Below are 94,098 nucleotides of genomic sequence, written 5' to 3' on the forward strand. Positions count from 1 at the left end.
CCCGTGGCCAGACATGCCTCCGCGTACGGGAGGAGGCTGCGCGCCAGCCGGTGCGGCTCGCCGGCCCGGTCGAGAATCCGTACGGCCTCGGCGTGCCTGTCCGTTGCCTCCTCGGCGCGACCGAGGTGGCGCAGGGCGACGGCGGTGTCCGTGAGGCTGGCCGCCTCGAAGATCGGATGGCGTGTCGCCCGGTTGAGCGCGACGGCCTGCTCGGCGAAATCGAGGGCGGTCTGGGCGTCACCCAGGCCGAGTGCCGCCCGGCCGAGCACTTCCAGGCACATCCGCTCCGTCTGCCGGTCCAGCCCCCGCGCGGTCTCGGTCACCTCCGCGACGACCTCGCGGGCCTCGTCGTACTTCCCCGACTGCACCAGAGCCTGGCCGAGACCGGTGCACACCCGCACGCGGACGGCGGCCTCACCGGGGGGCAGCACGGCGGTCGCCTGGCGCAGAAGTTCGACGGCACCTTCGGCGTCGTCGACGTACATTCGGATCTCGGCCAGCTGTAGCAGGGTGATGGCCTCGCTGACCACGTCGCCCTCCGCGGCCATCAGCACCCGGGCCGCCTCGAGTTCCGGCACCGCCTCCGCCAGCCGGCCGACGCGCATCAGCGCGGCGCCCAGCAGGTACCGGTGCGAGGCGAGCACGCGGCGCTCGCCGAGCCTCTCCGCGGCGGGCATGCTGACCTCGAGCCCGTGGCGCAGCTGCGCCATGCCACCGCGTCGCGCGTGGGCGATCAGGGCGAGCTGGCCGAGCCCGACCGCCGGCGCGTCGATACGCAGCTCCACGGCGAGCGAGAACGTCGCGGTGAGGTTGGCCCACTCGGTGTCCATCCAGTCGACGGCCGCGTCGTAGCTGGAGAGGTCCGGCAGCGCCGGAGGCGGCTGCGACACGGCGACCGGCAGCGGGATGACGATCTCGACCAGCTCCTTCACGGCCAGCATGCCGCTCAGGTAGTAGTCACCGAGCCGGGCGATCGCCGGCACGGGGTCGGCCGCGGCGTCGTCGGCACGGGCGGCCTGCCGCAGCAGGTCGTGCATCCGGTACCGACCCGCCGCCGGCTCCTGGACCAGGTGGACGTCGACCAGGTCCTCCAGCAGGGAACGGGCGTTGGCCAGCGGGATCCCGGCCAGCGCGGCGGCGCCGTACGCGTCGATGTCCTCGCCCGGCACCAGCCCCAGCAGCCCGAACATCCGCCGCTGGGCGGGGTCGAGCTGCCGCAGCGACATCTCGAACACGTCCGACACCGCCAGCTCGCCCTCGCGCAGCCGTTCCACCAGGGTGTCGAGCGTCCACGCGGGCCGGTGCCGCAGCCGCGCGGCGGCCACCCGGATGGCCAGCGGCAGGTTTCCGCATCGGCGGAGTACCTCGCCGACGTCACCGGGCCGAGCCCCGCCCGCGGATTCGACGAACAGCTCCGCCGCCTCCTCGGACGGCAGGACGTCCAGCGAGATCGGCTGGACGCCGTCCAGCTCCACCATCCGGCGGCGACTGGTGATCACGACGAAGCTCTGGCCGGCGCCGGGCAGCAGATCGCGTACGTGACCGGCGTCAGCGGCGTTGTCCAGCAGTACGATCGCCCGCCGCGTCGCCAGCTCCGACCGCCACAGCGCGGCCCGCTCGGCGACCCCGTCGGGAATCCTGCCGGGTGGCAACCCGAGCGCGGTCAGCAGTACCCGCAGCGCCTCGGCGGGCTCGACCCGCTCCCGGCCCGGAGTGAACCCGTGCAGGTCCAGGTAGAGCTGGCAGCCGGGGAAGTCGGCGGTCAGCAGGTGCGCGGCGTGCACGGCCAACGCGGACTTACCCACCCCGCCCATGCCGTCGATCGCCACCACCGACCTGTCCCGGGCGGCGCCGAGGAGGGCGTCCAACTCCGCCCGGCGCCCGGTGAAGGCGGTGATGTCGTGTGGCAGGTCATTGCGTACCGGCGCAGCGGCAGCCCGGCCCGGCTGGGGCCCGTCCTTGGCCCGCTCCCACACCCCACGCAGTGGCCTTGGGTCCCGACCGGCCGCCTTGCAGAGCGCCACCACCGTCGGCCAGGGTGGAACGGCCTGGCCGGAGAAGTAGCGCGACAGCGAGGAACTGCTGACGTGGATGTCGCGGGCGAGCTCGCGCAGGCTGCGTCCGGTCAGGTCACGCAGCTGCCGTAGCCACCCTGCCAACTCCTCGGGCACTCTTGTCAGCCTTTTTCCAACTTCACGCGCTGATCATAGAGCGGGTGCGGTGGGGCCGAGCGCGCGTCCGGAAATGGTCCGCGACGACGAGCGCCGTGACATCGCTATTTTGGTCGGGATGGACGGAGTGATCGTCGAGGCCGGCGCAGCGCCCGATATTCCTGGCGACCGATCCGTTGGGACGGCACGTCGCCACCCTCGCGGATGGCGTGTCGACCGTGCACGACCGGCCCGCGACCTGGCCGAAGTCGGGTCGCGATCCATGCCGCCGCCGCGTCACCTCACGGTCCATCCCAGCGGAACGTCGATCGCGGTGCTGTCCGAGCACGGAGAACTCGAGGTGTGCCGCCCCGGCGCGGCTGCCTATGCTGGTCCGGGTTCGGGTGTTGCTCCGAGTCCACTGTGGCCAGCGAATTCGGCGGTCCTGGGCAGGCATCGAACCTCACCATCCTGGAAGGGTGTGCCATGACCGATCACGCCGGGTCGCCGGACGCCGAGCGAGCGCCGAAGATCGACACCACTGTGCCGCATCAGGCCAGGGTGTGGAACTACCTGTTGGGCGGCAAGGACAACCACCTGGTGGACGAGCGGGCCGGCAAGGCGGTGCTGGCTGCCGCTCCGGGGCTGGTCGCGATGGCCCGCGCGTCCCGGGTCTTCCTGACCCGCGCGGTGCGCTACCAGGTCGAGCAGGCAGGCATCCGCCAGTTCCTGGACATCGGCACCGGGCTGCCGACCGCGAACAACACCCACGAGACCGCCCAGGCGCTCGCCCCGGAGTCCCGCATCGTGTACGTGGATTTCGACCCGCTGGTGCTGGTGCACGCCCGTGCCCTGTTGACCAGCGACCCGCTGGGTGCGACCGACTACATCGACGCCGACCTGCGCGACACCGAGAAGATCCTGCACCTGTCCCAGCGGACGCTGGACTTCACACGGCCGGTCGGGATCATCCTGCTCGGGATCCTGGGCGCGATCGAGTCCTACGCCGAGGCCCGAGTGATCGTGCGTACGCTGCTGGACGCGGTACCCGCCGGCAGCTACCTACTGGTCGGCGACGGCACGAACACCAGCGAGGCGATGGTGACGGCGGCCCGGGTCCGCAACGAGTCGGTCAAGCCTCCCTACATCGTGCGCAGCCCCGAGCAGATCGCGGGGTTCCTCGACGGGCTGGACCTCGTCGAGCCCGGCGTGGTCTCCTTCCCGCACTGGCGACCCGAGCCGGGTTCCGCCCAGCACCCTGCCCACGTCGACGGCTACGGTGGCATCGCCTACAAGCGCTGACGTACGACGGAGCGGGAGGACTCGCTGCCCGGCCTTGTCGCCCGGCGAGCCGAGCTGCGTACCGGGGCCGAGCTTCCGGGTCGACTGACGCGTTGCCGGCCCGGTGGCGACGCGTGGGCCGTCACCGGAGTGGCGTGCGGCTACTTCGTCGCCGGCCGGTACCGCACGCTCACCTCGGCCGTCGGATCGTCCGCGCCGACGTGGTGGAGGTAGATCGGGCTGCCGCCGAGGTGCTCGTACAGCCGGATGCCCTGGCCCAGCAGCACCGGCGCGATGTGCAGGTCGATCTCGTCGAGCAGTCCCCGCTGGAGGAGTTGGCGGCCGATGTCCGGCGACAGCACCTCCACGTTCTTGCCGCCGGCCGCCGCCAGCGCGATCCGCACCGCCTCGGCCAGGTCGCAGTCGAGGAACGTGACGCGGTCGGCTGGCTCGGCGTCCTCCGGGTGGTGGGTCATCACGAAGACCGGCCCGGTGACCTCCTGCACCAGGTCTTCGGCCTGGTCGAACGACCCGAGCATGCGGTAGCAGTGCACCCGCAGTTCGCGCCGGTGCTGTTCGACCCGTTGGGCGAAGGCGTCGTCGTCGGTCACCGGGCGACCGTACCCGTTGCCGGCGCGTGCACGCAGCGCCGCGGCGTGCTCGTCAGGTTGAAAAGGGTTCGTTGTTGCCACGGCCACCGTCCGTGATTCTTCGTCCCGCCGGGAAACCGAAGGATCATCGGACGGTGGCCGTTACGCGTCACGCCGACATCCGCAAGGGACCAGGCCGGCAACCCAGGCCGGCAACGACGAAAGGTCGAAGAACAGATCTAGATGTAGGCGAGAACGTAGTTGTAGCTTGCCGATCCGCCGTGCCGGCCACTGGCCGGGCAGGCGCTGGCAGACTGTTGGGGTCCGTAGTAAAGCCCCTGACACCTACTGCACCAGCGCCAGTTGGGTTGTTCCAGGGTGCCAATTGTCGTGTCGTGGAACAGGTGGTAGTTGTAGCTGGCGGTGAAGTTGTGACCTGAGCCGGCGGGGCACCGGCCCGACGTACCGTTGCCGGCAAAGGCCAGGCCCTGGCACTTGCGGCACCAACGCCAGTTCGATTGTATGTCTGGTGCGGAGACCGAAGGCTCCCCGAAGAGGAGTTGGTAGTTGCTGCTGGACGAGCCGTTGTGTCCGCCCCCGGATGGGCAAACTCCGTTCGTGCCGTTGAGTATGTAGAACAGCCCGCGGCACTTGCCGCACCACTGCCATCCAGCCTGAACTGCGTAATCCGCCGTGCTTGCCAGGCTCGCGAGCCTGGCGGATGCGGTCGCTGGCCGGCTCGCCGACTCGGTCGATGCGGATGCCGAAGATGCGATGGTGAGGTTGGCGGCGGCCACTCCGATCCCGGCCAACAGGCTGTTCCTCAACAGTACTCGCCGGCTGGTGTTGCCGGTTGTCGGCGGTACGCTGTCTGCCATGATCACTCTCTTTCGTTTCAGGCAATAGTTGTCGAAGGTGGCTGGTGGAGAGTCCGTGTTCCACGAACCGAGAATGAGGCCGCAGATCGTGCTGGTGCGGCAGAAACCGAATCTCTCCATCGCTATGTCATCCTTGCCTCCAAGCCTCGGTTTCCTCGCACACGTGGTCCAGGGTGAGTAAAAGAGGTGGGTTCGTCGGGCAGCCGGACCCGCAAGGCGGTTGTGGCGGTGAGCGGTTCAGGCGTCGCGGGGTGGCCGGCTCGCGCGTATCAAGGCGCGCAGGTCGCCGACCCGGTCGAAGTGCCGTAGCTTGTCGGGGTTGACGATGGAGTGGATTGCCTGGACATGGGTGTCGGTGATGTCCAGTCCGATCACGGCGATCAGTCGGTCCTCCGCGTCGAACGCGATTCCGCCGGGCTGGCCGTTGACCTCGGCGATCTGGACGCGGACGTCAACGCGTGCCGATGCGGACATCCCGGCTGCCAGGGTCCGTGCCACGCGGTCCCGGCCGATGACCGGCCTCGGTGGCGCCGGCACGTTGCCGCCGCTGTCGGTGTGCAGCGCCACATCCTGGGCCAGCAGCGCCTTCAGTGCGGGCAGGTCGCCTTGCGCGGCGGCGGCGAAGAAGCGCCGAGCCAGCTCTTCCCGCTGGCCCCGAGACGCGTAGTAGCGCGGTCGCCGCTTGCGAAGATGCTCGCGAGCCCGCGCGACCAGGTGCCGAGCGCTGTCCACATCGGTGTCGACGAACTCGGCGACCTCCGCGTACGGATAATCGAACACCTCCCGCAACAGGAACGCGGCCCGCTGCTGCGGCGACAGGGTCTCCAGCAGCACCAGGAACGCCAGCGACAGCGAGTCGGCGGTCTCGGTGCGCTCGGCCGGGGTCGGATCGGTGACCAGTGGCTCCGGCAGCCACTCGCCGACGTACCGCTCCCGCCGCACGCGCGCCGAGCGAAGATGATCGATGGCCAGCCGGGTGACCAGCGTGGCGATGTACGCCTGCGGCGAGGCGATGTGCTCGTCCCGCTGGAGGGTCTGGTGCATCCGCAGGAACGCTTCCTGCACCACGTCCTCGGCTTCGCTGACGCTGCCGAGCATCTGGTAGCCGATGGCGAACGCCCGCGGTCGCAGCTCGCCGTACAGATCCGAGATGGACATATCCGCCTAGCTCAACCCCTCGATGACCCCGTACTCGGAGTGGCGAACGAGATGGTTGCCGACCGGGCCGGACGCTCCGGCAAGGAAGATCTTCACGACGTCTCCGCTCGTTGTGCTTCCACCAACAACAGACGAGGCGCTCCGGTGCCCCATGACCGGCCGTGACCCAGCTCACAGGAGGGCTGCCGTCGGCGTTCGTTTGTACGGTCTGGCTCGGGCCGGTGTCGACGACGCCGTACCGGGCATCGCCGTCCGGTCACGGACCACCGTGCGGTGGCCCGATGACCGAGCAACCCGTACCCGATCGCGCGGATCTGTGCGACCCCGCCGGCCCATCGGCAGCTGCCGCAGGCAGGGCACTGCCGGGCGGTGCGGGGTCTGCCGGGTTACCGTTGCGGCATGTCCCGGGAGACGTGGACCGTGATCTTGGTGCTGGGTGGCATCGTGGCCGTCGCCACGCTGGCCGGCGCCGTCGTGCTCGCGGTGAAAGTGCTGCGCACGCGCAAGCTGCTTGGCGACCTGGGTGCCGGCGGCAAGGTGGCGTTCTACGGTGCGTTGATCTACGCGGTGCTGCCGGTCGACCTGCTGCCCGATCCGATCTACCTCGACGACATGGGCGTGTTGGCCGGCGCGTTGCTCTATCTGACCCGGCTGGTCCACCAGCGCCGGACGGCCCGCGCCGGGTCGGTGAGTCGTCCGTCTGGGGCCGACGCGCCGCCGTTGCCGCTCGACCGACCGGATCGGGCGGGTACCCGGCGATGACCGAGCAGGTGGAGTCCTGGATCACTCGCGCGGGGGGACCGATGCGCGGAGTTGGGTCGGGTACTGGCGGGCGAGCAGGGCTCGGTTGAGTTCGGCGACGTGCGCGTCCGCATGCCGTCCTTCCCGGTTCCGCCGTCGGCGCCGACGTGGTCCGCCGTGCGGTGAGACCTTCAAGACCTGCGGATGGACCCGTCCCGCTGTTCGCTGATCACGAAGACGACTGGGACGACGAGGACTGACAGTCAACCTTGTCAACCTGGACCGCGCGGTGCACCGCTGGCCGGGTGGTGGTGGTCCGCCCTACAAAGCGCCGATATAGCTGGAGTATCGGACCGCGCCGGAGGGTGTCGGTGGGCCGGCGTCGATCCCGACCGGCACCTCCGACACCCCGGTGAGGACGACGGCATGCTTCCCATCACCAGTGTCACCGGCCGGGCGCCGCTGGCGTCACTGCTGGGCTACGTCCGTCCGCACGCCGGTGGACTGCTCGGCGGGGCGGTCCTGATGTTCCTCGGCGGGCTGGCCAACCTCGCCCAGCCGATGGTGGTCAAGAGCCTGATCGACGCGCTGACCGGCGGCACCCCGTACCGCGAGCCGATGCTGTTGCTGGTGTCGCTGCTGATGCTCAGCGTGATCGTCGGGGTCTGGGGCATGTACCTCGTGGAGTTGACCGCCGAGAGCGTCGTGTTGACCGCGCGCCGGCGGCTTGTCGCCCGGCTGCTGCGCCTGCGTGTCGCGGTCGTGGACGGCGCCGAGCCCGGGGACCTGCTGTCGCGGGCGACGGGAGACACCACGCAACTGCGCGCGGCGGCCACCAGCAACGTCGTCGACCTGGTGGCGGGGATCCTCCAGATCGCGGGCGCGGTGGTCCTGATGGCGCGGCTCGACGCGGTCCTGCTCGCGGTGGTACTGATCGTGCTGCTGTTGCTCGCCGCCGTGACGCTGGCCCTGGTGCCGCGGATCCGCACCGCCGGGGAACAGGCGCAGGAGGCGGTCGGTGGAATGGGAGCGGTCCTGGAGCGTGCGCTGGGCGCCTTCCGGACGGTCAAGGCCAACGGCGCCGAGGAGCGGCAGGCCGCCGCGGTGCACGCCGCGGCCCGGCAGGCGTGGCGACGAGGACGGCAGGCGGCGCGGTGGGTCTCGCTGGCCGGCATCGCCACCGGCCTCGCGGTCCAGGTCGCGTTCATCGTGGTACTGGGGGTGGGTGGGGCGCGGGTCGCCGCTGGCGGTCTCGCCGTGTCGTCGCTGGTGGCCTTTCTGCTGTACCTCTTCTACCTCGGCGGCCCGGTAACCCAACTGGTGGGCGGCTTTACCGGGCTACAGGCGGGCCTGGCCGCGGTCCGGCGGATCGACGGGATCGCCGAACTCGCCGCCGAGGACCTGGACCGGTCCGTGGACGCCCCGGCGGACAGGGCGGCGCCGGTGACGGTGACGTTCCGGGACGTGTCGCTGCGCCATCGGCCCGGCGGGCCGGCGATCCTGGAGCACGTCGACCTGCGGCTGCCGGCGACCGGCCTCACCGCCATCGTGGGGCCCTCCGGTGCCGGGAAGACGACCCTGCTGGCACTGATCGAGCGCTTCTACGATCCCACCACCGGGCAGGTCGAGATCGACGGCCGCGACGTACGGGAATGGCCCCTCGCCAACCTGCGCGCCCGGATCGGCTACGTCGAGCAGGACGCTCCGGTCCTCTCCGGAACGCTGCGGGACAACGTGACGATGGGCTCGGCACACGCGGCGGAGCCGTGGCTGGCGGAGGTCCTCGAACGGACCCGCCTCGTCCCGCTGCTACGGCGGCTGCCGGACGGCCTCGACACCCTGGTCGGCCATCGCGGTGCGACGCTGTCCGGCGGGGAACGGCAACGCATCGCGATCGCCCGTGCCCTGCTACGCCGACCGGGGCTGCTGTTACTCGACGAGCCGACCTCGCAGCTCGACGCCATGAACGAACGTGCGCTCGGTGAGATCGTCGCCGCCGTCTCGCGGACCACCACGGTGCTGATGGTGGCGCACCGGCTGTCCACGGTGACCCGGGCCGACCGCATCGTCGTGTTGGACGCGGGCCGGGTTCGCGCGGTGGGCACGCACGCCGACCTCGTGGACGGCTGCGAGCTCTACCGCGGGCTGGCCGCAACCCAGTTGCTCACGGGAGCCGGTACGCAGGTGCAGGTGCCGAGGCAAAGCTCCGATATCGCGGCGATATAGATCCACCTCGGATAGTGCTCGCACGACGGGCTCGGGACGCCGGAGCCCGACCCACACCGAGGAGGTACATCGATGGTGAAGAAGAAGACCTACGAGCGGCCCACCCTGCGGAAGGAGGGCACTTTCGCCCGCAAGACGGCCGGCAGCCTGTTCACCAACTGCCGGGAGTCGTTCGTGACCCAGAAGCCGCGCTCGATCTGTAGCTGACGGCACGAGCCCACCGTACCGACGCAGAGGGGTAGGGCCCATGGTGGCCGTTCCGGACCTGGCATCCGGGCTTTCGTGGTTCGTGGCCGTCCCGGACACCGACGCCGGTCGCGCGCTCGCCGAGCCGCTCCGGCAGCGGGTCACTGGGCTGCGGATCCTCACCCATGCCTCCGGGCGCCCGTGGATGCTCGGCCGGTGGGCGGACGACGAGGTGGCGGTGGCCGAGCTGGGCGACCGCCGCCTCGTCGCGCTGGGCGAACACCGCCTCGCAGCGGGCGACCTCGAACGACGCGGTGCGGGCGCCCGTGACGCCGAGCAGATGTGTGCCGCCCTCCAGGGCCTCCCCGGAAGCTTCCACGCGCTCGCCGCGACCCCGGCGGGGACGGCGGTGCACGGCAGCCTGTCGGGATACCGGCGGGTCTATTACGTCTCCGTGGGGGAGCAGACCGCCGCCGGCGACCGGGCCGACGTACTGGCCGGGTTCAACGGAGCCCAGGTCGACGAGGAAGCGCTCGCCCTGCGGATGCTCGCCCCGTACGCCCCCTGGCCGATCTTCTGGCAGCCGGTCTGGCGCGGAGTGCACGCCGTACCTCCGGACGAGCGACTGCTGCTGGATCGCGGCGCGGCCCCGCGCACCGTGACCCGATGGCGTGCTCCCGAACCCGTGCTCGACCTGGCCACCGCCGCCGACCGCCTGCGTCGGGCGCTCTCCGAGGCCGTGGCCGTACGCGCGGGCGCCCACGACGTGATAGCGAGCGACCTGAGCGGGATGGATTCGACGTCGTTGTGCGCGCTGGCCGTGCACGGCGGGAGCCGGGTGGTAGGACTGACCTGCGTCAGCCCGGACCCGCTCGACGACGACCTGCCGTGGGCCCGCCGGGCCGCCGCCGAACTCGGCTCGGTGATCCACGAAGTGGTGGACGGCGAGGCGAACCCCCTGCCGTACGAGGGCGTCCTCGGGGCGGAGGACCGCTTCGACGAGCCGACCGCGGCAGTGCTGTACCGGGCGAGTTTCCTCGCGGTCTCCCGGCGGGCCGCGGCGCACGGTGCTCGTACCCGTCTCACCGGGTTCGGTGGTGACGAACTGCTCACCGCCGACCCCATGATGCAACTGACCTTGCTGACAACGCATCCCTGGCAGGCCGTTCGTCACCTTCGGCTGCTGCGCGCGGCATACCGGTGGCGACGCCGGGACACGCTGCGCGCGGTCGTGGACAGACGCTCGTACGGCCGCTGGATGGCGTCGCTCGGCAAAGACCTCGGCAGAGACCTTGACGGCGCCGGAGCCGCGCACGCGCGTCCGCTCCTCGGCTGGGGAGCACCAGTCGCGACAGCGCCGTGGCTCACCGCGGATGCCAGGGCAGGGCTGGCCAGGGCACTGCGCGAACGGGCGGTCGGGGCGGTGCCGCTCTCCGGCGACCGCGGGCTGCACGGCCGGCTCGCGGGGGTGTACGCAGGTGCGGCAAATGCCCGGCACCTCGCCCAGTCGACACGCCGGGTCGGGGTGACCGCGGCTCTGCCGTACCTCGACGACCAGGTTCTCGAGGCATGCCTGTCGGCGCACCCCGCCCACGTCACCTCACCCCGGGACTACAAGCCCCTGATCCGCGCCGCCATGCGGGGGGTGGTGCCCCCGGCTCTGCTCGCGCGCGACACCAAGGCCGACACCTCGATCGCCGCCGACCGTGGCGCCCACCGGCACCGCGACGACCTGCTCGCACTCGCCGACGATTCGCGGCTGGCCGGACACGGCCTCCTAGACGCCGCCGCGCTGCGCGCGGCCGTACGCAATCCGGACGACCGCACCTGGTACGACCTCGACCAGACGCTGGCCTGCGAGACCTGGCTGCGCACCGTGGAACCCGCACCCGCTATCCGATGAGGGAAAGACCATGACCTGGAAGCTCCCCGACCGGGTGTCCTGGACACCGACCGAATACGGCGGCGTACTCCTGGACTCGACATCCGGCCAGTACTGGACGCTCAACCCGACCGCGGCGACGGTGCTCGCCTCGCTGCTGGCCGACGGGAACCCCGAGTACGCGGCGGCACGACTCGCGGAGGAGTTCGACGGCGACCCGGCGGTGATGGCCGCGGACGTGCCCGGGCTGATCGCCGACCTGGAGGCGGCCGGACTGGTGGTCGCGGGGTGACCTCGGAGCAGGTACTCAGGCACGACCCCGGGCGCTTGGGTCTGCGGCGGCGGCTGGTCGTGCGCGCGGTCGTCGCCGTGGCCAGGCTGCTGGCCGTGCAGCGGCCCGATCGCATTCATCGGGTACTGCGGCGCCTGAGCCGTGGCGCGCGTCCGGCGAGCCGGGCGGAGGCGGCCACCGCACGCCGGGACACCGTCATGACCAGCGCTTTCTGTAGCGGTCCACTCGGCTGCCTGCCGCGTTCGATTGCCACCGTACTGCTGTGCCGGCTCGACGGCCGTTGGCCCGTGTGGCACGCCGGCGTACGGCGGTATGCGCCGTTTGGTGCGCACGCCTGGGTCGCGGTGGACGGTGTCGCGGTGGACGAGCCGTACCCCGACGACTTTCACATCCCGCTGCTGACCGTCGCCGCCGAGAACCGACGGGAACTCGGATGAGCGCCGCGCTCCCGTACCTCGCCCTCGTCTGCCGCGGCGCCGTTGTCGTGGTGTTCGCGCTCTCCGCGGTCAGCAAGCTTCGCAGCCGGGCGGCCTACGCCCGGTTTCGCCGTTCCACCCGCCTGTTGACGGGCCTGCCGGAGGCACCGGCCTCGGCGCTCGCCCGGCTCGTCATCGCCGGCGAGGTGACCGTGGCGGTGACCGCGTCCGCCGGCCCGCTATCCTCCGCTGGACTCGGGGTGGCCGGCGTGCTGCTGTGCGGCTTCACCTGGGCGCTGGCGCGGTCCCCGGAGTCCGGGCAGGCGCTGGAGTGCGGCTGCTTCGGCTCGTCGGTCTCCGCCACCCGCCGCACCGCCATCGCCCGCAACGTCCTGCTGCTGGGCCTGGTGATCGGTGGACTCGTCAGCACCCACGCCGCGACCGGGGCCGGATCGATGCGCTGGGACACCATGCTGGTCTGCGCGGTGGGCGCCGTCGCGCTGGCCGCTTTCATCACCCGCCTGCACGAGATCACGTCTCTGTTCACCGCTCGACTGTGAGGCCGCGTCATGTCCGTGCTCGTCGCCGTCGTCGTGCTCAGCAGCGCCGTGTGCGCGTTCAACACCGCGCTGCTGGTCGCGGTCGTGCGGCGCCTGCGTTACCAGTCCGAGCTGCTGTCCGAGGTGGAGAGGCAGGGCGTTCCCGCGCGTGCCCTTCCGCGCGGTGACACCGTGGGCGACTTCCTCGGGTACGACACCCGTGGCCGGGCGGTCACCCCGGACGTACCGGCGGCCACGCTGGTCGGCTTCTTCAGTCCCACCTGCGCGTCCTGCCGTCGTGAGCGCGCCCGGTTCCGGGCGGTGGCGGCGCGGTGGCCCGGCGGTTCCGAGCGGGTGCTCGCCGTGGTGACCGGGCCGGACGCGTCGGCCCGGTTCCTCGATCGGCTCGACCCGGTGGCCCGGATCGTCGTCGACGCGGACAACGCGATGCGTCACGCGTTCGGTATCGAGGGATTCCCGGCGATCTTCGTCCTGGCGGAGTCCGGGTGCCTGAGCTGGACCGGGATACATGCCGATGCGGTGCCGGGCCTGGCCGCAGACCCGGTCGCCCCGCAGCCGCGCCGACCGCACCCATGAGGCGGGCTGAAGGCCGGGATGATGCCAGCGACGGCGACCTTCCGGGGCCATCGCCCCACCATCAAGGCCGTACGCGACGTTGGCGAAGAGATCACGAACTTCGCTGGACGGGGGCCGGTGGCGACTCGGCCAGGTAGCCGGCGGCCTGTAGGTCGAACAGCTCCCGGTAGAGACCGTCCTGCGCCATCAGGTCTTCGTGGTTGCCCTGCTGGACGAGTCGCCCCTCCCGCATGACGTAGATCTGGTCGGCGTGCCGCACGTTGGCGAGCCGGTGCGTGATCAGCACGATCAGCCGGTCGGGGTGCCGACGCAGGTGCTGGAACATGGCGTGCTCGGCCCTCGCGTCCAGGGCGGCGGAGGGTTCGTCGCAGACCAGGAGCCGGGCGTCCCGATAGAGACTCCGGGCGGCGACCAGCCGCTGCCACTGGCCGCCGGACAGGTCGTGACCGTTCTTGAACTCGCGGTCGAGCAGGGTGTCGTAGCCGTACGGCAGTTCGAGCACCATGTCGTGGGCGGCAGCCGCTCGGGCAGCATCCTCCATGCTCGGCCCCGGCCCGTTCGCCGGCCGGTCGTGCCGGCCGATGAGGATGTTCTGCCCAGCGGTGAACGGGAACTTCCACCAGTCCTGGGTCATCACCGCGACGTGCGAGCCGAGGAGTTGCGGGTCGAGCTCGGCAGTGTCGGCGCCGTCCCAGCGGATGGTGCCGGAGGTCGGTTGGTACAGGCCGGCGATGAGCTTGGCGAGAGTGGTCTTGCCGGACCCGTTCTCGCCGACCAGGGCGATCACCTGACCACGCCGGACGGTGAGGCTGACCTCGTCCACCGCCGGGTTGTCGGTGTCCGGGTAACGCAGGCTCACCCGGTCGAGTTCGATGACGTCGAACCCGTCGATGGGTTGGCCGCCGCCCGGCCGGGTCCGGCCCCGGGCCCGCTCGAGGAAGTCACGGTAGTCCTGGTAGTAGAGGGCGTCCTCGTACAGCGAGTTGGTCGCGAAGACGGCGATTCCGAGACTGGAATGGGCGGTCTGCAACGCCAGCAGCGCGGTCGCGGCGGCGGCGAGCGCGACCCAGCCGCCCAGCAGCAGACCGCCGAGGACGGCGTAGACGGCGAAGCTGGCCAGCCCGGCGACGGAGGCGCCGAACACCCGGGTGGTGGTCTGCGAGCGGACCAGGTCGAGGTCGGCCTCGGTCTCGGCGTTCATCATCCGCCGGTACTCGCCGAGGAGGAACTCGCGCATCTGGTAGGCGCGAACCTCGGCGGCGGTGTGCCGGTTCGCCATCAGGGTGGCGAGCATCCACATCCGGCGGCGGCGGGTGATCCGGGCCAGCAGGTTGAGGTACTGCCGGCGGGCGATCCGCACCGCGGTGATCGCCTCGGGCACGGCCGCGAGCAGGAGGCAGGGCAGCAGGATCGGCTGGATCACCGCGACCGCGGCGGCGGTGGCGAGCACCCCGACCACCCCGGTGATGAGGTTGACGGTGTTGTCGACGATCGAGGCCGCCTCGCGCATCCCACGGTCCCGGGCGCGGTCCATCTCCTCGGCGAACCCGGCATCGTCGAACGCCGCCAGCTCGACCGCCGTGGTCGCCTCGAACATCCGCAGTTCCACCCGGTAGTTGATCTGGGGTACGAGCCGGGCCTGGGCCCAGCCGGCGGCGATGGTCAGGCCGCCCTTGGCCATCACGGCCGCCGCCGCGACCAGGAGCGCGGGCAGGGCCGCGCGTACCCGGTCCGGGGTGGGCCCGGCGGCGAACAGTTCGGTCAGCACGGTGGTCGTGGCCAGCAGCCCGAAGGTGGTCATCACCCCGGCGGCGATGTTCAGGCCGATCGACGCGACGGTGTCCCGGCGGCTGGTGGCCCACGCCACCCCGATCGCCTCCCGCACGAGGCGAGGCAGGCGCCGGGCCACCGCCCAGAAGCTCGTCTGTGCGATCTCTCGTGCGTGGTGCATCCAGTCGGGGTCCTCCAGCTCCGGCAATGCCGACTCGTCGACGCCGTCGCTGGCGTCATTCTGGTCCGAGGACTGACCGGGGCGAGTAACTGTCTGCACGCAACCTCCTCGAAGCGGTCGGGTCGAAGCCTGGCGACGCCAGCACTGATGGCACCGAGGCAGGCAGGGCGAATCGCCCGATTCGGCGCTGGGAACGGACGGTGGTGGACTACGGGTTGCCTCGGGCTTCGGTGCGAGGCACCCTGCCGGGGAGCCTACGTTCCGCGACGAGATCGAGTCATGTAGTTACCGGCGTGTCGCACAGGTGTGTCAACGGCGGGGGAGTCGAGGGCTGGGAACAACGCAGCCGCGGGCCGGTTTCGTCGAGGGAGACAGGTGCGGTGCAACCGGACGGTGGCGCCGCTGGTCCTTCCTGAAACGATCGTCGAACTGGGGAGAGCGTGTGGATGCCGAGGACAGGGTGCGCCAGGCGTACCAGGTCTACTACCGGCGGCTCGTGGCGCAGGTGTTCGGCTTGGTCGGCGACCTGGCCGAGGCGGAGGACGCGGTGCAGGAGGCGTTCGCCCGGGTGCTGGCCGCGCCGAGGTCCTTCATCGATGCTGACGACTCCGAACGTTGGCTGCGGGTGGTGGCCCTCAACGTCGCCCGGACCCGCTACCAGCGCCGGTGGGTCTTCGACCGGCTCGTCCGCGCGGGCCGGGTCGAGGTGACTCCGGCCGCTGTGCCGGGGCTGTCCGCCGACCGGGTGGCGCTGCTCGCCGCGCTGCGGCGGCTGGCACCGCCGACCCGCGAGGCGGTGGTGCTGCACTACCTCGCCGACCTGCCGGTCGGCGAGGTCGCCGCCACGCTCGGGGTGCCGACCGGCACGGTCAAGGCGCGGCTGGCCCGCGGCCGGGCCGCGCTCGCGCGCTTCCTCGCCGACGATCCCGCCCCGCTGTCCGAGGAGGTACCCCATGCATGAGCCGCACTTCGACGGGCTGCGAACCTACGCCGATGACGCCGCCCGGCAGCCCGACTTCGCCGTCATCCGGCAGCGGGCTGCCCGGGTGCGCCGGCACCGGCGCCGCGCCACCGCGTCGAGCGTCGCGGTCGTGATCGCCGCGCTGGTGGCGACCAGTCTCGGGTACGCGGTCACCGGCGGCCCGCAAATTGCCGCTCCGACACCGTCTCCCAGCGTCGACCCTGATACCGGCTGGCCCCGCGTCACCAGCGTCGTGGCCACCGGCCCCGCCGACCTCTACGCGGTGGTCGAGCGCTGCCGGGACTGCGGCCCCGAGCTGTACGCCTCGGACGATGCCGGTGCCACCTGGCTGCGCCGTTCCGTGCCGCCCACGGCGGACAGCGCCGCCCCGTCGCCATCCGCCGTGATCGTCCCGCTGGGCCGGGGCGTGCTCGCTTGGCAGCAGCTCAGGGTGGTCAGCCTGAAAGAACTGGAGCCGTCGCGCTCGCCGCAGGTGTCGCCCTCCGCTGAGCCGGCGGACGGCGCCCCGAGCCCGTCGGCGACCGACCGGCTCTGGACCACGGTCGACGAGGGCCGGACGTGGCGCCGGGCGGTGGTCGAACCGGAGCCGGTCGCCACGGTGCCGGCGGGCACCCGGCCGGTCGACTGCCGCTTCGTCGGGCAGCCCTCGCCGTGCCAGCTCTACACGGTGAACCCGGCCAGTGGCCGGTTCGCACCGCTGGCCCACCAGCCCACCGGGATCACGGTCCAGGACTGGTGGACGGGCCAGACGAACATCCCGCTCGGCGCCCACCTGTGGGTGCCCGGAGTGGACCCGGTCACCAACAAGCCGGCCATCGCGGCCAGCTCCGACCGTGGCCGGACCTGGCGCACCCACGTGTTCACTGCCGGCGTGCCGGCCACGGTGAACCACGGGAGGATCGCCGGAATGTACCTACCGACAGTGGCGGCCGACGCGGGCGGGACCGCGTACGCGCTGATCCGCCGCGACGACAACGTGCAGGATCCGTACCGCACCACCGACGGCGGTACGACCTGGCTGCCGCTGCCCGGCGGTGCGGTGGCCGACGTCCCGGGTCCGGGCTTCGTCACCGCCGACGGCGCTCACGTCCTCCTGTCGGACCAGGGGCTCCGGGTCAACCGCGACGGCAGCCGGTACCAGCCGATGAGACTGCCCGGCTGCCCGGCCGAACTGACGCAACTGGGCGCGATCACACCCTCGCACCAGGCGGCCGGTCGCTACCTGATCTTCTCGGACCAGCGAATCTGCCTCTCGGACGACGGCTGGACGTGGCGGACGGTGACGGTGCCGTAGCCCGATCCGGCGCGGGTGCCCGGGCCGGGCTCTCGGTACCGGCCCGGGCACCCGTAACGGCGTGCCGGTGGCGCTGGAGGTCGGTCACGGGCCGGTGTAGAGCATCAGGTTCGGTGCGCCCGCCGCGGAACCGAGAACTCGACCTCGGTTCCTTCGCCTGGACTGCTGGAGATCGTTGTCGTGCCGTCGAGGTCGGCGATCCGGCCACGCATCGACTGGGCAACGCCCAGCCGGCCCGCCTCGGCTGCCTCGGCCAGCCGCTCCGGGAGGAATCCGATCCCGTCGTCGCGGACGGTGACGCGTACCGTGTCCTCCTCGTCCTCCAGCAGCACCCAGGCGCGGGCGCCGGGGCCGGCGTGCCGGCGTACGTTGTCCAGGGCGGCCTGCACCGCCGCGGCCAGTTCCCCGGCGGTGTGTGCCGGCAGCAGTACGGGCTCGGCCGGCGCCGCGACCTCGAAGCGAGGAGATGCGAGAGCCGTCAGAAGCGCCCCCAGATCCTGATCACCGTCGGCATGGGGGCTGGCTGCTCCGGTGAGCAAGGTCCGCAGGGCCACCTCCTGTTCGGCGGCGAGCGTGGCCAGTTGGGTGCCCTGACCGCCGAGGTCGGAGCCGTGGCGCTGCACCAGCGTCAGTACCTGCAACACGCCATCGTGGATGGAGCGGGCCAGCCGTTCCCGCTCGGCGGTGGCGGCGTCCTGGCGGATCTGCTCCGCCTGCTTCCGCTCGGCCCGGCGTACGGCGATCTGCTGCGCGAAACCCAGGCCACCGATCGCCGCGCCCGCCACCAGTAGCAGCACGGCCGACGTGGTCAGGTGGAATACCGGGTTGAGGTAGGACCCTACCGGCGACCCGTCCCGCAGGTAGGTCGTCTGGACGGTCTGGAGCCCACCCGCGGCCAGTACGGCGGTTACCGGTCCCAGCATGGCGGGGAGGGCGCCGCGCGGCGCCAGCACCGGAGCCGTGGCGCCGACGACCGCGGTCGCCGCCGCGGTGATCACGACCAGGATGAGTGATGCCGGGATGGCGATTCGTTGATCCGCCAGCTTCTCGGGTTGTCCGGAGGTCGCCGCGTAGGCGATGAACAGCGCCACGGCGGCCAGCACCGTCAGCGCGCTGGCCAGCGGTATTCGCCACCGACTGCCGGCCACGACCGCACCGAGCAGCACACCGGCCAGCGCGCAGAGCCACCCCAGCGGCCCGCTGAACGCCAGGGCGGCCAGAGCGATGATCATCGGCGCCACGACGGCGATCCGCATCGTCGCCGCGATCAGCGCCGCGCCGACCGACCAGAGGCCCGCGACGAGGCCGATGCCGGTCGCGGCTACCAGGGTGATCGCCCCGACAATGGCGGATTCCACGAAGCTGCGCAGGTACAGGGCGGTGAAGTTCACCCCGAGCAGCGCGGCCATTCGCTCGGTGGTCAAGAGGGCCAGCGGAAGCGCCAGGCATGCCACCAGCGCGCCGATCACCACCAGCCGGCCCCGGCGCCACGACCAGCCTGCGGCGTCGACCAGCCCGATCGCGCCGGGGTCGCCGCGCCTGCCGCGCCACGCCGCCCACGACACTCCGACGAACCCGAGCACGGCCAGGCCGGTGTGCCAGGCGGGGATATCGCTGTTCGAGGTCAGCCAGCCCGCGCCGGCGATGACGGAGCCGAACAGTTGGGCGCCGGTGGAGAGGCCGGTGATTGCCGCGCCCCAGCCGGTCGAATGGGGTACGAGGCTCTGGGCGCACGCCAGCACGCCCAGGATCGCCAGCGGGTACCCGGCCTTGGCCACGGCGCTGACCGCAAGCGGAAAGGTCAGCCCCGCCGACGTCGACAACACGTCGGGCACGGTCAGTAGACCCGCGACGACCAGCAGGTACGGCCACCACCGCAGCGCGCAGAGCCCGACGACCGTGGCCGCGACGGGCACCAGCAGGAACGCCCATCCGCCGCCTTGGAGGCCGCCGTGCCGTGGGGTGTCGATGAACGGCGGCAGTCCGTTGGCGTAGCGGGGTGACGTCCACACCACCAGAAACAGGCAACCGCCCAACCCGCCCAGCAGCGCCGGCAGACACCGACCGGGTAGACCGGGAAACACCCGTGGCCGGGCCATCAGTTCGTCCACGCGTACATCATCACCAGTCGTGCCCCGCGGCACCTGCCCTGGCGCGGCGGCGGCCGAACCGAGAGGAGACATACGAGCAAGATCCCGGGATCGGTTCGTCGTGACCTGAGTTTCGCTACTCATCCTCGATAGGTATGGCCGCCTGAATCGACGCAGCGACACCGCCTCGCTCCGGTTCGAGGGCGGGCCCCATGCAGCCGTCTGCTGCGCTGGTCGACGCAGCCATCGGCCTCACGACCACGCACGCGGCATGGCCCACTTCGGTACCCAGGTCTCGGCGTCACGGTGCGGGCGCTGCGCGAAGCGGATGTAGTTGCGGAGCGTGGCGAGGCCGGGGTGCGGATTGTCGCGGTGCCAGATCAGTGAGTGCGGGTAGACCGGCGTCGGTTCGCGCACCGGAATGCGTCGCAGGTCGTAGTCTGCCGGCCAGAGCAACCGGACCTGCTCCCCGGTGAGGGTGGCCAGCGTCGGAGAGTCCGCGAGTACGTCCAGCAGGTGGTCGGTGCCGAAGTTGGGGCCGATCCGCTCGATGGTGAGCCCGAACGCGGCGGCAAGATCGTCGTAGTAGGCGGCCCATTCGGTGCCGGGCACGATTCCGGGTATCCAGATCCGGTGTCCGACGAGATCGGCGGGGGTGACCGCGCGGGCGGCGGCCAGCGGGTGGGCCGGTCCGGTGAGCAGTTGGTGGGGATCGTCCAGGACCCGCGCCGCCATGACGCCTTCCCGGAGTTGCTGTTCGGGTACGGTGACGGCCCGGAACGAGGCGTCGATCGCTCCCGATTCGATGGCGTCGACAGCCTGGTCGACACCGATATCGACGAGCGTCACGACGTCGAGGTCGATGTCCGGGTACGCCCGGTGGAAGTTGTGCAGTAGTGCCGCCGGTCCGACCCGACGATTGAGTACGTCGATCCGCAGCGTGCGGCGTTCGGGCCGCACCGAGGCAACCGCACGCGCCTCGACCCGGAGCAGCGTGCGCGCGTGCGGCAGGAACGCCTGCCCGTCGACGGTGAGCTGGGCGCCCCGAGAGGTACGGGTGAACAGCGCCACGCCGAGGTCCTTCTCCAGTACCGCGATGCGCTTGGAGACGGCCTGCTGGCTGATGCCGAGCCGGGCGGCGGACTCGCTGAAGAAGCGCTCCTCGGCGACCGCGACGAAGGCACGGACCGCGCCGACATCAAGATCCGCCGCACCCTTGTCCACAACCGTTGGTTGTGATTCGTCGGCGTGTTGATTGTTGGACAACTGGGTCTGCCCTCGGGTCGAATGCTCCGGTCGAGGGCGAGCCTACAGCCAGGGGGTGTGGTCGTCAGTGGGTTCCTTCGTGCATCTCCACGTGCACACCGAATACAGCATGCTCGATGGGGCCGCCAAGGTGGGCCCGCTGATGGCGGAGGTGTCCCGGCAGGGGATGCCCGCCGTGGCGATGAGCGACCACGGCAACGTGCACGGGGCGTACGAGTTCTACCAGTCGGCCCGCAAGGCGGGGATCACGCCGGTCATCGGCATCGAGGCGTATGTCGCGCCCGCCTCCCGGCATCACCGACAGTCGACGTACTACAGCGACAACCTCGGGTTACGCCGGTCCAACGACGAGACCGGGGAGGGCGGTGACGTCTCCGGCCGGGGTCTCTACACGCACATGACGATGTGGGCGGCCGACGCCCGGGGCCTGCGCAACCTGTTCCGCTTGCAGTCCCGGGCCTGGCTGGAGGGCCATGTCCAGAAGTACCCCCGGATGGACGACGAGCTGCTCGCCGAGCACCGCCAGGGCATCATCGCCACGACCGGTTGCCCGTCGGGCGAGGTGCAGACCAGGCTGCGGCTCGGCCAGTACGACCGGGCGGTCGAGGCCGCCGCGCGGTATCGCGACCTCTTCGGCAAGGACAACTATTTCCTGGAGTTGATGGACCACGGTTTGGCCATCGAGCGCCGGGTCCGGGACGAACTGCTCCGGCTCGGCAGGCACCTCGACCTGCCACCACTGGCTACCAACGACTCGCACTACGTCACCGAAGACCAGGCCCGGGCGCACGACGCGCTGCTCTGCGTCGGCACCGGCAAGCGGCTCGCCGACACCGACCGCTTCCGGTTCAGCGGCAGCGGCTACTACCTCAAGTCGGCAGCGGAGATGCGGGCGCTGTGGGACGATGCCGTACCCGGAGCCTGCGACAACACCCTGCTGATCGCCGAGCGGACCGGCGACTACGCCGAGGTGTTCGCGCACCGGGACCTGATGCCCCGCTTCCCCGTCCCCGATGGCGAGACCGAGTCGAGCTGGTTGCGCCAGGAGACCCTGCGGGGAGCACGTCGCCGTTACGGCGACGCCGTGCCGCGGGAGGTGCTCGACCGCGTCGACCACGAACTGTCGGTCGTCGACACCATGGGCTTTCCGGGCTACTTCCTGGTGGTCGCCGACATCTGCCGGTACGCCCGTGAGCAGGGGATCGGCCTGGGCCCCGGCCGTGGCTCGGCCACCGGCTCGATCGTCGCCTACTGCACGGGGATCACCGAACTCGACCCGATCGCACACAAGCTGATCTTCGAACGCTTCCTCAACCCGGAGCGCGTCACCATGCCCGACGTCGATCTGGACTTCGACGACCGGCGGCGCGACGAAATGATCGACTACGTCACCCGCAGGTACGGCGACGACCGGGTCTGCCAGATCGTCACGTTCAACACCATCAAGGCCAAGGCCGCCGTCAAGGACTCCTGCCGGGTGCTGGGTCTGCCGTACGCCCTGGGGGACCGCATCAGCAAAGCCTTCCCGGCGGCGGACGGCGGCAGGGAGATCCCGCTGGCCGCCATCCACGACGAGCGGCACCCCCGCCACGGCGAAGCGGCCGAGCTGCGCCAGATGTACCAGCAGGACCCGGAGGTCAAACAGGTCATCGACAGCGCGGTGGGCCTCGAGGGTCTGACCCGGGGCACCGGCATCCACGCCGCCGGCGTCATCCTCTCCAGCGCTCCGCTGATCGACGTGATCCCGCTGGTCAAGCCGAAGGCCGACGGCCCGGTGATCACCGGCTTCCCCTTCACCCAGGCCGAGGACATGGGCCTGCTGAAGATGGACTTCCTCGGCCTGCGCAACCTCACCGTCATCGGTGACGCGATCACCAACGTCCGGGCCAACAAGGGCATCGACATCGACATCCTCGACGTCCCGCTCGACGACGCCAGGACCTACGAACTGCTGGCCCGCGGTGACACGCTCGGGGTCTTCCAGCTCGACAGCGGCGGGATGCGGGTCCTGCTGAAGCTCATGCAGCCCAGCACCTTCACCGACATCGCCGCGGTGAACGCACTCTATCGACCCGGCCCGATGGAGATGAACGCACACACCAACTACGCCCTGCGCAAGACCGGCAAGCAGCCGGTCGAACCGCTGCACCCGGAACTCGAGGAGGCGCTCGAACCCATCCTCGGGGACACCTACCACCTGGTCGTCTTCCAGGAGCAGGTGATGGCCATCGCCCAGCAGCTCGCCGGGTACTCCCTCGGCGCGGCCGACCTGCTGCGCCGGGCGATGGGCAAGAAGAAGAAGGAGGTCCTGGACGCCGAATGGGACCGCTTCTCCGCCGGGATGCGTACCCGTGGCTTCTCCGACCAGGCGATCAAGGCGGTCTGGGACGTGCTGGTCCCGTTCAGTGGCTACGGGTTCAACAAGTCACACACCGCCGGGTACGGCCTCGTCTCCTACTGGACCGCGTACCTCAAGGCCAACCACCCGCAGGAATACCTGGCCGCACTGCTCACCTCGGTCCGGGACGACAAGGACAAGATGGCCGTCTACCTGTCGGACTGCCGACGCCTGGGCATCCGGGTGCTGCCTCCCGACGTCAACGCCAGCCAGTTGGACTTCGCCGCCGTCGGCTCCGACATCCGCTTCGGCCTGGGCGCGGTACGCAACGTCGGCGCCGCCGTCGTGGCAGCCATCACCGCCACCCGGGAGACCAGGGGCCCCTACACCGACTTCAACGACTTCCTCGGCAAGGTCCCGCCCGTGGTCTGCAACAAGCGGGCCATCGAATCACTGGCCAAGGCCGGCGCGTTCGACGGCCTGCGGCACCACCGCAGGGCCCTCGTCGCGGTACACGAACAGGCCGTCGACGCGATCGTCGACATCAAGCGCAACGAGATCCACGGCCAGGACTCGCTCTTCGGCGAGCTGGGCCAGAGTGCCGGCTTCTCGATCGCCATCCCGTCGGGAGAGTGGGACAGAACCACCCTGCTCGCCTTCGAACGCGAGATGCTCGGCCTGTACGTCTCCAGCCACCCACTCGACGGGGCCGAACGCGTGCTGGACGCCAACCGCGACACGACCATCGCCGACCTGCTCACCTCTGCACGGCAGGACCGGGCGATCCAGGTGAGCGGCATCGTGTCCGGCCTGCAACGCAAGATCACCAAGCAGGGCAACCCGTGGGCGATCGTCACCCTCGAAGACCACGACGCCGCCGTGGAGTGCCTGATCTTCCCCAAGACCTACACCCAGTACGGCGACGCACTGGCCCAGGACCGGGTGATCTCCGTCCGAGGCCGGATCAACGTACGGGACGAGACGACGAGCATCTACGGTGAGGAGATCACCCCGCTGGACGTCTCGCAGCCGAACACCGAGCCACCCGTGGTGATCGCGCTCCAGCAAACACAGGTGAACCCCCGACTCGTCCAGGAACTCAAGTACATCCTGACGACACATCCCGGTCGGGCGCCCGTACACGTACGCCTGGACGGCCACGGCGGACGGAGCGTGCTGTTGAACCTCAAGCCGTTCCAGGTCGCCCCGGGACCGGCGTTCTACGGCGACGTCAAGGCGCTGCTCGGCGCGGATGCGATCGGACGCGCATGACCGGTGACTGGCCGTGCCATCGTTGCGGCACCGACAACGTCCTCGCCGTCCTGCGTCGTCCCGGCACCTGGACGAACGCGGCAGGAAACCGGATCCCGGTTGTCCACGAGCGTCATCTGTGCGCCCGCTGCGACGCGGACGATCCCCTCTCCGGCCCGGTCGTCGAGTATCTCACCGCCGGCGAGGGCCGGGATCGGGAAGACGCGACCCAGCTCGCACGGGATCTGCTCCGCTGGATCGATCACGCGCGACCGGCGACACCGGACGAGGACGCGCTGACAGCCGAGATAGACGCCTGGTACCGCGGCGAGCGTGATCGGCAACTTCCCCAGAGCGGAACGGGATTGACGCGCGGCACGGCAGTTGACGGCGGCGAAGCCGGTGATTAGTTTCAGTCAGGCCGATGACTGTGACAACTATCTACACGTCGGGAGCTACGTCATGCGGTTGTTGCCCTGGTCCGCCCGTCGATCAGCCCGCCAGGTGGCGGCCTCGCTCGCCGCCAGCACACTGCTCGCCACCGCCGTGCTGGTCACGGCAACGGTCGCGCCAACCGGACCGGCGCACGCCGCGCTGGTGCAGGAGCCGATCTTCAAGCGGGACACCTTCGGAGCGCAGTGTTACCGCATCCCCGCGATCGTCCGGACCAAGGCCGGCACGCTGCTGGCCTTCGCCGAGAAACGGATCTCCGGGCCCGGGTGGTGTAACGACGGAGGCCACATCGACCTGGTGATGCGCCGCTCCTTCGACAGTGGGCGGACCTGGGTACCGCCGGTCAGCCAAGCGCCCGACGTGGTGCTGGAGGGCACCGACACCGACCCGTCGGCCGCGGCCACCCGGGGCAACCCGACGCCGATCGTGGACCTGACCACCGGCCGGATCATCCTGCTCTCCACCTTCAACCCGGGCACCACCACGCGGCCACGCACGCCGTACGTGCAGTACAGCGACAACGACGGGGCGCCGGGTTCCTGGAGCACGGCGCGCAGCCTGGCCGCCGAGATCGACATGCCGGACTGGGGCTGGTACGCCACCGGCCCGAGCCACGGCATCCAACTCGGCCGGGGCGCGCACGCCGGCCGGCTGGTCGCCGGAGTCAACTTCTCCGACGGCACCAACCGCAACGGCGCCGCGCTCGTCTACAGCGACGACGGCGGCGACACCTGGCGGCGGGGCGCTACCGACATCAGGGCGACCACCGACCTCATCCCCCAGGAACTCTCGCTCTTCGAGCGCACCGACGGCGGCATCTACGCCGCCGCCCGGAACCAGAACGGCGCCACCACCCCGACCCGGGCGTACGCGGTCAGTCGGGACGGCGCGGCCACCTTCGAGGCGCCGTTCGCCGGTGTTGCCAACCTGCCCACCACGCCCCAGGTCCAGGGCTCGACGCTGCGGCTGCGCGCCACGGACGACGGCGACCGGTACAACCGGGTGCTGTTCGCCTCACCCGCCGACCCGGGCGCCCGCAAGAAGCTGACCATCTGGTCCTCGTACAACGAGGGCAGCACCTGGACCTCGGCGGCGCCGAAACAGATCACCGCCGACCGGTCCGGCTACTCGGATCTGACCGAACTCGCCACCGGGGAGATCGGCCTGCTCTACGAGGCCGGACCGGACACCACGGCCGGCGACGCCCGCGACGAGATCCGCTTCGCCCGGTTCACCGAGAGTGACCTCGGCCTGCCGGACGACTACTCGGGCGTGGTCAGCCCGGACCTGTCCGGCGCGAACAACGACGCCCGACTGCGCGGCGGGGCCACCCTGGCCGCGGGCCGGTTCGACGACGCGGTCACCCTGGACGGCGTCGACGACCACGTACACGTGCCGTTCGCCGAGTCACTGGCGATCGGCGCCAGCGACTTCACCGCCACGGCCTGGATCCGATACGGCACCAGCACCGCCGACCAGGCCGTGCTCTGGGCCTACAACCAGGGCGACTTCTCCCAGCTCTGGCTGCGCGCCGAACCGGGCAGCAACCGGATCCGTGGCTTCATCCAGAGCGGCAGCGTCAGCGCCTCGGTGAGCAGCACGAACGCGTACAACGACAACGCGTGGCACCACGTCGCGCTGCAACGGGCCGCCGGGCAGCTCAGGCTCTGGGTGGACGGCGCCGTGGTGGCCAGCGCCGCCGCGCCGACCGGTTCGATCAGCCCGGGCCGGCCGTTCAAGGTGTACGTCGGCCAGCGGCTCGACGCCACGCAGCGGTTCAAGGGCCAACTCGACGAGGTACGGATCTACAAGCGGGCGCTCAGCAGCAGCGAGATCGGCGACATCCGTACCCGGAACGCCATCACGGCCTCCGGCGCGGTGCTGCGGCTGCCGTTCACGGCGAACAGCCCGACCACGCCGGACACCTCCGGCGCCGGCAACGTCGGCCTCGTCCGGGGCGGCGCGACCCTGACCGCTGGGAAGTTCGGCAGCGCGCTGGCGTTCGACGGGGTCGACGATCACGTGCACGTGCCGTTCAGCGGCTCGCTCGACCTGGGTTCCGGCGACTTCACGGTGGCTGCCTGGCTCAGGTACGCCGGCGGCCCGAACAGGCACACCATGCTCTGGGGGTACGACTACGGCACGGCCACCGGGCAGATCTGGCTGCGCGCCCATCCGGCCGAGAACCGGCTCATGGGCTGGGTGGAGAGCAGCACGGCGTCGGGCTGGGCGCAGTCCCCGGCGGCGTACGGCGACAGCGGCTGGCACCACGTGGCCGTGCAACGCACCGCCACCCAGGTGCTGCTCTGGGTCGACGGGGTGCGGGTGGGCACCGGGACGGCCCCGGCCGGATCGGTCACCGCTGGACACCCCACCGACATCCTGGGGCTGTACGTCGGCCAGCGGCCGGACGGCGTCGACCGGCTCGCCGGCGCCCTCGACGAGGTACGCGTCTTCACCCGCGCGCTCACCGCTGACGAGCTGAACCGGCTCTACCTGTCCAACGCGTCGATCACCGACGGCCTCGTCCTGCGACTGCCCTTCGACCGGACCGACCCCGCCTGAGACCCGACGGGCATCTCCGGCGAGGGCAGGTGCAAATGCTTGGCGCGGGGATGAACCGGATGTCCTACCCCGTCGTGTCTCCAGGTGAGGCCTCACCCGCAATCACCTGTGACGACACGAGAAGGACAACGAACGATGGCAGTGAACTCAGTACGCGCGGCGCGCGTGTGGGGAGCGGCCGTGCTGGTTGCCGGTGGATCGCGACATCTGGTGGTCCGTTCGCGCTGTAGACGCATCGGGGAACTACGTCTCACGGATGAGCAACAGTGTGCAAAGTCCCTGCCAGGAAGCTGGCTGACAAGGGCCGGAGCAGTTGATCCGACGGCAGGGGCCCGGGCCGGTCAGCTGATCAGCCCGGGCCCCTGCCCTCGGCAGTCTCGGGTGTCTCCGCCCGATCTCGGCGCGGATGAAACTCTCCACCAGGTCCCACGCCTCGTGGTCGCGGTTCCGGAGCGGTCCAGCGGCATCTGGCCCACCGCGTCGGCCTACCCGTTCCCTGCTGGTGAGACGAATCCGCCGAGATCGAAGTGATCACCGCTCACTTCGGCAAGCCATCCGTCGTGGACGTACTCGAAGGCGTACGTCTCGGTGTCCAGCAGACCGATGCTTCCCCGCGCGACCTGTTGCTCGGGGTTGGCCCGTTCGGGACGTCGTCGACTCGTCTTCGGGTAGACCAGTTCGGCGAGCGCATAGGAGAGGGTACGACCGTAGCGACGCGGTCCGTTCTCGTGGTGGTAGTGACCGCTGACGTGCAGTCGTGGTTGGAGATGCTCGATGAGTCTGGCCAACTTCACCGAGCCTTCGGCGCGCCCGTGCCAGTCCTGGCACATGCCGTGCGGGCCGTCGTGGGTGACGAGGATGTCGACGCTGCCGGGTTCGGCTGCGAGCAGGTTCGCGTATTCGGCGGTGTCAAGGTCCATGTAGCCGGCGGACTCGATCCGGCCGAGAAAGGCGGTCCTCTGACCCGCGATGACGGTCTTGTGGCCGCAAGCGACATGACGGAAGGCGCCCGACGGGTCCACCGGTACGACGTTGGCGCCTTCCGCCTGATGGAGGCTGGTGAGCCACTCGAAGTCCTCGTGGTTACCGCTCACGAACAGAACCCGCGGCACCTGCGCGAGGGCAAGGCTCACGGCCGATGAAAGTTGCGGCGAGGGGTCGAGCAGACGAAAGAAATCGGCCTGGGCAGGATTCTCCGCTGCGAATCGCCGGCTCGGCCCGTCCAGCCGATCCGGAGTGGGGTAGGCACCGAGATCTCCCACCTGGATCGCGGCGTCCAGCCGGATCCCCCGGTGGCGTTGCAGCGCCACCAACGCGCCGAGCGCATGCAACACGCAGCCGTGGACATCACCGATGAACGCGATCGTCGTCATCGCTGCCCCTGTCGTGACTCCGGTGTTCCGCCTCGGGGCGAGCCGGCTGGGTCGAGCCGACGCCCACCGTGATGTCGGTCGTCGTCGTCGACGACGGCGGGGTGCGGTCGTGGTGGAGCCGGTGAGAAGTCAACCCGAAGTGGCAGGTGGTCCGAGGGTTCGGTCAGCGACGGCAGCGCGGTGTCGCGAGAGAGCCTGGGCAGGGTAGCGGGGCGTGGCTGGAGTCGGCCGGCTGAGAACAGCAGGTAGTCGAGCTTGCGGGGCCGGCCGTTGACGGCGCTGGTGTCCCACGGCCGCTGGCTGCGGCAGCTCTCCTCCATACCTCGCTCCAGTGCGGGCGCCAGCACTATGCTCTGCGAGGTGGCGTTGAAGTCGCCGGCGAAGATCCACGTGGCGGTCGGGGCCACCGCGTCGCGGTGCGTGACGAGTTCGCGCATCTGGTGGTAGCCGACATGCTCGGCGCGCGGCGTCGACTCGGGTTGCCACGCCAGGTGGGTGCACGCGACGTGTAGCGGCTGGTCGTCGATGGTGAGCTGGACGACCAGTGCCAGGTTGTGGTCGCCGGAACGCTGCGTCTGGAAGTGCAGCTCATCGTGTCCGAGCCAGCCGAACAGGGAGCGACGGGCGAAGACGGCCGCCCCATCGGGGCGCTGGCGGCGCTGGACGTAGGCCGCGTGATGGGTGGTCAGCAGGCGAGCGCGCAGGTCATCGTAGATCGCGGGCTCGAGTTCCTGTAGGCACAGCAGGTCGGCGCGAAGCTCGTCGATGCGGGCGAGCAGCAGGGCGTGCCGGCGGGTCGGGTCGAGGGCCTCCGGACAGGACAGGGGATAGCGATCGCGGTGGGCGAAGGACTGGGCCAGAACGTTGTAGGTCACGGCCGTGAAGGTCGTCATGCAGCGCACGGTATTCGTCAACGTTGGGGCCACGGTAGGACACGTTTTCGGACATGGCCGTGACCGACACCTCCCCGACGGGCTGCACGTGGGGGCGCTATCTCGAACAACTGACCGACGAGCATGGCGGGTGGACCGCGCTGACCCACCTGCTCATCCGCCGCGGCGGCCCGTCGGTGGGGCTGCCGGACGATCCGGGAACGATCGAGCGCGGGCTACGCCGCCTCAAGACCCGGGGCAACGCCCCTGGCGGGCAGTACGGGCGCTGGCTGCTGCGCTACTTCGGTGTGCCGCGTCCGCTGGAGGACACCGCACGCTGGATGGGGCAATACCATGCCCGCTTCGCCGATCTGCCGCTGTCGCTGCGCGAGGCTCAGCTGTTGTTGTGGGACCGGCCGCCGATCGCCGAGTCACCCGCTGCGTGCTGGATCCACCTTGGCCTGGCCTCGGTCGCGCTGCGCCGAGGAGACATCGATGACGCCCGGCTCCGGCTCACCCGCGCCAGCGGCATGACGCAACCGGCGGCTCAAGTCGAATCGGCGCTGCTGGAGGCCCGCCTCGACATGGACGCCGGACTACCCGCCCGCGCGGACGAGGTACTCGCGAGGGCACAGGGGCAGATCACACGGCTGCCACCCGGTGGCGAGCGGGACTGCTACCACGCACGCTGGGCCGATCAACGTGCCTACCACCTCATCCACGCCGAACCGGTGGCACGCCTGTCCCAGGCGGCGGGGCTGTATCGCTGCATACCCGCCCGCAGCCCCGCCGCCTTTGCGCTCTTCCGCCGTCATCACGGACTGGCGTACTGCCACTGGAAACTCGGCGACCGCGACCGGGCGACCCGCCACGGCCGAGCAGCCGTCGAACACGCTGGCGATGCCGGCCTGCTCCGCTTCCGCGTGATGGCACTGCAACTCCTGGCCCACATCGAACCGGGTGAGGGTCGCGGGCTACGACGCCGGGCCGACCGCATCATCGCCGAGTTGGAGCACACAGACCTCGAACCCCGTACCACCCCATAAACAGTCACGAACCACGCAGACCTGACAGATGCCTCCAGGGGCTGGCACGCCGGGCGGATCCGAGTCTGGCTGACCCGACGGCTGGGGCGGACGCGGTGCTGCCTCGGCCGCTGCGCGACGCCGAGTTGGGGTCGGGTCGGCCGGCTTGGCAGGATGGTGGGCGTGCCAGCTCTCCAGCAGTCCGCCGCCCTCCAGCCTGCTTACCCGGTCCGCACCCAGCGGCTGTTGCTGCGTCCGCTCACCGCCGCCGATGTCGACGCGCTGCTCGCCTACCGGAGTCGACCCGACGTCTGCCGTTACGTGCCCTTCGAGCCGATGACCCGCGACGTCATCACCGAGCGGCTCGCCACCCTGTGGGCGAACACCGACCTCACCGACGAGGGCCAGGCCCTGGCCCTCGGCATCGAGGTCGCCGAGACCGGTCAACTGGTCGGTGACGTGGTGCTCTTCTGGCACAGCCGGGAACACCGTGGCGGGGAGATCGGATACGTCCTGAACCCCGACTTCTCCGGTCACGGCTACGCCACCGAGGCGGCACGCGCACTGCTACACCTGGGCTTCGACCACCTCGGCCTGCACCGCATCACCGCACGGATCGAGGAACGCAACGAACCCTCGGCGAAGGTCGCGCGACGGCTCGGGATGCGGCAGGAGGCCCGACTGGTGCACAACGAGCGTTTCAAGGGGGAGTGGAGCACCGAACTCGGCTTCGCGATGCTCGCCGACGAATGGCAGGCGTACCCTTCTCAACGATCTTCGCCCTGACCACCGCCCGATGGTCGCCACGACCAGCGCATCCCGCGGCGTCGCCGCCCGGAGCGGGGTAGGTCGATGCGGGCGGCCCGCCCGGGTCGGGTACCCGAGGTCGCGCCGTGCCGCGGCGACCAGGGTCCACGCCCCGGGCGGGCCGGGTGCGACCTTTCCTACCGATCAGCCCCTGTTGACCCGGACCTTCGTCGACGTCCTCGCGGACGCCCCGGCCGGCTGCTGCGGTACCACCACGAGGCCGTAGTTGTAGTTGGCCATCAGCGGATCCTTCAGGCCGTCGTCGTTGATGTCGGCAACGGCCAGCCCGCGCGGTGAAGGAACTCGCGGGCGGCAACTGGGACCTGAGGAACTCGTTGCCCAGCCAGCCGTCCGGCCGTTGCAGCAGTACGCCCACCGAACTCCAGCCGCCGTGCGTGATGGCGACGTCGTTCCGGCCGTCGTTGTTCACGTCGGCGATGGCGATCGCGTCCGGTATCTCGTAGACGGAATCCGCCCGTCCGCGAAGCGCACGTTCGCGATGAGCAGGATCCGCTGCCCCTGCTCCACCGAGCCCGGCGACACGGTGACCGTCGTCGTGGTGGCCGGTTGGTGCCGGTTGGTGCGCGGCACTACGCTCGGCGGAGTTCGAGGGCCCGACAAAGGAGTGGCCACTGTGCACATCACCGCCCACCTCGATGTCGACATGATCGCCATCGAGACCGACGACAAGTTGTCCGTGATGATCGAGCTGAACGCTCCGCCAGCGCCCGACGGCGGCGACGGCGTGCGGGTGCCGGGCACGCTGGAGGTCGTGCTCGACCGTAGCGGCTCGATGGAGGGTGGTCGACTCGACGGCGCGAAGACCGCGCTGACCAGTCTGGTCGACCGGCTCGACCCGCGTGACCACTTCGGCCTGGTGGTCTTCGACGACGCGGTCGACGTTGTGGTACCGGCCGGGCGGCTGACCGACAAAGCGGCGGTCAAGCGGGCGATCGCGGGTGTGCGGACGCGCGGCGGTACGGACCTGTCCGGCGGCTACCTCCGTGGGCTCCAGGAGGCTCGACGGGTGGCCCGCGCGGCGGGTGCCACCGTGCTGATCATCAGCGACGGGCATGCCAACGCCGGTATCACCGACCCCGACGCGCTGGCCCGGGTGGCGGCCGAGGCGTACACACACCGGGTGACCACCTCGACGCTCGGCTTCGGTCTCGGCTACGACGAGCGGATCATGTCGGCGATCGCCCGTGGTGGTTCCGGCAACGAGCACTTCGCGGAGGAGCCGGACACCGCCGTGGCGCTCATCGCCGGCGAAGTCGAGGGACTGCTCGCGCAGACCGCCCAGGCCGCGTCGCTGCACCTACGACTCACCCCGGCGGTGCGGGGCGTCCTGGTGGTCAACGACCTGCCGGCCAACGCGGTCGACGACGGACTGCTCATCGAACTCGGCAGCTTCTACGCCGCCGAGACCCGCAAGCTCGTGTTGACCTTCGACATCCCGGCCCTCGCCGAGTTGGGCCTGACCGAGGTGGCGACGCTGACCTTCACGTACGTCGAGCTGCCGGCGCTGGCCCAGCACACCGTGACGGTGCCGGTGCACGTCAACGTGGTGCCCGGCGACCAGGCCGCCGGCCGGGTACCTGATCCGGTGGTACACACCGAGCTGGTCTACCTGCGGGCGCAGCAGGCGAAGCGGCGCGCCTCCAACCTGCTCAGCGGTGGCGACTCGGCCGCCGCGCTGAAGGAGATCCAACAGGCGCAGCGGGAGATCGCCCAGGCGCAGTTCGGTGCGCCCGAAGAGCTGGCGGCCGACCTCGCCGAGGAAGCGGCGACGCTCAGCTACCTCGCTCAGGAGACCGAGACCGGATCGGCATCGCGGGCTGGAAAGTATCTCTCGGCCAGCTCCCAGGCCCGGCTCCAGAAACGCGGCCGTACCTACAACACCCCGCCCCTCCCACCTACCGGCGAGCCGAACACCGACCCAGACCCCGACCAGAAGAGCAGGTGAACGACTGGCGAAACACGCCGTGATGCCGTGATCCAGCCCTGCCCAGCGCGGTCGAGGAACTCATCCGGCAGCGCGACGAGCGTCAACGGGCCTGAGTGCAGCCGGCCGCCCGCGTCGGGTGAATCGCGGTGCGGCCCGTTACTCGTACCGGTACTTCAGCGAGTCCGCCTCCGTCTGCTCGATGTCGGCGATCGTCAGTTCCGGCATCCGTAGCTGGGCCAGCGTTACCTCGGCTGAGGTCGGCTGGGCGTCCGCCGGCAGCCACTGATCCGGCTTCCACGCCGCGCTGCGCAGCAGCGCCTTGGGGCAGTGCGGGTAGACCTCGTCGATCCCCAGCACCAGCGCACTGGCCGGCGGCTTGCCCACGGCGGTCAGCTGCGACAGCAGGTCTGGGCGGGTGGAGACGCATGCCCGGCCGTTCACCCTGAGCGTCGTGGTGCGTCCCGGGATGACGAACAGCAGCCCGGCCCGTCCGGTCGCGACGATGTTCTGAAGGGTGTCCAGACGCTTGTTGCCGGTCGCGTCCGGTATCGCCACCGTCCGTGAATCCAGGACGGTGACGAATCCGGCGGGGCCGCCGCGCGGGGAGACGTCGAAGTTGCCCTCGGCGTCCGCGCTGGCGACCAGGATCAGCGATGCGCAGCCGATCAACCGCCGGGTCTCCTCGGTGAGTTCGGTCATCTGCTTCCGCACGGCCGCGTCGCTGGGGAATTCGTAGGCCCGGCGCAGCGCCTCCTGGTCGGGAACGGCGTCGAGACGCAGCGAGTCGAAGGCACTGGCGGCAAGGGCTGGCGTCATGCCGCCGACCCTAACGGACCGACCTGGCTGACGGCCTGACCAGACCAGGGGTGATCGCGGCGATCCGGAGCTTGTCGCGGTGGTGGCTGCCGATCGTGTGGTACCAGCGGCGGGCCGCCGTGGGCCCGGGTTTCGGGTCTCACGGCGCCCGCCCTCGGGACCGGTCGGGCGGGACTCCACCGGGCACCGGGCACAGCCGCGTGGAGCGTTGGCATGATCGAGGCAGGTGTACGAGCCCCGGGAGCGGGTAGCCCACGGCCGTGTGTCTCCGCAGAGGGAGTGGCAATGGGTGGCGGGCGAATTCCGGGTTCCTTCACGGAGCAGACGGCGCAGGTCGGCGACGTCACGATCAACTATGTTCGGGGCGGTCGGGGCAGCACGCTGGTCCTGCTGCACGGCTATCCCCAGACGTGGTACATGTGGCGGAAGGTTCTGCCGGAGCTTGCCGAGCACCACACGGTCATCGCGCCCGACCTTCGGGGGGCCGGCGGCAGCGACGCCCCGGCAGGAGGCTACGACAAGAAGACCCTCGCCGGCGACGTCCACGGCCTGCTCACCCAACTCGGCCTCGATAGCGATGTCAGCATCGTCGGACACGATATCGGGACCATGGTCGCGTACGCGTATGCCGCCGCTCACCGCGATCGCGTGCGCAAGCTCGTGCTCACGGAAGCGCCGATCCCTGACCAGAGCCTGTACCAGGTCCCGTCACTGACCCCGAAGGGACCGGGCTTCTGGAACTTCGGCTTCTTCAACCTCCCGAACGGTCTGCCGGAACAGATCGTGGACGGTCGCGAGGCCCTCTGGGTGGATCGGTTCACCGATTCGATGGAAGTCCAGAAGACCGGCATCGGCGACGACGATGTCCGCGAGTACGCCCGGTACCTGCAAGACGAGGCTCACCTGCGGGCCAGCTTCGACTACTTCCGAGCGCTGCCGCAAGATGTCGCCGACAACGCTGAGTACGGCAAGACGAAGTTGACCATGCCGGTTCTCGCACTCGGCGCCCGAGCCAGCCTCGGTGAGGCGGTACCCACCCAGGTCGCGCAGTACGCCACGACGGTGACCGGCGGCGTCATCGAGGACTCTGGCCACTGGATCTTCGAGGAACAGCCGGCCGAACTCACCGCGCAGCTCAGAAACTTTCTCCAACAGACCTGAGCCGGCGCTACCGGTCGCCACGGGTGTTACCGAATATCGACACGAGTCGGGCGACCAGGGTAACCAGGTAGATCTGGCCGGTCAGCGCCTCGATCACGGCGAGGGTTCGGGCGGGTTCCCCGTTGGCGGTGAAGTCTCCGTAGCCGACGGTGGTCATGGTGACGAAGCTGAAGTACTGGATGGTCGCGCTGGTCGCTGGCTGTCCGGCGGAGAAGAACGGGGTCGTCCGGAAATGCCCGACGGCCGCGAACAGGGCCGCGAACAGAAAGCCGATCAACAGGTACGCACTCAGGGCACCGAAGATGGTCTGGAGGGTTACCACACGATGGGTCAGGATCCGCCGGACCACCACCACGATTGTCAGCGCCAGGATCACCGCCAACCACAGTGACACCAGCCCGGACGCCACCCGATGGCGTACCACCACGTCGAGTACGACGGTGCCGGTCGAGACCACAGTGATCACCGACCAGAACTGGCGTGGCCTCATGCCGGGTGGGCGGGAGTTGCGCAGGGCCAGCGCCAGCGAGGCGAGGTAGAGCAGCAGCGGCAGGGCCTGAATCCGTCCCTCGGGCAGGAACGCCGACAGGAGGAAGCTGGCCACCAACAGTAGAAGAACCAGGCCGTAGCGATCGGACCGTTCGACCCGCTCGCCGGGACCACGCGGGCGCCCCGGGTCACCGGTCCCGGTCGGCATCGGCCCCAGCCGGACGGGAGCAGGGCAAGCCCTCGCCGGTGCGGCTGACCGGCCCGGGTCGGCCCGGCCGTTTCCGGCCGCGCGTGGGAAGCCGTATCGCCTGCACGACCCCACGTACCCGGACAGGACCGCCGGAAACGTCGATTCGGGTGATCTACGCGCCGACCACGGCACCCGCCAGCGTCGGCTACGACGAGGTCAGGGACCAGGTACCCGGAGGGAGGCAGCCGCCGTCGCGGGAAGGCCAGGTGGTGTGGTGTGGGCGAGCGTGCGGCGGTCCGAATCGCGTCGGCGGCGGCCCGCAGCAGGCGGCGACTCTCAGGACGAGTCTCCGTAGCGGGTGACTATCGCGGCGGCGCGGTTGCGCAGGGAGGTGCGCAACGATTGCGGGGCCAGGGCTTCCGCGTTCGTGGCGAGCTGCCACAGTGCCCATTCGGCGTGTCGTGAATCTTGGAAGGTCACCTCCAGCCGCAGCCAGCCGTCTGCCTCTGGTTCCTCGGCGCGGACGGCCAGCGCGGTACTCAGCAGGTCTTCCCGTCGCGCCGGGTTCACCCGTACCAGCACGGTGAGATGGCCGTCGGACAGAAACTGCGCGCAGCGTTCCCGCCAGACCCGGTCCAGGTCGACCCGGTCTGGTCGCTGTGCCGGTTCGGGGAGTTCCTCGGCGGCCAGGACCCGGGACAGCCGGTAGGTGCGGTCGGCGCCAGATCTCGTGGCCAGCAGGTAGCCCCGGTCACGTACGGTGACCAGGCCGATCGGGTCCACGGTGCGCCACCGTGGGGTCTGGCCCATTGCCGCGTAGTGGATGCGCAGCTTGTGTCCGGCGAGCACCGCGCGCCGGACCTCGATCATCGTCGTGTCCGGCACCTCCTCGGTGACCAGCCGACGCGAGAGCAGGTCGGTCTCCGGTTCGACAAGAAATCGCCGGGCCGCGTCGCTCGCGGTGGCCTGATGGCTTTCGGGCAGCGCGTCGACCACTTTGCGGGTGGCCGAAGCGAGCGCCGAGCCGAGGCCGAACACCTGCTCGCCGCGCCCCGATGCGGCGGTCAGCAAGGCAAGGGCCTCGTCGTGGTTCAGTCCGGTGAGCTCGGTCCGGAAACCAGGCAACAACGCGAAGCCGCCGTGTCGACCGCGTTCGGCGTGGACCGGGACGCCTGCCGTGGAGAGCGCCTCGATGTCGCGCAGCACGGTGCGGGTGGATACCTCCAGCTCCCGGGCCAGCGTGTCCGCGGTCAGCCGACCGCGCTGGCGCAGCAGCAGCACCAGCGAGACCAGCCGGTCGGCGCGCATCCGCGAACTTTAGCAGAATACACGACACAGGATGTCGTGATTTGTTGGCAGGCTCGGCAAGACGGCGTCGAAGATGGCGGCTACCGAGCCGACCGACGTACGTACTTCCAATGAATCGCATGGAGCTGATGTGGCAATCGAACGAACGGCAGTCAACCCGGTGACGTGGTCGGTGGAGCTGGGATTCAACCAGGGCGAGGTCGTCTCCGGGCACACCCGGACCCTGTACTGCTCCGGGCAGACCGCGATGAGCGGCGACGGCAAGCCCCAGCATGACGGTGACATGGCGGCGCAGTTGGCGCTGAGCCTCGACAACCTGGAGGCCGTGCTCGGCGAGGCGGGCATGTCCCTCGCGAACCTCGTCCGGCTCAACGTCTACACCACCGACGTCGACCTGCTGTTCCCGCACTACGGCCTGCTGGCGTCGCGGTTGGGCGCCGCCGGGGTGGCCCCGGCCACCACGATGCTCGGGGTGACCCGGCTGGCGGTCCCCGGCCAGATGGTCGAACTCGAGGGAACCGCCGTCGCGTGACGTGACGTCGTCGCCTCGCTACTCGTGCCGGTTCGACCGGCACGAGTAGCAGGCAGACGCGTGGTTCCGGTGCTCCGAAACCACACCCTTCGCCACGGGCAGCGTGCTGGTGCCGTCAGCCCGCCGTCGCGGGCCTCACGCTCCCCGAGCGGCCGACCCCGCCGTGTGCCGTACCGGGGTGTCGATGGTGGGGGTCGCCGCGAGCAGTTCCCGGGTGTACGGGTGGCAGGGGTCCGTGGTGATCTCCAGGGTCGGGCCCTGCTCGACGATCCGGCCGTCGCGCATCACCGCGATCCGGTTCGCGAGTTGCCGGACGACGGCGAGGTCGTGCGAGATGAACAGGCAGGCCAGGCCGAGCCGGTCTCGTAGGTCGCAGAGCAGGTTGAGGATCTTCGCCTGTACCGACACGTCGAGTGCGGTGACGGGCTCGTCGCAGACGAGTAGTCGTGGCCGGAGGGCCAGGGCGCGGGCGATCGCGACCCGCTGCTGCTGCCCGCCGGACAACTGCCGGGGCAGGCGCGTGCCGACCCGGCGGTCGAGCCCGACGAGGTCCAGCAGTTCGTCCACCCGCGCGGACCGTGATCGGGAGTCGCCGATCCGGTGGATGCGCAGCGGTTCGACAAGCGCCTGCCGTACCGTCTGGCGGGGACTGAGGGTGAGGTACGGGTCCTGGAACACCATCTGGACGTGGCGTCGGTGTGCCCGCAGCGCCCGGCCGCGTAGGGAGTGCACGTCGACTCCGGTGAACCGGACCACGCCGGCGCTGGGCCGGTGGAGTCCGGTGACCACGCGGGCGAGGGTCGTCTTTCCGCAGCCGGACTCGCCGACGAGTCCGACGATCTCGCCCGGCTCGATGCGCATGGTGACGTCCTCGACCACGTTCGCGTGGTCCTGGTCGCGGCGTCGGGAGTATCCGGCGGTGACGTGTGCGATCTCCAGCATCGGTCAGGCCCCGTCCCGCTCCGGGGCGGCCCCCACCACCAGGGTGGCGTTGCCGGACTGCCGGGGGCAGGCCGACCGGTGCCCCGGGGCCAGCGCCAGCAGTGTCGGCTGCTCCTGGGCGCACTCCGGGACGGCGATCGGGCAGCGGGGGGCGAACGCGCAGCCGTCGGCGTCGTCCGGGCCGGTGCCGGAGCGTCCGGGCATGGTGCGGAACCGGGTACCGGGCGCCGTGCCGGGACGTGGTACGGCGTCGAGCAGGCCACGGGTGTACGGGTGAACCGGGTTCTCGACCATGGTGGTGAGCGGTCCGGCTTCGACGATTCGGCCGGCGTACATGACGGCCACGGTGTCCGCCAGCCGGGTGACGACCGCGAGGTCGTGGCTGACGACGATCATGGCCATGCCCAGTTCGTCGCGGAGCCGGGCCAGCAGGTCGAGCAGTTGTGCCTGCACGGTGACGTCGAGGGCGGAGGTCGGTTCGTCGGCGACGAGCAGCTCCGGCTCGCCGGCGAGGGCGATGGCGAGCTGCGCACGTTGCCGCATCCCGCCGGAGAGCTGGTGCGGGAACTCACGGGCGATCCCGACCGGGTCGGGTAGGCCGACCAGGCGCAGTAGCTCCTCGGTGACCCGGCGGGTGGTGGCGCGTCGGCCGCCGCGCCCGGTGTTGCGGACGGCCTCGTCGACGTGTGCGCCGATGGTGCGTAACGGGTTGAGCGCGGCGAGGCTGTCCTGGAAGACCACGCCCACGTGCCGGCCGTTGATCTGGCGTCGTTGCGGTGGCGTGAGTCCGACGAGTTGGCGGCGGTGGGTCCCGGCTTCCAGGGTCGCCGACCCGATGACGAGCGCGGTGGGGTCGAGCAGGCCGAAGGGTGCCAGCACCGAGGTGGTCTTGCCGCTGCCGGTCTCGCCGACAACGGCCAGGATGTGCCCGCGCGGCACCTCGTAGCAGACGTCGGCGACGACCCGACGGCGTCCGTCGCGGTGCGGGTAGCTGACCGAGAGATCGCGTACCCGCAGCAGGGTGCCGTCGCCGCCGGACGTGGCCGAGGTGGCGGACGTGGCCGAGGTGGCGGTCGGACGTACCGTTGTCGGCGGCCGGGCGGGCGAGCGCCGGGGCGCCGGAGCGCGAAGACCCGCCGGGAGTACCCACCGCAGGATCGAGGGGCGCTCGTCGCCGGTGGCCAGGCGCTCTCCGAGCAGGTTGCTCGCGAAGACGACGGCGGTGATCGCGATGCCGGGCGGGTAGGCCAGCCACCAGGCGGAGGCCAGGTGGGGCCGGCCCTCGATGAGCAGTTGCCCCCACTCGGGATCCGGTGGCGGGATGCCGAGGCCGAGGAAGCTCAGCGTGGCGACGCCGAGCACGATGGCGCCGACGTCGGTGCTGGCGTAGACCAGGCATGGTGCGAGGGCCGGTGGAAGCAGGTGCCGACCGATGATCCGACCCGGCCCGGCCCCGAGCAGCCGCAGGGCGTCCAGGTGCGGACTGCCGCGCAGGCCGGCGACCCGGGCGCGGGCGATGCGGGCGTACGGGGCCCAGGCCCAGAGCGACACCGCGATGACGAGGTTCTCGATGCCGGGTCCCCGGACGCCGATGACGGCCAGTGCCACGAGCATCCCGGGCAGGGAGACGGCCATGTCGATGACCCGGGAGATGACCCGGTCGACCGGCCCGCCGAGGTAGCCGGCGATGGTGCCGGTGACGACGCCGACGGTCAGCGAGATCGCCAGGACCGCTGCGGTGACCGCCAGGGAGATGCGTGCCCCGTGCAGGAGCCGGCTGAGTTGGTCGCGGCCGAGCTGGTCGGTGCCGAGCAGGTGCTCCGCCGACGGTGGCAGCAGGCTGGCCGCCAGGTCGTTGGCCGTCGGATCGGCCGGGGCGAGCACCGGGGCCAGCAACCCCACGATCGCGAACCCGAGCAGGGGCAGCGCGACCAGCGTGCTGCGCAGGCGTGCCGGGATGCCCCGACGGCGGTGCCCGGCGTTCATGTCGGTCCCGTCCGAGGGTGTGCCGTGGTCTCGCCGGTACCACGGCGGCCCGGTCGGTCCCAACGTGGCCGAGGCAGGCGCCGCCGGGTACCGGAGTCGCGGCGGGATCGGGGGTCGACGAGCACCTGCGCGACGTCGGCGAGGCGGTTGGCCAGGATGAACCCGCCGCCCAGGACGAGCGCGCTGGCCTGCAACGCTGGGATGTCCCTGGCCGCGGCCGCCTTCACGAAGTAGGCGCCGAGGCCGGGCCAGCCGAAGATCTGCTCCACGACCACGGTGCCCACCAGCAGCATGCCGACGGTGAATCCGGCGACGGACAGGATCGGCCCGGCGGCGTTGGGCAGGCCGTCGCGGAGCACGATCGACGCCGGTCGGCTGCCCCGGGCCAGGGCGGCGAGCACGTACGGCCGGTCGAGAGCCTCGCGCAGCGTCACGGCCACCACCCGGCTGAGCGCGCCGGCGGCCGGCAGCCCGAGCACCGCCAGCGGCATCACCCAGGTCGCCGGCCCCGCCATTCCCGAGGTCGGTACCATACCCAGGCGCAGGGCCAGTACCAGCACCAGCAGGTAACTCAGCCAGAACGCCGGTACCGAGGTGGCCAAGAGCGCCCCGGTACGCAGGACTCCGCGCAGCAGGCCGCGCTCGAACACCGCCCCGGCGACGCCGACGAGTACCCCGAGCACGAGGGCCAGCACGGCGGCGCCGGCCACCAGTCCCAGCGTCACGCCGATCCGATCCGCGATCTCCGGTCCGATCGGGGTGTTCGTCCGGAGCGACAGTCCGAAGTCGCCGGTGACCGCGTCGGCGAGCCAGCGCAGGTACCGCAGTGGGGCGGGGGCGTCCAGGCCGAGTTCGGCGCGGACGGCCTCGACCTGCTCGGGGGTGGCGGGACGGCCGGCCCGGGTCGCCGCCAGCATCGCCGCCGGGTCACCCCGGGCGAGCAGGACGAGCGCGAAGGTGCCGGCGGAGAGCGCGAGGAGTACGCCGAGGGTGTCGACGACCCACCGTGCGACCCGGCCTCCGGCGGAACGCAGCCGCTCTGGCGCCCTCACCCGACGGTGACCCCGGTCAGTTCGAGGTCGACGTCGCTGGGTGGGACCGCGAAGCCGTTCACCTCGTCGCGGACGGCCCACACGCGTGGCCGGTAGACCAACGGCAGGAATCCGGCGTCGGCGGCCACGGCGTCGTAGAGGTCCTGGTAGGCCGCTGCCCTGCCGACGGGTTCCCGGGCGAACACCGCCTTGTCGACCAGGCCCTCGATCGCCGGGGTCGCCCACAGTGGCGCCCGCGCCTCGCTGGTGAACAGGGACACGATCGAGCTGGACGGGTCGTACGGCGCCCCGAGGGTCTCGAAGAACGTGATGTCGTACCTGCCCTCGGCCCGTTCGTCGTAGTAGGCGGCGGCGTCGACCGGGACGATCTCGACGCCGACACCCACCTCCTTGAGGGCTGCGGCGATCGCTGCGGCCATGGTGCGCGGATCGAGCTGTCCCTCGGCCGGGGTGGCGGGCACGAGCAGCCGCAGCGAGAGCCGCTTTCCGTCCTTGACCCGGGTGTCGCCGTCCCGGACGTACCCGGCCGCGTCCAGCACGCTGCCGGCGGCGGCCTGGTCGAAGCCGACCGGCAGGTCGGTGCCGGAGTCCGGCACACCCGGCGGGAACACCCGCCGGGCCGGCTCGGCAAAGTCCAGGAACAGCGCCTTCGCCAGCGAGGCGGTGTCGATCGCCTTGATGACGGCCTCCCGGACGGCCCGGTCGCCGGCCGGGCCGTCCGGATTGAACCCGAGCATGATCGAGACGTCCGGGGCGCCGGTGAGCAGCTTGACGTCGCCGCGCCCGCCGAGGGACTTCGCCTCGACCGGAGTGACCGGGGAGAGGTACGCGCCGCCGACCAGGTCGATCTCGCCGTTGCCGAGCGCGTCGGCGCGTGCCTGCGAGTCCGGGATGACCTTGAATTCGAGGCGTTCCAGACGTGGTTTCGGTCCCCAGTAGTCGGCGTTGCGCTCCAGCATCGCACCGGTGGCGGTGCTGGAGACGAGCTTCCACGCTCCGGTACCCACGGGGTTCTGGAACGTCCCGTCCGGAGCCGCCGACCTCGGGCTGAGCAGCCGGACGGGACGGACGATCGACAGCTCCTGCAACAGCGGCTCGTACGGCTCGGACAGGGTGAGCCGGACGGTGTCCGGTTCCGGGGCCTCGACGGCGGAGATGACCTGCGACGCCCGGAAGAACGAGAAGCGCTTGTTGCCCACCCAGCGGTCGAAGTTCCACTTGACCGCGGCGGCGTCGACCGGTGTCCCGTCGGTGAAGCGTACGCCGTCGCGCAGGTCGAAGGTCACCTGCTTGCCACCGTCGGCGACGGTCCACGACTGCGCCAGACCCGGCTCCAGCCGCCCGTCCTCGCCGTAGCTGACCAGCGGTTCGTAGATGGCGTCGAGCAGCAGGAAGTTGCCGGTGAAGGCGTGTGGGTCCAGCGCACCCGACTCCGTGCTCAGCCCGATGCGTAGCAGGGTGGACGAGCCAGCGCCGCCGGAGTCGGCGCTACAGGCACCGGCGAGCGCGACCGAGATGGCGACGGCTGCAACGAGTGGACGTGATCGCGGCACGGACTCTCCAGGCTGGGGGTGGTGGGTGCGGGCACGGCGGACAGCCGGGGACGTTCCCCGCTCAGTAGTCGGCCGCACCGCGCGGCTGGTTCCCGACCGCTACCGGCAACCGGGAACCGCTACCGGCAACCGGGAACCGGTACCGGCAACCGGCAACCGGCAACCGCGAGCTTCGGGCCTGGCGTGACCCGTCGGGTGGCACCGCAGGACCGTCGGCTCGGCCGAGCGGCGGAACCAACTCCGGCCAGGTGACGACTACTGCAAGGACGCCGGCTCCCGTGCCGGCTACGAGCCTGATCGGAGAGGTCATGTCCGTCACCTCTGCCACCGGCGCCGATAGGGCCGGGCCCGCGTCGAGCCCCGAGGGGGCAGCCACGGCTCCGGGTACGCCCCGGCGCCGGGCGTACGGGTGGGGGCCGCTGCTGCTGCGGCTGCACTTCTACGCCGGGGTGCTGGTGGCACCCTTCCTGGTCGTGGCGGCGCTGACCGGGTTGGCGTACACGGTCACCCCGCAGTTGGACGCGCTGGTGTACGGCACCGAGTTGCGGGCCGAGCCGGCCGGTCGGTCGGCGCGACCGGTGTCGGAGCAGGTGGCCGCCGCCCGGGCCGCGCATCCGGACGGGACACTGTCGTACGTCGCGCTGGGCGGGGACGGGGCGACCACGCAGGTGGTGTTCACCGCACCGGAGCTGGGGGAGAAGCAGCACAGCGTGTACGTCGACCCGTACACCGGGCAGGTGACGGGCCAGTTGACCACCTGGTTCGGGTACACGCCGTTGCGGACCTGGTTCGACGACCTGCACCGGAACCTTCAGTTGGGGGTGCTGGGGCGGCACTATTCGGAGTTGGCGGCGAGCTGGCTGTGGATCGTCGCGTTGGGCGGGCTGGCGCTGTGGTGGCGCCGGCACCGGGGCGGCCGGGGCAGGGCAGGTCGGCTGCTGCTGCCGGACCTGGCCGCCCGCAGGGGAGTGCGGCGGACCCGGGGCTGGCACGCCAGTACCGGCGTGTGGTTGATGGTCGGTCTGCTGTTCCTGTCCGCGACCGGGTTGACCTGGTCGCGGTATGCGGGGGCGAACTTCGGCGCGGGACTGGACGCGCTCGCTGCCGGTACCCCGGAACTGCCCACGTCCCTGAGCAGTGCGGCCGGCCCGGACAGCGGCGGCGGGCACCACGGCGGTGGCCCGGCCGGCGCGCCGGCGGTCGACCCGGCCGCGATCGACCAGGTGCTCCGGGTCGCCCGGGCGGACGGGCTGACCGGTCCGGTCGAGGTCGGCCTGCCGGCGGACGCCTCGTCGGCGTGGACGGTGACCCAGGTGGACGACGCCTGGCCGGTCCAGAAGGACCGGGCTGCGGTCGACCCCGCCGCCGGTACGGTGGTCGCGCGCAGCGACTTCGCAGACTGGCCGCTGCTGGCGAAGCTGAGCAGCCTGGGCATCAGCGCGCACATGGGCACGCTCTTCGGCCTGGCCAACCAGATCCTGCTCGCCGCGCTCGCCCTCGGCCTGCTCTGCGTGATCTTCTGGGGTTACCGGATGTGGTGGCAGCGCCGGCCCACCCGGGCAGACCGCCGGGCCTTCGTCGGCGCACCCCCGGTGGCTCGGGGAGCCTGGTGGAACCTGCCCACCTGGGCGATCGTCGTCGGCCTGCCGGCGGTCTTCCTGCTGTGCTGGGCGCTGCCACTGTTCGGCGCATCGTTGGTCGGCTTCCTCGCCGTGGACCTGGCGGTCGCGGCGATGCGCCGACGACGGCGGACGGACGGCGTGGTGCCGACCTCACCGGCGCCCGCCGGTAGCTGAATCCGGCGGGAACTCCGGAGCAGCCGGCAACGACCATCTTTTCGTCAGCCTTCGTCTCCACGTCACCCCCGCTCGTCGCCGACGTCGCCGTCCGGGGCGAGCAGGTTCTGGAGTACGGGCGGAGCGGCACGTCCGGTACCGCTGACCGCTGTTCGAGCGGTACCGCTGACCGGTGTTCGAGAGGAGTCTTCGATGGCAGAGTTGGACCAGGGTCGGCGGGCGATCCTGCGGGCCGCCGTGGCCGGCGGTGCGGGGGTGGGGCTCGGTGCCGCCCTGGCCGCGCCCGCCACGGCCGGAGACCGGGACGACGGGTCCCGCCCGGAGCGGCGACTGCGGATCGCGATCCTGCTCTACGACGGGTTCACCGCGTTGGACGTCGTCGGACCGTACGAGGTGCTGTGCCGGGTGCCGAACGCCTCGGTGGTGACGGTTGCCAAGCGGACCGGTCCGGTACGCACCGACACGCAGGTGCTCGCGCTGACCGCCGACCGGTCGCTGCGGCAGGTACCGGAGGTCGACGTACTGGTGGTGCCCGGTGCCGGTGACCGGGGCGTCCTCGCGGCCATGGCGGACGCCGAGACGATGGACTGGATCCGCCGGATCCACCGGCGTACCACCTGGACGACCTCGGTGTGCACCGGCGCGCTGCTGCTCGGTGCCGCCGGTCTGCTCCGGGGCCTGCCCGCCACCACGTACTGGGCGTCGCGGGGTTATCTGGAGTCGCAGTTCGGTGCCGTCGTCGTGCCGGAACGGGTGGTGCAGACCGGCAAGATCATTACCGCGGCCGGGGTGTCCGCCGGGATCGACATGGCCCTGCGGCTCGCCGCCCGGCTGGCCGACGAGCGGGTCGCCCAGGCGCTGCAACTCGCCGTCGAGTACGACCCACAGCCGCCCTACGACACCGGCAACCCGGAGCAGGCCGGGCCGGAACTCCAGCAGTTGGCGCTGAAACTGCTCGCCGACGCGGCCCGATAGGGCTGGCCCTGGGGCTGCCCGACGAACTCCGGCCGAGGCTTACCGAGCCGCCACTCGGCGACGTCGGCGTACCAGCACGAGCACGGCCGCGACGAGCGTGGCACCGACCACGGCGGCGCCGGCCCACCACGGCCCCGCCCCGGCAGCGCTGTCGCCGCTCGCCACACCAGCGGTGGGCGGCGCCGGCGCAGCGCCGGAGGTCGACGGCGGGTTCGGGCCGGCGGAGACCGGCGCCGGCTCAAGCGCCGGCGGCAGCGCGACGGTGAACCGGAACTGCCCCTCGATGGGGTGCCCGTCGGCGGAGACCACCCGGTAGGCGACCCGGTAGTTCCCGGACCGCACCGGCTGGACCGGCAGGTGGACCCGCTTGTCCACCGCCCGTGGCTGGCCCGCACCGTGCCGCGTCCCGTCCGGGGCGGTGAGCACGACGGTGCTGAAGTTGCCCCGGATCAGCTCGTTGAAGCTGAGCGTGATCTCGTCGAGCGGGGTCGTCACGGTCGAGTCCGCCCGGGGATCGCTGCCCAGCAGTTGGGCGTGCGCCGACGCCGGGCGGGCGGCCAGTAGTCCGCCCACCCCGGCGGCGGTGACACCGAGTAGGGCCAGCGTCGCCAGCCTCAGTCCGATGTGTCGCACCGGCCGTCCTTCCTGGTTCTTCCTCGGCACCGTGCCCGCTCGTGCCGCCGGTCGCGCCGGGCAAGGTCGTCGCACCGGTCGTCCTTCCTGGTTCTTCCTCGGCACCGTGCCGGTCATCCGAGTACCTGTTCGCCGATCCAGCCACCGGGCTCGCAGCCGGGCGGGATGGCGAAGACCGCGGAGCCGATCGGGGTGATCCACTCGTTGAGCAGGTCCCGCTCGGCGAGCCGTCGCTGGATCGGCAGGTACTGCCGGTCGATGTCAGCCTGGTAGGCGGCGAAGATCAGCCCGCTGTCGGCCCGCCCGGCCGCGTCCGGAACCCCGTCGTAGTTGTACGGTCGGCGCAGGATCTTCAGTCGGTCGTCGCTGACCCGCGCCCGGGTCATGTGCGCGAAGTCGGGGATGACCGGCAGGCCACCCTCGTTCAGCGCCGAGAAGTCGGGCTCGTCGTGCTCCCGCTGCCCGCTCAACGGCGCGCCGGTGTCGAGGCGCCGGCCGACCGCGAGTTCCTTGTCGGCCCGGCCCAGCCTGTCCCAGGTCTCCAACTCGGCCCGGATGCGCCGCAGGACCAGGGTGCTGCCGTCGCGCAGCCAGTCCGGGCCGTCGGCGATCCAGACGGCCTGCTCGAACGCGGCGCTGTCGGGCCAGGGATTGGCGGTACCGTCGAGCTGACCCAGCACGTTGCGCTGGGTGTGCGCGGCGGCCTGGGCGCCCCGGCTGCGCCGGAAGCCCCGCTGCACCCAGCGGACGGAGGCGAACGGCCGGGCATCCTTGACGAGCATCCGCTGGGCGTGCGTGACCGTCAGCGGATCGTCGGCGCAGATCTGTAGCAGCAGATCACCGCCGGACCAGGCCGGTCGCAGCCGGTCGATCTCGAAGGCGGGCAGCTCGGCGACCGAGGCGGGGCGCCGCTCGTCCCGCCCCGCCGCCACGTACAGGCCGGGACCGAATCCGAACGTGATGGTGAGCCGGGCCGGTAGGACGGCGAGTTCGGGTTCGGTGTCGGCCAGCGGCGCCCGGCCCTGCGTCAGCCGAGCCGCGTCGTCGGTGAGCAGCCGCATCAGCCGGCCCAGCGCCGCCCGGTCGGTCCCGCTGTGCAGGCTGAAGGCCACGAACGCGGCATGCGCCTGCGGGTCGGTGGCGATACCGGCCTGCCTGCGGCCGTGGAACGGCTCCACGTCCGTACCCACGGCGGTCGCGCCGGCCGGGTCGGCGACGACCGGCGCGGACGGCCCCCGGTCGGACGCGGTCGCGGCGATACCCGCCGCCGCCCCGGCAACCGCGCCGCCGACGGTCAGGGCGCCGCCGGTGAGCAGGTGTCGCCGGCTCACCGGGCGCGCCTTGGCTCCGCCGGTCACGGCGCCGGGCTCGGGTGCGTCCCCGGGCTGGAGCTGGTCGGCATGCTCGAACTCGGGTCGTAGCTCTCCTCGGCACCGGTGAACGGCTTCGCGACCGCGGCGAACTGAGCGGTCTTCCCGTCGGCGAAGGTGAGCGTGAAGGTCAGTTCGTCGCCGGCCCGGACCGGCTTGTTCAGCTCCATCAGCATCAGGTGGTCGCCGCCGGGCTCCAGCAGGTGCGTGCCGCCGGCCTTGACGGTGAGTCCGCCGGCCTTGGGCTGCATGACCATCTTGCCGTCCTTCATGGTCATCTCGTGGAGTTCCATCGGGGAGACGCTGGTCGTCACGCCGACCACTGTGACATCGGTGTCGGTGTTGTTGACCAGGGTGCCGAAGGCGGCGGTCATGCCTTCGTCGGCCGCCTTGATCCACGGGTCGCGCACCGTGAACGTGCTGCTGTCGGTGGTCGCCGACGGGGCCGGGCTGGCTGCGGCCCCCGAGGTGTCGTCGGTTCCGCCGCAGGCCGTCGTGGCGAGCACGGCCGCCGCGACGACCGCCAGTGCCGCCGCCCAGCGTCGTACGCCGGGTGATGCCGACTTGCGCATATGTCTTTCCTCCGGATCTGGCCAATCGTTCTACTACTGGTCGTCGTTGATCGGCAATTGGTTCCAGTCCGTTGGTCAGATTTCGCGGGGCCGGCCAGTGCTGGTACGAGGAACCAGGCCGTCGCCCCGGCGAAGCGGCCTCGGCCACGGCGCGGATACCCTTCGGCTGATGACGGCCTCGACCTCTTCCCGGACCGGGCCGGCCGCGCGCCGCCGACTGCTGCCGTTGCGGGGTACCCCCTTCACTGGCGCCCAACTCGCGTTGCTGCTGGGCGGTCTCCTGGTCAACGTCGGCTCATTCTCGGTCTACCCGTACCTGGCTGTCCTGCTGCGCGACCGGACGGGCGTCGGGATGGCGCAGGTCGGGGCCGTACTCGGGGTCGCCACGCTGGTGCAGTTCGCCAGTGCACCGCTCAGCGCGGCGCTGGCCGAGCGGATCGGGCTGCAACGCTCGCTGCGCGGTGCCATGGTCCTCTACGGCCTCGGCGGCGGCGCCTTCCTCCTCGGAGCGACAAGCCCGGCGTTCACCATCGCGGGACTGTTCCTCATCTCCAGCGGAGGTTCGCTGTATTCACCGGCGTACCGCAGCTATCTGGTACACGGAGCCGACCCGCAGCAGCGGCCCCGGCTGGTCTCCGCGGGCAACGCCGCCAGCAACCTGGGCGTCGCCCTCGGGCCGGTGCTGGGCGCCCTGCTCATCCAGCATCCGGGCAGCATGTTCGCGGTGGTCACGGTGGTCTACGCCATCCTCGGGGTCTGGCACTTCTTCCTGCCCAGGGAACGGATGCTCTCCGACGCCCCGCCCGTCGAGCCGTATCACCGGATGTTGCATGGCCTCGCGGTGCTGCCGTTCGTCGTCACCGCCCTGTCGATCTATCTCTACATGCAGTTCTACCAGTACCTCTCCAGCTACGCGGAGGGTCGAGTACCCGCGCTGTTCTACGGCGTGGCGATGATGGGGTACTCCCTCGGGCTGGTCCTCGTGCAGCCCCTCGTGGCGCAACGGGTCGAGCGGATGAGCCATCCGTCGGCGATGGCGATCGGTTTCGGCTTCCTGGCCACGGGAATGGTCGCGCTCGCCGGTGGAAACATGTTTACGATCGGGGCCGGAGTCGCGGCGATCAGCGTCGGCAACGCGGTGCTCTTCCTCAAGAACGACCTGATGGCGTTGGCGGGCTCGAAGCGGTCCGCGACGGTCGTCTTCGGTCAGCAGCGGCTGGCCGTCGGGGTCGGTTCCTTCCTCAGCGGCGTCGTCGGCGGCAGCGTGTACGGACTCTTCGAGGGGGTGGGGCAGCTCTCGGGGTTCTGGTTGGCCGTGGCCGCCCAGTGCATCCTGCTCCCGCCGCTGGTGGTGGCGGTGGGTCGGCGACTGCGTCGACGCGCCCGCGACACCGAGGAGGCCCGGACCGCCCGTTGACCGCACCGGTTTCCGGTGACCTCGCACCTCGGCTACGAGCTGCCGCTCCTTCGGACGGGTGCTGGCATCAGGTGTCGGTTGATCTCCGGCGACGCAGCAGCAGACCGCCGAGGAGAGCGAGCACGAGCAGCCCGCCCAAGCTCACCGCCCACCAGATCGCCGGGGATGTCCCGTCGTCGCTCCCGGTGGCGCCTGCGGCGGGCGACTGGGCCGGCGGCGTCGTGGGAACTGCCGTCGGTGTCGGGTCGGTTGTCGGCGTGGGTTCGGCGGTCGGGGTGGGAGGTGCGAACCTGTTGGTGAAGGTGAAGTCGCCCTTGATCGTGTGGCCGTCGGTGGAGACGGTGCGCCAGGTGACCGTGATGGTACCGACCGGCAGCGGCTTCACCTTCTGCGTGATGGTCTTGTCCAACACCTGCGGGTCGGCGTCGCTGTAGGAGACCTCGTCCGGACCGGTCACCAGCACACTGGTGCCAGGTTTCTTGATCAGTCCGCTGAAGGTCAGCGTCACGGCGGTCACCGGCTCGGCGACCGTGCTCCGGGCCGCTGGCGAGGTCCGGCTCAGCTCGGTGTGCGCCTGGGCCGGGCTGGCCGGCGAGACGACGACGAGCGCCGCGACGAGGAGGGCGGCGGCGGCGCGGAGCAGGCGGTTCCGGGTCACCGTGCCACGGTAGCGCTCCGCTCTTCCGTGGACGAGAGCGCCCGGCCGACCACCAGCGGATCGGTGTGGTGCGGGAAGGTCCTGACCGCTCTCGGCTTGCATCTGCGCCGCCCGAGCTGGCGATCTCTCAGCACCCGTCGGTCATGAGACCGGGTGCCGGGCATGTCCGCGGAGAGGGTCGTGACGCGGGGAGGCGGGGCCCGGGGTGTTCCGGGTGGGTTCGCTGGTCCCAGGCCATGGTCGACCACGGTGGCGCCAGATCTCCGAGGGTGCCGATCTCGGCGGGTTTCAGCGCGGCCCGGTCCAGCGCATCCCGGTGCCGGGTGAAGACCCTGTCCACGTATCGGTGCCCGGTGTCGGCGCCGATGACGAGATGCTCGCGTCCGGGGTGACGCTGCGCCTCCCACGCCGCTACCAGGAACGCCGCACCGGTGGACAGGCCGGCGAAGACGGCGTGCGCACGCATCAGGTCGATCGCGCCGGCCATGGCGTAGTGGAACGTCAGCCAGTGCAACTGGTCGTAGAGGTCGGGGCGGACGTTGTCGAAGGGGATGGCACTGCCGATGCCGGCGATGATGGCCTCGGGGTCCTGGAAGCGTTCGCTGCCGAAGCTGACGCTGCCGAACGGCTGGACCCCGACCAGCCTGGCCGACGGATCGTGCCGGCGTAGCGGCTGGATCAGGCCGGCGCTCGACGCCCCGGTGCCGACGCTGGCCACCACGGTCAGGGGCCTGTCGGGCAGCGCGATGTGCACCAGGCCGGCCAGTTCGGCGTACCCGAGGTAGTGGATGGGGTCGTGGTACTGGCGCATCCAGTGCATGCCGGGGTTGGCGCGCAGCAACTGGCGGATCCGCGCGACCCTGCGGTCCTGATCGAGGCGCAGGTCGGACTCGGCCGGCATCTGGTCCACCGTCGCACCGAGGATCTCGAGCTGTGACCGGATCGTCGGTGTCACGGTGGTCGAGGCGACGATGTGACAGCGGAGATCGTAGCGGTGACAGACCATGGCCAGAGCCAGTGCGTAGATGCCGCTCGAACTGTCGATGACGGTGTCTCCCGGCCGCACGGTGCCGTCGGCGAGCAGCGCCCGGACCGCGCCGAGAGCGGCGTAGATCTTCAGTGTCTCGAACCGGACGAGCACCATGTTCTCCGACAGGCGGATGAGGCTGGGCGCTCTGACGGCGTCGGTGACATGACCGTGGACGGTCGCGGAGACGTCGGGCGGGACCATGAACGGCATGGGCGGTCGTCCCTCGTGTCGTGCCGCGGGGCGGGGCGGCAGGGCGGCGGGTGTGCGAGGCCAGCCATCTCCGTCGATGTGCTGGCCCCTCGGGTAGGTCGCACCCACGGCCGGGTTAGTTCCGGCCGGTACGTCACCGCGATACGCCGGGCCAGGTTCTGAATCCTGGTCGCCAGGTCCCGTGGCCGGCCCTGTGCACGATCGAGATCTACAGTGGACGCCGATCCGACGGGAACTTTCCGGCCCGCCCGCCCGACATATTCACCGTGACCATTGCGTGCCTCGAGATGCTCTCCTTCGGCCTCGCCCACCTCGCCAGGGCCGCCCACTCCTCGGGCGAGCGGCTGGCGCTGCTGACCGGTGTCGAGCCGCTCTACCTCCACGAACTGGCCACGCTGCCGCCCGGCACGATCGACGTCGTACCGGTCGACACGCACGACCGGCAGGCGGTCACCGAAGCCCTGCACGCGATCGACGACCTGCACGGCCTGATCAGCTCGACGGACACCTGGGGAGTGACCGGCGCCGAACTCGCCGCCGAGTTCGGTCTGCCCGGCATCGACCCGACGGTGATCCGGCTGGTACGCGACAAGGCCCGCGTCCGCGAGCTGCTGCACCAGAAGAGCCTGAGCCGGGTCCTGCCCTTCCCGGTGGACGACGCGGCCACGCTGAGCCTCGATCGGCTCGCGTCGGCCGTCGGGCTGCCCGCCGTCGTCAAGGACACGGCCGGCACGAGCAGCGCGAACGTGTGGCTCGTCCGCGACGCCGAGGACCTCGTCCGACTCCGCCGCGAGGCCGCCGACGCGGCGTTGTTCGGGAGCCTGTTCGCCGAGCCGTTCCTGGCCGGACCCGTCTACAGCGCCGAGACCGTGACCTGGGCCGGGCAGACCCGGCTGCTGGGCCTGTCGAGCCGCCTCATGTCGGCCCAGCCCTGGTTCCGGGAGGACGTGACGGCGTTCCCCGTGGCGCTGCCACCCGGCGAACTCCGCGAGATCGAGGTGTGGCTCGGCGAGGTACTGGCGGTCCTCGGGTACACCGACCGGTTCGCCCACATCGAAATCGCCATGACCACCGACGGGCCGCAGTTGATCGAGGTGAACCCCCGGATCGGCGGCGCGCTGGTCGGTGAGTCGATGTGCCGCGCACTCGGGGTCAACGTCTACGCCGGCCTCGTCGACCTCGCGCTCGGCCGCCGCCCCCGCCTGCTCGACGCCGCCCTGCCCGGCGGTCCGGCGGTGGCGTTCGTCCTGGCCTACCCGGACCGGGCCGGTGAACTCGTCGCCGTGCACGGGGTCGACGACCTCGACCGCTATCCGGGCCGGCCGTGCTGGTATCCGACCAAGGCGATCGGCACCCGAGTCGCGTACGTCACCGACGGGCGTGGCTACGCGGGCATCGTGCTCGCCGAAGGCCCGACCGCGGAGATCGCCACGCACCGTGCCGTCGCCGCGGCGGGCGCCGTCCACCTCCACACCCGGCCGTCGTGCTAGAGGCTGTCTCGCGGATCTCTGGCGGGCTGCGGCGGGCCCAGACGGCGCCCGGCGGCGTTGGAGGTTCGCCCGGAAACAACACCGGCATCCGGACGAACCTCCGCCTTGCCGGATCACCGCCTGGGCTCCGCCTCGCTCCACCGAGATCCACGAGACAGCCCCTCGCCACGTCGGCCGCGCACGATCAGCCGCCGGGCGTGGTTGTCGAACGGCTCCGCGTCGAAGCCGCCGAAGCAGTCGACGTCGGCGAAGCCCGCCTCCCGGAGCATCGCCTTGAGTTCGGCGGCGCTGTAGAGCGTGTGCTCGATGACGGCCGTGCGTGCCCGACCGTCCCGGACCAGGAGGAAGTCGTCCCGGAACCGGGTCCAGTCGTCGAGGACCGTGCCGCGCACGAGCAGGGTGCCGCCGTCGACGTCGACGACCTTCGGTTCGTGGCCATCCCGGGCCGCGATCTCCTTGCCGTACAGGTCGACGAGCATCCGGCCGCCGGGCTTGAGACTGGTCAGCACGTTGCGCAGCACCCGCATGTTCTGGTCGTGGTCGGCGAACAACCCGAACGACGTGTACATGCTGATCGCGAGGTCGTACCGGTCCGGCTCGACGAACTCACGCATGTCCGCCCGGACGAGCCGGACGCCGACGCCGGCGGCGTCGGCGTCCGTCGCGGCCCGATCGAGCAGCGCCGCGCTGAGGTCCACGCCGGTTACCGTGGCGCCCCGGCGGGCCAGCGGAATCGAGTACGTCCCCGGCCCGCACCCCAGGTCCAGTACGGCGGCCCCGGCCGGCAGGCGCAGCAGCGGAGACGCGGCCACCCGCGCCTCGGCCTCGGCGGCACGCTCGGCGGAGAACATCACCTCCGTGAACCCGGTCCACAGCGCCTCGTCCTCGAACCACTCCATCACCACTCCATCCGCCGCCGTTGACGTCCGCCGTGTCCAACAGTCGCCACCAGGCCCGGTCTGGTTCCGGCGAGCCGCACGATCGGGAGGATCCGCCCATGGAACTGTCCGTCCGCCGCGAGACGCTGCGGCTCGTCGAGGTGGTGCGAAGCTCTCGGGGCGAGATCGACTCCGTTGGGACCTGCACGGTCACCCTGACGCACGACGGAATCACCGCCTACGGCGAAGGCACACCGACCGGGTACGACGGCGTCACCGCGGACGACGTCGTGACGGCCGTCGAAGCCGGGGGAGCGGCGGTACTCGGACGGGATCTGCGGGACCCGGAGGCCGTCCTCGACCGGATCGACCGGTGGGACGCACCGGCGGGCGCCCGGATGGCACTCGACGGCGCCGTACACGACTGGATCGGCAAGGCCGCCGGGCAGCCGACCTGGAAGCTGTCCGGGGCGGCCCGGACGCTCGGGCCGACCGTCTACACGATCTCGATGGCCGGCCCCGAGGAGGCGGCGAGCGCGGTCCGGAACGCGCCGGCGGTGGGCGCCTTCAAGGTGAAGGTCGGCGGCCCCGGCGACATCGAGTCCCTCGAAGCGATCCGGGCGGTGACCGCGCTGCCGGTCCGGATCGACGCCAACGAGGCGTGGGACCTGGCGACCGCCCAGGCGCTCACCCCTCGCCTGCGGCGGCTCGGCATCCAGTTGATCGAGCAGCCGTTCCCGGTGACCGCGATCGACGACTACCGCCGCTACCGGGAGGTGCCCGACCGGCTGCCGGTCTTCCTCGACGAGGGGTGCACCGACGAGGCGAGCGTGCTGGCCGCCGGGTCGTACGCCGACGGCTTGGTGGTGAAGCTGTGCAAGGCCGGCGGGATCCGCGGCGCCCGGCGGGTGATGGAGGCCGGTCGACGGGCCGGCCTCGGGACCATGATCAGCTGTATGTGCGAATCGGAGCTCGCCATCAGCCAGGCCGCGCAGCTCGCACCGCTGGCCGACCACATCGACCTCGACGGCCACCTGTACCTGCGGGAGCCGCCGTTCCGGGGGCTCGGTCTCCAGGACGGCCGGATCGTGTTGGGCGACGCACCCGGTCTGGGCGTCGTGCCGTCCTGAGGAACTTTTCCGGTCGTCGATGCGACATGTTGACAGGACGCGGGACACCGCAGGACGGGAGGTCACAATGAGCTGGTACGAGGATCTGTCCCTGTGGTCCGGTTTCTCGGACGTGCTCTTCTCCGCCGAGCGGGCGCGACACGCCGCCGACCTGGTGGCCACCTCGCCGCTGCTGGCGTTCCCGCCGGGAAGCCGCGTGCTCGACCAGTGCTGCGGTGTCGGCTTCTTCTCGGCGCCGCTGGCTCGCCGGGGCCACCGGGTGACCGGTGTGGACATCCATCGCGAGCTGCTCGAACGAGCCGAGGCCGAGTCCGAGGGGTCGTTCGTCCGCGCGGACGTGCGCGAGTATGTGTCACCGGACGCGTTCGACGTGGTGCTGAACATGTACACGTCGTTCGGGTACTTCGACGAGCACGACGACAACGTCCAGGTCTTGCGCAACGCCTACCGCTCGCTGGTACCCGGTGGGGAGTTGATCGTGGATCTCCTGAGCAAGGAGATCTACGCCTCCTGGGTGGGGCCACCGAAGATCGTCGACGTGCCCGGCGGCATGGTGGTCATGCGCGACACGATCCTGGACGACTGGACCCGCTATCGCACCGACTGGACGCTGGTCCGCGGGAACACGGCCGAGCACACCGCGCTCACCTGCTGGGTCTACAGTGCTGCCGAGTTGAAGGACATGTTCAGCCGGGCCGGGTTCGAGAAGGTCCAGTGCTTCGGCAACTTCGACGGCGGGCCGTACGACGGGGAGGCCACCCGACTGATCGTCCGGGGAACCAGGGCGTGACAGGCATTCGCTCGTTCACCCGGGTGCAACTCGCGCTGCTCGGAAGCGGGTTCCTCGTCAACCTGATCAACTTCTCCGTGTACCCGTACCTGGCGATCCTGCTCCGCGACCGGATGGAGCTGGGCATGGACCAGGTGGGTGTCATCCTCGGGCTCGCGACGTTCGTGCAGTTCGCCGGCGGGCTGCCGGGCGCGGCCCTCGCCGAGCGACTCGGCCTCCAGCGGTGCCTGCTGGCCGCGATGCTGCTACAGACGCTCGGCTCGCTGGGCTTCCTCGCCGGCGGCGCCTGGCCGGCGCTGACGATCGCCGCGCTGTTCCTGCGATCGGCGGCCTCGGCGGTCTACTCGCCCAGCGTTCGAGGCTATACGGTTCTCGGCGCGACCCCGGACGAGCGGCCACGGCTGGTCTCCGCGAGCTATGCCACGGGCAAGGTCGGCATCGCGCTCGGGCCGGTGGCGGGCGCGCTGTTCATCCACGACCCGGCCGCGATGTTCGCCGTCGCCACCGCGCTGCACGTGGCGATGACGATCGGGCACGCCCACCTGCCAAAGGAACAGCGGGACGACCAGCAGGTGGTCGAGCCGCTGCGCCGGGCGCTGCACGGCACGGCGGTACTGCCGTTCGCCGTGACCGCCCTGACCCTCTACCTGCACATGCACTTCTACCAGTACCTGTCGTCGTACGCGCAGGGCCGGGTGCCGCCCGTGTTCTACGGGTCGGCGATGATGGCCTATTCGCTGATCCTGGCCGTGATCCAGCCGCTGATCTCCAAATGGGTCGAGCGGATGCGGTACCCGCACGCGATGGCCCTCGGCTTCGGCGGCCAAGCCGTCGGCATGCTCGCGTTCATCGGTGGGAACGAGATCGCGATCGCCGTCGGAATCCTCGCCATCGGTGCGGGCAACTCGGTGCTCTTCCTCAAGAACGTCCTCGAGGCGCTCGCCCGTACGAAGAGATCTCCCACGGTCGTCTTCGGTCAGCAGCGGCTCGCAGAAGGCGCCGGCGCGTTCCTCAGCGGTATCGCGGGTGGTGGCCTCTACCACCTGTTCGAGTCCGCTGGGAACCTTCCCGGATTCTGGCTGGCCATCGCCGCCCAATGCCTGTTGCTGCCGCCGATCGTGCTCCTCGCGGACCGCATGCTCCGTCGTCCCACACTCGAACCGGCAGGTGTGTCATGAACCCGGCAGAGGCGATCACCACCGCCCACTCCATCGCCGAGCGGCTCCGCGCGGACGCCGTCGAGCGGGACCACGCCAACCGGCCACCGCAGGCCGAGATCGAGCTGCTCCGCGACAGCGGCCTGCTCGCCCTCGACCCCGACGACCACCCGAGCACACACGCCGTCACTCGAATCGTGGCGGCCACCGACGCCTCGATCGGTCACCTCCTCGGCTATCACTACCTTCATCTGTGGCGGGCCTCGCTCTACGACAACACCGAGCTGGCGACCTCGCTGCGTCAGGAGGCCGCCACCGGTCGGGTGTTCGTGGCTGCCGTCAGCAACCAACGCGACACCATCACGGCGACCATGACCGGCGACGGGCTCACCGTGTCCGGCCGGGGCGCGTTCGCCACCGGCTGCGCGGTCGCGGACCGCCTGCTCGTGAGCGCGATCCGTGACGACCACACGGCGCGCCTGGTCGTCGTCACACCCGGTGCCGGCGGCGGAGTCTCGCACCCGCCGGACTGGGACAACCTGGGCCAGCGGCTGACGGCGAGCGGAAGCATCGCCTTCGACGACGTCCGGCTCGTCCGAGGCGACGTGCTGGGCACGTTTCCAGCCGACGAAGAGGAGTCCAGCCCTCGCCGCCTGCGCCTGTCCCTCGTGTCGCTGGCCTTCCAGGCGACGCTCACGCAGGTACTCGTCGGCATCGCAGCCGGCGCGATCGACGAGGCCGCCAGGTACACGCGCGAGAGTTCGCGCCCGTGGCCCGCGAGCGGACTGGAGCAGGCCGTCGACGACCCGTACGTCCTCGCGGGTTACGGGGAACTCGCCGCGACCCTGGGTGCGGCCCGCCTGCTGGCCGACGACGCGACCCGCGCCCTCGCCGAGGCCGACAGCCGCGGTCTCGCCCTGACCTCGACCGAGCGCGGCCGGGCGGCGCTGACCGTCTCCGCCGCGAAAGTCGTGTCCACCCGGCTGGCGGCCGAGGCGACGAGCCGGATCTTCGAGTTCACCGGCGCACGCGCAACGACCCGCAGGGCCGGCCTCGACCGGTTCTGGCGCGACGCCCGCACGCTCACCCTGCACGATCCCGTCGTGTACAAGGCCCGGGAACTCGGCGCCTTCCTCCTCACCGGCCGGTATCCACCCTTGACCGCATACAGCTGACCCGGGTCTGGTCGCGGTTGGTCGGTTCGAGTGCTGAACGCTGGCGGCGTTCCACTCATCTGCCGGAGCCCGAGTCGGCGGCGGCGTCGTCCGTGCTGAGGTTTCAAACGCTGTCACAGCCAGGGGCCGGGGCGCCAGCCGGGTGCGGCGGACCGGGCTCCGGCGGCCGGTACGTCCTCCGGCGACGGGCCCGGACAGAACCGGTCCTGGGCTGGAAGCCGACCGCTGACCAGGAATGTGGTGGTGATGGCGTCGGTGCACGGCCCGGACCGGATGCCGTAGATGCCGTGGCCACCGGCGTCGACGGTGATGAACGCGGCCCGGTCGCCGAGGGCTTGGCGCAGGCCGTAACCGTTGCGCCAGGATGTTGCCGGGTCGCGCAGGTTTTGCAGGATCAGCACGTTGCGCGGGCCCCGGTCGGTCACCGTGACGGGCGGCTCGACCGGTCGGTGCGGCCAGAACGCGCACGGCCAGACGTTGGCCGGCATGCCGGCCGTCGCCGGGTGGGCGCGGCGGCTGGCGGCGGAGTTGCGCGCGTACCGGCCCGTGTCCCGCGACCAGCTCACGTCGCCGCAGACGATCGCGTACAGCACGGCGACGGCGTTGTCCACTGCCGGCTCGGCGAGCCTGGTCGGGGTGACGGTCTCGGTGCTGGGCGAGCCGGTCGGGTCGGCGAACGCCTGCCAGAACTCCGCGAGATCACCGAATGTCCGGTCGTCGTAGAGCGCGCCGCGGGTCTGTTCGCGGAAGACGTTGCCGTTGACGGTGAACCCGGGCAGCTCGACCGGCGAGCGGTCCAGCCGCTCGGCGGTTTGGTAGTAGGTGCGTTCGACCTCGCCCGGCGTGGCGCCGAGGTGGTAGACGTCGTCGCGGGCCGCGGCCCACTTGGTGAAGTCGGGCAACCGCAGCGCGACCGCCTCACCCCAACTGCGCCAGACGTCGTACCAGACCTGGGTTGGGTCGACCGCGCTGTCCAGCACGATCCGGTCGGTACGCTGCGGGAACAGCGAGACGTAGACCGCGCCCAGGTACGAGCCGTAGGAGTACCCGAGGTATGAGATCTTCGGCTCCCCGAGCGCGGCGCGGATGCGGTCCATGTCGCGCGCGGTGTTGGCGGTGGTGATGTGCGGAAGCAGGTCGCCGACGGTTGCGGCGCAGCTCTGCGCGGTGGCTCGGGCGTAGGCGATGTTCCGGTCGATCGTGCCGTCCGGTGCCGGGTACGGCAGGGGCAGGTCGATCGGTGTGGTCTCCGGAATGCCGCAACTGATCGGCGTGCTGCGGCCGACGCCCCGCGGGTCGAACCCGATCAGGTCGTAGCGGTCGAGAACGTCGGTGGGCAGGGTAGCGGCCAGGTACAGCGGCAGAGCCAGGCCGCTGCCACCCGGACCGCCCGGGTTGAGCAGCATGATCCCCCGACGCTTACCGGGGTCGGCCGCCTTGAGCCGGGAGACGGCGATGGTGATCGTCTTGCCTTGCGGGGCCCGGTAGTCGCGCGGCACGGCCAGGTCGGCGCACTCCAGGCGGGAGTCGGGGATGTCGGCGCACGCCCCCCAGGGCAGGCCGGGCCCAGATTGTCCGGGGTGGGCCTGTCCGGCGGCGGCAGGCGCGAGCGCCATGAGGACGGCGACGACGACGGTCGGTGCGAGTACCCGTTTCATCGGAATACCTCCATCGGTCGATGGTCTCGCATCCCCGCCACCGAGAGGGTCCCGCACGGCGTGCGGGACCCTCCGGACGGTGCTGACGCCGACCGCGGACGCCGCGGAGCGTCATGCCGCCGTCACCTCACCGGGTACGTGATGTTCGGCCGGGGCGGCGTGCTCATTCCGGCGCCGAGGAAGTAGTCGACGTGATGCGACTGCATGTAGCCCTCGGCGCCGTCCTCGCCGGCCACCTGGAGCGCATCTGACGGATCTTCTCGGTCGTTGTGCTGGGCGTGGCTGGTGATCTGACTGATGACGAGTGGGCTCGGCTGGAGCCGTTGCTGCCTTCCATGGCACCTCAGCGGGGTGGCCGATGGCGCGATCACCGTCAGGTGCTCAACGGGATCCTGTGGCGGATCGACAACGGCGCGAAGTGGCACCAGGTCCCGGACCGGTCGGCCCCTACAAGACCTGCTACCACCGGTTCGCGCAGTGGGAAGCCGACGGCACCTGGGACCGAATCCTGCAACACCTGCAGGCCGAGGCCGACGCCGCTGGTGACCTGGACTGGCGCGGGCAGATCGATTCCACCATCGTTCGTGCCCACCAACACGCCGCTGGCGCTCGCAAAGGGGGCTCACCGCGCAGGACTCCCGCACGGTCCAGGGCCTCGGCAGGTCACGAGGCGGGCTGACCACCAAGGTGCACCTGCTGGCCGAAGGCCGGGGCCGAGCCCTGGTCAAGCGGGTCACGCCCGGCCAGGCGGCCGACACCAAAGAGCTGGTGGCGCTGGTCGACGCGGTCGCGGTGCCCAGACCCGGCCGGGTGGGACGACACCGCAAGAGACTGGATCACCTCACCGCCGACAAAGCGTACGGTTCCAAGGCCAACCGGCGGTCGCTACGCGCCAGGGGTATCCCGCACACGATCCCGGAGCGGAAGGATGTGCGAGCCAGCCGCGCCCGTAAGGGTTCCCGAGGCGGCCGGCCTCCGAACTTCAACGCGGAACGATACAAGGACCGAAACCAGGTCGAGCGTGCCTTCAACCGACTCAAGCAGTTCCGGGCGGTCGCGACCCGCTACGACAAGTTGAAAAGCCGTTACGAGGTAACGGTCACCATCGCCTCGATCCTCGTCTGGCTCCGAGCGAAACGCGACCGCAAGTCACCATGATCCGTCAGACGCGCTCTAGACCGAATGGCGTAGTCGGTCAGCCGGCGTCGAGGAGTTGGGTAGCGACGGCGTGGTCGGTGATGAGCACGTTGGCGCGTTTTCCGAGCAGTGCGCCGCGGATGGCGGCGGTCTTTTCTGGTCCGCCGGCCACAGCGATCCGTCTCGGGATGGCCTGGAGTTCCTCCGGGCTGATGCCGAGGATCCGGTCGTCGAGTGGGGTGCGTACGGCTTGCCCGTTGACGTCGAAGAAGCGGAGGCAGACGTCGCCGATCGCGCCACCGGCTCGGAGCGCCTCCCGGTCGGGGTCGGCGATCGCGTTGCCGCTCTCCCGGAGTAGCGGCGAGGGGTCGAGGCTGCCGATCCCGACGAGCGCCATGGTCAGTTTCGGCCAGGTCCGGATGACCTCGGCCACGGTGTGGTCCTGGAGCAGGGTGTCGCGGGCGGCCTCGGTGCCGAGCATGGCGGGTGCGGGCATGAAGAGCGGTTCGGCTCCGGTCATCGCGGCGAACCCGCTGATGAGGCGGTTGGCGCGGACCTGCACACGGGGGTTGCCGACCCCGCCGACGATCTGGACGACCTGGTCGACGACGCGGGTGCGGGCCGGCCGCATCCGTTCGACGGCGGCGAGGAGGCTGGCGCTCCACGAGGAGATGCCGACGTTGTCGCCGCCGGTGAGGGTCGTCTCCAGGTAGTCGGCTGCCGCGGCGCCGAGGGCCGGAAGCAGGTCGTCGGTGCCGGACGCCTCGACCACGACCGCTTCGCGCAGCCCGTACCTTCTTTCGAGCGCTTCCTCAAGATCGGTGTGCACGCCGACGGGCAGGGACACGATGGTGCGGACGATGCCGATGTCAGTGGCGCGTTTGAGCAGGCGGGACACGCGGGCCTGGGAAATGTGCAGTTCGTCGGCGATGGTGGTCTGCCGCATGTTGCGCTCGTGGTACATGCGGGCGACCTTGGCCACGAGGCGGATCTGGTCGTCGGTGTACGCCGACCGTCGCGTCGCGCCGATGCTGCTGTCGTCGACCACTGCCTGGTCACGCCTCCGCGTAGTTCTTCGTGGTTGGCTAAGTATTCCTACTCCCGATGGTAGCGCCAGCGCGCGGCGCGCGGGTTGGTACTGTCTCCGCCCCGCGCGCCGTGGCGACCTCAGCGACCCAGCGCCAAGCGCGCGGCGTCGACGATGCCGCCGGGGGAGATGCGGAAGTGCTCCAGCAGCCACCGGGCCGAGCCGGTCGGCGCGAAGACGTCGGGTACGCCGACGAAGCGGACCGGGACGGGGTGGTGCTGCACGACGGTCTCGGCGACCGCTCCGCCGAGCCCGCCGGTGGTGAGTGCCTCCTCGACGGTGACGATGGCGCCGGTCTCGCGGGCGGCGGCGACCACGGCGTCGACGTCGAGGGGCTTGACCGTGGGCATGGACAGCACGCGGGCTTGGATGCCGAGGTCGGCGAGGTCGTGAGCGGCGTCCAGCGCGGGGGCCACCACGGTGCCGTTGGCGATGATGGTGACGTCGGTGCCGTCGCGGAGCAGGGCCGCCCGGCCGGCCTCGAAGCGGTACCCGGTGGGGTTGACCTCGGGTACGCCCATCCGGCTGACCCGCACGAAGACCGGCCCCGGATGGCTGGCCGCCCATCGGATGGCTTGCGCGGTCTCGTCGGGATCGCTGGGCACGATCACGGTGAGGTTCGGGATGGCCCGCAGCCAGGCCAGGTCTTCGATGGAGTGGTGGGTGGGTCCCAGTTCGCCGTATGCCATGCCGGGGCTCATGCCGCACAGCTTGAGATTGTGGTTGGAGTAGGCGGCGTCGACCTTGATCTGCTCCAGCGCACGGGCAGTCAGGAAGCAGGAGGCGGCCGACACGAACGGGATCTTCCCGCCGTTGGCGAGCCCGGCGGCGACGCCGACCATGTCCTGTTCGGCGATGCCGACGTTGATCAGCCGGTCGGGGAAGCGGTTCCTGAACTCGCCGAGCTTGCTGGAGCCGACGGAGTCGTTGACGACCGCGACCACCCGTGGGTCGGCCTGGGCCAGCTCGATCAGCGTCGCGGCGTACGCGTCGCGGCAGTCGTGCAGGACCTGGTCGGTGGTGCCGGTGCTCACGGGGTCTCCAACTCGGCGAGGGCTGCGGCCACCTGGTCGGCGTCGGGCACCTTGTGGTGCCAGGCGACGTTGTCGCTCATGAAGGAGACGGGGTGGCCTTTGACGGTGTGCGCGATGACGAAGGTGGGCTTGCCGGCGACCGGCGTACGGGTGAGGACGTCGAGCAGCGCGCCGTGGTCGTGCCCGTCGACCTCCAGCGTGTGCCAGCCGAACGCGCGCGTCTTCTCGGCCAGGGATTCCAGGTCGTTGGTCTCGGCGACCCGGGCGCCCTGTTGCAGCCGGTTGCGGTCGACGATGGCGGTGAGGTGTTCCAACCGGTGGTGGGCGCCGGCCATCAACGCCTCCCAGTTGGAGCCTTCCTGCAACTCACCATCGCCGAGGACGACGAACGTACGCCGACGCGACCCGTCGAGCTTGCCCGCCAGGGCGGTACCCACCGCGATCGGCAGGCCGTGCCCGAGCGGGCCGGTGTTGGCTTCCACCCCAGGCACCTTCTTGCGATCGGGATGCCCGTTGAGCTTGGACAGCGGCTGCATGAACGTGTCGAGTGCGGCGGGGTCGAGCAGCCCGGCGGCGGCCAGCGTCGCGTAGAGGGCACCGGCCGCGTGGCCCTTGGACAGGATGAGCCGGTCGCGCTCGGGGTCGTCGAGCCGATCGGCGGAGATGTCCAGGACGTGCAGGTAGAGCGTGGCGAGCACGTCGATGACGGAGAACTCGCCGCCGACGTGGCCGAGTCCGGCCGAGTGGATCATGGCGATGTCGCGGCGCCGAATCAGTCGCGCGCCGTCGCGGATGTGCGCGACGATCGCCTCCCTGCCGGCCTCCACATCGATACGGCCGAGGACCGGCAGGGACGTGCCTGCGGCGTCGGCGACGGCCGTGGAGGTGGCCGTGGACGTGGCCGTGGAGGTGGTGCCGGGCGCGGCGATCGGCCCGGCGCTCACCTGTCCACCGCCATCGAACTCAGCAGGGCGTCCTGCACCAGCCGCTGCGCGCCCAGCGCGTCCTGGCGGTGTTGCGCCTCGCGCAGGGCGGGGATGTCGAGCAGGTCCAGGCCCCGGTGGACGGCCTTGAGGAACCGGATGGAGAGTCGGGCCGCCTCGACGCTGTCCTCCCGGAAGGGGAACTGGTCGAGCTGCCAGACGCCTTCCCAGTCGTTGATCCGCAGGGTGTAGAAGAACTCGAAGATCTCGGTGAGGTGGACCGTGCCGACGACCAGGTCGTCGTCCCAGCCGCGCAGGTTGTCGTTGACGTCCATGCCGAAGAGCCGGCCGTGGTCGATGAGCAACTGCGCGGCGTCGGCCGGCGATTCGCCGCCGTAGAGGGAGTGGCCGAAGTCGAGCAGGACGCCGACGTTGTCCAGCCCGATCTGCTGCACGCCGAGCAGCGAGCGCGCGGCGGAGTCCCAGGTCATGTGTACCCGCGGCTCGCGCGGCTTGTACTCGATGGCGAACCGCAGGTCGGGATGGGCGCCGGCGAGCTCGCGCATGCCGTTGACGGCGAGCGCCCACAGTTCCCGGTGGTTGACCTGGAACGGATAGTCCCAGCCGTCCTGACCGGGCCAGATCTTGACGTAGTCGGCGCCGAGCTCGCGGACCACACCGGCGGCCTCGTGCATCAGGTCGAGGGCGGCGGCGCGGACGGCCGGATCGGGATTGGTGAACGCGCCCCGTCGGAACCGGCGCAGGTAGATCTCCGGGGTGATGCCGATCGCGGCGAGGCCGGCGGCGGCGAGCGCGTCCTTGACCTCGGACAGGCCCACACCGGGGGTGAAGGGGTAGTTGAGGTCGACCACGGAGAGTTCTCCGACCTCGCCGGCGCGGGCGATCGCGTCCAGGGTCGTGATGGCGGGTCCGTAGCCGTCGACGGCGTACCGGTCGACGTAGCTGGCGAAGTGCCACAGTCCGGCACCGAACTTCGGCTCACTAGGCATATTTATTCAACTCCGAAATGTGATTCAATTCGAGCGTACCAGAACCCGGTGGGGGCGCAAGATTGTGTCCGGCGCCCCCGCTCGGGTACGGCGGTTACTTGAGCGCGAACAGGGTGTAGGAGTTCGCGTTGTCCTTGTTGATCAGCACGCAGTCGATCGACTGCTTCTCGGACTTCGTGGCCTTGCCGGTGCGGATCACCTCGTCGGCCTGGGTCACCGCGGTCTCCGCGATGAGCACGGCCGGCTGGAGGCCGGTAGCGAGCAGGTCACCCGACTTGATCGCGGCGACGGCGTCCGGGCTACCGTCGAATCCGGCGACGATCACCTTGCCGCCGAGCCCGGCCGCCTTGACCGCGGCCACGGCGCCGAGGGCCATGGTGTCGTTGCCGGCGATGATGCCCTTGATGCCCTTGTTCTTCTGGAGAATTGTCTCGATCTTGGTGAAGGCCTCCTGCTGGTCCCAGTTGGCGGTCTCCTTGGCGGCCACCGTCAGGTTCGGGTACTGCGAGATAACGCTCGCGAAGGCACTGGACCGCACCCCGGCATTGGTGTCGGATGCCTTGCCGGTCAGCTCGACGTAGCTGCCGGCGCTGCCCATGGCCTTGACGAACTCCTCGGCCACCAACGACGCGCCCTGGGAGTTGTTGGCCACGATCTGCGCGGTGGCCACGCCGGTCTGGTTGATCTCCCGGTCGATCAGGAAGACCTTGACACCGGCGTCGACCGCCTTGCGGATCGGGCCGATGGAGGCGTCGGCACCGGCGTTGTCCAGGACGATCGCCTTCGCTCCGGCGGTGATCGCCGAGTCGATCAGCTCGGACTGCTTGTTCGGGTCGTCGTCGTGCGAGGTCGAGGTGGTGGTGTAGCCGAGCGCCTTGGCCTTGGCCTCCGCCGCGTCGGCCTCGGCCTTGAAGAACGGGTTGTCGTGCGAGGGGGTGATGATGGCGATCAGGCCGCCGGCCTTGCCGTCGGCGGTGCCGGCGGCGGGTTCGGTGTCCCCGCTGGAGCACGCCGTCAGCGCGAGCGCCCCGGCGACCAGCAGCGTGGCGACTCTCGACGCGGGTTTCGATGCGGGTTTCGATGCGTTGGGACGGAACATCGGTTACTCCTTAGTGGGGTGTCTCTCGGGGGTGGGATGCCGTTGACGGCGGTGCGGGGGCCCGGCTCGTGGCCGCGGTCGCCGCCGACGAGCGCTTGAGGCGCTGCTGGCCCTGGTCCAGCAGCACGGCGAAGATGATCACCGCGCCTTTGATCACGATCTGCCAGAACGTCGAGACGCCGACCATCACCAGGCCGTCGGAGAGGAATCCGATGACGAAGGCGCCGACCAGCGCGCCACGTACGGTGCCCCGGCCGCCGGCCAGGGACGCGCCGCCGATCACCACGGCGGCGATGGCGTTGAGTTCGAAGGTCTCCCCGGTCTGCGGCGCGGCCGAGGTCAGCTCCGAGGCGATGATCAGGCCGACCATCGCGGCGCAGAAGCCGGACAGCATGTAGACCCACAGCTTGACCCTGCGGATCGGCACGCCGGACAGCTCGGCGGCCCGCTCGTTGCCGCCGACGCTGTAGAGCCAGCGCCCGAACGGCATCCGGCGGATCAGTACGGTGGCCAGCGCGGCCAGCAGCACCATGATCCAGATCGAGGTGGGGATGCCCAGGATCCGGCCGCTGCCGAGGAACCCGAAGCCGGTGTTGCCCAGTTCGGGACTGCCTTCCAGGCGGGGGAAAGTGGCGCCGTTGGAGATCAGCAACGCGATGCCGCGGGCCACGTAGAGCATGCCGAGCGTGGCGATGAACGGCGCCAGCCTGAACCGCGAGATGAGCAGTCCGTTGAGCGCGCCGACCAGCATGCCGACCGCGAGGGAGATGACGATCACCGCCCACACCTGCGGGTAGAGGACGACGTCGAAGGAGTTGATCTGCCAGCCCTGCAACAGGACGCCGGCGACGATCCCGGAGAGCCCGACGATCGATCCGACCGACAGGTCGATGCCGCCGGTCAGGATGACCAGCAGCATGCCCAGCGCGAGGATCGCGTTGATCGCCACGTGCCGGGTCATCGTGATCAGGTTGCTGCTGGTCAGGTACGTGTCGGAGAGCGCCGCGAAAGTCACGATGATCACCGCGAGCGCGATGAACGCACGCAGTTCCAGTGCCGCGTCACCGAGACGCCGGATCCAGGCCGGTCGTGGCGCGGGACCGGGAGCATCGGCGCCGGCCGCCGTGCTGCGCCGCTCCGCGCGGGTGTCGGGGTGTGTGCTCGTGCCGCTCATGCAATGGCTCCGTTCGCGGGTGCGGGCGGCTCTGCCTCGCCGGAGGCCGCCATGAGCTCTTCCTTGCTGGTTGTCGCCGGGTCCAGGACCTGTACCGCCCGACCCCGGTACATCACCAGCACCCGGGTGGCCGCGTTCAGCGCCTCACCAAGCTCCGAGGTGGCGAAGAGCACCGCGACACCCTGGCGGGCCTGCTCGGCCATCAGCGCGAAGATGTCGGCCTTGGCGCCGACGTCGATGCCCCGGGTCGGTTCGTCCAGCAGCAGGACCCGCGGCTCGGTGAGCAACGCCTTGCCGAGGACGACCTTCTGCTGGTTGCCGCCGGACAGCGAGGTGATCGCCGCTGCCGGTCCGGCGGCCTTGACCGTGACGCTGGAGATCGTGCGGGCGATCGCGTCGCCCTCCCGGCGACCTGCGATGAACGGTCCGGCCAGGAGCCGCCCGATCGCCGCCAACGAGAGGTTGTCTCCCACCGACATGGTCTGCACCAGGCCGTCGCGCTGGCGATCTTCGGGCACCAGTACCAGTCCGAGGGCGATGCGCTCGGCGATGCTCGTCGAGGTGACGTCGTGGCCGCCGACCCGCACCGTCCCGGCCCGCATCGGCGACCGGCCGGCGAGTGCCTCCAGCAGTTCGGTGCGGCCCGCGCCCATCAGTCCGTACAGGCAGACGACTTCGCCGGCGCGGACGGTGAGGCTCAGGTCGTCGACGGCGAGGCGGGCCGGGTTGGTTGGGTCGACGACGCTCACGCCTTCGATCTCCAGCAGCGGCTCGCCCGCCGGGGCGGTCAGCCGGGGATACAGGTCGTCGGGGTTGCGCCCGACCATGTTCGCGACGATCCAGCCGAGGTCCACCTCGTCGGCGCGGCCGGCGGCGACCAGCGCGCCGTCGCGGAGCACGGCCACGTCGTCGGCGATCTCCAGTGCCTCCTCCAGGTGGTGGGAGATGTAGACGATCGCCACGCCGTTGCCGGTCAGGTCGTGGATCACCCGGAAGAGCACCTCGACCTCGGACGCGCTCAGCGCGGAGGTCGGCTCGTCCATGATGAGCACCCGGGTGTCCAGCGAGATGGCTCGGGCGATCTCCACGATCTGCTGCTGCCCCAGGCGCAGGTCGCCGACCAGGGTGTCCGGGTCGATCGGCTCCTCCAGACGGGCCAGCAGCGCGGCCGTGGTCCGCCGCTGGCCGCGGGCGCTGAGCAGTCCGCCCCAGCCGGTACGTTCCCGCCCCAGGAAGACGTTGTCGGTGACGCTGAGGTTGGGGCACAGGTTGAGTTCCTGGTGGATGATCGCGACGCCGTGCGCCACCGCGTCCGCCGCCGACCGGAACGCGACCGGTTCGCCGTCCAACTCGACCGCCCCGTTCGACGGTGTCTCCACCCCGGCCAGGATCTTCATCAGGGTGGACTTGCCCGCGCCGTTCTCGCCGAACAGCGCCGTCACCGCGCCGGCCCGGACGCTGAAGTCGACACCCTTGAGGGCGTGGACGCCGCCGTATGCCTTGGTGACCTCGCGCGCCCGCATGACCACCGGCGCGACGGGTGCCCGCGTCACGGCGCCACCTCCAGGCGTACCGGGGTCACCTGGATCAGCTTGGGGTTGCTGCCGTACGTGAACGCGCCGACGAAGGACACCCGCTTACCCTCGGCAGCCGCGCCGTCCACGCCAGCCAGCACCTTCGCCTTGACCTGGTTGTTGAGCTCGGTCGAGGCGTCGGCGTACTCCAGCTGGTTGAGGAACTGGTCGAAGGTGATCAGCCCGGTGGCGTCCCGCAGCGCGGTGCCGTTGATCGCCGGACCGATCTGGATGCTGACCTGCACGTCCTCGGGCATACCCTCGATCCGCAGTGGCAGCAACGTGCCCGAGACCTTCTCCGCCACGCCGGTGCCCGAGGCCGCGAACGCGTACCGCGCGTTCGGGCCGTCGCGGTGCCCGTACCGCTCACCGGCCGCCTGCGGGTCGGCCGCGATCGCCGTCAGCAGTTCCGTGACGTCGACCGCGCCCTTCTCGATCGCGGGTACGACGTCGGAGTCGTAGCGCTGGGTGGCGTACTCGGTGGCATCGAAGCGGTCTGCACCTCCGGCGGACGCCGCCTCGTCGGTGCCGACCACCTTGGTGGTCGCGGCGATCGCGGCCAGCAGCGCCACCAGGAGCGCGCCGACGATCACGGACGGGCGCCGCAGCAGGGGCGTCGCGGCGGGCTTGGCATTCTGGGGCATCGCGGAAGATCGTCCTCTCGTCGGCGGAAACGGTCGTCAACGGTCAGTCGCCAGCAGTCGCCGGCCCGGGCGGCACTACCGCGCCGCGCGACCGGGCTACCGCAGCGGCCCAGCCCGCCCGGCGCGAGGCCCGGACACCAGCGGCCATGAGGGGCTCCACCAGCGCACCGCCGGTGGCCTCCGGCACGCCGTCGCCGGTCAGGCCGAGCGCCTGCCGGGCGAGCGTCGCCACGCCGAGTGCGGACGCGTCCGGCGCGTCCGCCACCCGCAGCGGCCGGCCGAGCAGGTCGGCCTGGATCTGCATCAGCCGGCCGCTGCCCGTGGCGGCGCCATCCGCGTGCAGCACCTCGACCGCAGCCTCCGTACCGGTCTCGATGGCCTCGACCACGTCGGCGACCTGGTGCGCGACGCCCTCCAGCGCGGCCAGCGCCAGGTGTGCCCGGTCCGTGCCACCGGTCAGGCCGGTCAGCAGGCCGGTCGCGGACCTGTCCCAGTACGGCGCACCCAGCCCCGAGAACGCCGGCACGAAGTGCACGCCCCCGGTGTCGTCGGCCGCCTTCGCCACCTGCTCCAGATCAGCCGCGCCGCTCAGGCCGAGGGACTGCGCCATCCAGGCCAGCGCCGCGCCGGATGCGATGATGTTGCCCTCCCGGGCGTAGGTCGGCGCGTCGGTCAGCCAGGCGAGCGTGGTGGCGATGCCGGCCCGCGGGTCGTCGGGTCGCGCCACCGGTGCCATCACCGACGAGCCCGTGCCGTAGGTCGCCTTCCCCGTGCCGGGCAGCCGGCAGCCCTGCTGGTACAGCGCGGCGTGCGAGTCGGCCAGCACGGCCGCGACCGGCCGCCCCGCCGGCAGGAACCCGAGATCGGCGGTGACCCCGAAGCCCGCGTCCGAGGCACGGATTTCCGGCAGGACGGTCCGGGGCACGCCGAACGCGTCCAGCAGATCCTCGCGCCAGTCCAGCGCTGCCAGATCGAACAGCAGCGTGCGCGAGGCGTTGCCGGCCTCGCAGGCGAACACCGCGCCGCCGGTCAGGTTCCAGACCAGCCAGGCGTCGACCGTGCCGACCACGACACCGGACCGCTCGGTCGCCCGCGGGCCGGACAGTCCCGCCGACTCCAGCAGCCATGCCATCTTGGGCGCCGAGAACATCGGGTCCAGCGGGAGGCCGGTGTGCCGGCGTACGACGTCGCCGAGCCCCGTCCTGGCCAACCGGTCGCACCGGTCCGCGGCCCGCGCGTCCTGCCAGCTCAGCACCGGGCCGATCGGCTTGCCCGTGGCCCGTTCCCAGGCCACGACGGATTCCCGCTGGTTCGACACGGCGACCGCGACCGGCGCCAGCCCGCCGGCGGCGTCGAGGCAGTCGCGCACCGCCGACCGGACGCTCCGCCAGATCTCGGCAGCGTCCTGCTCGACCCACCCGGGACGGGGGAACGTGACACCGACCGGAGCGGAACCGCGCGCGACGACCACCCCGGCGGCGTCCACGAGCAACGCCTTCGTGTTCGTGGTGCCCTGGTCCACCGACAAGACCGCGTCCATCTCCACCTCTCGGTGAATATTCATTCGGAGTTGAATCAACTCTCGCCCAGGTTACGACTCGCGGTACGCGGCATGTCAAGAGCCGGTTGCCGAGTCGTTACCGCCGCGGTACGTAGCGGCGCTAGTCGTGCCTCACCCAAGCGATCATGATCGTCGCGGAGCCGCTCTGGGTACCTTGACGCCCGATTGCCGTCTGGTTACGGTGCCGTTGCATAGAAGATCCATCGTGAATTTCTATTCATTGCATCCCGGTGTGCCCGCCGCTCCGTCCTCCCGCCGACCCCGGGTGGAGCGTCGAACGCCGCTGCCACCACATCCGCATCCACGGGGAGACGCAGCAGGAGGAGCAGTATGAACACAGGAACGCCCAGGCCAAGATCGAACCGGCGGAAGAGGTACACCCGGCTGTGCCTGTCGATGGCCGTCGTGATCGCGCTGCCGGCCACCCTGGCCGTGGGACAAGCCAACGCTGGACCCCGACCGGCGGACTACTCGGCCGGGCAGAGCGACCACGACCGCCGGGACAAGCCGCGCACGATCGTCACGACCGACATCGAGACGGACGACTACAACTCGGTGATCAGGTATCTCATGTACACCAACGAGGTCGACACCGAAGCCATCGTCTACACCAGCTCCCGGTTCCACTTCGCCGGCGACGGCAAGGGTACGACCTTCTTCCTGCCCGGACGCGAGTACGACGAGCCGGTCACCTCGTGGCGGTGGACCGGCACGCAACACATCCAGGACCTCATCGGCGAGTACGCCAAGGGATACCGCAACCTGCTCAAGCACGACCGCGGCTACCCCAGCCCCGAGAAGCTGCTCAGCCTCGTCAAGGTCGGCAACATCAACTTCGAGGGCGACATGGCAGCGCCCACCGAAGGATCCGACGCGATCAAGAACGTGCTGCTGGACAACAAGGGCGGACCCGTCTACCTACAGGTCTGGGGCGGCAGCAACACGATTGCCCGCGCCCTGCTCTCCATCGAGGAGCAGTACCGCGACACGCCACAGTGGATGGCGATCTACGCCAAGGTCTCCGCGAAGGCCGTCATCACGATGCAGGGCAAGCAGGACACCACCTACGACAACTACATCAGCGTCAAGTGGCCCAACATCCTGACCACCAACGTGGGATCCGGCACCTGGGGCTTCTATGGCAAGAACTCCACCAAGCCGGTCGACCCGGAAGCGGTCAAGTACTTCGACGGGCGGTGGATCGCCGCCAACATCCTGGAAAACGGCCCGCTCGGCGACAAGTACCGGGTCTGGGGCGACAAGAAGGCCCTCGCTGGCGACCCGCTCGACATCTTCGGTGACCTGACCAACACCAGCGGCTGGCTCCCACCGCGTGAGCGGTTCGACTTCCTCTCCGAGGGCGACAACCCCGCCTTCATCTACCTGTTCGACACCGGACTGCGCAGCCTCGAAGACTGGACGTACGGCGGATGGGGCCACCGCGTCGTACAGAGCACGTCGACGCCGAACTACTGGGTGTCCGGACCGGCCGAGAAGAACAAGGCGGGGGTCGACGTCCGCGGGTACGGCAGCGGCCGGTGGGCCGAGGCGGGACAGCTCGACTTCGCCGCCCGGCTGGGCTGGATGAGTGCGTCGAACTACGACGACGCCAACCATCACCCGGTCGTCAGCGTCAAGAGTGGGCTGGACGTCAACGCCAAGCCCGGCCGCAAGATCACCATCAGTGGTGACGTCCGCGATCCCGACGGCGACCGGGTCACCACCAGGTGGTGGCAGTACCGCGAGGCCGACACCTACCCGGGCGAGGTCGGCATCGCCGACAGCTCCGCGCTCAGCACCACCGTCACCATCCCCGCCGACGCCAAGCCCGGTGACACCGTCCACCTCATCCTCGAGGCCACCGACAGCGGCAAGCCGGCGCTCACCCGCTACCAACGGGTCATCGTCCACATCGTCAAGTAGCACGTCACCAGTTGGCACCGTGACGGTATCGACGCAGGACTGACGTCCATCCCTGTGCCCCATGGGTGCTTGGCCCACCTCGCCACCACCACGGCGACCGCCGCCGTTGCCGTCGGAGCCGGCACCGTCACCTTTCCACCTGAAGTAGTAGCCACCGGGTAAGGATTTCGATCGGGAGTACGGCGCGAACCGGTCTGCGGCTCGCGCCGTACTTCCGTAGATCCCGGTCGATTCGGGTGACGTCCCCGGAACATCCGACTGGGATGCGCGGTAAAGCCCTGGAACGTCCGTCGGTCGGTTCGTTCCAGGGCTCTCGCCGGTGGACCGGGCCCAGCCGTCGACGCGCCTCACCCGTCGACCGCACCTCACCCCAGCTACGCATCTCACCCATCTACGCGCCGCGCCCTCGACAGCGAAACTCGATCGCTGTCGAGGGCGCGGCTCGATCACGCCATCTGAGCACACCACGACCGGCGTGTCACCAGCCCGGTGAACCTTCTTGGCCAGCGCACTAACGGTCGTTCCGGCCGGAACCGAGGTCGTCAGCGCTTCTCGCGCACTTTCCGGCGCCAAGACCGGGGCCTCCGGCGACGGTGGCGATCACGCGAACGTAGCGCGTCATGGGCCGCTCGGCGCGATCACGGACCTCCAGGATCATGTGGATCGTCTGGCCAGGCTTTGCGTCTCGCGGTACGACGAACGATGTGGTGGCCGCCGAAGGGCGTGCAACGGCGACGACACCCGGATAGGTGCCCGCTTCACGATAGTGCCACCACGTGCTCGTGAGCTTGTCGCCGTCGGGGTCGGAGAGCCTGGCCGACAGGGGTACCCGTGCGCCCGGCCGCACGCATCGGTCGATCCGGTCACCGGCGATCCGTACCACGGGCGGATGGTTCGCTTCGTCGTAGGACTTCGTCTGCCACTCGGCTCGTGCGGCGAGCTCGTTCTGCAGGGCCGGGATCCACCGCGCCTGCGGATATGCGACGGCATAGCTCTCGCCGTACGGGCCCGCGTCGCGTACGCGGCTCGGCTCGTGGTCGTATCTCCGCTCGCCGTAGGCCCAGTTGTCGTCCGTGACGTACGTCGGGAAGTCAGACCAGCGATGCGTGCTCGCCTGCGCGAAGCGTCCTCCCCAACCCCCATAGGTCGGGTCCTCCCAGCTGCGCAGGCCGTTGTCGAGCAGTTCGAAGTAACTGGGCGAATCGCCTTCGGAGAGAAACTCGTCGGTGTTCGGGTAGATGACGGCTCCGGATGCGTACGCGTCGGCTGAGACCGGGTAGCTCGAGAGAAGCGGGCCGAACCGGATCCGTTGCTGGATGAACGGGGGCTTGAAGTAGGCGTTCTCGATCTCGCCTGGTACCCGGGGGAGGCCGCGCTCACCCGAGTACCGGTAGCGGAAGTACGCGACCGTCCAGAACTGGTCGCGGTTGACGATGACATTGAGGTCCGGCCAGCGCGGATCGATGTAGTCCTTATATGTCTCGTCCTGATCAAGAATGATGTTGACGCGAGCCTTGGAGACGACGCGTGAGTAGATCGAGGGCCAGTCGCGGGTGCCCTTGTACTCGTCCTCGATCGAGCGAAGCGCGGCCGCGATGGTGTTGGTGCCACCCCAGACCTGGAGGTGTAGCGGGCGAGGATCGTCGTCGAGCAGCGCCTGCTTGATGAGGTCCGACCCTTCGGTGTCCGCCTGCATCTCGCCGCGGTAGCTGATGTTGCCCACCTTGATGAGGCTGTTCAGGTGATCAACCGACGGATAGCGCGGGTCGTGGCGGCGCAGATTGTCGACGATGGCCGCGTACCCGCCGCCAGCACCCCACTTCGTGCCGGTTCCGTTGATCATGTCTTGGAACACCTCGGTGCCGGCCCACTGGTAGGCGGGGATCGGCGGGTTCGCCGTCGGATCGCCGGCCCAATGGAACGTCGAGCTGGAGTAGACGATCCCCTCGAGGCTGCCCGCGAGATCGTTCGCGTGCAGCAGCAGGCGATGGAACGACGCGACATCGTCGATCTCGGCATCACTCGTGATGATCGTGCGGAACGGCGACTCGGGCTCCGGCCTCGCGGCCTGGGCGGTGTCGTTGAAGAGGGGGACGAGCAGAGTCGCGACCGACAGCATGACTGCGGCAAGGCGCCGCCTTCGTCTCGTGGCCATGCGGGGACTCAAACCTGCTGTGAACATCTGGGTCTCCTCCTGTGTTCGTCGCTGATGCCGCCCGTAGTCGCGGTGCCGTGGCGTCTTGCTGACGACGGGTCCGCGCCTGCCCCCATTCGCAGTGAATATATATTCAGGACTGAATCCTGTGACGATCATGTTACTCACGCATTCCGAGTGGGTGTCAAGGGCTGACTTTGCGGCGCTTGCGGCCTTGCGCGAACGGCCCCGCGTCGGCTGCCTCGTGCTACGAGTGAGGCTGGCCGGCCTATGCCGTTGGGGGCGCCACGGGCCTACGCCGCACAGGTCGTGGTCGGCGCCTGCCGGTGCACCCGATCGGGTGACCGTAGCTCTCAGGTATGACCGCGCCGTTGGCGCCTCGGTGTGACGACGTCCGACGTGGATCGGTGGTTGCCTCCCAGCCATGGGATCCAAGGGTGTGCTCAGCTATCTCCTCATCGCTTTCGGACTGTCGTGGGGGGCCATCTTCGTCGCGCACGCGGTGCTCGGCTGGTCGATGGCCGATCCGGTGACTCAGCTGACCGTGGGGCTCCCGATGGCGTTCGGGCCGGCGATCGCGGCCGTCGTCGTACGCCGCTGGGTCACCAGGGAAGGCTTCGCCGACGCCGGCCTGGCGCCGCGGCTGCGGGCCGCGAGACGCTACTACCTGATCGCCTGGATCGGCCCTGTGCTGGTGCTGGCCGTGACCGTGGGTTTGGCCACCGCCGTCGGGCTATACGAGCCGGACCTGGCCGACCTCCCCGGCCCAGCCACGCTGCTGGTGCTCGTGGCCCCCGTCGTCCTGACTCCGTTGTTCTGGGGTGAGGAGTTCGGTTGGCGGAGCTACCTCCAACAGCGGGTGGGTCGCAGCCCCGCCCACGGCGCGCTCATCACCGGTCTCGTCTGGGCCGCGTGGCACTACCCGTTGGTCCTCACCGACTACGCCAGCTACGCGAGTCCGCTGCTCGGGATCGTCACCTGGACTCTCCTGATCGTCGCCCAGGCCGTGATCCTGGCCTGGCTGTTCCTGCGCTCCGGCAGCGTCTGGGTCGCGTGCCTCGCCCACGCCGGGAACAACATGGTCATCGGGACGCTCTCTGCCGCCCTGCTGATCGACGCCGGTGGCCTCGACCCGGCATCCGCCGACCTGCTGGGCCTGGTCCCGCTCGCGGCCATCTGCGCCTGGATCCTGCTCACCGGCCGGTTGGCGCCATCCGAGCAGCGGGTTCGGCCCACGCAGGTGGCCGGTCCTTGACGGAAGGCGAGCCGTTGCCGGGCCGCAGCGGGGATGTCGGTGGGAGGCGGACGGTCATCACTCGTCGCCCACGGGGACGAGGCATCCGATTTCGGAGAGTTCGTCGCGTCCCAGTGCAGAGGTGAGATTGATGGATCATCCGATTCCACCGGGGGCGAGAAGTCGCCGCAGGTAGCTCAGGCCGTCCGTCGCGAGCCGGTCCTGGGTTTCGGCGAGGGGACGCCAGATCGAGGCGGCGGTGGCGATGGTCTCGTTCTCCGAGGTGAACGACTCGATGCAGATCGGTCCCCGGTAGCCGGTGTTCCGCAGCGCGGCGAGGAAGCGCGGCCAGTCGAGGTGGTCGCGGCCCGGAGCGCCGCGATCGGTGCCGCTGACCTGGACATGCTTGATGTACGGGCCGGCGACGCCGATCGCGGCGTACGGGTCGGACTCCTCGATGTTCATGTGATAGGTGTCGATCATGATGCCCACGTTGTCGGGCAGCCCGTCGCGCAGTTGCAGTACCTGGCTGATGGTGTTGGCCACGCTGGTCTCGTAGCGGTTGAGTGCCTCGATGCCGAGGCTGACACCGTGCCGTTCGGCGTACTCGGCCACCGGCGCGAGGTGGGTCCGGAACTCGGTGTAGCAGGTCGCGCGCTCGGTCGGGGACATCCGCCAGGTACGTCCGACGGCGGCGTACAGCGGCCCGCCGACGACGGGTGCGCCGAGTGCCGCCGCGCTGTCGACGCAGTATCGGAGGTAATCCTGGGTCCGGGCCACGGTGCCGGGATCGGTGCGGACGAGGTCCCGCCCCGGTGGGGTCACCGCACAGACCCCGGCCGCCAGGAGTCCGTACCGGTCGAGCAGCTTCCTGGTCCGGTCCGGGTCCCAGTCGCCGACCTGCTCGACCGGCAGTTCGACCGCGTCGAAGCCCCACTCCGCGATTCGCGGCAGCAGGTCGGCCAGGGCGGTGTCGTCGACCGGGGACGACCAGACCCACGGGTTCACGCCGATCGGGAACATGGTGGGTCAGTCACTTCCACCGCTGCGGGTAGCCCGGCAGGTCCGTGCAGCCGCACATCGCGTAGTGCAGCGGCGGCATGGCGTCGTCGACGTACTGGTCGAGGTTGTCCTGGGTGATCGTCGGTTGCGGCAGTTTCCACGGGCTGGAGACCGGCTCGCCGCGAAGGATGCGCAGCGCGGCCAGGACCGGGGTCCGCCACTGGTACGTCGGGTACGTCGGTGCGACGGCGGTGAGCTGCTTGTCCTTCCACAGCTTCAGGAAGTCGAGCTGGTCCTCGCCGTTGATCGCCGGCAGCGGCTTGCCGGCGTCCTGGAACGCCTCGACCGCGGCGACCGCCGTGGCCCCGGCGTCCATCCAGATGCCGTCGATGGTGCCGTGCCGCTGGAGGTAGTTGGTGACGATGGTCTTGGTCTTCGCCGGGTCGCCGTCGGTGAACTCGACGCCGACGACGTTGACCTTCGCCTTGTCGAACTGGACCTTCGCGGCCGACCAGCGGGTCTCCAGCACGTCGACGCCGGGCAGGATGCGCAGGGCCAGGATCTTTCCGCCGGAGGGCACCTTCTGGCTGAGGAACTCGGCGCCGACGTGGCCGAATCCGTATCCGCCGATGGGGTTGATGAAGGTGACCGGGCAGTCGGTGTCGACACCACGGTCGAAGACGATCACCGGTACGCCCTTCGCGCAGGCCGTCTCGACCGCCGGGGTGAGCGTCGCGGTGGTGTTCGGCGAGACGATCAGCGCGTCGCAGCCCTTGCCCAGCAGGTCGTTGATGTCGGTGATCTGCTTCGGGTCCTTACCCTCCGCGTCGACGTGCACGAACTCCTTGATCAGCGCCTTCTGGGCCTCGACCTCGGCCTGCATCGTCTTGTATCCCACCTGCCGCCAGGGGTTGTTCAGCGCGGCGTTGGAGAAACAGATCTTGTATGGTCCCGGCTTCTTGTACTTGGCGGTGTCGACCGGGCGCGGGTCGAGTACCTGCTCCCACGGCCGGTCCGCCGGGCCGGTGGCGGTCGCCCCGAGCAGTGCGATCTCCCGGTCGTAGTCGGCCTGCACGAAGAACTTCGACTGCGCGCCGGTACCGGCGTCCGCTGTCGCTCCGGACTGCGACGGGGTCGGCGTGGGGGTGTCGGTGGCGCAGCCGGCGAGCACGAGCGTCGTGACCGACGCCAGCGCCACCGCGATACCGGGTCGTCTCATCGATCTCCTCCTGGGGATGGAAAGGTGGTTACCTGCGACGGAGCGCGCCGACTGACACGGCGGCCAGAATGATCAAGCCCTGTACGGTGGACTTGAGCGCCCCGGAGACGCCGTAGAAGTTCATGAGGGTGAAGAGGGTTTCCAGGGTCAGCGCGCCGAGCATGGCGCCGAGCAGCGCGCCCCGGCCGCCGCCGAGGGCAACCCCGCCGAGCACCACGGCGGTGATGGCGGTGAACTCCAACCCGAGCCCGGCCTGGAACGACACGCCGCTGTAGCCGCCGAGCAGGATCGCCGCGACGGTGGCGGCGAGGCCGCTGAGTACGAAGGCGACGGTCTTGGCCCGGCCGACCCGGACCCCGGCCAGCTCGGCGGTCCGCGGGTTGTCGCCGACAGCTACCAGGGTTCGGCCGGGGTCCGAGCGGCTGAACAGCAGCAGCAGGCCGGCAACCGCGAGCAGTACCAGCAGGGCGTACGGCAGCCGGCCGAGCAGCGGGACATCCTCGACGGCCAGCCGGCCGAACCGGCGGAACTCGTCGGAGAGTCCGCCCCGGGGTGCCCCGTCCGACCAGAGGTAGACGGCGCCGACCAGGATCAGGTACATGCCGAGGGTGGTGATGAACGACGGGACCCGCAGGGCCGTGGTGATCAGCCCGTTGGCGAGGCCGACCAGCAGACCGAAGCCGAACAGCAGCAGCACCACCGGCCAGGTCCGGCCCGGGTCGCTGTCGATCAGCCGGGCGGCCACCACCACCTGGGCGGTGACCAGCGAGCCGACCGACAGGTCGAACTCGCCGGAGACGATCACGAAGTACTGGCCGGCGGCGAGGATGATGATCGGCGCGGAGCGGCCGAGGAAGGAGAGCAGCGAGGCGGGCTGGAAGAAGTCGGGCTGCTGGATCGCGATCAGCACCAGGAGCAGCGCGAGGATCGCGACGATCGGCAGTACGCCGCCCGGCCGGGTCAGCCGGCCCCGGGCCGCCGCGCCGGACCGGCGTTGCGTGGCGGTACCGTCGGGATCCCGGGTCAGCTCGGCGGTCATGACGGCGCCCCGGTCCGCTCGCGGTGCCGGCGGTGCCGGCGTCTGGCGTACAGTGCCACCGCCGCAATGATGATCACGCCCCGGACGACCTGCTTGAAGAACGCGTCGACCTCCAGTTGGTTGAAGACGCTGTCGACGGTCGCCAGCAGCAGGACGCCGCCGACGGTGCCGGCCACGCCGCCCCGGCCGCCGGCCAGGGCGGCGCCGCCGAGTACCACGGCGGCGATCGACTCGAGGTCGTAGAAGCTCTCGACGCCGACCCGGGGCGCGCCGGAACCGAGGCGGCTGGCCAGGTAGATGCCGGCCAGTCCGGCGCAGAGGGCGCAGAGCACGTGGCTGAGGATCAGTACCCGGTCGTTGCGTACCCCGGAGAGCCGGGCGACGTCCGGGTCGCCGCCGACCGCGACCAGGTGGTGGCCGTACCGGGTGCGGCGCAGGGCGAACCAGATCGCCGCGGCGACTCCGAGGAAGAGCAGGAAGGCGACCGGGACCGGCCCGACCCGCTGGTAGCCGAGGGTCTGCACCAGGGTCGGGGCGGTGCTGCCGGCCGGCCCGTCGTAGCCGTTCTCCAGGTAGCCCTTGAGCAGCAGACCGACGCCGAGCGTCGCGATGAACGCGTTGATCCCGACGGTGGCGACCAGGACGCCGTTGACCAGTCCGATGGCGACGCTGACCGCCAGCACGAGCAGTACCGCCGGGGTGATCCGGCTGTCGCTGCCGTTCATCGTCTCGGCGGCGACCAGGGTGCTGAGACTGACCACGTAGCCGACCGACAGGTCGAGTGAACCGCCGAGGATGACCAGGGTCTGACCGGCCGCGACCAGGCCCAGGCCGGTGGCGACGTGCAGCAGGCTGACCACGCTCGACTGGTTGAGCAACTGCCCGCCGTCCAGGGCCACCACGAGCCAGCCGATCACCAGGGTCAGGGCGAGCGCGACGAAGACACCGCGTGCCGGATCGGCGCCGACGGCGGTACGCAGAGTCCGGACCGGCCGGCGGGGGACCGCCGGGGTGCGCTCCGGGGCGGAGCGTGTGGCGGTCATCGGGACTCCGCCCGGTCGGCACCGGTGGCCAGACCCATCACGTCCTCCTCGGTGGCCCGCGCGGGGAGTTCGCCGGCGATGGTGCCGTCGCGCATCACCACGATCCGGTCGCTCATGCCGAGCAGTTCGGGCAGTTCGGAGGAGATCATCAGGACGGCCGCCCCGTCCCGGGCCAGCCGGCGTACCAGGTCGTGGATGGCGGACTTGGCGCCGACGTCGATGCCCCGGGTCGGCTCGTCGAAGAGCAGTATCCGGGGGGTCAGGGAGAGCCAGCGGGCCAGTACCACCTTCTGCTGGTTGCCGCCGGACAGGAAGCGGATCTCCTGCTGGTCGCCGGCGGCGCGCACGTCGACGGCGGCCAGCAGGTCACGGATCCGCACCGTGCGCGCGGCTCGGCCGGCCCAGCGCGGGAACACGGCCCGGCCGGCGAGCAGGGCGTTGTCCAGTACCGACTGTCCGGCGGCGATTCCCTCGCCCTTGCGGTCCTCGGTGAGGTACGCGATGCCGGCCCGGATCGCCGACCGGGCGGTACGCAGCCGTACCGGGCGCCCGTCGAGGCGTACCTCGCCGGAGGTGAAGGGGGCGGCGCCGAAGATCGCCCGGGCCAGCGCGGATCGGCCTGAGCCCTGTAATCCGGCCACTCCGAGCACCTCTCCGGCCCGTAGGTCGAGGTCGATGCCGCGCAGCCGGTTGTTGGCCCCGTCCCGGACCGACAGCCGGACCTCGCCGATTCGGTCCGCCTCGGCGCGGGGCGGGTAGTAGTGCGCCAGTTCCCGGCCGACCATGTGTCGGACCAGTTGGTCGTGGCTGGTCTCCGCCGTCGGCGCGGTGGTCACCCGGTGCCCGTCCTTGAGCACGGTGATCCGGCTGGACAGGTCGAAGACCTCGACCAGCCGGTGCGAGACGTAGAGGATGCCGATGCCACGCTCCTGCAACCGGCGGACCAGCGCGTAGAGCAGTTCGACCTCGTGGTCGGCGAGCGCCGCGGTCGGCTCGTCCATGATGAGCAGCCGGGCGTCGAGGGCGAGGGCCTTGACGATCTCGACGACCTGCTGCCGGGCGACACCGAGCTGTCCGACCCGGGCGGTGGGCGGGAAGGACGTCTCGCCGACGGCGTCGAGCAGTTCGGCGGTACGTCGCAGCATCGCCCGCTTGTCCACCAGGCCGCGTCGCAGCGGTTCGTGGCCGAGGAACACGTTCTCGGCGACGGTGCGCTCGGGCAGCAGGTTGAACTCCTGGTGGATGATCCCGATGCCGGCCGACTGCGCCTGGCGGGGGCTGCGAAAGCTCACCGGCGTGCCGTCGAACTCGACGCTGCCGCCGTCCGGTGGGTACACCCCGGAGATGATCTTCATCAGGGTGGACTTGCCCGCACCGTTCTCGCCGACGACGGCGTGCACCTCGCCGCGCCGCAGGTCGAGGTCGACGCCGTCCAGGACCCGGACGTCGAGGAACGCCTTCGTGATGCCGCGCAGCTCGAGCAGCGGCAGGTCCCCGTCTGACTCGGTGGTCTCGCTACGGATCGTAACCAACGGGGCCCTCCAGTTGCCGCGCCACGCGTCTGCCGTACGCGGGGACCGAGTGACATGAGCCGACTTCCGAGGTGTGACCGAGTGAGCTTTCGCCGAAAGATGTCGAACTTTTGTCGAACCCGACAAATACTTGTGTGAGGAGGGTAAATGTTTCGATGGGTGCTGGCAACACCGCAACCCGCCGGAAACGTAGCTGTCTCGGGATCTGGTTGTCCTTTCCGCCGTTCGGTCGATGTCAATGGGCCGTCCGAATGACAGTGAGGGAGCGCTCTATTGGTCGAGTGTCGACTGTCGATCATCCTAATTGGATTCATCTGGCCGACAAGCAGGCACTTTTCATCAGTTCTCTGCCTGAGGGGCGTCGATCCGGTGATCGACATGTTGACATCTGTCCATACGCGGCGCAATCTGGCCTCCAGGCCAGGGCACCGAAGCACCCCACACTCGTGACACCGAGTCACGCCCGGTGCGAAGAACGGGGAAGCCGGCATCCCGTTGCGGCGAACGGTTGCCGGACCACCACCTCAGCAACCTCACGTCCGATCCTGCCCGTGGATCGGACGGATGCCCCGCGCCCGTGGTCAGTCAGCCCGTTGTCCCGCCGAAAGGAGACGGCAGTGCGACGTCCCGTCCTGTTATCAGCTCTGATCATGGGCGTACTTCTCTCGCTGACCCTGGTCAGGCCAGCCGAGGCGGCGCCGGTGTTCCGGGCGCTGCTGTTCACCAAGACCGTCGGCTACCGACACGACTCGATCCCGGCCGGCGTCGCGATGTTCCAGCAACAGGCCACCGAGAACAACTTCGAACTCGTGCACACCGAGGACGCCACCGTGTTCACGCCGGCGAACCTGGCCACCTTCGACGTACTGATCATGTTCCAGACCTCCGGCATGGTCTGGACCACCGCCGCGCAACGCCAGGCCGTCGAGGGCTTCCTCGCCAGCGGCAAGGGAATCGTCGCGGTACACAACGCGACGGACATGGGCATCGAGGGGGAGTACCCCTGGTGGGACCAGACGGTCAACGCCGGTGCCCACATGCCGGAACACTCGCCGGGCGTACTCACCGGGACCGCGATCGTGGCCGACCGGGCGCACCCGTCGACCGCCGGCCTGCCGGACCGGTGGGTCCGCGGCGAGGAGTGGTACAACTTCGACCGGAACCCCCGTGGTGACGTTCATGTGCTGGTGACCGCCGACGAGCGCACCTACAACCCGGGCGGGGCGGCGATGGGCAACGACCACCCGATCTCCTGGTGCCGCAACATCGGTACCGGCAAGGTATGGACGACGGCGATGGGCCACGCGACCGCCTCGTACAGCGAACCCGACTTCCGCAACCACGTCCTCGGCGGAGTGAAGTGGGCGGCGGGCAACCAGCCTGGCGACTGCGGCGGCACCGTCTGGGGCAACTTCGAGAAGCGGACCCTCGACGACAACACCGCCGACCCGATGGCGCTGGCGGTGCTGCCCGACGGCCGGGTGCTCTACGTCCAGCGGGCCGGCCAGGTCAGGATCTTCAAACCGAGCACCAACACCACGGTCACCGCCGGCACGCTCAGCGTCTACACCGGCGGCGAGGACGGCCTCACCGGCGTCGCGGTGGATCCGAACTTCGCCAGCAACGGCTTCGTCTACCTCTACCACTCGCCGCTGAGCAGCACCACCGACATCAACCGGGTCTCCCGGTTCACGCTCACCGGAGACACCCTGAACACGGCCAGCCCCACAACGGTGATCGACATTCCCGCGTACCGGGACCGCACCCACCCGGAGCCGGGACACACCGGCGGCTACCTCGCGTTCGGCCCGGACAGCAACCTCTACATCGGTACCGGTGACGACACGCCGCCCAACCTGGACAGCAACTGGCAGGGCTACGCCCCGCTCGACTGGCGGACCGGGCGCTCCCACCTCGACGCGGCCCGCAGCGCCGGCAACACCAACGACCTGCGTGGCAAGCTGCTGCGGATCCGGCCGGCAGCCAGCGGCGGCTACACCATCCCGAGCGGCAACCTGTACCCGCAGGGCACCGCGCAGACTCGACCCGAAATCTACGCGATGGGCTTCCGCAACCCGTTCCGATTCTCCATCGACCCCGCCAACGGCTGGGTGTACCTGGCGGACTACGGACCGGACCGGGGCGGCCCCGCCACCGACCGGGGGCCGGAAGGTCTGGTCGAACTCAACGTGATCAAGTCGCCCGGCAACTACGGCTGGCCGTTCTGCCACGGCGACAACCAGGCGTACGCCCCGTTCAACCCCGACACCGGGGCGATCGGCGCCAAGTTCAACTGCGCGGCACCGGTCAACAACTCGCCCAACAACACCGGCCTGGTCAACCTGCGCCCGAGCGTCGCGCCGAACATGTGGTACGGCTACGGCGCCTCCCCGACCTTCCCCGAACTCGGCAGTGGCGGTTCCGCCCCGATGGGTGGCCCGGTCTACCGGTACGACCCGAACAACCCGTCGACGACGAAGTTCCCGCCCTACTACAACGGCGTGCACTTCTTCTACGAGTGGTCCCGCAACTACGTCAAGGAGGTCCACTTCGACGGCGCCACGGCCGTGACCCGGACGAATCCCTTCCTGCCCGCCACCGGATTCAACAAGCCGATGGACATGACATTCGGGCCTGACGGCTCGCTCTACCTGCTCGAATGGGGCTCCAACTTCGGCGGCGGAAACAACGACTCCGGGCTGTACCGGATCGACTACGTCCAGGGCGGGCGGGCGCCGGTCGCGAAGGCGGTGGGTACGCCGACGAACGGCAACGCGCCACTGACCGTACAGTTCTCCAGCGCCGGCTCCGCCGACCCGGATCCGGGCGACACGATCAGCTACGAGTGGACCTTCGGCGACGGGACGACGTCGACCGCGGCCAACCCGTCGAAGACCTACACCAGCAACGGCAACTACACCGCCCAGCTCAAGGTGACCGACAGCACCGGCAGGGCCGGCTACTCCAACGTGCAGATCACCGTGGGCAACACCGCACCGGTGGTCACCATCACCACCCCGGTTGACGGCGGCATGCTCACCTTCGGCGAGCGGGTGCCGTACACGGTGACAGTCACCGACCCCGGCGGGGCGCCCGTCGACTGCGCCAAGGTCCTGGTCAACCCGGCCCTGGGCCACGACGACCACCAGCACGAGACGACCGACTACCCAGGCTGCTCGGGCACCATCTCCACCGACCTGCTCGGCGGGCATCCCGACGGCGCCAACCTCTACTACGTGCTCAACGCCAAGTACACCGACGACGGCGGCGCGGGCGGCGCGGCGCCGCTGACCGGTTACGGTCACGCGATCCTGCAACCGAAGCACAAGCAGGCCGAGTACTTCACCGCCCAGTCCGGCGTCCGGGTCGTCAGCCAGGCCGGCGCGGAGAGCGGCGGGCGGATCGGCGACATCTCCAACAACGACTGGATCTCGTTCACCCCGATGGCCCTACAGGGCATCAGCACCGTCAGCTACCGGGTCTCGTCGCCCTTCGGGGGCGGTTCGGTCGAACTGCGTGCCGACTCGCCGACCGGTACCCTCCTGGCGACGACGCCAGTGCCGAACACCGGCGGCTGGGACAACTACCAGTCGACGGCGGCGGTGAACACCACCGGCATCGCCGGCAGCCGTACCCTCTACCTCGTCTTCAAGTCCAGCACCAACAACTCCTTCGACGTCGACTCGATCACGTTCGGCGGCACCGGGGTCGGCGTACCGGCCAGCGGTGGTGTGGCCGGTCGCACCTGGACGCTGGCCGCCGAGCACAGCGGCAAGCTTGTCGACGTCAACGCCCAGTCGACGGCCGACGGGGCGATCGTCCAGCAGTGGGCGCCGAACGGCGGAAACAACCAGCGCTGGCAGGCCGTCGACGCCGGTGGCGGAACGGTGCAGCTCCGCGCCGTCCACAGCGGCAAGTGTCTCGACGTCACCGGGAGCTCAACGGCACCGGGCGCCTTCCTGCAACAGTCCACCTGCAACGGTGGCGCGAACCAACGGTTCCGGGTCGAGGCGGCCGGTACCGGTGGTGTCTACACCGTGGTCTCGGCGCTGAGCGGCCTCTGCCTGGACGTCAACGGCAACTCGGTGCTCGACGGCGCACGTCTGGTGCAGTGGAACTGCCAGAATTCGACCAACCAGAGATTCCGATTCGGCTCGGTCTGAGTTCCTGAACGTCGCGCCGTTCCACCCGTCACGGGGTGGAACGGCGCGACACTGTCACGGGGCCAGCGCTGCCGACCGTGCGCGGAGGACTCATCAGTCGAGCGCGCTCTCCGTGGCGATGGCCGCGTCTTCCCAGACTTGCTGCGCCGTGTCCTCGTCGAGCTCGACCGTCGCCGCGTGTTCGCGCTGATTGCCCAACTCGACGCCGTGGCCTTCCGCAGACGTGATGACGAAGGTGAGGGCTTGGTCGTAGTCACCGAACCAGTGGGCGACTTCGGCGGCGAGGGAGCCGATAGTAGTCATTGGACCCTGCTCTTCCCGAGCGGCTGCCGCATCATGTGGCAAACCAGGCGAGCCGGCCGCGCAGTCGAGCGCCTGGTCAGAAGGAGGTCGCAGAGACATGTCCGAGACAGACCAGGTCGACGGTCCCGGTTCGAACCCCATCCCGGCTGCAACCGTACCGCCGACCACGCAAGAGGTGGTATGGAGCACCAACGCGCAGTCCGTCGATACCGACCTGGACCGGGTGGTCAATCGGTATGGCGTTGTCAACACGCTGCTGGCGGCAGGCATCGACCCAACCGGCATCCGTGTGTATCAGGAGCCCGTGGACTACGCCGTCCACTGGGTCGTCGTCTTGGCCGACGGGCGCAATGTCGTGCTCACCGACGACACGGAGGAGCATGTGAGCTGGTTGGAGGGGCGGTGGCCGTTCGCGGCCACCTTCAGCGGCCGAGACGGTGTGCGAACGGAGATCGATGGCTCCATCGATCGACTCATGGCCCGGATCGTTGCCTGGTGTATCGCTTGACGCAGGGCGAGCAATGACGCTCCGAAGTGTAACCGCCGGGTTGCACCTGCCTGAGATCATGTGTAACCTCCGGGTGACGCTAGCCTTGAGGAGGCGTGACATGGTGGACCGGATCCAGCGCGAAATCTTCATCGATGCCGCAGTCGAGCGCGTGTGGGAACTGATCACGCAGGCCGAACACGTCCAGGTCTGGTTCGCCTTCGATGGTGCGGACATCGACCTGCGCCCGGGTGGGGCGCTCGTGCACAACTGGAAGGAGCATGGCACCTTCCGAGGCGTCATCGAGCAGGTCGATCGGCCCACGGTCTTCTCCTACCGGTACTCGTCCGTGCCCGATGAGGAGCCACGGCCGGGGTACCAGACCCTGGTGACGTTCACCCTCGCAGCCGCCGACGGCGGCACCCGCCTCGTCGTGGTCGAGAGCGGGTTCGACGAGCTGGCCATGGATCCCGAGCAGCGGCGCATGCATATCCAGGGCACAACCGACGGATGGGCCGGCGGCCTGTCGGCGTTGCGGGAGCGGGCGGCAACCCTCGAACATCCGACACCGCGACCATGACCCAGCCACAGACCCAGGTACTGGCGGCGCTGGCCGACCCTACCCGTTGGCACGTTCTGCAAACGCTCGCAGAGAGAGGCGAGCAAACAGCCACCCAGCTGGCCGGCCCGCTGCCGGTCAGTCGACCAGCGGTAATCAAACACCTCACCACACTGCAACAGCACGGTCTGGTATCCAGTCGCCGACGCGGGCGCGAGGTGCTCTACAGCGCGAACCCCTCCCGACTGATCGAAACCGCACGGTGGATGGCGAACGTCGCGGCCACCTGGGAGGCCGGCCTCCTGAGACTCCGGGCGCTCGCGGAAGACACCCGGTGAGGTCCTCGACCAGTTCCGCCAGGCCCGTACCGGAGTCAGCGTGCGGTGCGAGCGTCCGGATCGGACACTCGCACCGCCGTCGCCGCCGTTCAGGGGTACGCCGTCGCGGCGCTCACCCGTGGGCGGCGGCCCGCCTCCGTCCGGAGGTCCGGGTCACTATCGCGGCCACGCGCAGTGGATGTGCGTGGCATGGTCGGCGTCGTCCCCCGGCCCCAGCACCTCCGTCGCCCCGTACGCCCGGCAGGCGTCCTTGAACGCCTGGTTGAACGGATTGCTCGTGTTCACCCGTGCGCCGTTGATGGTGTCGACATCGAATGCCTTCCCGACGTAGTGCCGGGATGTCGCACTGCCGTGCCTGCTTCCGGCGATCGCGGTCACCCGGAAGTTGTAGCCGTTCAGCAGGTGCAGGCTGAGGATGCCGCGCAACATGTCGAGGTCGAGGTTCACGCTGGTCCGACCTACATGGCTGAAGTCGCTGGTCTGGGCGGGCAGCCCGGCCGCGGTGTCCACGATGTTCTGGCGGGCCGTCGACGCCGGGTCGGACTGCCCGCCCACGTGGGAGGGGAGCAGATCGATGGCGGGAATGTCCCGGATCGCCGCCGCCGGGTTGTACGCCGGCAGGCCGGTGCTGAACACCCCTGACCCGACCGAGACGGACAGGTACGAGGTGCCCAGGCCGTAGCACGGGGACAGGTAACGCTGCGGGGCGGGAAGCGCGAAGCAGCCGCCCCACGGCGTTCCGTCCAGGGTCTGCAACGCCAGGTCGAACCCGATCTCCAACTGGCGACCGCCGTCGTAGATGCGACCGTCGATGATCACCGCCCCGATGCTGTACCCGTAGTAGTAGGAGGAGAAGTAGAAGGGGGCGGCCGCGGCGATGACGGAACCGTTGTACCGGGAGCCGGCCGTCCGCTCGATCAGGTACGCCTGGCCGGCGCCCGCGAGGTAGAAGTTGCACACGATCTCGGCCAGATAGTCGACCCGGGCCAGGGCGGTACCGTTTCGGGTCACCTGACCGCTGATGTACGGCACGCAGGTCGGCGGATTGTTCGGGTCCTCCAGATCCTCGACCATCCGGGGTGCCGGGCCGGCCTTCGGCTTGCCCAACGTGATCCCGGTGCCCGGCGGCACGGACGCCGTCCGGCGGCTAGCGGCGGAGCGCAGACCGGCATCCGGTGTCAGCCCGGATACGCCGGGCACGGCCTCGGCGGCCCGGCCGGGCAGGCTCGGCGCGGGCTCCTTGGACACGTCTGCCTGTGCCGGTACCGCCTGTCCCAGCACTCCGACCAGCGCGAGCGCCAAGGCCAGCACCCCGGCCATCCACCGCCGACGGCGTGACCCCACCGATCCCCGCCCGGCGCGGTCGATCCCGTACCCCGGACCGGCGGGCGCGGCCAGCCCGGCCGTCGAGGCCGGCGACGCGGTGACCGCCGGCACGCCCTCCGGCATCGGCAGCTCGTCGCGTGCTCTGCCTGTTCCTGTCATGTTCCCCTCCATCGGCGAGGCAGCTATCCGGCCACGCTTTCAATCCGGACTGAACGGCAACTGGACGGTGGTTGGACGCGCCCGATGGTGGGACGCGGGTCTCCTGGCCGCCACCGACATCGACCGTGAAGCAGGCCCGGCCGTCGGAGTTGTCAGCAGTCCGCCAGCCGGCGGGGCGTAGCGGCTTCGCTCCCTTCGGACGGCCGCATCGCCGGCCGACAGCGGCAAGTCCGACGCCGCGCATCGGCCATTCGGTCGGGGCTCTGTGCGGATTCTGTGCACGCCGGTTGACAGGCTGCGCTGCGTCGGCGGACCCGCCGACGACGTACCGAGGAGGAGTGACGTATGACGATGGTGCCAACAAGCGCGCGCGGTCACAGCGGCTGGACCGCCGTGCTCCTGGCGGCGGTGATGGTGGCGACGTCCGTTCTGGTCGCCACGCCGGCGACCCAGGCGGCGACGGTCGAGGCCGGCGGCGAGGCGACGCCGACCGTCACGGTGCGACCGGGTGGCCCGGGTACCTACGCCGTGGGGGATACCGTCGCCACGATCGAACGCGTGCCGTCGAGCACGGGACCAGCAGGCGACGACGACCCGCAGATCTACCCAGGCTGGGACGTCTGCGTGTTCGACATGTACGGCTACCGGGGCTGGGTCATCTGCCGGATGGAGTGGTCCGCTATCACCTGGGTCAGCGGCACCGACACGTACGAGGAGGTCTTCGTGATCGGGCAGGACTGGTCGGTCTGGCACATCTGGCGCGGTAGCGGCGGGTGGAAGAGCCTCGGCGGCCGGGCCCTCGCCGAACTCGGAAACGGCGCCTTCGTGGACGTCAATCCGGTGCGTGCCATGACGTTCGGCCTGGACGCGGACCTGTGGTGCCGGTACCGCGGCACCGGCAACTGGGCCGGTGGTTGGAGCCGCTGCTGAGCTGTCGTACCCCGTTCCGCTCCGCCGTCCCCCGCAGGACCGCCTCGGCGATGACGTCGAGGCGGCCCATGGCACCGGTGTCGGTGCCGGCGACGCAGTCCGAATGGGCGCGAGAGGAGGCCGGTGCGGTCAGGACCACGCTGTCCCGGCTCACCCCGGCCAACCACTGAACCTTTTTCAACCTCCCCTCGCGGTCCGTCGTGGTCGCAGGTGAAAGTCGGGGCGCACCCGCCGCGCGGTTCAGGTTGAAAAAGGTTCACTGACCACCTCAACAACAAGACTCGGCCGTCGGGGGAACGGGTGCCCTCGGGGAAGACGGCTACCAGGCCGCCGGAGCGGAGTACGGGCGTGGCGGCGTAATGCCGTGAGCGCCGCCCGGCCGCCGCCCCGCTCGACCGGGATGGCGCCCATGCCGGTGACGACTCGCCGGGATCGGTGGCGCCGGTCGCGAGGGTGAGGCTGCCCCAGTTTCACAGTTGGGCGATGCCGTGCAGGCTGGCCCACAGTGCTCCTGTGACGACCTGGTTCGGCGGTTCGGGCTCGGGCCGAGCCTGCGTGACCAGGTCGGTGAGAAATCGGAAGAGCGGCAGGCTGGTGTCGCGAAGTCCCAGGTGGCTGCTCTTCAGTAGGTCGTGGCGAAACATCAACTCGTACCGGCCGCCGCCGAACTCAACGGCCGCCTACGCGGACGCTCGGCTGGGGTGCCCCGGCCGAGCGTCGTGACAGGCCCATTGCCGTCGCCAGTTAGACCGCGTGTTGCAACGATCCCTCGAAACTGTCCACTGTTCCTCTGGCTGAGGCCCTGCTTCGTTCGGGGCTATGGACAGCCGATGTAGCCGATCGGGACGCCTGGTCGTTCGGGGCAGAGGTGAAGCTTCCGCTCGTGGCTGCTGCGGCACTCGAGGATGGCAACGGACTCGGTTGCGGGATGCCGACGATTGGCGCGGAAACTCAAATCCTCACTCCATCGGAATCGGCCGGATGGATCGGCCGCGCCCACCGACGACCGAGTTTGGTCGGAGTCCGGTCGAGCCTCGATCACCAGCTCCGGTTCCGGTCGACGCCAACGCCCGCCATTGCGCGACAACCACCCCATGAGCTGCCATTTCGTGCGATGGGCGGGGTAGTGCGGAGTGCCAGCACAACCCTTGATCAAGAGCCGCGAAGAGGTATGTAAGCATGCCACAATATCACGCCAATCGTGATCTTATCGCGATGTTTGGGTGCCGCCCGAACCGCGATCCTCCACATAGGATTCATCGGAGTTGGCGCGTTCGGGCGCTTGGCGACGCACCCATTCACATCCACCATGGAGGCTTTACGTGTCCTGGTTTATCGGCCAATCTCTTTTCCTTATCCTGGCGGCCTTCCTTCTGGGATTGCTCGTCGGTTGGCTCGTCTGGGGCACGAGGAGGCCGTCACTGCCGCCGTCGCGCGAAGCTGCGGTAGCCCGGCCGGGCGAAGCGGAGAATAGTGACAGCGTGGCGGCACCGACCGCGCATGCCGAACCGCGCCACGCGAGCCTTGCGACGATCGTGGACGGTGGCCGACGGGCCACAGATGGCCAGGACGTCCGGCCGGCGGTCAAGGGCGACGGCACTCAGGCGACCGACGGTCCTACCGCGAACAAGCCCACCCCGACGACCGCCGAGCCGGCGGCAACGCCGACCACGCCCGTCACGACCGCGGTCGAGCCCGCCGAGACCCGAGGCGACGAACCGGCGGCAACGCTGACCACACCCGTCACGACGGCGGTCGAGCCCGCCGAGACCCGAGGCGACGAACTGGAACGCATCGAGGGTATCGGCCCGAAGATGGCCTCCGCGCTGCGGGCCGCCGGCATCCACACCTTTCGGCAGCTCGCCGAGGCCGATGACGACACGCGGCGCGCGGCGATCGAGGCGGCCGGCCTCACCTTCGCGCCCAGCCTGGTCACCTGGGGTCGCCAGGCTCGACTGCTCGCCGACGGTGACGAGGCCGGCTTCGCTGAACTCACCGAGCTGCTGGTGGCCGGCCGGGACACGGGGCGGGCCTGATGAAGAAGAGTCTGATGAAGAAGAGCCTCTTGACGAAGAGCCCCATGCCGAACAACGAGTCCCGTCGGTTCAGTCCACTGCTGGGGCTGATCGTGGCCATTCTCGGTCTGGCTGTGCTGATGGTGGCACAGCAGGCGCCGAACCGGCACCGGATGGAGGACGATCTGACTCAGCGCTCGACCCGGGCGCTGCACTCGGCTGGCCTGTCCGACGTGTGGGTCACCTTCACCGGACGCGACGGCCGGCTGACGGCGAACTCGTCCGCCGAGGCCGAACACGCCCTCGACATCGTCCAGGCCATCCAGGGCGTACGGGTCGCCGAGGCGCAGGTGCCTGCCGCGTCCGTACCGCCCTCCGTGCTGGTGGCACTGGGCCAGGGCACGGCATCGGTCACTGGCACCGTTCCCAGCGAGCGTGCCCGTACCGCGCTTGTCGGCGCGGCGACCAGCCTCGGTACGGCGAGCGTCGAGGACCGGCTCACGGTCGACGGCGCCGTGACCGACACGGCACTCGGCGGCCTGGCGGACGTGCTGCGGGCCTTCGGCAGGAGCTCCGACGGTACGACCGTGCGACTCGACGGCGGCACCCTGAGCGTAGGCGGTCGGGTCTCCTCCGAGACGCACAAGAACGCGGTGCTGGCGGCGGCCCGAGCCACTGGCGCCACGGTGGTCGATCAGATCGAGGTCCCGGACGTCCGGCGACAGCTACAGGAGCTGCCCCGGCTCACCTTCGCCTCCGGCGGCGACTCCCTCACCGCCGCCTCCCAGGCGATTCTGGTCCGGGTGGCCCAGATCCTCGACGCCAATCCGAGTAGCCGAACGCGCATCGAGGGCCACACCGACACCACCGGTACGGCCGAGTCGAACCTCGTCCTCAGCCGGACCCGTGCCGCAGCGGTGTATGACTTCCTGGTCGGCAAGGGCGTCGCCGCCGATCGGTTGAGCGTCAAGGGGTTCGGCGAGACCCGTCCCAAGGTGACCGAGACCACCGCCGCCGACCGAGCCGAGAATCGACGGGTAGAGCTGGTCGCCGGCACCGCCGGGTCCCCACCGGACCGGCAGCCGCCCGGCGCCGGACCACCCGGCGCCGGACCGACCGGGTGACACGCTCGGTCCAGGCGGCTCGGCGGAACGGCTGGCCGCGCCGTCCGCCGGGCCGGCGGCGACCCGGGTCACCGCCGGCCCAGCCCTGTTCCCGGGCCCGTACGATCGCCTGGCTCCGGTCACCGGCGCCGACCTGACGAGGATGTTCGACAGGTGGTTGCGTACCGTCCTGGGCACCGATGCGG

At 70.4% G+C, this 94,098-nt stretch carries 78 protein-coding genes and 2 pseudogenes (1 of these 80 cut by a window edge); 37 read left to right on the forward strand and 43 right to left on the reverse strand.

The features are described from left to right. Positions 1-2,171, reverse strand: partial view of an ATP-binding protein gene (locus Pma05_RS34575; RefSeq protein WP_203861726.1) — the 5' portion only. Its footprint begins 112 nt before the window's first position; 2,171 of the gene's 2,283 nt are visible here — the first part of the coding sequence; its start codon is at positions 2,169-2,171; its stop codon lies off the left edge, out of view. Positions 2,172-2,636: 465 nt separating this feature from the next. Between Pma05_RS34575 and Pma05_RS34580 the strand changes: the two genes are divergently transcribed. Then, positions 2,637-3,452: an SAM-dependent methyltransferase gene (locus Pma05_RS34580; RefSeq protein WP_203861727.1), complete on the forward strand. Its 816-nt coding sequence runs from the start codon at positions 2,637-2,639 to the stop codon at positions 3,450-3,452. Positions 3,453-3,592: 140 nt separating this feature from the next. On the opposite strand, the gene Pma05_RS34585 is transcribed toward Pma05_RS34580, so the two are convergent. From Pma05_RS34585 to Pma05_RS34600, 3 genes are all read right to left on the reverse strand, one after another. Then, positions 3,593-4,042, reverse strand: a complete 450-nt coding sequence (locus Pma05_RS34585; protein WP_275414804.1) for a dihydrofolate reductase family protein — start codon at positions 4,040-4,042, stop codon at positions 3,593-3,595. Positions 4,043-4,260: 218 nt separating this feature from the next. Further along, positions 4,261-5,019, reverse strand: coding sequence for a hypothetical protein (locus Pma05_RS34595; protein WP_203861728.1), 759 nt, complete (start codon positions 5,017-5,019; stop codon positions 4,261-4,263). A 117-nt stretch (positions 5,020-5,136) separates the two neighbouring features. Beyond that, the gene (locus Pma05_RS34600) at positions 5,137-6,057 is read right to left on the reverse strand and encodes an RNA polymerase sigma-70 factor (RefSeq protein WP_203861729.1); all 921 of its coding nucleotides are present in this window, start codon (positions 6,055-6,057) and stop codon (positions 5,137-5,139) included. Between the two features lie 399 nt (positions 6,058-6,456). Between Pma05_RS34600 and Pma05_RS34605 the strand changes: the two genes are divergently transcribed. From Pma05_RS34605 to Pma05_RS34635, 8 genes are all read left to right on the forward strand, one after another. Then, entirely contained in the window at positions 6,457-6,819 is a 363-nt protein-coding gene (locus Pma05_RS34605; protein WP_203861730.1) for a YkvA family protein, read from the forward strand. A gap of 405 nt (positions 6,820-7,224) precedes the next feature. Then, a complete protein-coding gene (locus tag Pma05_RS34610; RefSeq protein ID WP_203861731.1) occupies positions 7,225-9,024 on the forward strand; it encodes an ABC transporter ATP-binding protein in 1,800 nt (599 codons plus the stop codon). A gap of 72 nt (positions 9,025-9,096) precedes the next feature. Continuing rightward, the gene (locus Pma05_RS43070) at positions 9,097-9,231 is read left to right on the forward strand and encodes a keywimysin-related RiPP (protein ID WP_239313714.1); all 135 of its coding nucleotides are present in this window, start codon (positions 9,097-9,099) and stop codon (positions 9,229-9,231) included. A gap of 40 nt (positions 9,232-9,271) precedes the next feature. Beyond that, positions 9,272-11,113, forward strand: a complete 1,842-nt coding sequence (locus Pma05_RS34615) for an asparagine synthase-related protein (protein WP_203861732.1) — start codon at positions 9,272-9,274, stop codon at positions 11,111-11,113. 10 nt (positions 11,114-11,123) lie between these two features. After that, complete coding sequence (locus Pma05_RS34620; RefSeq protein ID WP_203861733.1) at positions 11,124-11,384, forward strand: lasso peptide biosynthesis PqqD family chaperone; 261 nt, start codon at positions 11,124-11,126, stop codon at positions 11,382-11,384. Beyond that, positions 11,381-11,821, forward strand: a complete 441-nt coding sequence (locus Pma05_RS34625) for a lasso peptide biosynthesis B2 protein (protein ID WP_203861734.1) — start codon at positions 11,381-11,383, stop codon at positions 11,819-11,821. Before Pma05_RS34620 ends, Pma05_RS34625 begins: the two co-directional genes overlap by 4 nt. Further along, on the forward strand, positions 11,818-12,360 hold the full coding sequence (locus Pma05_RS34630; RefSeq protein ID WP_203861735.1) for a MauE/DoxX family redox-associated membrane protein: 543 nt from the start codon (positions 11,818-11,820) through the stop codon (positions 12,358-12,360). Before Pma05_RS34625 ends, Pma05_RS34630 begins: the two co-directional genes overlap by 4 nt. A 9-nt stretch (positions 12,361-12,369) precedes the next feature. Next, entirely contained in the window at positions 12,370-12,936 is a 567-nt protein-coding gene (locus Pma05_RS34635) for a thioredoxin domain-containing protein (protein WP_203861736.1), read from the forward strand. A gap of 91 nt (positions 12,937-13,027) precedes the next feature. On the opposite strand, the gene Pma05_RS34640 is transcribed toward Pma05_RS34635, so the two are convergent. Next, a complete protein-coding gene (locus Pma05_RS34640) occupies positions 13,028-14,986 on the reverse strand; it encodes an ABC transporter ATP-binding protein (RefSeq protein WP_307836986.1) in 1,959 nt (652 codons plus the stop codon). A gap of 343 nt (positions 14,987-15,329) precedes the next feature. On the opposite strand from Pma05_RS34640, the gene Pma05_RS34645 reads away from it, so the two are divergent. Together Pma05_RS34645 and Pma05_RS34650 are read left to right on the forward strand one after the other, a co-directional pair. After that, a complete protein-coding gene (locus Pma05_RS34645) occupies positions 15,330-15,848 on the forward strand; it encodes a sigma-70 family RNA polymerase sigma factor (RefSeq protein WP_203861737.1) in 519 nt (172 codons plus the stop codon). After that, positions 15,841-17,163: a beta propeller repeat protein gene (locus Pma05_RS34650; RefSeq protein WP_203861738.1), complete on the forward strand. Its 1,323-nt coding sequence runs from the start codon at positions 15,841-15,843 to the stop codon at positions 17,161-17,163. The genes Pma05_RS34645 and Pma05_RS34650 overlap by 8 nt, the downstream gene beginning before the upstream one ends. 104 nt (positions 17,164-17,267) lie before the next feature. On the opposite strand, the gene macS is transcribed toward Pma05_RS34650, so the two are convergent. Next, entirely contained in the window at positions 17,268-19,274 is a 2,007-nt protein-coding gene (gene macS, locus Pma05_RS34655) for a MacS family sensor histidine kinase (RefSeq protein WP_203861739.1), read from the reverse strand. A 231-nt stretch (positions 19,275-19,505) separates the two neighbouring features. Beyond that, positions 19,506-20,477 carry a LysR family transcriptional regulator gene (locus Pma05_RS34660; RefSeq protein WP_203861740.1) on the reverse strand — a complete coding sequence of 324 codons (972 nt, stop codon included), beginning with the start codon at positions 20,475-20,477 and terminating at the stop codon, positions 19,506-19,508. Positions 20,478-20,586: 109 nt separating this feature from the next. On the opposite strand from Pma05_RS34660, the gene dnaE reads away from it, so the two are divergent. From dnaE to Pma05_RS34675, 3 genes are read left to right on the forward strand one after another with little or no spacing between them, the layout of a single operon-like run. Continuing rightward, positions 20,587-24,129, forward strand: a complete 3,543-nt coding sequence (gene dnaE / locus Pma05_RS34665) for a DNA polymerase III subunit alpha (RefSeq protein WP_203861741.1) — start codon at positions 20,587-20,589, stop codon at positions 24,127-24,129. After that, positions 24,126-24,518 carry a DUF6300 family protein gene (locus Pma05_RS34670; protein WP_203861742.1) on the forward strand — a complete coding sequence of 131 codons (393 nt, stop codon included), beginning with the start codon at positions 24,126-24,128 and terminating at the stop codon, positions 24,516-24,518. The genes dnaE and Pma05_RS34670 overlap by 4 nt, the downstream gene beginning before the upstream one ends. 52 nt (positions 24,519-24,570) lie before the next feature. Then, positions 24,571-27,126: a sialidase family protein gene (locus Pma05_RS34675; protein ID WP_203861743.1), complete on the forward strand. Its 2,556-nt coding sequence runs from the start codon at positions 24,571-24,573 to the stop codon at positions 27,124-27,126. Between the two features lie 485 nt (positions 27,127-27,611). Here Pma05_RS34675 and Pma05_RS34680 read toward each other — a convergent pair whose 3' ends face one another. Together Pma05_RS34680 and Pma05_RS34685 are read right to left on the reverse strand one after the other, a co-directional pair. Then, entirely contained in the window at positions 27,612-28,499 is an 888-nt protein-coding gene (locus Pma05_RS34680; RefSeq protein ID WP_203861744.1) for a metallophosphoesterase family protein, read from the reverse strand. Further along, positions 28,496-29,392, reverse strand: a complete 897-nt coding sequence (locus tag Pma05_RS34685) for an endonuclease/exonuclease/phosphatase family protein (protein ID WP_203861745.1) — start codon at positions 29,390-29,392, stop codon at positions 28,496-28,498. The genes Pma05_RS34680 and Pma05_RS34685 overlap by 4 nt, the downstream gene beginning before the upstream one ends. A gap of 53 nt (positions 29,393-29,445) precedes the next feature. Here Pma05_RS34685 and Pma05_RS34690 point away from each other — a divergent pair, with 53 nt between their 5' ends. From Pma05_RS34690 to Pma05_RS34700, 3 genes are all read left to right on the forward strand, one after another. After that, positions 29,446-30,417: a hypothetical protein gene (locus Pma05_RS34690; RefSeq protein ID WP_203861746.1), complete on the forward strand. Its 972-nt coding sequence runs from the start codon at positions 29,446-29,448 to the stop codon at positions 30,415-30,417. Between the two features lie 162 nt (positions 30,418-30,579). Then, a complete protein-coding gene (locus Pma05_RS34695; protein WP_239313716.1) occupies positions 30,580-31,182 on the forward strand; it encodes a GNAT family N-acetyltransferase in 603 nt (200 codons plus the stop codon). A 655-nt stretch (positions 31,183-31,837) separates the two neighbouring features. Continuing rightward, a complete protein-coding gene (locus Pma05_RS34700; protein ID WP_203861748.1) occupies positions 31,838-33,169 on the forward strand; it encodes a vWA domain-containing protein in 1,332 nt (443 codons plus the stop codon). Between the two features lie 138 nt (positions 33,170-33,307). Here Pma05_RS34700 and Pma05_RS34705 read toward each other — a convergent pair whose 3' ends face one another. Further along, positions 33,308-33,967, reverse strand: coding sequence for an MSMEG_1061 family FMN-dependent PPOX-type flavoprotein (locus Pma05_RS34705; RefSeq protein WP_203861749.1), 660 nt, complete (start codon positions 33,965-33,967; stop codon positions 33,308-33,310). Between the two features lie 285 nt (positions 33,968-34,252). Between Pma05_RS34705 and Pma05_RS34710 the strand changes: the two genes are divergently transcribed. Further along, entirely contained in the window at positions 34,253-35,128 is an 876-nt protein-coding gene (locus tag Pma05_RS34710; protein ID WP_203861750.1) for an alpha/beta fold hydrolase, read from the forward strand. Between the two features lie 7 nt (positions 35,129-35,135). Here the strand turns inward: Pma05_RS34710 and Pma05_RS34715 are convergent, their stop codons facing one another. After that, the gene (locus Pma05_RS34715; protein ID WP_203861751.1) at positions 35,136-35,732 is read right to left on the reverse strand and encodes a potassium channel family protein; all 597 of its coding nucleotides are present in this window, start codon (positions 35,730-35,732) and stop codon (positions 35,136-35,138) included. Positions 35,733-36,143: 411 nt separating this feature from the next. After that, the gene (locus Pma05_RS34720; RefSeq protein WP_203861752.1) at positions 36,144-37,115 is read right to left on the reverse strand and encodes a helix-turn-helix transcriptional regulator; all 972 of its coding nucleotides are present in this window, start codon (positions 37,113-37,115) and stop codon (positions 36,144-36,146) included. Positions 37,116-37,245: 130 nt separating this feature from the next. Between Pma05_RS34720 and Pma05_RS34725 the strand changes: the two genes are divergently transcribed. Then, positions 37,246-37,647, forward strand: coding sequence for a RidA family protein (locus Pma05_RS34725; RefSeq protein WP_239313718.1), 402 nt, complete (start codon positions 37,246-37,248; stop codon positions 37,645-37,647). Positions 37,648-37,782: 135 nt separating this feature from the next. On the opposite strand, the gene Pma05_RS34730 is transcribed toward Pma05_RS34725, so the two are convergent. Genes Pma05_RS34730 through Pma05_RS34745 form a run of 4 tightly spaced genes read right to left on the reverse strand, consistent with a single transcriptional unit; the run spans position 37,783 to position 43,180 of the window. Further along, positions 37,783-38,589, reverse strand: coding sequence for an ABC transporter ATP-binding protein (locus Pma05_RS34730; protein WP_203861753.1), 807 nt, complete (start codon positions 38,587-38,589; stop codon positions 37,783-37,785). Positions 38,590-38,592: 3 nt separating this feature from the next. Next, entirely contained in the window at positions 38,593-40,575 is a 1,983-nt protein-coding gene (locus Pma05_RS34735) for a dipeptide/oligopeptide/nickel ABC transporter permease/ATP-binding protein (RefSeq protein ID WP_203861754.1), read from the reverse strand. Further along, positions 40,572-41,627, reverse strand: coding sequence for an ABC transporter permease (locus tag Pma05_RS34740; protein ID WP_203861755.1), 1,056 nt, complete (start codon positions 41,625-41,627; stop codon positions 40,572-40,574). The genes Pma05_RS34735 and Pma05_RS34740 overlap by 4 nt, the downstream gene beginning before the upstream one ends. Continuing rightward, positions 41,624-43,180 carry an ABC transporter substrate-binding protein gene (locus tag Pma05_RS34745; protein ID WP_203861756.1) on the reverse strand — a complete coding sequence of 519 codons (1,557 nt, stop codon included), beginning with the start codon at positions 43,178-43,180 and terminating at the stop codon, positions 41,624-41,626. Before Pma05_RS34745 ends, Pma05_RS34740 begins: the two co-directional genes overlap by 4 nt. 308 nt (positions 43,181-43,488) lie before the next feature. Here Pma05_RS34745 and Pma05_RS34750 point away from each other — a divergent pair, with 308 nt between their 5' ends. Together Pma05_RS34750 and Pma05_RS34755 are read left to right on the forward strand one after the other, a co-directional pair. Then, a complete protein-coding gene (locus Pma05_RS34750) occupies positions 43,489-44,976 on the forward strand; it encodes a PepSY-associated TM helix domain-containing protein (RefSeq protein WP_203861757.1) in 1,488 nt (495 codons plus the stop codon). 192 nt (positions 44,977-45,168) lie between these two features. Continuing rightward, complete coding sequence (locus Pma05_RS34755; protein ID WP_239313720.1) at positions 45,169-45,951, forward strand: DJ-1/PfpI family protein; 783 nt, start codon at positions 45,169-45,171, stop codon at positions 45,949-45,951. Positions 45,952-45,990: 39 nt separating this feature from the next. Here the strand turns inward: Pma05_RS34755 and Pma05_RS34760 are convergent, their stop codons facing one another. The 3 genes from Pma05_RS34760 to Pma05_RS34770 form a co-directional block, all read right to left on the reverse strand. After that, positions 45,991-46,584, reverse strand: a complete 594-nt coding sequence (locus Pma05_RS34760; RefSeq protein ID WP_203861758.1) for a copper resistance CopC family protein — start codon at positions 46,582-46,584, stop codon at positions 45,991-45,993. A 113-nt stretch (positions 46,585-46,697) separates the two neighbouring features. Beyond that, positions 46,698-47,915 carry a Dyp-type peroxidase gene (locus tag Pma05_RS34765; protein ID WP_203861759.1) on the reverse strand — a complete coding sequence of 406 codons (1,218 nt, stop codon included), beginning with the start codon at positions 47,913-47,915 and terminating at the stop codon, positions 46,698-46,700. Positions 47,916-47,938: 23 nt separating this feature from the next. Beyond that, positions 47,939-48,526, reverse strand: coding sequence for a copper chaperone PCu(A)C (locus tag Pma05_RS34770; protein ID WP_203861760.1), 588 nt, complete (start codon positions 48,524-48,526; stop codon positions 47,939-47,941). A 169-nt stretch (positions 48,527-48,695) separates the two neighbouring features. On the opposite strand from Pma05_RS34770, the gene Pma05_RS34775 reads away from it, so the two are divergent. Beyond that, entirely contained in the window at positions 48,696-49,943 is a 1,248-nt protein-coding gene (locus Pma05_RS34775; RefSeq protein WP_203861761.1) for an MFS transporter, read from the forward strand. A gap of 67 nt (positions 49,944-50,010) precedes the next feature. Here Pma05_RS34775 and Pma05_RS34780 read toward each other — a convergent pair whose 3' ends face one another. Both Pma05_RS34780 and Pma05_RS34785 read right to left on the reverse strand, forming a co-directional pair. Beyond that, a complete protein-coding gene (locus tag Pma05_RS34780) occupies positions 50,011-50,601 on the reverse strand; it encodes a copper resistance CopC family protein (RefSeq protein WP_203861762.1) in 591 nt (196 codons plus the stop codon). 127 nt (positions 50,602-50,728) lie between these two features. Continuing rightward, complete coding sequence (locus Pma05_RS34785; RefSeq protein WP_239313722.1) at positions 50,729-51,841, reverse strand: pyridoxal-phosphate dependent enzyme; 1,113 nt, start codon at positions 51,839-51,841, stop codon at positions 50,729-50,731. 266 nt (positions 51,842-52,107) lie between these two features. On the opposite strand from Pma05_RS34785, the gene Pma05_RS34790 reads away from it, so the two are divergent. Then, positions 52,108-53,331, forward strand: a complete 1,224-nt coding sequence (locus tag Pma05_RS34790; protein ID WP_203861763.1) for an ATP-grasp domain-containing protein — start codon at positions 52,108-52,110, stop codon at positions 53,329-53,331. 113 nt (positions 53,332-53,444) lie between these two features. Here the strand turns inward: Pma05_RS34790 and Pma05_RS34795 are convergent, their stop codons facing one another. After that, positions 53,445-54,230 (reverse strand): class I SAM-dependent methyltransferase, encoded by a 786-nt coding sequence (locus Pma05_RS34795; protein ID WP_203861764.1) that lies wholly within the window; start codon positions 54,228-54,230, stop codon positions 53,445-53,447. 98 nt (positions 54,231-54,328) lie between these two features. Between Pma05_RS34795 and Pma05_RS34800 the strand changes: the two genes are divergently transcribed. From Pma05_RS34800 to Pma05_RS34815, 4 genes are all read left to right on the forward strand, one after another. Then, positions 54,329-55,339: an enolase C-terminal domain-like protein gene (locus Pma05_RS34800; protein ID WP_203861765.1), complete on the forward strand. Its 1,011-nt coding sequence runs from the start codon at positions 54,329-54,331 to the stop codon at positions 55,337-55,339. Between the two features lie 67 nt (positions 55,340-55,406). Then, the gene (locus tag Pma05_RS34805; RefSeq protein WP_203861766.1) at positions 55,407-56,129 is read left to right on the forward strand and encodes a class I SAM-dependent methyltransferase; all 723 of its coding nucleotides are present in this window, start codon (positions 55,407-55,409) and stop codon (positions 56,127-56,129) included. Next, positions 56,126-57,307 carry an MFS transporter gene (locus Pma05_RS34810; protein WP_203861767.1) on the forward strand — a complete coding sequence of 394 codons (1,182 nt, stop codon included), beginning with the start codon at positions 56,126-56,128 and terminating at the stop codon, positions 57,305-57,307. The genes Pma05_RS34805 and Pma05_RS34810 overlap by 4 nt, the downstream gene beginning before the upstream one ends. Then, the gene (locus tag Pma05_RS34815) at positions 57,304-58,461 is read left to right on the forward strand and encodes an acyl-CoA dehydrogenase family protein (RefSeq protein ID WP_203861768.1); all 1,158 of its coding nucleotides are present in this window, start codon (positions 57,304-57,306) and stop codon (positions 58,459-58,461) included. Before Pma05_RS34810 ends, Pma05_RS34815 begins: the two co-directional genes overlap by 4 nt. A gap of 113 nt (positions 58,462-58,574) precedes the next feature. On the opposite strand, the gene Pma05_RS34820 is transcribed toward Pma05_RS34815, so the two are convergent. Beyond that, entirely contained in the window at positions 58,575-60,119 is a 1,545-nt protein-coding gene (locus Pma05_RS34820) for an alpha/beta hydrolase (protein WP_203861769.1), read from the reverse strand. A 122-nt stretch (positions 60,120-60,241) separates the two neighbouring features. Continuing rightward, positions 60,242-60,490: a hypothetical protein gene (locus Pma05_RS34825; RefSeq protein ID WP_203861807.1), complete on the reverse strand. Its 249-nt coding sequence runs from the start codon at positions 60,488-60,490 to the stop codon at positions 60,242-60,244. Here Pma05_RS34825 and Pma05_RS34830 point away from each other — a divergent pair. After that, positions 60,455-61,277 (forward strand): annotated as a pseudogene (locus Pma05_RS34830) (IS5 family transposase). The gene Pma05_RS34825 and the pseudogene Pma05_RS34830 overlap by 36 nt on opposite strands. A 37-nt stretch (positions 61,278-61,314) precedes the next feature. Here the strand turns inward: Pma05_RS34830 and Pma05_RS34835 are convergent. From Pma05_RS34835 to Pma05_RS34875, 9 genes are all read right to left on the reverse strand, one after another. Continuing rightward, on the reverse strand, positions 61,315-62,304 hold the full coding sequence (locus Pma05_RS34835) for a sugar-binding transcriptional regulator (protein ID WP_239313724.1): 990 nt from the start codon (positions 62,302-62,304) through the stop codon (positions 61,315-61,317). Between the two features lie 119 nt (positions 62,305-62,423). Continuing rightward, a complete protein-coding gene (locus Pma05_RS34840; protein WP_239313726.1) occupies positions 62,424-63,377 on the reverse strand; it encodes a transketolase family protein in 954 nt (317 codons plus the stop codon). Beyond that, positions 63,374-64,321, reverse strand: coding sequence for a transketolase (locus Pma05_RS34845; RefSeq protein WP_239313729.1), 948 nt, complete (start codon positions 64,319-64,321; stop codon positions 63,374-63,376). The genes Pma05_RS34840 and Pma05_RS34845 overlap by 4 nt, the downstream gene beginning before the upstream one ends. After that, positions 64,318-65,310: a TIM barrel protein gene (locus Pma05_RS34850; protein WP_203861770.1), complete on the reverse strand. Its 993-nt coding sequence runs from the start codon at positions 65,308-65,310 to the stop codon at positions 64,318-64,320. The genes Pma05_RS34845 and Pma05_RS34850 overlap by 4 nt, the downstream gene beginning before the upstream one ends. A 94-nt stretch (positions 65,311-65,404) precedes the next feature. Then, positions 65,405-66,409, reverse strand: a complete 1,005-nt coding sequence (locus Pma05_RS34855; RefSeq protein ID WP_203861771.1) for a D-ribose ABC transporter substrate-binding protein — start codon at positions 66,407-66,409, stop codon at positions 65,405-65,407. Positions 66,410-66,419: 10 nt separating this feature from the next. After that, complete coding sequence (locus Pma05_RS34860) at positions 66,420-67,583, reverse strand: ABC transporter permease (RefSeq protein WP_203861772.1); 1,164 nt, start codon at positions 67,581-67,583, stop codon at positions 66,420-66,422. Next, positions 67,580-69,136 carry a sugar ABC transporter ATP-binding protein gene (locus Pma05_RS34865; protein ID WP_203861773.1) on the reverse strand — a complete coding sequence of 519 codons (1,557 nt, stop codon included), beginning with the start codon at positions 69,134-69,136 and terminating at the stop codon, positions 67,580-67,582. The genes Pma05_RS34860 and Pma05_RS34865 overlap by 4 nt, the downstream gene beginning before the upstream one ends. Next, positions 69,133-69,801, reverse strand: coding sequence for a DUF2291 family protein (locus Pma05_RS34870; protein ID WP_203861774.1), 669 nt, complete (start codon positions 69,799-69,801; stop codon positions 69,133-69,135). Before Pma05_RS34870 ends, Pma05_RS34865 begins: the two co-directional genes overlap by 4 nt. A 43-nt stretch (positions 69,802-69,844) precedes the next feature. Next, positions 69,845-71,341: an FGGY family carbohydrate kinase gene (locus Pma05_RS34875; protein ID WP_203861775.1), complete on the reverse strand. Its 1,497-nt coding sequence runs from the start codon at positions 71,339-71,341 to the stop codon at positions 69,845-69,847. Between the two features lie 417 nt (positions 71,342-71,758). Here Pma05_RS34875 and Pma05_RS34880 point away from each other — a divergent pair, with 417 nt between their 5' ends. After that, positions 71,759-73,285: a DUF1593 domain-containing protein gene (locus tag Pma05_RS34880; protein ID WP_203861776.1), complete on the forward strand. Its 1,527-nt coding sequence runs from the start codon at positions 71,759-71,761 to the stop codon at positions 73,283-73,285. A gap of 511 nt (positions 73,286-73,796) precedes the next feature. Here the strand turns inward: Pma05_RS34880 and Pma05_RS34885 are convergent. Then, positions 73,797-75,467, reverse strand: a complete 1,671-nt coding sequence (locus Pma05_RS34885) for a DUF1593 domain-containing protein (RefSeq protein WP_203861777.1) — start codon at positions 75,465-75,467, stop codon at positions 73,797-73,799. A gap of 397 nt (positions 75,468-75,864) precedes the next feature. On the opposite strand from Pma05_RS34885, the gene Pma05_RS34890 reads away from it, so the two are divergent. Continuing rightward, positions 75,865-76,695: a CPBP family intramembrane glutamic endopeptidase gene (locus Pma05_RS34890; protein WP_203861778.1), complete on the forward strand. Its 831-nt coding sequence runs from the start codon at positions 75,865-75,867 to the stop codon at positions 76,693-76,695. A gap of 135 nt (positions 76,696-76,830) precedes the next feature. Here Pma05_RS34890 and Pma05_RS34895 read toward each other — a convergent pair whose 3' ends face one another. From Pma05_RS34895 to Pma05_RS34915, 5 genes are read right to left on the reverse strand one after another with little or no spacing between them, the layout of a single operon-like run. Beyond that, positions 76,831-77,697, reverse strand: a complete 867-nt coding sequence (locus Pma05_RS34895) for a sugar phosphate isomerase/epimerase family protein (RefSeq protein ID WP_203861779.1) — start codon at positions 77,695-77,697, stop codon at positions 76,831-76,833. Positions 77,698-77,707: 10 nt separating this feature from the next. Beyond that, positions 77,708-78,895 (reverse strand): ABC transporter substrate-binding protein, encoded by a 1,188-nt coding sequence (locus tag Pma05_RS34900; RefSeq protein ID WP_203861780.1) that lies wholly within the window; start codon positions 78,893-78,895, stop codon positions 77,708-77,710. A 28-nt stretch (positions 78,896-78,923) separates the two neighbouring features. Continuing rightward, positions 78,924-79,934, reverse strand: coding sequence for an ABC transporter permease (locus Pma05_RS34905; RefSeq protein ID WP_203861781.1), 1,011 nt, complete (start codon positions 79,932-79,934; stop codon positions 78,924-78,926). Next, positions 79,931-80,977, reverse strand: coding sequence for an ABC transporter permease (locus Pma05_RS34910; protein ID WP_203861782.1), 1,047 nt, complete (start codon positions 80,975-80,977; stop codon positions 79,931-79,933). The genes Pma05_RS34905 and Pma05_RS34910 overlap by 4 nt, the downstream gene beginning before the upstream one ends. Then, positions 80,974-82,509 carry a sugar ABC transporter ATP-binding protein gene (locus Pma05_RS34915; RefSeq protein ID WP_239313732.1) on the reverse strand — a complete coding sequence of 512 codons (1,536 nt, stop codon included), beginning with the start codon at positions 82,507-82,509 and terminating at the stop codon, positions 80,974-80,976. Before Pma05_RS34915 ends, Pma05_RS34910 begins: the two co-directional genes overlap by 4 nt. A gap of 617 nt (positions 82,510-83,126) precedes the next feature. On the opposite strand from Pma05_RS34915, the gene Pma05_RS34920 reads away from it, so the two are divergent. Then, the gene (locus Pma05_RS34920) at positions 83,127-86,672 is read left to right on the forward strand and encodes a ThuA domain-containing protein (protein ID WP_203861783.1); all 3,546 of its coding nucleotides are present in this window, start codon (positions 83,127-83,129) and stop codon (positions 86,670-86,672) included. Between the two features lie 93 nt (positions 86,673-86,765). On the opposite strand, the gene Pma05_RS34925 is transcribed toward Pma05_RS34920, so the two are convergent. Next, a complete protein-coding gene (locus tag Pma05_RS34925; protein ID WP_203861784.1) occupies positions 86,766-86,975 on the reverse strand; it encodes a hypothetical protein in 210 nt (69 codons plus the stop codon). Positions 86,976-87,072: 97 nt separating this feature from the next. Here Pma05_RS34925 and Pma05_RS34930 point away from each other — a divergent pair, with 97 nt between their 5' ends. From Pma05_RS34930 to Pma05_RS34940, 3 genes are all read left to right on the forward strand, one after another. Next, the gene (locus tag Pma05_RS34930) at positions 87,073-87,483 is read left to right on the forward strand and encodes a hypothetical protein (RefSeq protein ID WP_203861785.1); all 411 of its coding nucleotides are present in this window, start codon (positions 87,073-87,075) and stop codon (positions 87,481-87,483) included. A gap of 100 nt (positions 87,484-87,583) precedes the next feature. Beyond that, positions 87,584-88,042 carry an SRPBCC domain-containing protein gene (locus Pma05_RS34935; protein WP_203861786.1) on the forward strand — a complete coding sequence of 153 codons (459 nt, stop codon included), beginning with the start codon at positions 87,584-87,586 and terminating at the stop codon, positions 88,040-88,042. Continuing rightward, entirely contained in the window at positions 88,039-88,359 is a 321-nt protein-coding gene (locus tag Pma05_RS34940; protein ID WP_203861787.1) for an ArsR/SmtB family transcription factor, read from the forward strand. The genes Pma05_RS34935 and Pma05_RS34940 overlap by 4 nt, the downstream gene beginning before the upstream one ends. Before the next feature lie 156 nt (positions 88,360-88,515). On the opposite strand, the gene Pma05_RS34945 is transcribed toward Pma05_RS34940, so the two are convergent. Beyond that, the gene (locus tag Pma05_RS34945) at positions 88,516-89,844 is read right to left on the reverse strand and encodes a hypothetical protein (RefSeq protein ID WP_203861788.1); all 1,329 of its coding nucleotides are present in this window, start codon (positions 89,842-89,844) and stop codon (positions 88,516-88,518) included. Positions 89,845-90,189: 345 nt separating this feature from the next. Between Pma05_RS34945 and Pma05_RS34950 the strand changes: the two genes are divergently transcribed. Next, positions 90,190-90,774: a hypothetical protein gene (locus tag Pma05_RS34950; RefSeq protein WP_203861808.1), complete on the forward strand. Its 585-nt coding sequence runs from the start codon at positions 90,190-90,192 to the stop codon at positions 90,772-90,774. A 278-nt stretch (positions 90,775-91,052) separates the two neighbouring features. On the opposite strand, the pseudogene Pma05_RS34955 reads toward Pma05_RS34950, so the two are convergent. Both Pma05_RS34955 and Pma05_RS34960 read right to left on the reverse strand, forming a co-directional pair. After that, positions 91,053-91,206 (reverse strand): annotated as a pseudogene (locus Pma05_RS34955) (1-acyl-sn-glycerol-3-phosphate acyltransferase); the annotation flags it as partial. A gap of 38 nt (positions 91,207-91,244) precedes the next feature. Further along, positions 91,245-91,418 carry a hypothetical protein gene (locus Pma05_RS34960; RefSeq protein WP_203861789.1) on the reverse strand — a complete coding sequence of 58 codons (174 nt, stop codon included), beginning with the start codon at positions 91,416-91,418 and terminating at the stop codon, positions 91,245-91,247. A 678-nt stretch (positions 91,419-92,096) separates the two neighbouring features. On the opposite strand from Pma05_RS34960, the gene Pma05_RS34965 reads away from it, so the two are divergent. Together Pma05_RS34965 and Pma05_RS34970 are read left to right on the forward strand one after the other, a co-directional pair. Beyond that, positions 92,097-92,810: a helix-hairpin-helix domain-containing protein gene (locus Pma05_RS34965; RefSeq protein WP_203861790.1), complete on the forward strand. Its 714-nt coding sequence runs from the start codon at positions 92,097-92,099 to the stop codon at positions 92,808-92,810. 14 nt (positions 92,811-92,824) lie between these two features. Next, a complete protein-coding gene (locus Pma05_RS34970; RefSeq protein WP_203861791.1) occupies positions 92,825-93,913 on the forward strand; it encodes an OmpA family protein in 1,089 nt (362 codons plus the stop codon). Positions 93,914-94,098 lie beyond the last annotated feature (185 nt).

The sequence above is a fragment of the Plantactinospora mayteni genome (assembly GCF_016862935.1).
GTDB lineage: Bacteria > Actinomycetota > Actinomycetes > Mycobacteriales > Micromonosporaceae > Plantactinospora > Plantactinospora mayteni.

Bases quoted from the DNA above. Each gene is read 5' to 3' on its own strand.
- Pma05_RS34850 (WP_203861770.1), bottom strand. From the start codon at position 65,310: ATGCCTAGTGAGCCGAAGTTCGGTGCCGGACTGTGGCACTTCGCCAGC.
- Pma05_RS34805 (WP_203861766.1), top strand. From the start codon at position 55,407: ATGAGCTGGTACGAGGATCTGTCCCTGTGGTCCGGTTTCTCGGACGTG.
- Pma05_RS34650 (WP_203861738.1), top strand. From the start codon at position 15,841: ATGCATGAGCCGCACTTCGACGGGCTGCGAACCTACGCCGATGACGCC.
- Pma05_RS34820 (WP_203861769.1), bottom strand. From the start codon at position 60,119: ATGAAACGGGTACTCGCACCGACCGTCGTCGTCGCCGTCCTCATGGCG.
- Pma05_RS34595 (WP_203861728.1), bottom strand. From the start codon at position 5,019: ATGGAGAGATTCGGTTTCTGCCGCACCAGCACGATCTGCGGCCTCATT.
- Pma05_RS34880 (WP_203861776.1), top strand. From the start codon at position 71,759: ATGGCCGTCGTGATCGCGCTGCCGGCCACCCTGGCCGTGGGACAAGCC.
- Pma05_RS34925 (WP_203861784.1), bottom strand. From the start codon at position 86,975: ATGACTACTATCGGCTCCCTCGCCGCCGAAGTCGCCCACTGGTTCGGT.
- Pma05_RS34670 (WP_203861742.1), top strand. From the start codon at position 24,126: ATGACCGGTGACTGGCCGTGCCATCGTTGCGGCACCGACAACGTCCTC.
- Pma05_RS34680 (WP_203861744.1), bottom strand. From the start codon at position 28,499: ATGACGACGATCGCGTTCATCGGTGATGTCCACGGCTGCGTGTTGCAT.
- Pma05_RS34690 (WP_203861746.1), top strand. From the start codon at position 29,446: ATGGCCGTGACCGACACCTCCCCGACGGGCTGCACGTGGGGGCGCTAT.
- Pma05_RS34930 (WP_203861785.1), top strand. From the start codon at position 87,073: ATGTCCGAGACAGACCAGGTCGACGGTCCCGGTTCGAACCCCATCCCG.
- Pma05_RS34620 (WP_203861733.1), top strand. From the start codon at position 11,124: ATGACCTGGAAGCTCCCCGACCGGGTGTCCTGGACACCGACCGAATAC.
- Pma05_RS34940 (WP_203861787.1), top strand. From the start codon at position 88,039: ATGACCCAGCCACAGACCCAGGTACTGGCGGCGCTGGCCGACCCTACC.
- Pma05_RS34775 (WP_203861761.1), top strand. From the start codon at position 48,696: ATGACGGCCTCGACCTCTTCCCGGACCGGGCCGGCCGCGCGCCGCCGA.
- Pma05_RS34900 (WP_203861780.1), bottom strand. From the start codon at position 78,895: ATGAGACGACCCGGTATCGCGGTGGCGCTGGCGTCGGTCACGACGCTC.
- Pma05_RS34770 (WP_203861760.1), bottom strand. From the start codon at position 48,526: ATGCGCAAGTCGGCATCACCCGGCGTACGACGCTGGGCGGCGGCACTG.
- Pma05_RS34945 (WP_203861788.1), bottom strand. From the start codon at position 89,844: ATGACAGGAACAGGCAGAGCACGCGACGAGCTGCCGATGCCGGAGGGC.
- Pma05_RS34860 (WP_203861772.1), bottom strand. From the start codon at position 67,583: ATGAGCGGCACGAGCACACACCCCGACACCCGCGCGGAGCGGCGCAGC.
- Pma05_RS34735 (WP_203861754.1), bottom strand. From the start codon at position 40,575: ATGAACGCCGGGCACCGCCGTCGGGGCATCCCGGCACGCCTGCGCAGC.
- Pma05_RS34855 (WP_203861771.1), bottom strand. From the start codon at position 66,409: ATGTTCCGTCCCAACGCATCGAAACCCGCATCGAAACCCGCGTCGAGA.
- Pma05_RS34710 (WP_203861750.1), top strand. From the start codon at position 34,253: ATGGGTGGCGGGCGAATTCCGGGTTCCTTCACGGAGCAGACGGCGCAG.
- Pma05_RS34875 (WP_203861775.1), bottom strand. From the start codon at position 71,341: ATGGACGCGGTCTTGTCGGTGGACCAGGGCACCACGAACACGAAGGCG.
- Pma05_RS34615 (WP_203861732.1), top strand. From the start codon at position 9,272: ATGGTGGCCGTTCCGGACCTGGCATCCGGGCTTTCGTGGTTCGTGGCC.
- Pma05_RS34905 (WP_203861781.1), bottom strand. From the start codon at position 79,934: ATGACCGCCGAGCTGACCCGGGATCCCGACGGTACCGCCACGCAACGC.
- Pma05_RS34685 (WP_203861745.1), bottom strand. From the start codon at position 29,392: ATGACGACCTTCACGGCCGTGACCTACAACGTTCTGGCCCAGTCCTTC.
- Pma05_RS34800 (WP_203861765.1), top strand. From the start codon at position 54,329: ATGGAACTGTCCGTCCGCCGCGAGACGCTGCGGCTCGTCGAGGTGGTG.
- Pma05_RS34635 (WP_203861736.1), top strand. From the start codon at position 12,370: ATGTCCGTGCTCGTCGCCGTCGTCGTGCTCAGCAGCGCCGTGTGCGCG.
- Pma05_RS34705 (WP_203861749.1), bottom strand. From the start codon at position 33,967: ATGACGCCAGCCCTTGCCGCCAGTGCCTTCGACTCGCTGCGTCTCGAC.
- Pma05_RS34580 (WP_203861727.1), top strand. From the start codon at position 2,637: ATGACCGATCACGCCGGGTCGCCGGACGCCGAGCGAGCGCCGAAGATC.
- Pma05_RS34750 (WP_203861757.1), top strand. From the start codon at position 43,489: ATGTCCGTCACCTCTGCCACCGGCGCCGATAGGGCCGGGCCCGCGTCG.
- Pma05_RS34605 (WP_203861730.1), top strand. From the start codon at position 6,457: ATGTCCCGGGAGACGTGGACCGTGATCTTGGTGCTGGGTGGCATCGTG.
- Pma05_RS34910 (WP_203861782.1), bottom strand. From the start codon at position 80,977: ATGACCGCCACACGCTCCGCCCCGGAGCGCACCCCGGCGGTCCCCCGC.
- Pma05_RS34885 (WP_203861777.1), bottom strand. From the start codon at position 75,467: ATGTTCACAGCAGGTTTGAGTCCCCGCATGGCCACGAGACGAAGGCGG.
- Pma05_RS34890 (WP_203861778.1), top strand. From the start codon at position 75,865: ATGGGATCCAAGGGTGTGCTCAGCTATCTCCTCATCGCTTTCGGACTG.
- Pma05_RS34970 (WP_203861791.1), top strand. From the start codon at position 92,825: ATGAAGAAGAGCCTCTTGACGAAGAGCCCCATGCCGAACAACGAGTCC.
- Pma05_RS34950 (WP_203861808.1), top strand. From the start codon at position 90,190: ATGACGATGGTGCCAACAAGCGCGCGCGGTCACAGCGGCTGGACCGCC.
- Pma05_RS34895 (WP_203861779.1), bottom strand. From the start codon at position 77,697: ATGTTCCCGATCGGCGTGAACCCGTGGGTCTGGTCGTCCCCGGTCGAC.
- Pma05_RS34785 (WP_239313722.1), bottom strand. From the start codon at position 51,841: ATGCCGTTCATGGTCCCGCCCGACGTCTCCGCGACCGTCCACGGTCAT.
- Pma05_RS34815 (WP_203861768.1), top strand. From the start codon at position 57,304: ATGAACCCGGCAGAGGCGATCACCACCGCCCACTCCATCGCCGAGCGG.
- Pma05_RS34600 (WP_203861729.1), bottom strand. From the start codon at position 6,057: ATGTCCATCTCGGATCTGTACGGCGAGCTGCGACCGCGGGCGTTCGCC.
- Pma05_RS34720 (WP_203861752.1), bottom strand. From the start codon at position 37,115: ATGCGCGCCGACCGGCTGGTCTCGCTGGTGCTGCTGCTGCGCCAGCGC.
- Pma05_RS34755 (WP_239313720.1), top strand. From the start codon at position 45,169: ATGGCAGAGTTGGACCAGGGTCGGCGGGCGATCCTGCGGGCCGCCGTG.
- Pma05_RS34610 (WP_203861731.1), top strand. From the start codon at position 7,225: ATGCTTCCCATCACCAGTGTCACCGGCCGGGCGCCGCTGGCGTCACTG.
- Pma05_RS43070 (WP_239313714.1), top strand. From the start codon at position 9,097: ATGGTGAAGAAGAAGACCTACGAGCGGCCCACCCTGCGGAAGGAGGGC.
- Pma05_RS34960 (WP_203861789.1), bottom strand. From the start codon at position 91,418: ATGTTTCGCCACGACCTACTGAAGAGCAGCCACCTGGGACTTCGCGAC.
- Pma05_RS34795 (WP_203861764.1), bottom strand. From the start codon at position 54,230: ATGGAGTGGTTCGAGGACGAGGCGCTGTGGACCGGGTTCACGGAGGTG.
- Pma05_RS34935 (WP_203861786.1), top strand. From the start codon at position 87,584: ATGGTGGACCGGATCCAGCGCGAAATCTTCATCGATGCCGCAGTCGAG.
- Pma05_RS34675 (WP_203861743.1), top strand. From the start codon at position 24,571: ATGCGGTTGTTGCCCTGGTCCGCCCGTCGATCAGCCCGCCAGGTGGCG.
- Pma05_RS34730 (WP_203861753.1), bottom strand. From the start codon at position 38,589: ATGCTGGAGATCGCACACGTCACCGCCGGATACTCCCGACGCCGCGAC.
- Pma05_RS34630 (WP_203861735.1), top strand. From the start codon at position 11,818: ATGAGCGCCGCGCTCCCGTACCTCGCCCTCGTCTGCCGCGGCGCCGTT.
- Pma05_RS34870 (WP_203861774.1), bottom strand. From the start codon at position 69,801: ATGCCCCAGAATGCCAAGCCCGCCGCGACGCCCCTGCTGCGGCGCCCG.